Origin of the sequence: Corynebacterium marquesiae (genome assembly GCF_030229635.1) — a bacterium.
Taxonomy (GTDB): domain Bacteria; phylum Actinomycetota; class Actinomycetes; order Mycobacteriales; family Mycobacteriaceae; genus Corynebacterium; species Corynebacterium marquesiae.
Window position 1 is genome coordinate 1 of sequence record NZ_JASPII010000005.1, and the last position, 112,326, is coordinate 112,326.

The following is a 112,326-nucleotide window of genomic DNA, read 5'->3' on the forward strand; positions in this document are numbered from 1 at the left end:
TCAAACACCAGCCGAGAAAATGGCCGCACTGATAAACTCAACCGAAACATAAGAAGTGTTTCCACGACCACTAGAATCCGCCAGAAATTAGGGCATGAAGAAACCCCGCCACCTGATGCCAGATGACGGGGGTTTACTGTGCAGGGGCGACAGGACTCGAACCTGCAACCTACGGTTTTGGAGACCGTTGCGCTACCAATTGCGCCACGCCCCTATTCTTTTATTCCTCAATGCCTAAGCATCAAGCGTTGAAGACCTTACCAGAACCATAGTTCCAATCCGAAACTAGGCAACTAGGCACAGCCTGGATTGTCTTCAGCGCGGTAATAAAAAAGCGCCCTGCGGGCGCCTTTCTTTCCCGGTAGCGATGGCGAGAATTGAACTCGCGACACAGCGATTATGAGTCGCTTGCTCTACCACTGAGCTACACCGCCATATTCACCTCGGAGGAGTTCCTTCCTCCAAACATGAATGGAGCCCCCTGACAGAATCGAACTGTCGACCTTTTCCTTACCATGGAAACGCTCTGCCGACTGAGCTAAGGGGGCACATCCTAGCGTTGAACACATCGCTATTTCGTTGTGCTCTCCGTTGCGGACTCCAATAATCTAACCTGCTTTCAACGTTTTACACAAATCGCCACGTCAGAGCCCATAAATATACAGTTCAAGTGGCTTCTTTTTACGCGATGTAAACGTGCTTGAATGAAGGGCGTGTTGGATGACGAGGATCGCCAATCCAGCGATGCTACAAAGCTGTATTACAACTCCGGCTTCGCCAGCATCAGCATTACTGATCCGCGTAAGCAGTCCGATAAAGGGATAAGTCAGCTGTCTAAGCGCTTTGCGCTTGCCGACGCTCGCGAGACCGCCACCCCGCCTCTAGGTTCCACCCTGGCGGATCTTGGCAGCGCCGGCTCCTCCCACCTGCGGCGGCGGCCCCCAAAGGCGCAGAGATCGTGCAGGACAAAGGGCGGCCACTCGCATACAGAGCGTTCCACCAAAGACCTCTACTCCGCGTCCATTTCCCAGCCCACGCGATGCTACCCCCGGTAAGGTGTCAAGATCATCATCGAGCCCGCCGCTCTTTCCGTCGCCCCATTGTCCTCGCCTGGCAAGCCGCCGCAGCCGCCCAGGCGGACTTTGTGAAGACCTCTGATGGCAGCCCGTGAGGGATGATAAGACAGGAGAGCAAACCTGTTAGTACCAAGCGTCTTAGAAAGGTGTACTTTGCTGGTCCTTTAGGCCGCGATGAGAGGAGTTAGATGAGAACAATGTCCCGCCATTCATCCTTAGCAGTTTTGGCAATGATTACGGCCGTTATTTCATCATTGCTCTGCCTCGGCTATTTCATTGGCGGTTTGAATGCGGTATACGTTGCCAAGGCCCTAGCTGAATCGGATTCCACCTCATTGCCAGATATTTCTCGCAGGCTAGGAAATGGCTTTTTCTACTTCAAGATCGCTGGGGTTTTCTTAGTTGTTTTCCTCGCCAGTGCTTATGCGGTGTGTCACAGGGCTAAAAGCTCCCGCACCCAGGAGCCCAGCCAGTAGATCCCGCCTCACAGCTGCAGGTACGCTTGAACCCCCGCAAGCTTTTGCTTGCGGGGTTCATTCTGTGCCAGGTAGAAGATTCGAACTTCTGAAGGCAATGCCGGCGGATTTACAGTCCGCTCCCTTTGGCCGCTCGGGCAACCTGGCATGCACTGTGTGGTGCGAGTAAGTACTTTACTACGAACCACCCTCCCACCTACAAATCGCCAGCGTAGTAGGGGCGAATGGGGCGGGAATAAGGGGGCATCGCCAAGCAGCTAGCCCACGCGGCGCACGGTGTAATCCGCCAGTTGGCGCAGGGCCTGGCTCGCGGAGTTCTCCGGTAGCACGGCAAGCTGCTCCTCCACCGTGCGCAGGTAGGCATTGATGTCCTCCAGCGCCTTCTGACGGCCACCAGACTGGTGCAGGAGCTCGATGGCGCGCTCCACCTCGGCGTCGGAATGCAGCGGGCCAGTAAGCAGCTCACGCAGTTTGTCGCCCACTTCGCCCTCTTCTTCCAAGGCGTAGAGAACCGGCAGGGTAAATACGCCCTCGCGCAGGTCCGTGCCCGGGGTCTTGCCGGAATCCTTTGGGTCAGAGAAGATGTCGATGACATCGTCCACAATCTGAAAGATCATGCCAATGGCACCACCAATGCGGTGCAGGGCTGCGGCATGCTCGGCCGAGGCGCCGGAGTGGTAGGCACCCAGGTAGCCAGCAGAGGCGATGAGCACCGCGGTCTTTTCACGGATAACGGCCGTGTAGTGCTCCACGGCATTGGCCTCACCTGCGCCGATGGTTTCGCGCATCTGGCCGGTCACCAGCTCCTCAAAGGTATCGGCAAAGTGGGCCACGGTGTGGGTATCCAGCTCACTCATCAGGCGGGAGGCATGCGCCAGGAGCGCATCGCCGGCGAGGATGGCCACAGAGTTATTCCACCGCGAATTGGCAGATTCCACGCCGCGGCGGCGGTCCGCCTCATCCATGACATCGTCATGATAAAGGGTGGCTACGTGCACCATCTCCACGACGGTGGCGGCCTTAACAACCTCTTCGCAGCCCGGACGCGGACCATACTCGGAGGCCAGCAGCGCCATCATGGGGCGAAAGCGCTTGCCACCGGCCTTAGACAGGTGGCTGACCTTGTCCTTTAAGAAGTCCTGGCCGCGGTCGATTTCACTGCGCAGCTTGTCTTCTACTGCTTCCATGCCCGCACCAATGCGCTCGTTGAGCTGCGGATCACCAAGATCCACGTGCGTGGCATGCGATTGACCGTGAGTCATTAAATAGTGTTCCTTGCAACTAAAAGCCAGAGATAATCGATTACCTACCGTAGTCCAAACTGCGCCCCTAAACACACTCGAGGGGTCGAACTCATGCAATGATAGTCCTCATGTCGGAGCAGATCGATTCCCAAACCTATGTCGAGGTCGCCATCATTGGCGCTGGGCCTGCCGGAGCCGCCGCCGCGATTCATGCCGCACGCGCCGGTTATGACACCCTCCTTATTGATTCCGCGACGTTTCCCCGCGATAAAACCTGCGGCGACGGGCTCACCCCGCGCGCGATGCACCAGCTTGCGGAGCTCGGCATTGTGGTCAACGCCTCCTACCGCAATCGCGGCCTGAAACTGCACGGCTACGGCGGCGATATTACCGCGCCTTGGCCGGAGACCTACCCCTCCCAGGTGGGCACGGCCCTGCCGCGCTACCGCTTTGATGCCCTGCTTGCCGACGCCGCCCGGAAAGCCGGCGCCACCCTCCTCACCGGCACCCCCGCCACCGATCCGGTGCTCGAGGGCAACCGCGTGACCTCCTTCCGCGTGGGAGAGGCCACAGTGCATGCCAAGTGGATCATCGTGGCCGATGGCGTGCGCTCTACTTTTGGCAAGAAGCTCGGCCGCACCTGGCACCGCGAGGAGGTCTATGGCATTGCCGCGCGTTCCTATGCTTCCTCTACGCATGCCACTGAGCCCTGGATGCACTCCCACGTTGAGCTCAAGGACGAAGAAGGCGAGGTGCAGCCCGGCTACGGTTGGATCTTCCCGCTCGGCCCCGAGCTAGGCCAGGTCAATATCGGCCTCGGCGCGCTGTCGACCGCGCAGCGCCCCGCCAAGATCAACACCAAGAAGCTGCTCGAGTTCTACGCCACCCAACAGCGCACCGAGTGGGGACTCGGGGAAATTGAGCACGTTACCTCTGCCTTACTGCCCATGGGCGGCGCGGCATCTAACGTGGCCGGCGCCAATTGGATGCTCATTGGTGATGCCGCGGCCTGCATCAACCCCCTCAACGGCGAGGGCATCGATTATGGCTTGGAGACCGCCGCGCTGGCCGTAGCCCTGCTCGGCCCGAAGGATTTCACCCTGGCCTGGCCGGCCGTCTTGCGCGAGCACTACGGCGAGTCCTTCCTCTTGGCCCGCACGGCCGCGCGCTTGCTTACTTATCCGCAGTTCCTACCGCTGGCCGGTCCACTGGCCCTGCGCGGGCCCATCGGCCGCATACTCATGCCGGCCGCCGCGCGCCTGATGGGCAACCTCATTACTGACGATGACCGCGACCTCATCGCACGCACCTGGCGCGCCGCCGGCCGTACGGTCTCGTCCCTTCGCCGCGATACGCCCCTCTGGGATTCGACCGCGGCATAGTCCCCCGCCGCAGTCCTCTAGGCGCGGGCTCCGGCCCGCGCCTAGGCTGGCTTTACCGCCGAGTGCAGCGCCACGATGCCGAAGGTAAGGTTCTGCCAGCCGGCCTCGGCCCAGCCATTGCGATTGATAACCGCGGCAAGCTCCTCCTGCCTGGGCCACGCGCGAATGGATTCCGCGAGGTAGATATATGCCTCCGGGTTAGAAGAGACCAGGCGCGCTACCGGCGGGAGCAGACGCATCAAGTATTCCTTGTACACGGTGCCAAAAATCGGTACCACCGGGGTGGAAAACTCCGCCACCGCAAGGCGCCCGCCCGGCTTGGTCACGCGCGCCATCTCGCGCAGGCCGAGCTCAAAGTCGTGGATATTACGCAGGCCATAAGAGATGGTCACGGCGTCAAAGGTGTTATCCGCAAACGGCAGCTTCATGCCATCGCCAGCCACCTTGGGCACGTCGCGCTCGCGGCCGGCGGCCAGCATGCCACGAGAGAAATCACACGCCACGCACCACGCACCGGACTTGGAAAGTTCCACGGTGGACACGGCGGTACCCGCTGCAAGGTCGAGAACCTTCTCGCCCGGCTTAAGGTTCAAACGCTCCCGGGTGCGCTTGCGCCAGTGCGCGTCCTGCCCAAAGGACAGCACGGTATTGGTGAGGTCGTATTTCTCGCCCACGGCGTCAAACATGCGCGCCACATCGAAGGGCTTTTTATCCAGATCTGCCTTAGACACAAATGATCAGTCTAGGCTACGCGGGCGCCAAGGGCACGAGCCGCCCACCGCGGCAGCTCGGGACGCTGGCCCAGAATGGTCAGCGGCACCCGGCGAGTATCCTCCAGTACCTCTTCGTAATAGCCCACGAGCTGCTCGCACAGTGCTTTCCACGTCTTGGAGGAAATGGACTCGCGGGCATTGTCCCGCATTTCCTGGTGGATCTCCGGATTGAGCAGCGCGTCCACCGCGTTGGGGAGGTCTTCCACAAAGGTCTGTACATCCAGCAGAAGGCCGTTATAGCCCTCGTCGATGAGGTCTACCGGGCCACCAGCCCGCGGCCCGATGGTCGGCACGCCGGAGGCCTGCGCCTCCTGGATGGACTGACAGAAGGTCTCGAACTCGCCGGCGTGGACAAAGACGTCCAAGGAAGCATAGGCGGCGGCGAGGTCTTCGCCGGACAGCGCACCGGTAAAGACAGCACCGGGCAGCTGGGCTTCCAACAGCGGACGCTCCGGCCCATCGCCCACGATGACCAGCTGGATATCCTCGCGCCCGTTGAGCGCCGAGAGGCGGTGCACGCCCTTTTCTGCGGCGAGGCGACCAACGAATCCCACCACATTCTTGGTGCCGCTCGGATCCCAGCTGCGGCGCAGCTCGTCAGAGCGCTTGGACGGGTGGAAAAGTTCCGCGTTCACGCCACGACCCCAGTGGCGCACGTTCTTAATGTGGTGCTTTTCCAAGTCCCGGATGGTCAGCGAGGACGGTGCCAGCGTCATCTGGCAAGAGTTATGAATCGTGCGCAGCCACTCCCACACGCCATAGGCCAGCGCGGAGGCATGGTACTTGGTGGCAAAACCGGCAACATCGGTCTGGTACAACGCCACGGCGGGCACGCGCTGCTGGCGGGCGGAGAAAGCGCCAGCCGCGCCGAGTACGAAGGGGCTGGCTAGGTGAATGATATCCGGCTTGAAGTCACGCAGCGCCTCATCCACCGCCGTGGTGGGAACGCCCACCGGCAGCGAATCCACCAGCGGCACGCGCACGGTGGGCACGCGGTAGATGGGGAACCCGAGGTAGTCCGGGATTTCCTCCTGCCCCTCACGGGCGCCCGGCGCAATGACGATGGCCTCTTGGCCGGTCTCGTGCAGGTGCTCCAAAACGCGCAGCACGGAGTTGGTCACACCATTGACATTGGGGAGGAAGGATTCAGCCACGATCGCAACACGCATGCCACCATCATGGCCCATCTTCTTAAGTTTATGGTGAAGCCAGCGGAAAATCTTGGTTAATTATTTCTCCGCGCGACGGGTAAAGAAGCTAATCAGCTTCCACAGCACGGCCGCGATGAGCGTGGCAACCACACCTACCGAGAGCGCCGGGATAATGGCCAGCGTCCATTCGCGGCCTTCGACCTTGACCAGGTCTGGGTCGTCTTGAGCGTATTGCACCCACACCTGCTGGCCCTCGCCCAGCCCACTGGGATAGAGCAGCCCGTGCTGTGGGGTGTGGTAAATCCCTTCACTGTCTTGGAAATCCACCGTGGTGCGCAGCATGCCCACATCCTTGACCGTGGCCAAAGCGCGCGCGGGGTGGCTGGCGATGGCGTGGTCATTCAGCGCCGGCCCGATGACCATGCCCACCACACCCACCAGCGCGGCCAGATACAGCGCCAGCGTCAGCTGGTGTAGGCGGCGGCGATAGACCGCGGGCGTATAGCGCGGCACCACGGCCGCGTGCGGCTTATGCTGCGGCGGGGCCACTTACTGGCCTACCTTTGCGGTGAGCTTCTCATTGAGCGCCCGGCGCGTGGCACGGGTGGTCTTGGCCTCCACGACGGTAATTCCGGTGGAGTATTCCTTCAGCTCCGCCAGCGTATCCAATAGCTCCTGCGGGGTAGTTACCTCGCGGTAGTCTGCTTCATAGGCTTCTGCCAGCTTGCCGACGTCCACCCCATGCGGCGTTCCAAACGCCGGCTCGAAGGACTCGCGCAGCGCATCGGCACCTTGTTCCAGGGTCTCGAAGATGCCGCCACCATTGTCATTGGCCACCACGATGGTGAGGTTTTCCGGTCGCGCCTGATCTTCCGGGATGAGCAGGCTATTCGCGTCATGTAAGAAGGTGACATCCCCCATGAGCGCCACAACGCGTGGGGCACGCCAATTTGTGGGATCCAGCGATTGCGTGGCCAAGGAAATGCCGATGGCCTGGGCGATGGTTCCGTCAATACCGGCCGCCCCGCGCGGCGAGTACGTATCCACGCCGTCGAAAGGCAGGCCTACCAAGGCTGCATCGCGCACCGGGTTCGAGGCTCCCAACACCAGAGTGTCATTGACGGAGAGCGTATCGCCCACCGCGGCTGCGACGTGCAGACCGGTAAATCCCAGTTCCTCATCCTCGAGGGTCTCACGCACCGCTTGCCCCGCCATATCGGTTGCGCCTTCGCAGATCTTCATCCACTCGCGGCTCGGCTCACCGGTGACCTTGACGGTGGTGCCAAGCCGGGCCTCTTCGCCGCGCTGGTTGGTGAAGTCCTTGGTGCGCGAGAGCACCACCAGCTCGATATCCGGGTCATTCATCAGCGCTAGCACGCTGCGGTGCAGCGTCGGATGCCCCACGACGATGACCTGTTCAACCTTGGTGTTGACCACATAATCATTCGCGGAGACCTGCGCCTTGCGGAAGATGTGCGCCGCCGCCGGATGCACCGGATGGTACGGGCCCGGCGCGCTCGGCTCTGCGATGGTTGGCACGTCTTGGAGGCCTTCTACCTCCCAGGCCTCATCGCCCGCAATGACCAGTGTGTTCTTGCTCAAATCCACGGCCACTTCCCCGTGGTCCACAAAGGCCGGTGCTGGCTCGCGCACGCCATCGCCGGAGGTGTGGTCCGGCAGGGTGGCGTCGACAAGCGGGGCATCAAAGGCCACATTGATGTGTACCTGTAGGTCTTCGCGGAAACGCTGGGCCATCGCCGCGATATCGTCCGCGTCGGTGACCTGGGTGGTGTCCGCATAGACGCCGAAGATGCCCTGCTGCTCGATGGTCTGCGACGCCCCCGTGCCCACCAGGCGCTCCGGCCGATCCGCGCTAATGATGGCCAGCGGCGTATGGGAATAGTGTGCCTCCACCACGGCTGGCAGAGTATTGGCCACCGCAGTTCCCGAGGTCATCACCACGCCCACGTGGCGGCGCTGCACCCGCGCCATGCCCAGGGCGGTAAACGCTCCCCCGCGCTCGTCGAGGCGGGTGTGGACGCGGATATCATCACGCGCCAACAGCGCCAGCGACAGCGGCGCGTTGCGCGAACCAGGGCACAAGACGACATCCGTGAGGTGGCGCGCCAGTTGGGCGGCTACCTTCTCAGCCAACTGCATCGATTCATTCATGCCGCCCGATTTTACCTGCCCGCGCGCCATTTCCCTTACCGGGCAGGTGCTGGGCGCTTAGTTCTGAGCGCCCTACTGGTTGGCCGGCTGCTCGCCGCCGCCCAGCAGATCGTTAAGGAGGCCCTCAATGTCCACGTCGCTGCCCTTATCCAGCTGGTCTTGTACCTCCGGTGGCAACTCGGTCGGGATATCGGACGGCAGGTCATTTTGGAAGTCCGGCAGCTTCGGCAGCCTATTGGAGTCCTCATCCTGCGTATCCGGCTCTTCGGTCTGGGTCACGGTGGTGGGAACCTCCGTGGTCAGCGTTTCCGTCACCGGCTGTGGGTCCGGCTTATCCGCCTCGTCCGCAGCATTGCGCCACAGGAAAAACAACACAGCCGCAGCCAGTACTGCAAGTACCGCGATGGCTGCGAAGACGCCGGCCATAGCCCCGCCACCGCTGCCTTTCTTCTTGCGCTTTTCCGGCTGGTCTGGATCATAGTCCGACGGAACCGGCTCGTACTCGGGCTGCTGCGCGTATTGCTGGCCATATGCCTGCCCGGCCGGCTGCTGATAGTTCTGGCCGTAGCTTTGCTGCTGACCGTAGCCCTGCTGATAGCCAGCGGCCGCATCGAATTGACGAGTCTCATTCTGCGGCTGCTGGTCGCCCGGGAAGTACTGCTTGGGGTGCTCGCGGCGCGCTTGGTCGCGGCTGGGGCCGGCGGCATTATCGGGCACGCGGCCAATCTGGCGCGTGGCATCATCCGCCGGGCTGGACCAGCTGCGGGTTTCATTATTATCGCCATGAGGGCCTTTAGAAGTCATACCCTCTACCTCTACCCCATTTTGCTGTGAGATCCCAGAGAGGTCTCCCACAGCTAACGGGTAGCTAAGGCTCGCTGCTTAATGCGCTCGGCGTGCACTCAAGGCGCGGCCCGTGGCGGTATCCACTGCGGCAACCTGCGCCGGGGTGGCATCCGCGATAATGCGGCCGCCATCTTCGCCAGCGCCCGGGCCCATCTCAATGATGCGGTCCGCATTCGCCATGACCGAAAGATCATGCTCGACGACGATTACCGTATGGCCCGCATCCGCCAGCTTGTGCAGCTCGGTATTGAGCAGGTCGATATCGGCTGGGTGCAGGCCCGTGGTGGGCTCGTCCAGCAGATAGACCGTGTGGCCGCGACGCGAGTTGCGGGAACGCTGCAGCTCCGTGGCCAGCTTGATGCGCTGAGCCTCGCCGCCGGACAGCTCCGGCGCGCCCTGGCCCAAGCGGAGGTAGCCCAGGCCGACGGCCTGCAACGTGGCGATGGCGCGGTAAATCTTTTCTTCCTCGGCAAAGACCCCTGCGGCCTCGTCCACGGTCAGCTCCAAAATGTCCGCGATGGTGCGGCCCTGCCAGGTCACCTCCAAGGTCTCGTCATTGAAGCGGGCACCGCCGCATTCTGGACATGTGGTGTACGAGCCCGGCAAGAAGACCAGCTCCACCTCGATTTTGCCCGCGCCGCCGCAGGTGGGGCACTGGCCTTGCTTTACGTTGTAGGAAAAGCGCGAGACCGTCCATTTGCGCTGCTTGGCCTCATCGCTGGCGGCGAAGAGCTTGCGAACGTTATCGAAAAGCCCGGTATAGGTTGCCAGCGTGGAACGCGGGGTGCGGCCAATGGGCTTCTGGGTAATCTGCACGACGCGCTTGACTCGGTCAAAGCCCTCCGTGCTCTCCACGGACCAGCCCTTATCCTCGGTGTCTTCCTCGTCAGAAACGGCCGTAGCGGACTGTCGCAACAGGCCAGCCAGCACCGTGCTGACCAGGGTGGATTTGCCCGAGCCGGAGACACCGGCGACCGCCGTGAATTGGCCCAAGCCAAAGTCCACATCCACGTTGTCGATGCTGCGTGCGTTGATGCCGCGGAGGGCGAGGTGGGAGGAGGGGGTGCGGGGGTCGTCGGCAAGCGTGAGCGTGCGGTGAGCCAGCGCATTGGCGGTAGGGGTGTCCGCGTCATAGTCTTCGACCGGGCCCGAATAGACCACGTTGCCGCCGCGCTCGCCGGCCAGCGGGCCGACGTCAACGAGCCAGTCCGCTTGCGCGACCAAATCCATGTCATGCTCCACCAAGAGCACGGAGTTGCCGGCCGCGATGAAACGGCGGCACATATCCATGACCGCATCGCGCTCATCGGGGTGCAGGCCGGCCGAGGGCTCGTCGAGCACATACGCCACGCCAAAGAGACCGGAGCGCAGCTGCGCCGCCAGACGGATGCGCTGCATCTCGCCGCCGGATAGGCTTTGCGTCGGCCGATCCAGGCTGAGGTGCGCCAAGCCGAGCTCCAGCGCCGAGGTCAAGGCGGGAAGAATCTGTTTGAGCAGCAAATCCTCGGCCGAGTTCTCCTCCGGGTTCTGCTTGCTGAGCACCTCATGCACCCTATCCAACGGCAGCGCGCCCAGCTCATCAATCGGCATGCCCGCATAGGTGACCTTCAGCGCGGCCGGGTTGAGGCGGCGGCCGCCACAGGTCTCGCACCCGCGGGATTCCATATAGGACAGGGTGCGCTTGCGCAGCGTATCCGATTGGGTCTCCGCCAGCGTCTTATTGAGGTAGCTGGCCACCGAGCGCCACGTGCCTTCATAATTGCGCTGAATCTGGTCCTTGCCGCGCAAAGGTTTGACCGTGACTACGGGGCGCTCTTCCGTGAAGAGGATCCAGTCGCGGTCCTCTTGCGGCAGGTCCTGCCACGGCGAATCCAGGTCATACCCCAAGTTCATCAAGATGTCGTGGAAGTTCTTGCCGGCCCAGGCACCGGGCCATGCTTGGATGGCGCCTTCTTCGATGGAGAGAGTGGGATCCGGGACCATGGACTCCTCGGTGGGCTCATGCACCACGCCCGTGCCGTGGCACTGCGGGCACATGCCCTCCGGGGTGTTCGGAGAGAAAGAATCCGAGTACAGGCCCTCCGGGTTATCCCCGGCGCGCGAATAGAGCAGGCGCACGCTATTGGAGAGCGCGGACACCGTGCCCACCGTGGAGCGCGCACCGCCGCCGGAGGTGGATTGTTGCAGCGCGACCGTCGGCGGTAGGCCCTCTACCTGGCTGACCTGCGGGTCGACGGCCGAACTAATGAGGCGGCGGGCGAAGGGCGCCACCGATTCGAGATAGCGGCGCTGGCCTTCGCCGTGGATCGTGCCGAATGCCAGCGAAGACTTGCCCGAACCAGACACACCTGTGACCGCAACGAGCTTGCCGCGGGGCATATCGACGTCGACGTTGCGCAGATTGTGCAGGTGGGCATCGCGGACCTTGATAGTAGACATGTCCTCTAGCGTACGCACAGGTGACGGGCTGGGCAGTTTGAAGTTTGACAGCAGTCTCCTTAAGCGGTTCGCCGGTTCTCTTTTCCCGGTTCACCGGTTTCAACGATTTCGTCCATACATATCGCGAAAATCGTCGACGATTTAGGTGTTTTAGATGGACGAAATCGTTGAAACGAGGAAATCGGAACCTTCCTGGAAGATTTCCAGTCCAATGAGTCATGTGGACGAGAAATGAATTACTAGTTTTAGGCCTTACTGACTATCAAATCCGCAGCAGGGTTAGTGAGGGAACGCTGTTACGCTTGCGGCGCAATTGTTACGTCGCGGCGGAGGCGAGTACGAAGGATAAGCTCGCCGCGGTGGCGCAGCTTTATCCGGATGCGGTATTTACAGGGACGGCGGCGCTCGCGGCGTACGGCTTTTGTGAGGTGCAGCTGCCGGCAACGATTCGGGTGGATAACAATTGCCGGACACATGCGAATGAGCTGGTGCGTACTGTGAGGTCGCGGCCAGTGCCAGCAAATCGGGTGAAAGGTGTGCGGATGGCGTTGCCCGCGCAGGCGGTAGCAGATGCGCTGAGCTTCGAGCGCTGCGGCGAGTGGCTGCTGAAGGAAACACTGGCGCAGGCGTATCGCGGGCTCAACGGGAGGGGAAGGTTTGCGGCCGATTTAGAGATGGTAACCAGCAAGGAAAAGGACGCGGTACGCGAGCTGGCGGAGGAGGCGCCGGTCGGGACGGCGTCGAAGTGGGAGCAGCGGATGTACCACGAGATGCGGCGGGTGGGTCTCAAGCCTGTACCAAATTTCCGGTTAGGACCGTATACCTGGGATTTAGGCTTCAAAGCGGGAACGACCGTGGTGGACTTGGACTCGCTTTACTATCACACGCCGGAGAATAATCACCGGGAATTCCTCATCGGAACATGGAAGACCAATCATGCGGTGCAACACGGGTGGGCGCCACTGAAATTCACAGATGAATGCACCGACTACCACCTCAAGCTGGTGGTGGAGACGGTGCAAGAAACGGTGGCGCATCGGCGCAGTGTGCGCGGGTTAAAGAGCAGGCCACAGAAGGTGCGCCGGGCGATGGCAACTCCGGCGTGGAGGTTTCATCAGAGCTTGCTCTAGGCCCTAGCCAGCAAGATGCGGCCAGCAAGCACGAACGCGGTCGAACCACCAATCGCGGCGGTCGGCGGGGGCGGCGAGTGCAGCGAGGCGGTCTGGGTCGGGGGCGAGGATATCGGCGGGAAGGTGGCCATCGACAAGCGGGCGCGGGGCGGTGACATCCTCTTCGAAAAGGGAGCCGGTGGCAAGACCGGCGGCGGCCGGGGTGACGTCGATGTCCTCGTCGTCGTAGATGCGCGGAAGCGCGGCGACGGCTGCAAGGCCCATATTGATGCCAATGGAGGTATCGAGCGCGGAGGCCACCGTGATATCCATATGGCGCTGGCGCAGGTGTTGGGCCACCTCGAGGACGCGGCGCACGCCGCCGAGCGGGGCGGGCTTGACCACGGCAACATCTGCGGCCTGCAGCTCGGCGACGCGGTACGGGTCGGCGACCTTGCGAATGGATTCATCGGCGGCGACGCGCACAAAGAGACCCGCGCGCATAAGGCGGCCGCGGACCTGGGCGAGTTCCTCGGTGGTGGCGCAGGGCTGTTCCATATAATCCAGCGGCATCATCATCTGCGCGGCCTCGACCGCCTCATCGACGGTCCAGCCGCCGTTGGCGTCCACGCGCAGGATAGGGATATCGCCGCGTTGGGTGACGGCGTCGCGGACGGCGCGGACGCGAGCGGCGTCGTCGGCAAGCGTGTGCCCCTTCTCCGCTACCTTGATTTTGAAGGTGCGGCAGCCGGGGTAGCGCTCCACCACGGCCGGAACCTCGCTGGCGGGTACGGCTGGGATGGTGGCGTTGACCTCGATGGAATCGCGCACCGGCTCCGGGAAGCCCTCGTAGGCGGCCTCGAGCCCGGCGCGCAGCCAAGCGGCGGACTCGGCCGGGCCGTATTCCAGGAAGGGCGCGAACTCGCCCCAGCCGGCCGGGCCATCGATGAGCAAGGCTTCCCTGGTGGTAATGCCGCGGAAACGCACGGCGAGCGGGAGGGAGACTACGTGGGCGCGGTCGAGGACGTCATCGATATGCATGGCCTTCATGGTAGCGCCCGCTAGCCGTTGACCCCTCCCCCGCTCTGCGCTATTTTGGGAACCCATACCAATAGAGGAGGAATTATGCTGCTAGCTGAGGCATTGGCGGAGCGCGCCCAGGCACAGGAGCGCCTCAATAGCCTGCACGAGCGGCTGCTCACCGTAGCCCGCGTGCAGGAGGGCGATACCCCGGATGAGGATCCGCAGAAGCTGCTGCGCGAGCTCGACGGCGTGGCCGGGCGCATCGATGAGCTGGTGCAGGCCATCAATGCGACGAATATCGCCACCGCCTTTGATGAGAAGAGGAACTTGATGGAAGCCCTCGCGCTTCGCGACGGCCTCTTGCGCAAGCGCCGCATCTACCACGACCTAGCGCAGCGCGCGGGCACGCGCTCGGATCGTTATTCCCGCACCGAGATCAAGTTTGTCTCCACCATCCCGGTGGCGGAGCTGCGCAAGCGCGTCGATGATTTGTCTAAGCAGTACCGCGAGCTGGATACCCGCATCCAGCAGCTGAACTGGAATACCGAACTGAAAAACGGATAGTCATATCGCGCGCTACGTAAAGCGCGCGATGGTAGCCCACACGCCTGCAGCGAGCAGGCCCCCACCCTGGAGGGGAAAATCCTGGGACACAGGCCCCCTTTAGCGCTTTAAGGGGCGGGGAGTTCGAGTCTCCCCATAGCATGGAGTACCGCGCTGGTATGGCGTACACGGGTATTATGCGGGGCAACAACCTCGCAGTATCGCGTATTGATTATTACCGGCCTGCTGGGCAGCGTGTGTGGGTGAGGGTTGGGAATGGGGACTATTCTTCTTTTGCCACTAAGCTGGCCTTTATGAGCGAGCAGAGAAAGTACAGCACCGATAATCCGTTCCGGCCGGAATTGTGGCATACCGTAGAAGGTTTTGAGGACCTGACGGATATCACCTATCACCGGCTCAACGGCGAGGGCCGCAAGAACGGCATCGTGCGCATTGCCTTTGACCGCCCGGAGGTGCGCAATGCGTTTCGCCCGCATACCGTAGACGAGCTCTACCGCGCCTTGGATCACGCACGCCGCACGCCGGATGTGGGCACGATCTTGCTCACCGGCAATGGGCCGTCCGAAAAGGATGGCGGCTGGGCGTTTTGTTCCGGCGGCGACCAGCGCATTCGCGGCCGCTCCGGATACCGCTACGCCACCGAGCACGCCCACGATGACGCCACCGCGGATGAATCCACCGTGGACACTGCCCGCGAGAAGGTGGAGGGCGGCCGCCTACACATCCTCGAGGTCCAACGCCTTATCCGCACCATGCCCAAGGTGGTTATCGCCGTGGTCAATGGTTGGGCGGCCGGCGGCGGACACTCGCTGCACGTGGTCTGCGATATGACGGTCGCTTCCCGCCAAGAGGCGCGCTTCAAGCAGACGGATGCGGACGTGGGGTCCTTCGACGCCGGCTATGGCTCGGCGTACCTGGCCAAGATGGTGGGCCAGAAATTCGCCCGCGAGATTTTCTTCTTGGGCCGCACCTACGATGCCCAGCGCATGTACGAAATGGGCGCGGTCAACGAGGTCGCGGACCACGGCGAGCTCGAGGACGCCGCCATCCGCATGGGCCAGGAGATCAACATGAAGTCCCCCACCGCCCAGCGCATGCTGAAGTTTGCCTTCAACCTCACCGATGATGGCCTGATGGGCCAGCAGGTCTTCGCCGGCGAGGCCACCCGCCTGGCGTATATGACCGACGAAGCCGTCGAGGGCAAGGAGTCCTTCCTGGAAAAGCGCGAGCCTAATTGGGATAGCTTCCCGTACTACTACTAATGCTTATCGCTTTTTGTATCGGCATTGCCGTCGTTGCCACAGGTGCGCTCGTGGCCGGGCGCATTGTGTTGCTGCGCGGCATACGCAAGGCGGAAAAAGACGAATCCCGCCCCTTCGACGGTTAAAATCGCCTCCGTGACTATCCTCTCCCCGCTTCCGGTTGATCCGCATAACCCGGCCAGCATCCTCCCCGATTTGGAGGCCGCCATTGCTGGCCAAGGGTGCTTTTTGCCGCTCCCGCTTGCCGACGCCACCCGCGCCACCCTCCTGCGCAATACTCAACGCGCCGGCGAGCCCATCGACCCCAGCATCGCGCTGGTGATGTCCACCTCTGGTTCCACCGGCACGCCGAAAGGCGCGCAGCTTACCCCGGCAAACCTCGTAGCTAGTGCGGATGCCACCCACCAGGTGCTCGGCGGCACCGGCCAGTGGTTGCTCGCTATGCCGGCCCACCACATCGCCGGCATCCAGGTACTAGTGCGCTCGCTGGTGGCGGGCGTGGATCCGCTGTGCATGGATCTCAGCGAGGGCTTCGATATCCCTACCTTCGCCCGCGCAGCTGCAGAGCTCGACCGCACTGGCGACCGCACCTATACCGCGCTGACCCCGCTGCAACTGGCCAAGGCCATGGATTCGGTCGCAGGCATCGACGCGCTACGCACTTTCGATGCCATCCTGGTCGGCGGCGCGGCCATCAACCCGCGCCTGCGCGCAGCGGCCGAGGAGCTGGGCATTGCAGTAGTGGCGACGTATGGATCCTCCGAAACCGCCGGTGGCTGCGTCTACGACGGCCGCCCGATCCCCGGCGCGCAGGTCCGCGTCCAGGACGGCCGCATCCTCTTGGGCGGGCCCACCATCGCCCACGGCTACCGCAACGCGCCCGAGCACCAGGCCTTCCGCGAGCCAGGCTGGTTCGCCACTTCCGACGGCGGCTTTATCGACGCCGGCACCCTCACCGTCACCGGCCGGCTGGATAACGTCATCGATTCCGGCGGCCTCAAGCTGCACCCAGAGGCGCTAGAAACCGAAATCCTCAAGGTTAAGGGCGTGGACCATGCCTGCGTCGTCGGCGTGCCACACCCACGGCTCGGCCAGGCAATCATGGCGGCGTACACCGGCTGGGCCGATATCGGCGATATCCTCGAAGCCCTCGAGGACGCCGAGCTTCCCCGCTGGCAGATACCGAAAGACATCAAGCGCCTCGCGGAATTTCCCACGGCCGGGCCAGGCAAAATAGACCGCCGCGCGGTGGCGCGCATCTTCGGCGCTTAGCTACCTTCCGCGTCGCGCACCGCAATCTCGCGCGCCGCGGATTCCCCGAGCGAAAAGCTGGCTTCATTATCCACGCTGACCTCTAGGAGGCCGGCTACCGGCGGGGCAACGACGGTCAGCCGCACGCCCGGCCGAACCCCGTGTTTGTCCAAGTAGCGCAGGAATTCGCCATCGGCGTCATTGACCTGTTCCATGGTGACGGGAGAGTTGGGTGGGACGTCGGCAAGCGTAATGCGCGAGAGCGGCTCAGCCGTGCCATCGGCTGCCGGAATGGGATCGCCGTGGGGATCGCGCGCAGGGGCGCCGAGGAAAGCATCGATGCGCTCGACAAACCTATCGGAGGTCGCATGCTCTAGCATTTCGGCTTCCTCGTGCACCTCGTCCCAGGTATAGCCCAAGGTGCGTACCAAAAAGGTCTCGAGCAGGCGGTGGCGGCGCACCATGGCCACGGCCAATTCGCGACCTTCCCGGACCAGCCGGACGCCAAAGTAACGCTCGTGTTCCACGAGTCCCTTGGCCGCGAGGCGCTTAACGGCCTCGGAAGTGGTGGGCAGCTTTTGGCCGGCAGCCTTGGCCAGATCACCGAGCGGCATGGCGGTATCGCGTCCCGCCTTTTCCTCGTGGTTCCACAAAATCTTGAGGTAATCCTGGGTGCGTTCGGGCAGCTCGCTTACGTGCATTCACCCCATCGTAGTTCATCCTATTGCTTCCATCAGTTTCAATATGTATGTTTTTAGAAGTTCACTACATTGAACTTCGGTATTCATTTCTAATTTAAGGACTTTTCGTTGCAGAAAACCACCGCACTTCCCCTCGCCGTACTGCTCGCCGCTACTACGCTAACGGCCTGCTCAAGCGGCGATGACAACCACGGAGATAGCCTAAAAATCTTCGCCACCACCGGCTACTTGGCCGATGCTGCAGCCAACCTCGCCCCCGAAGCCGATATCACCACCATGGTCGGCCCCGGCGGTGATCCGCACACCTACCAGCCCACCACGCACGATATTGAGGCTATGAAGGACGCCGACCTCGTGCTCTGGAATGGCCTCCACCTCGAGGCCCAGATGGTGGACCAGCTCAAGTCCCTGGGAGACAAGCAGCTCGCGGTGGGCGATCAGCTCGATGAACAAGATCTCCTGCCCTGGCCGGAACAAGGAAAGGGCGGCGAGCAACTCTATGATCCGCATATCTGGAATAGCCCCAAGCTGTGGAGCCAGGCCGTTGAGAGCATCGGCGACAAACTTGGCGATATCGATTCCGAGCACGCCGCGGACTACTCCACTGCCGCCGATAACTATGAAAGCCAGATCGCCGCTGCACAGGACAAGGCTAAGAAGGAACTCGCTGCTGCGAAGCCCCGGGTGCTCATCACCGGCCATGATGCTTTCAACTACTTTGGCAAGACCTTCGACTTTGACATCCACGCCACTGATTTCGTGACCACCGAGGCCACAAAATCCGCCACCGAGATCTCCGAGCTGGCCGATACCATCGCCGATAAAAAGGTCCCCGTCATCTTCAAGGACAATCAAGCCAACCCACAGGCCATCACCTCGCTGCAGCAGGCCGTGGAGTCCCGCGGCTGGAAGGTTACCGTCTCGGACGAGGAGCTCTTCGCCGATACCCTCGGACCCGACGCGCCCACCGATACCTACCTCGGGGCTTTCGAGCACAACGCACACACCGTGGCAAAGGCCTTAAGCTAATGCTGCGCGCTACCCACCTCACCGCGGGCTATCCGCGCACGCCCCTGCTTGCCGACGCCACCTTTGCCCTCACTCCCGCCACCATCACCGGCCTCGTGGGCGCCAACGGCTCCGGCAAGTCCACCCTTGTGCGCACCTTGGTGGGCTTGCTTCCACCGCTTAACTGCGAATCGCTCACCTTTGATGGCACCAACCTTGCCCATTTCCGCCACCGGCTCGGTTACATGCCGCAGCACGCGGATATCGATTGGGATTTTCCGGCCACGGCCTTCGACGTCGCGCTTATGGGCCGCACCGCCGGCCTGCGCTGGTGGCAGTGGCCGAGCCGCGCCGATAAGCGCGCCGCTCACGACGCGCTCGCCCGCACCGGAATGCAAGAGCACTCGCACTTGCCCATTTCGGCCTTATCCGGCGGCCAGCGCCAGCGCGTCTTACTCGCTCGCACGCTCGTGAGCGATCCTGAGCTCATTATCTTGGATGAGCCCTTTGCTGGGGTCGACGCCGCAAGCCAGCGCGCCATCATGGAGGTACTGCAGAATCTGCGCGCCGATGGCGCCACCATCCTGCTGGTCCACCACAACCTGGCAGAAGTCGCCGATTTCTGCGATGAGGTCCTCATGGTGGGCCAAGGCCGCCTCATCGCGGCCGGGCCTACTAAGCAGGTGCTCACCGAATCCGCCATCGCCGACATGTTTTGCCTGCCCTCATGAACCCACTAGAACTCTTTCAGGATTTCACCTATACGCAGGCGCTTTTGGGGACGGTACTCATCGGAGCCTGCGCCGGCGCGCTCGGACCGCTGGTCTATGTGCGCCGCACCAGCCTGCTCGCTGATGCCATCTCGCATTCCTCCCTGCCTGGCCTGCTGGTCGCCTTCGTCGTGGCTACGGCCTTAGGGTGGGACGGCCGCAATATCTGGCTGCTTTCTGCCGGCGCCATCCTCACCGGCACACTGGCCGTCGGCTGTATTCACCTGATTCCACGGCTGGCCCCGCTCGGCCCGACCACCGCGATGGCCGCTACGCTTACCACATTCTTCTCCATCGGCATGCTGCTCATGCAGTATATTTCCCGCCAGCCCTTGCCCGGCAAGGCCGGCATCCAGGACTACCTGCTGGGAAACGCGTCCACGCTCACGCGCGCCGATGTGAGTTCTGCGCTCGTCATTGGCGGCGGCGTCTTGCTAATTCTTTCTTCGGTACACACTCGGCAAGCCACCGTCGCCTTTGACGCCCCCTTTGCCCGCGTAGCCGGCATTCGCACCACGGCCTTAAATGCCCTCAGCTTCCTCTCCTTAACCGCCGTCACGGTTATAGGCGTCAAGGTGGTCGGCGTGGTCCTCATGGTGGCCGTAGTCATCAGCCCGGCCGCGGCCGCCCGCCCCTGGGTTCACCGCCTGCTTCCCTTCATTGCACTAGCCGGCTTCCTAGGCGCGCTTACTGCCGCCGTGGGTTGCTACCTTTCCATCGCCTTTGGCCCGCTGCCTACCGGCCCCATCATCGTGCTGGTGCAAGCCGCCACCGTAGCGTTCAGCCTCGTCACCAGAAAGCTTCGACCATGACCCTTGCCGCTACCGCTTGCCTGCTCGCCGTCCTTACCGCCGTAGCATGCGCGCTGCCCGGCACTTTTGTAGTTCTACAGGGACAGGCCATGCTTATCGACGGCATCGGTCACGCCGTCCTCCCCGGCATCGCCGTGGGCTACCTTTTAACCTCCGATATCGACTCCCCGCTGCTGCTTATTACCGCCGCGGCCGGTGCCCTGGCCGTCGCCCTCGGCACGCGGTGGCTGCAGCGCAGCGCGCTGGTTACTGCCGACGCCGCCCTAGGCCTCATCTTCCCCGCCCTCTTTGCCGCCGGCGTCATCCTCATCTCTACCCGAATGAGCCACGTACATATCGATGTCCACGCCGTCTTGGTTGGCGATGTTAACCTCGCCGCCTTTTCCAATCCCCACTACTGCTATGTCATGGCCGCCGTGCTCGCCGCGAATGCGATCTTTTTTGCCCTTTCCCTGCCGCGTCTTGCTGCTATATCTTTTGACGCCGCGTTCTGCACCGTGCGCGGGGTCCGCTCCCGTGCTGTACAGACAACGTTTATGGCGGTCGTTGCCTGCACCGCTACTGCCGCTTTCCACGCCGCCGGCGCCATGCTGGTAATCGCCTTGATGGTCTTTCCCACCATGACCGCGCGGCTTTTCACCCGCCGCGTGCCTACCCTAATGCTCGCCGCTTGCGGCATCGCGGCACTCAGCGCAGTCGCAGGATTCTGGCTGGCCTATTGGCTTGATGCGGCCACCTCCGCCGCGATGACGGTCACCAATGCCACTCTTTTCTTCGCGGCACTAGCCGCCTATCGGCTGCGTCGTCGCGCCTACCTTGGCTAATTGCCGCCCGCGCGCGCCGCAGTGGCACAATAGTGCCTATGTCTGCCTCCAAGTCTGCCCCGCATTCCAAGGACCATTCCGCCGGCCGTTTCTCCGCCACTGCCCAGGATTGGCTCGAGGGCGCACGCCCACATACCTGGGCTAATGCGTTCGCGCCCGTCGTTGCGGGCACCGGCGCGGCATTCGGCATCGACGGCGGCCACGTGGGCCGCGCGCTCCTCGCACTCATCGTGGCATGGGCGCTTATCATCGGCGTGAACTACGCCAATGACTATTCCGATGGCATCCGCGGCACTGACGATGACCGCACCGGTCCCCAGCGCCTCACCGGCGGCGGCCTGGCCCGCCCGCAGCAGGTGAAACTCGCCGCCTTCGCCGCGTTCGCTGTGGCCGGGATCGCCGGCATCGCGCTGTCTTTTGCAGCGCACGCCTGGTGGCTCATCCTCGTCGGCGCGCTGTGCATCGCCGGCGCCTGGTTTTATACCGGCGGCAAGAACCCGTATGGCTATCGCGGGCTCGGCGAGGTCGCCGTCTTTATCTTCTTCGGGCTCGTCGCCGTGCTCGGCACCGAATTTACCCAGGCCGGCCGCCTGTCATGGTCGGGCCTCGCGCTGGCCGTGGGCATCGGCGCGATGAGCTCCGGGGTTAACCTAGTCAATAATATCCGCGATATTCCCTCCGACGCCGAAACCGGCAAGATTACGCTCGCCGTGCGCCTCGGCAACGAGAAGGCGCGCCTGCTCTTTACGGTGCTGCTCCTGCTGCCTTTCTTGCTGACTATCGGCATTGCCTTTGGCAGTTGGCTCGCACTCGCCGGCCTAGTCTATTTCCCCTTCGCGCTACGCGCTATCCGCACCGTCAACCGCGGCGCCCAAGGCCCAGAGCTTATCCCCGTGCTCGGCCTGACCGGCCGCGCGATGCTGCTGTGGGCAATTATCGAGGCCGCCGCGCTCATCCTCGTCTAGTCCTGCGCGGCGCGGCCTTCCAGCTCCGCTTGGACCCAGCGCTTGTGGGCCTTGCGCTGGGCGGAGTACTCGGCCAGCGTTTGGGTGGCCTCGATGCGCCACTTTTTAAAGATGAGCATCGATAGCGGCAGCGCCACAAAGAGCGCCAGCAGCGCTGCGATAAGCACCGGGATGGGAAAACCGATGGCGATGGCCAAAAGCTCAATCACCACGGTCAGTGCGATAAATAGCACTACACGGGCGAGCCCGTACTTCCACAGCGCCGCGCGCGAACGGCGGCGCAGTTCTGGGTCCGGCTTGGGTGGCTCAGAGTTATGCGTCATGGGGGTTGATTGTACGCGGTGCAGGTAGAATCGCACGCATGGGCCGAATCATCCTGCTACTCCTCTTTGTTCTCGCCGCCTACCTCGTCTGGAAGGCCTTCGGGCCCTCGACATGGAAAAAGCACGAGGTGGAACAACCCCGCGCTATCAAAGGCCCCGACGATGACGAGGAATTCCTCTGGAACTTAGAAAAGGAGCGCTTCAAGCAGCGCCGCGCACAAGAGGCAGAAGAAGAAAAACGCCGCCAGCGCCGCAATCGCGGCACCGACGGCGACAAGGACTAGGAATCCTTCGGCACGAAGCGCATCTCCAAGCCGAGGGCCTCGGCCACGGCGGTAATCTTTTCCCACCGCACGCCCGCTCCACCGTGCTCGATGGTGTGGAGGGTGGAGCGGGAGATACCGGCGGCGTCGGCAAGCTGCTGCTGCAAAATGCCCAACTCGCGGCGCCGCTCGGCAAATTGGGCGCCAAGGCCCAAAATCACGGCATTATCGCCGGCCGGCTTGCCCTGCTTATGGCGCGGGCTCGTATGCTCCGCCATCTAGTTCAGCCCTGCATAGGAGTGCAGGCCGGAGACGACCATATTGATAAAGAACAGGTTGAAGACCATCAGCGCCATCGCCATGACGTTGATCCACGGCGCCGCCTTGCGGAAGGCCGGCGTCGCACGCGCATGCAGGTAGGCGGCATACAGGATCCAGGTAGCAAAAGACACAGTCTCCTTCGGGTCCCAGCCCCAGAAGCGACCCCAAGCGGACTCGGCCCAGATGGCACCCAAGATGATGCCCAGACCCAAGGTCGGCAGGGTGATAACTGCCAGGCGGTAGGCCAGCTGGTCAATCTTCGCGGCAGAAGGCAACGGGCGGGCTACAGCACCGAGGAGGCCATGCTCGGCATGCTTTGGCTGTGCCATACGCAAAAGAGTCAGCAGCGAGACAATGCCGGAGATAATACCGATGGACGCGCCCAAAGAAACCACGGTGACGTGGATGGGCAGCCAGTGCGACTGCAGCGCCGGCACCACCGGGGCGGACTCGGCATAAAGCTTGGTAGAACCATAAAACATCAACGCGAGGGTCGGGGTGAGCAGCCACGGCCACACGGTGCGCCATTCCTTGCGCTGCATGGCAATATTGCCCACGAGCAGCACACCGAAGCTCACCATCAGCACGTATTCGTACAGGTTGCCAAACGGGAAGCGGCCGGTGGCCAGGCCGCGCAGCACAATCGCCGCGGCGTGCAGGGCAATGCCCACCCACATCAGCGCGCTGGTCATGCCGCCGAGCTTATCGGCCTTGCGCTCCTTTTCCTGCAGCTCATCGGCCGTGATTCCGGAAGAGGACTGGGCAACCTCGCCGGCATAGCTGTGCTTGTCGACGCCCCCAGCGCCCGCCCCCACCAAGACCTTCGCGGCCTCGGACTTCACGGCGCGGCGGCCCTCGATGATGCCCTGCATACGGCCGTAGTAAAACAGCGACAAAAAGAGCGCGACGCAGTACACCACAAAGGCGGTCTGCACCGCGATATCCGAGAAATTAGACAGATTCTGATCGATCTGCATGAATGCTCCTAGCCTTCACACGTGCGGGGTAAGTGCTGATTACCTTACTCAGCGAAACGACCCAATCCAACTTTTGTTGGATCGGGCCGGGGCGCTAGTCATTGGTATAAAGTTCGTCTTCTTCGACCTCGTCTGGGTCGGGCAGTTCGAGCAGCGCTCGGTGCAGCTCGTGGAACTCCTCGGACCAGCCGGCGCGGTCGGTGCGGGCGAGGCCACCCATCTCCACGTCGGTGCCGCCGGTCGCGTTCGGCCGCAGGCGGATGTAGACGCGGCGGCGCTTAATTATCAGCGATCCCACCAAGGAAATGAGCATCACCAGCGCGGAGGCCAGCACCCACTTCTGGAAAGGATCATAAGAGACCTGGTAGTTGGCGAACTCGCTGGCGCCGTCGAAGGTGATCTTCGTGCCATCGTCCAGGGTGACGTCCTCGCCCTGGTTGAGGTTCACGCGGTCAATCTTTTGTAGCTGGCCGGACTGCACCAGGTTCGGGTCCAGCGAGAAGAAGGACTGCGGGGTGCCGGTGTCCAAGCCGGCATCGCCGCGGTAGATATCGATGGCCATCGCCGGATCCTGCAGCCCGGGATATGCGGACTGCAGCAGCTTGCCGTTCTCGCCGGCCCATTCGGCCGTGGGCGCGAAGAGACCCTGGATGGCGATCTGGTTCTGGCGGCGGTCATAGAGATCTGGATGCATGCCGGCCGGCGGGTCGAAGCGCATTGCGCCGGAGGACAAGAAGAAGGTCGTGTCATTCGGCTGGAACTGAATGGTCTGGGTGCGCTTTTCGCCATTGGGCCATTCCACCGTGACCGTCGGCGCGTAGCCGTGGCCCTGCAAGTAGACGCGGTTGTGCGCCAAGCGCAGTGGGTGGTTGACCTTAAGCTCATAGTCCTTCCACTCGGAGTCATCCTTGTAGATGTCCTCGCCCTCCGCGTAGGAGACGTTGGAAGTAAACATCTCCGCCTGGCCGTTGGGCAGGTATTCCGCCGCGAAGTCATGGGCGACGAAGCAGAAGGGGTGGAGACCGGTGCCGTCGAAAAGCGGACCGGCACGGAAGGAGTCAAAATTGGACGTGGAAGTATTGCAGAACTCCGTGGACTGGTCCAAGGTCTGGCCGCCGCCCTGCGAGCCGGACTCGGTGACCACGATGACCTGGCCCTCGTAGTTGACCAAGCGGCCGGCGGCGACGGTCACCAAGATGGCCACCAGCGCCACGTGGAAGATCAGGTTGGCCAGCTCGCGGCCGTAGCCGCGCTCCGCGGAGAAAGCATGCACACCGGCGCGGTCTTTTTCGGGGGAGTACTCGGCCACGCGCCACTTCTTCAGGCGCTTTTTGATTTCTGCGGATAGCTCGTCCTCGCTCTTATCCGAATGTCCCTCGGCTGCCAGCGGCAGCTTGTGGAGGTACTTCGGCGCGCGCGTTGGCGGGGTCTTCCACGCCTTGTAGTGATCCCAGGAGCGCGGCAGGATGCAGCCCACTAGGGAAATGGCCAAGAGGATGAAGATGGCCTGGAACCAGACGGAAGAAAAGACGTCGAAAAGCTGCAGCTTGTCGTAGATCTTCGCTACGTTGCCGTTGGACTCGATGAAGTCCTGCACGTTCTGCTCGTTGAGGTCGCGCTGCGGCAGCAAGGAACCGGGAATCGCGGCCAGCGCCAGCAAGAAAAGCAGCGCCAGTGCCGTGCGCATGCTGGTCAGCCAATGCCAGGCTTTGCGGAAATATTTCACGTCTCTCCTAAATCAGGGTTGCGCCAAAGTTGCCGGTCCACTGGCGGATGAGGCTAATAAACTCGCCCCACAGACCGGTTACCAGGGCCAGGCCGACGAGTATCATGGCCACGCCGCCGATTATCTGGATGGTATGCGAGTGCTTACGGGCCCACGAAATCGAACGCATCGCCCGCGCGGAGCCCAGCGCCACCAGCAGAAACGGCAGGCCCAAGCCCAGGCAATAAAAGATGATGAGCAACACGCCGCGCGCAGCCGTCATGCCTTCGGTGCCGGCCGATACGGAAATGATGGCGGCCAGCGTTGGGCCCAAACACGGCGTCCAGCCCAGCGCGAATATCCCGCCCAGCAGCGGCGCGCCTAGCCAGGTGGTCCAGCGCTTCGGTGCCATGCGGGTGTCTTTTTGCAGCGCCGGGATCGCGCCGAGGAAAACCACACCCATCAGGATGGTCACGCCGCCGCCTACCCGCATGAGCGTCTCCTCATTGAGCCGGAGCGCGGAAATCGCGCCGAATACGGAGACCGTCGCCAGCAGGAAAACCACGGTAAATCCTAGGATGAACAAGGCGGCGGCCAGTACCACGGCCCATTGCCTGCGCTTGCCGACGCCCACCCCCAACTCACCGTCAAACGTAACCTCGCCGCCCACCACGCCGGCTAGGTAGGAAATATAGCCAGGCACCAGTGGGATCACGCACGGGCTGGCGAAGCTCACCAGCCCCGCCACGGCGGCCGCGAACAGGCCCAGAATGAGTGGGCCGGAGGTCGCGGCCTCGGCAAAGGAGTTGCCGATGCTCGCTGCGTTGTCCATTTATTCCTTTTCTAGTTTGTCCACTACGTCCATCACATCTTGGGCGGTGATGGACCGCAAAAAGACCGTAGCCGGGCGGTGCTGTTTGTCCAAGACGATGGTGGTCGGGACCACGGAGGTGGGCACGCCGCCCAGGGCCGCCGCGGTCTTAAATGGTGGATCGTAGATGGAGGGATACTTCAGCCCGTTATCTTCGAGGAAGTCATTGGACACCTGCGGGTTATAGTCGCGCACATTGATGCCCAGGACCGTACCGATCTGGCGTTTTTGCAGCTCGGAGTGGACCTCTTGGAGGTCATCGGCCTCGGCGCGGCACGGAGCGCACCACTGGCCCCAGGAGTTGAGCACGACGATTTCGCCCTCAAAATCCTCCAGGGAAATGGTCTTATCCGTATCGCGCACATCCTCGCCGGAGAAGGTGCGCAGCGGCTTGCGCTCGGATTCCTCGTAATTGATGACCTTTTCGCCGCCGGGCGTGATGAACTCGAAATTGCCGCCGGTAGCCACCGCGTTTTGCGCGTTATCGGCATCCTGCGAGCAACCAGCAAGCGGCAGCGCGATGGCTGCCGCCGTCAGCACCGCGCCGACTGCGCGTCTGCGTTGCGCTGCCATTAAATCTCCTGGGCCGGCGAGGAGTAGAAGATATCGGTGACCTGGTTATCCTCAAAAAGCAGGGAGGTTACCGAGGCCAAGTCGCATTCGCGGTTCCACGGCGCGTGCGGCAGGCGCTGGCCCAGCACGGTGCGCTGCACCATCACGATGGGCAGCTGGTGGCTGACCAAGATCGCCTCGTGGCCGGCCGCGGCGGTGCGGGCGCGTTCGATGGAGCCCAGCATTCGCTCGGCAATCTGCTCATAGGGCTCGCCCCACGAGGGCTCCAGCGGGTTGACCAGCAGCGGCCAGCGGCGCGGGTTCCACAACGCGGAGCGCAGGCCCTTGGTGCGCAGGCCCTCGAAGCGGTTGCCGGATTCAATGAGCGTCTTATCGACGTCCACGTCTAGCCCCGTTACCTGCGCAATCGGCCGCGCGGTTTCCTGGGCGCGCTGCAGCGGCGAGGCCGCCAGGTAGGTCACATCGTGGTCGCGGAAGGACTCCGCGGTGCGCGCCGCCATGGAATGCCCGCGCGAGGACAGGTGATAGCCCGGGATGCGCCCGTAGAGGATCTTCTCCGGGTTGTGGACCTCGCCGTGGCGCACGAGGTGAACGATGGTGCGTGTCATGTCTCTCCTTGGTGTGCGGGACTTAATGTGCGGGACGCGCGGCGGCCGCAGCTTGGGCAGCGGGCTTGAGGGCGGCTTCGATGAGTTCGAAGTCGGCGTCGGTAAGTGCATCCGAGACAAACCAGGTCTCGAATGGGCTCGGCGCGACGTAGATGCCGTTATCCAGCAGGGCGTGGAAGAACGGGGTGAAGCGGAAGGTCTCGGCCGCCTGCATATCGGCAAAGTTGCGGCCCTCGCCCTCGGCAAAGCGGATGGAGAACATCGAGGATGCGCGCTGAATGTGGTGCGCTACGCCCTCGGCCGATAGCGCGGAGGAAATCATGCCGGTCAGGCGGTCCGCGTTGGCCTGCAGGCGCTCGTAGAGCGATTCATCGGCCAGCTCCAAAGACTTCAGGCCGGAGGCCATGGCCACCGGATTACCGGACAGGGTGCCAGCCTGGTAGACCGGCCCTTCCGGCGCAAGGTAGTCCATAACTTCGGCGCGGCCGCCGAAAGCAGCAGCCGGCAGGCCGCCGGAGACGACCTTGCCGAAGGTCACCAAGTCCGCCGCCACGCCGTCGACGCCGTACCAACCCTTATAGGAAGTGCGGAAGCCGGTCATGACCTCGTCGAGGATGAGGAGGGCGCCGTCTTCATGGGCGACGTCGGCAAGCGCGGCATTGAAGCCCTCCTCCGGTGCCACGGTTCCCATGTTGCCGGCCGAGGCCTCCGCAATAATGCAAGCAATCTCGCCTGGGTGCTGCGCAAATGCCTCGCGCACGGCCTCGATATCGTTATAGGGAACGACGATGGTATCGGCCGCCGTCGCACCCGTCACGCCCGGGGAATCCGGCAGCGCAAAAGTCGCCACGCCGGAGCCGGCCGAGGCCAACAGCGCGTCCACATGGCCGTGGTAGCAACCCTCGAACTTCAAAACCTTGGCACGACCAGTGTAGCCGCGGGCCAGGCGCACCGCAGACATGGTGGCCTCGGTGCCGGAGTTAACCATGCGCACCTTATCGGCCGCGGTGCGCGACACAATGGCCTCCGCCAGCAAAGCCTCACCCTCGGTGGGCGAGCCAAAGCTCAAGCCACCCGCTGCGGCCTGCTGCACGGCCTCCACAATCTCTGGGTGCGCATTGCCGTGAATCATCGGGCCATAGGAGCTGACCAGGTCAACGTACTCGTTGCCGTCGGCATCCCACAGGCGCGAGCCCGCACCGCGCTCAATCACGCGAGCCTGGCCACCCACGGAGCCAAATGCGCGCACCGGCGAGTTCACCCCGCCCGGAATCACCTTGGAAGAACGCTCAAACCACTGTTGCGACTGGGAAGTATTAGGCATGTCTGACATTCTAGCGATTCGCGCGCTATACAAAAGTTGGAGTGCGCGATTCACAGTCAGCCGCTAAACTTCGGGGCGTTGCACGTTTCAATTCGGGGGGATTTTCAATGCAGCGCACTCTCATTTTTGCTATTCTGGCCGCTTTCTGCCTCGCCGGCTGCGCCCATCCCGAGCCCGAGCGGCCGCTGCCCACCTCGGTGGGTGCCACCCCGCTTGCCGACGCCCCCTCCTGGCAGCCCCCTCCCCGCCCGCTCGCCCCGCGCGACCTTCCTCGGGAGGACAAGCCGGCCGCTCCTTCGCCGCCGGCCGCAGAGCCTGCGTCGTTGGACAAGGCACCTGCTCCTGCGCCTAAACCTGATGCGCATCCTAGCCCGGTTCCTGCTCCCCAGCAGCGTCCCGCACCCGCACCTGCACCGGCACCCCGCCCGCAACCTGCAGCGCCGGCCCCACGCCCACCTGCGCGGGATAAAAGCGGCCTGCCGAACCTGAATATCCCGCCGCACGAGGTCCGTGGGCGCATCGACGACGCGGTGCCTGATGTGCCGGCCGTGCCCGCCGTGCCTGCGCCCGCCCCGCCGGAGTTGCCGCTGCCGCCCGCGCCACGCATTCCGGGCCTCTAGCTCACCGCTTTCAGCCCCACGATGCCGCCGATGATCATGGCGAGGAATAACACCTTCCACACCGTGGCGGCCTCGTGTCCAGCGGCGAAAGAATAAATAACCGCCACCGACGCGCCAACGCCCGCCCACACCGCATAGGCCGTGCCCACCGGGATGCTGCGCATCGCCCAGGCCAGCCCGCCCATGGAAATCGCGCAAGCCACGAGGAAAATGAGCGAGGGCCACAGGCGAGTAAAACCTGCGGACTTATCCAGCGCCGCCGCCCACACGGCCTCGAATGCGCCGGAGAAAATCAAGATGAACCACGCCATAGCTGCTTCCTGGCCGTCTTTTCGCGTCGCCGGGTACGGCTCCCTCGTCCGGGCCCGCACGAAAGGCGGCGAGCCTGCACCCAATGATGGCACACTGGGAAACCATGAGGATTGCATTTCTTGGAACTGGCCGCATGGGAACCGAACTAGCCCGCCGCCTGCTCAATGAGCAAGGCGGCATCGAATTGACCGTCTGGAACCGCACCGCCGAGCGCGCCCAGCCGCTGGTGGAGGAAGGCGCCGAGCTTGCTGCCTCGCCCACCGAGGCCGTAGCGAACGCCGAGGTCATTATTACCTCTCTCTTCGGGCCTGACGATGTCCGCGAGGTCGTCATCGAGCCGCAGCTCATCCCCGCGGGCGTGACGTGGGTCGATACCACCACCGTCTCGCCCAACGATGCCCGCGAGTTCGCCGCCGCCGTGGAAACCTACGTCCACGCCCCGGTCGTCGGCACGCTCGGCCCGGCCCGCGAGGGCAAGCTCGGCGTCTATGTGGGCACGCCTGACGACGCCCGCCGCGAGCAAGCCATGTCCCTCGCCGAGTCCTGGGCGGGCGAAGACAAGCTCATCGGAGTGGAGGCGGCGGCCACGGCGGCCATCGGAAAGCTGCTGGCGAACCTCGCGCTCGCCGTCACCGCCGAGGGCCTGCTCGAAGCCCTGCAACTCGGCGAGTCCGAGGGCCTGGACTCCGAGGTGGTGCTGCAGATGCTCGATATCACCGGCCTGTCATTCATCGCCAATATGAAGGCGCCGTTTATCACCGGCGAGCGCAATACCGACCCGGGCGATTTCACCGTCGACGCCCTGGCCAAGGACGCCAAGCTCATGGAGATGACCTCCACCAAGCCGCTGCCCGCCCTGACCGCCGCCATCGGCCGCTTCGAGGAAATGCAGGCCATGGGCCACGGCAATCAGGACTTCTCCTCCATCTTCGTCTTCCGCAATAAGGGCTAGTTATCCACAGGCCCTCCGGGCGTGCGGGCCGAAATTCGCCCTTTGGGCCCTAGTTATCCACAGGTTCGCGCGCTCGCCCTCGCGCGGGTTGCGCGCCGTGGCTTAAGCTGCGGGGCATGACAGCTCTTCAGACTTATCTTGCGGCCCTGGCGCCTGGCATCGACATCGTTGCCGGGTGCGCCGGCATGTCTGAAGACCAGCTGCGCGCCGCAGGGGCGCCCAATAAGACGGCCCGCACTTTGCTCACGCTTGCCGACGCCCTCTTTGCCCCCACCTCCTTCACCCGCCAGCAACGCCAGGCGGTTACCGCCGCGCGCGACCGCGCCCACCCGCTACCCACGCTGGAGGTTATCGAGCGCTACGCATCCCGCGCTAAGACCAAACGCGATGCCTGGCGCCTGCGCGTGGAGCTGTGCCGCACTGCCGCCGATACCGATGAGATGGAAAAGCTGGCGCGCAAGAAGCTGCGCGAGCTCAATCCCCCAGCCCCTCCGCGCCCCGGTGTGCGCATCCGCCGCCGCAAGGACGCGCCGTGGACCCTCGCGATTACCGGGCCCTCTTCGCTCATCGCGGACTTGGAATCCAGCCTGGACGAGGACGCGCCTCTCGCTTCCGTTGCGGAGCTCTTCTCCCCTTCCGGCGCCGCCCCAGCCACCCGTCCAACTATTACGACGAATGCAATTATCACGCTCGACGAACTCGACCGCATCATCGATGGCGACGGCGAGGAAATCACCATCCAGCTCACCAACGGTGCCCGCCTCACCGGCGCGGAACTCGTTTCGCGCACGCTGGCAGAGCGCGGGCTTATCACCCTCGTTCACCCCTTCGAGGGCGCGGTCAATCTCTACCGCACGGAACGCATGGCCAGCGAAAAGCAGCGGCTCATGGCCGCCGCGGAAAATCCGGTATGCCCGTGGTCCGAATGCAACTATCCGGCGGATAAATGCCAGGTACACCACTTGCAGGCGTGGCGACACGGCGGCGATACCAATATGGCAAACCTCGCGACCTGTTGCCCGTACCACAACGGCGTCAACGACGATGACCCGAATGCCCCACCGTTGCGCGGGCGCCTCGTTCGGCGCCGAGGCCGCGTGGTCTGGCAGCCGCCCTGGGCTCACACCGCGACATCATCGCCCCAGTAGCCCCGCAACCACCAGGCAGCAGGATGCCCTGCTGCCGCATTGGCATGCCCGCAGCTAGCGAGCCCCGCCGCTAGCGAGCGATGCGGGCCGCAGCAGCGCGGGCGTCCGCGATAACGTTGGGTACACCGACCCCGCCGGCCCAAGCTCCGGTGGCATCGATGCCCGGCGTCGCCGCGAGGGCACCGCGCGCACCAGCCACGGTTTCCAGGTGGCCGGCATCAAAGCGCGGCAGGCCGCCGAACCAGCGCTGGGTGAAAATCTCGGCAACGCCCGCGGCGCGGCCGTCGAAGCCGGTGAGCCGCTGGAGGTCGTCGAGAGCGTAGTCGACGAGGTCATCTTCCTCGGCGCGGACGATGGCGTCGTCGCCAAAGCGGCCAAAGGAGGCGCGCACGAGAGCCCCGCCGCGCTCTGCCAAGTGCGGCCACTTGCGCGAGGACAGCGTGAATGCCTTGGCGTGAACGTCGTCTTGGTCAGTGGCCACGAGGATGCCAGAATTCTGCGGCAATGCGTTGCCGGCCGGGTCCGTGTCAGACTCGAACTTCAGGCCCACGACTGCCGACGCCGCTAGCTTCACGCTCTTCAACCGCTCCGCCGCCCGCGGGGACACCTTGGGCAGCAGGCGCGCTGCGGTCGGGGCCGGGGTGGCCACCAGCACGCGGTCAAAGGGGGCGGTATCGCCGGGTGCGCCGGCCAAGCGGAATTTCTCGCCCTCGCGAGTGATGCCCGAGATGAAGGTATCGAGGTAGATCTTGGCACGGGATTTATCGGCCAGCGCCTCGTAGAGTTCTGCGTAGCCGCCGCGGAAGGTCTGAAAGACGGGTCCGCCGCTGCTCGGCTTGGCCGCGCGGGCCTCTTCCAGCGAGCGGACCGCGGCCGAGAGTGTGACTGGGCCGCGCTCGGAGAGCGCGTCGAGCGTCTCGGCCAGCGCTGGGATGGTCGCGCGCACACCCAGGTCATCGGCCGAGCAGGAGTACACGCCACCGAGGAGGGCGGAGATGACGTGGTCAACGAGGTCGTCGCCAAACTGCTGGCGCACCAGGCGGCCCACGGAGACGTCGCTCCCAGCCGTCCACTCGAAAGGCTCCTCGTTATCGATGCGACGCGCAGTCTCGGCCGAGACCAAGTGTGCGACCGGCTCCGAGTGCGAAGGAATGCCCATCATCCCGCCGCGCGGCAGCGGCTTAAGCTCGCCGGAGTACACCAGCGAGTGCAGACCGGAGGGCTCAACCAGGCTGTCGCCCAGGCCGAGGGATTCAATGAACTCCACGGCGTCGCGGCGGCGGGCGAGGAAGGCCTCGGCGCCCATGTCGGTGGGGCCGTCATTAAACGGCACGGAGTACAGCTTGCCGCCGATACGGCCGGCGGCCTCGAAAACCTCAACGTCGTGGTCGCGCAGCTCGTAAGCGGCCGTCAAGCCCGCCAGGCCGGCGCCAATAATCGCAATACGCATTTAGCCCTCCTCGTGGATGATGGATACGGCGCGGGTGATGGCCTCCGCGTCGGTAGTTGGCAAGACCCCGTGGCCGAGGTTCCAGATATGGCCGTCAATATCGCCGCGCTCGCGGGCCCGGTCGACCTCGCCGCGGATGGTGCGCACGGCCTGGCGCACGGCGGCATCGCCGGCAAAAAGCATGGCCGGGTCGAGGTTGCCCTGCAGCACGCGGGCGCCGACGCGCTCGGCCGCGGCGTCCATGGGCACGCGATAATCGACGCCCATAACTTCCGACCCCGCCTCCGACATGGCCGGCAGCAGCTCGCCGGTGCCGACGCCGAAGTGAATGCGTGGAATCTCCACTCCGGCCAGAATTTCCCGGGAGTACGGAAGCACGAACTCGCGGTAGTCGCGCTCATTGAGGTAGCCGGCCCAGGAATCGAAAAGCTGCATGGCATCAATGCCGGCATCGACCTGCACCTGCAGGAAACGGGTGATGGTCGGCACCAGGCGGCGCATGAGCATGTGCCAGGTCTCCGGCTCGGCGTGCATGAGGGCCTTGGTGCGCTCGTGGTTCTTGGATGGCCCGCCCTCAATGAGGTAGCTGGCCAGCGTGAACGGCGCGCCAACAAAACCAATGAGCGCTTGGGTTTCGCTAAGCTCGGCCAGGATACGGGCGATACCTTCGGTAACTTCGGGGACGTCGGTCTCTAGCAATGGCAGCTTGCCGACGTCCTCCCTACTCCTCACCGCCTGCTCCATCACCGGCCCACGACCGGGCACGATATCGACCTTGACGCCCGCCGCCTTGAGCGGGACGACGATATCGGAGAATAAAATGGCGGCGTCGACGTCGTGGCGGCGCACCGGCTGGAGGGTGATTTCTGCCAGCAGTTCCGGCATGAAGCAGGAATCGAGCATGCTAATCCCCTCGCGGGCGGCGCGGTACTCCGGCAACGAGCGGCCGGCCTGGCGCATGAACCAGACTGGGGGTCGGGAGGGGGTGCGGCCGAGGGCGGCGTCGATAAGCGGGGCACGATTGAGTCGAGACATGCCCCAATTATGAATCAAAAGTTGGAGTGAGGGCTAATTAGCCACGCAAGCTGCGGTCCTTGATGAAGCGGTTGGACTGCGGCTGGAAAAGCATCGCGAGGGCGACGATCAAGGTGATGGGGATAATCAGCAGCCCGAGCCCGCCGATGCCGAGTGCGAGGGCGGCGATATTGGTAAAAAGCGTGAACGCGATGACCACGGTAATGATGCGGCGCGCCCACTTGGACCCGCCGGCCAGCTGCGCCGCGAAGAGCGCAAGCAGGATGGCGCCGACGGCATTGGTCACCGCGACAAAAAGGCGATTGGAATGGAGGTACTCCGCGACCTGCGCATTCTGCGGCTCTACCTGTGGCCCACCCGAGCCGAAGATGCCCACCATGCCGCTCACCAGCATGAGCACGGCACCGACGACGAGTACCCAATATGCCCAACGCAGGGGCCGCGGCCACACGTCGAGGTTCTGGTTGGCGGAGGAGTTTCGGGCCGCCCGGTTATAGTCCCGGGGCCCGGGCCGATCGGTATTGCTCATCGCTCATCCTCCCGGTCGGTCCGGTCAGCACGGTCGGTGCGGTTGGTGCGGTCGGGGCGTTCGCGCTTGCTGCGCTGGTCGCCCTTGGAACGCTTGCGCTCCTCCTCGGCGCGTTTCTTCTCGCGCTGCGCTTGCTCGAGTTCCTTTTCCAGCTCGCGCATCTGCTCGAGCTCGCCGGTGTAATCCAAGGTATCGGCCCGCACGGAGAAAATCAGGCCGAGCACCGCCGCGACGCCGACGAGAATTTGCACCATGCCATCGGCGGCAAAGAGCCAATCGGGCACGTCCGCGCCGGCTGGGGTGACCATGAAGGTCAGCAGAATGCGGAATCCAAAGTAGATCGAAAAAGCGAACCACACGCGGCGCGAGGTGCCGGCCCGCTTGCTGCGGTTAGCAAGGGACCGCAACAGGAAGGCCAACAGCACGATAATCGCCAAGGAAATGGCAGCCGAAAGAGCGACGGAGCCGTAGGCGGCGGTGCGGAGGAAGGCGTCGGAAAGCTGGGCTTCATCCACGCCGCCCGGTGCGGACTTGGCCATCTCCTTGGCCTGCGACATGAGTACGTCGTGGTTGAGCAGCGTGAGCACCACGTTGAGCACCTGGTGCACGGCCTCGCCGCATAGCGCGCCCAGCCACAGCCACAGCATGTACGTCACGGACTCCGGCCGCTGCTGCTGCCGCGGCGGGCGTTGCGTGCGAGGGGCAGGGGCGGGCGACGGGGGCGTAGCAGTCACAGGGGTCCTTTACTTGAGAAGGCGGGCGGCTTCGGTAGCGAAGTAGGTCAGAATCTGGCCGGCGCCGGCGCGCTTGAATGCGGTCAGCGACTCGAGCATGATGGCCTCGCCATCGATCCACCCGTTGGCGGCCGCGGCCTTGACCATCGCGTACTCACCGGAGACCTGGTAGACCGCGACCGGCACGGGAGAAGTCTCCGCCACGGCCGAAAGCACATCCAAGTAGGGCAGACCGGGCTTGACCATGACGAAGTCCGCACCCTCTTCGATGTCGAGCTCGGCTTCGAGCAGGGATTCGCGGAAGTTGCGCGGGTCCTGCTGATAGGTGCGGCGGTCGCCCTCGAGGGAGGAACCGACGGCATCGCGGAACGGGCCGAAGAAGACGGAGGCGTACTTGGCGGAATAAGCCATGATGGCCACGTCCTCGTGGCCGGCCTCGTCGAGGTCGGCGCGGATGGCGGCAACCTGGCCGTCCATCATGCCGGACGGGGAGACGATCTGGGCGCCGGCGCGGGCTTGGGAGCGGGCCATGTCTTGGTAGAGCTTGACGGATTCGTCGTTAAGCACACGGCCCTTGTCATCCAGCACGCCGCAGTGGCCGTGGGAGGTGAATTCGTCCAGGCAGGTATCGGCCATAACGATGAGGTCATCGCCGAATTCCTCGTGCAGGCAGGAAATACCGCGGTTCAAAATGCCCTGGGGGTCCCAGGCGACGGAGCCGGTCTCATCCTTGTCCTCATCGAGCGGCACGCCGAAAAGGTCGATGCACGGCACGCCGGCCTCCAGCGCTTCCTCGGCCGCGCGGCGCAGGGAATCGAAAGTGTGCTGGTAGACGCCCGGCATGGAGGGAATCTCGCGCGGGGCGTCGAGACCGTCCACGATGAACATGGGCAAAATCAGGTCCGAGGGGCGGACCTCGGTTTCGGCCACGAGGTTGCGCATCGCGGGGGTGGTGCGCAGGCGGCGTGGGCGGCGGGCTGGGAAGGTGCTCATTGGGTACTCCTTAGAGCGAGACTAAAACTTATGCCTTGTCGACCTTAGTAGCCTTCTTGCGCGAGCGGCGTTTCTTGCGCGGCGCGGGCAGGTTTCCGGCGGCGCGGAGGGCGGCGACGTGGTCTGCGAGGGCGTCGACAAGCGCGGGCACGTCGGCGACTTCGGGCACCACATCGACGCGCAGGCCCATCTCTTCCGCGGCCGCTCTTGCCGACGGCCCGATACACGCAATGATCGTCCGCTGGTGCGGTTTGCCCGCAATGCCCACCAGATTGCGCACGGTGGATCCGGAGGTGAACGCGACGGCATCGAAGCCGCCGGTCTTGATCATGTCGCGGATTTCGGCCGAGGGTGGGGCGGCGCGGACGGTGCGGTAGGCCACGACGTCGTCGACCTCCCAGTCGAGGGCCTTGAGCCCGTCAACCAGGGTGTCGGCCGCGATATCGGCGCGCGGGAGCAGGACGCGGCCGACGGCGTCGATATCTTCCACAAAGTTGGGGAAGACATCGAGCAGGCCCTCGGCGTTCTGCTTCTTCTTGTGTGGCAAGAGCTCCGGGACCATGCCTTTGGCGCGGATGGCGGCCGCGGTTTTGGTGCCCACGGCCGCAAGGTGGACGCCGGCGAAATCGCGGGCGTCGAGACCGAGTTGGGCGATCTTCTCCCATACCGCGGTCACGGCGTTGACGGAGGTGAAGACGATCCACTTATAGCGGCCCTCGACGATGCCCTTGATGGCGCGGTCCATCTGCGCCGGGTTGCGCGGCGGTTCGATGGAGATGGTGGGCACGTTTTGCGGGATGGCGCCGTAGCCGGCTAGGCGCGCGGACATCGGGCCGGCTTGTTCCTTGGTGCGCGGGACGAGCACGCGCCAACCATAGAGCGGGCGGTTTTCCCACCAGGAGTATTTGGTGCGGTCGTCGATGCTGCGGCCGAGGGTGACCACGAGCGGGCCGGTGAGGTCAGCGTCCAGCTTGCCCATGGTGCCCAGCGTGGTCTCATAGGTGCGCTGCAGGCGGGTGGTGCCGTGGACGGTGACGAATGCTTCGGTCTCGGCCGGCATGCCGCGCTGCTGCAGCTCATCGGAGATCACCGGCAAGTCTTCCTTGGTGGCCTGCAGGACGATGGGCTGGGTGGCATTGGCCAGCGCGTCCCAATCGGCGCCGTCGGTTACGTCGGCCTCGGTATAGGTCGAGCCGAGCGCAATGCCGGCAAAGGACGGCACGGTAGATGGCAGGGACATGCCCGGCACTACCTGGAATTCCAGGCCGGCAGACGCCACGGCGTTGATCTCCGCCTTGATGGACTCGCGGTGCAGTGGGTTGCCGGTGACCAGGCGGATGACGTCCTCGCCATCGGCCTCGACCAAGCACTCGCGCAGCTGGGCGACGATATCTGCGGCCGGCTCGTACAACACCGCGGCCGTTGGCGGCGCGGGGCGCGGCGGTTTGCGGCGCGCGCCCTTGGCCTTGGCATCGGCGCACATTTGGGCGTATTCGGCCTCGGCGGCGTCGAGAAGCTCTTGCGGAACGGGCAGCGCGGCGGCGACGGCATCGCGCACGCCCTGCATGACCTGCGGATCGGTCACGGCGATGGCACTATTTGCCAGAACCTCGCGGGCGCGCACGGTCAGCAGGTCGGGATTACCTGGACCAGCGCCCACAAAGACGATCTTGCCCAATTGGGTGTCTGGCGCGGCATTGCTCATAAAGTTCTTTTCTAAAATCGGGCGCGCGGCACCGCGCACGGACATGATCGCATGCGGTGTGCTTCCCCGCGCCGGCGGTGGGTGACACGGTCTTAACGGCCAAAATCCCAGGCCTTGCGTCCTGGGATGCCCTTAAAGGGGGCCGGATCATTGCGGAACAATGATCTGTGGTATCTACACCTTAAATTATTAGCGCCTAAAGGCGAAATTACTTGCCCAGCAGCTCGGCCGCGCCACCGGCGAAAAGCTCGTCCGAGATGCGCGCGCCAAGATCGGCGGCTTCGGCCGCGGAGCCGGAAGCGGTGGCGGTGAGCTGGCGGGATCCGTCGAGCGCGAAGACGCCGCCGCGCACGGTGAGCTCGTCGCCGTCCCAGCGCGAGGTGGCGGCCACCGGCGCGGTGCAGCCGGCCTCGAGGCGGGCCAGCACGGCACGCTCACCAGCAGCGGCGGCCGAGGCGCGGTCATCGACAATGGCGTCTAGGGCCGCAGCAGCCTCGGTGCCGGCCACGGCCTCGATGGCGAGTGCGCCTTGGGCCGGCGCCGGCATGAAGACGGTAGGCTCAAAGATTTCGGTGGCGCGGTCCGCGTAGCCGCCGCGCAGCAGGCCGGCGTAGGCCAGCAGAACGGCGTCGAGCTCGCCGTCGGTAACCTTGGACATGCGGGTATCGATATTGCCGCGCAGCGGGCGAATCTCCAGGTCCGGGCGGAGGGCGGCGAGCTGGGAGATGCGGCGCGGGGCGGAGGTGCCCACGCGCGCGCCCTGCGGCAGCTGCGCCAGGCTCAGGCCATCGCGGGCGACGAGCGCCTCGCGGGAATCCTGACGCTGCGGCACGACGAGGCGGAAGCGATCATCGGGCGCGGTGGGCAGGTCCTTAAACGAGTGCACGGCGATATCGCACTCGCCGGCATAGAGCGCCTCGCGCAGCGCCTGGGTAAATACGCCGACGCCGATGCGCTCGACGGGCGCCATATTGACGTCGCCGGCGGTGGTCACGATGTGGAGCTGGGAGTCAAAGCCGGCGTCGATAAGCCAATCGCGCACATGGCCCGCCTGGGTGGTGGCGAGCTTGGAGCCGCGGGTACCAATCTGAAACATTTAGGCCTCCTTAGTCATGGTGGGCAATTCATTGACGGCCACGGACACACCGGAGCCTTCCAGCTGCAGGCCAAAGAGTTCCTGCAGGGCGTTCTCGCTGCTGACGCTGCTTTCCGACGCCGCCAGCTTCTTCGCCCGCACCGTCGGTTCATGCAGCAGTTTATCGGCCACGCGCTTAAGGGCGCGCTGGACGTCCTCAAGTTGCTTGCCCGCGAGCTCGGGGTGCTTGTGTTGCAGGCGCGCGGCCTCGCACTCGACGAGATCGGCCGCGCGGCGGTGCAGGGCGCTTACGGCCGGGGCGACGTCGCGCACGCGCTGGGCTGAGGTATAGGCCGCGAGTTCTTCGTCGACGATGTGACGGGCCTGCGCGTGCGGGCTGGTACCGGCCGCGAGATCGGTGGAGGCGGCCGAGAGCGACTTACTCAAGCGCTCGATATTGACCAGATCCACGCCCTCGGCCGCGGCGGCGGCATCGTCGATATCGCGCGGCAGGGAAAGATCGATGAGCATGAGATCGCGGCCGGCAGGAATGTCGGTGGCCGCGATGGTGAAGTTATCGGCGCCGGTGGCGGAGATGGCCAGGTCGACGTCGGAAAGCGCGACGGCGCGCTCGGAAAAGTCCACGACGCGGGTGGCAACGCCGGCTTCCTCGGCGTGGCTGGCCAGGCGCTCAGCGCGCTCGCGAGTGCGGTTGGCCAACACCAGCTCCTTGACGCCTAACCGGCCGGCGTGGGTGGCGGCGAGGGATGCCATGGCGCCCGCACCAAGGATCAGCGCGGTCTTGCCAGTCAGGTCTGGGGCGTCGAGGCGCTGCAAGGCCTGGTCGAAGGCGAAGGACACCATGGAGGCGCCGGCCTCGTCGATATCGGTCTCGGAGTGCACGCGCTTGCCCGCCCGCAGCGCGGCCTGCGCCAGCGCGTGGATGCGCGGGCCGACCGTGCCCTGCTCGGAGGCGGACTGGTAGGCGCTGCGCACCTGGCCGATGATCTGCTGCTCGCCCACCACCATCGAATCCAGGCCGGAAGTCACGGACATCAGGTGCTCGGCCGCGGCGTCGGCATAGCGCACGTAGAGGTAGTTGCGCAGCTCCTGCTCGCCCACGCCCGACACCTGGGTGAGCACGCGCACGACTTCCTGCACGCCGGCGTGGAAGGAGTTGGTGACGGTGTAGACCTCCATGCGGTTGCAGGTGGAGATAATCATGGCCTCTGACAGCGGCTCGGCCGCCACGAGTTGCCCGCAGGCGGAATCCTGGACCGCACTATCCATGCTCAGCTTCTCCAGCAGCGCCACCGGCGCCGACTGGTGGGACATGCCCACGACGAGCACGCTCATGCACAACACTCCTCAACCCTTTGATTGATTTTAATCCTCCAAAAGACTACCCGTCGGTGTCGCGGATCCCGAATCAACCGGCCAGCTCGGCCGCTAACTCCTCGTTGTCTACTTCCCAGCAGGCAAACTCTTCGCCGTCGATGACTACAACGGGCACGCGGTCACCGAACTCCATGGCCAGCTCCGCGTCCTCATCCACGTTACGCACAGCAAGCTCCGCGCCTGCCCGCTTGACGACGGGGGTGATTTGCTCCCTCACGCGCGCGCAAGAACCGCAGGTGGTGCGCACCATGAGCTCGACGAGATGCTGAGACATATTCTCCTCACAAGGACGGCAGCGGTCGAAACCATTACTATGGACACGTTAGTCCACCCCGCGTTTGCGAAAGCTGTTTGTCTCACTCGTGTCCGCTACCACTCCCCCAGGGTTCCCCGAATCCCCCCGCGACTTCTTGGCCAATTGGACCGCCTCGCGCGGTAACCTGCGTAATTTCTTGGAGACCCAAGCGCTCGCCCCGCTGGACGAGGAATCACAGCGCACCGCCGGTGAAGCCGCGGCCTCCGCGGCGCTGGAGGAATTCGGACTGGAGTTGGAGGATTTCGCCTCCGGCGTGGACTCGGTCACCGGCTCCTATGACGCGGCCGGTGCACAACGCATCACCGCCCAAGACCCAGACGTACCGGTGGATGTGGGCGCGGCAGCGTTTTTCGACGTTGACAACACCCTCATCCAAGGCTCTTCCCTCGTGGAGTTCGCCTTCGGGTTAGCACGCAAGCGCTACTTCCGTCTTTCCGAAATCCTGCCGATTGCGTGGAAGCAGCTCAAATTCCGTGTCTCTGGCAGCGAGAACGCCAAGGACGTGGCCGCCGGCCGTGCGCAGGCGCTGGAGTTTGTCAAAGGCCGCAGCGTCGACGAACTGGTAGAGCTTTGCGAGGAGATTGTAGACGCCTCGCTGGCCCGCCGCGCCTACCCTGGCACCACGCAGCTGGCGGAGATGCACCTAGCCGCCGGCCAGCAGGTGTGGCTGGTCACCGCCACGCCGGTCCAGCTAGCGCAGGTGCTCGCCCGGCGCTTCGGATTTACCGGCGCGCTCGGCACCGTCGCGGAGGTCAAAGACGGCAAGTTCACCGGCCGGCTGGTCGGCGATATCCTCCACGGGCCCGGCAAGAAGCACGCCGTGGCCGCGCTCGCGACCATCGAAGGCCTCGACCTCTCGCGCTGCACCGCGTATTCGGATTCCGCCAACGACGTGCCCATGCTGTCTATGGTCGGCACCGCCGTGGCCATCAACCCAGACCGCAAACTGCGCGATATCGCCGGCGACCGCGGCTGGCTCGTGCGCGACTATCGCTCCGTGCGCCGCGCCATCCGCACCTATGGTCTGCCGGCGTTGGCCACCGCCGCCTTTTCCTATGGCGGCTGGCGCTACTACCGGCGGTAGCGAGGGCGATAGAGGGCGCTGGGGGACGTCGGCAAGCATGCAAAAACCCTCCGCACAATGGCGGAGGGTAAGAAGCGGGCTGGGGTTTACTTGCCCAGCTTACGGCGCTGCACGCGGGTGCGGCGCAGCATCTTGCGGTGCTTCTTCTTGGACATGCGCTTGCGGCGCTTCTTAATGACGGAACCCATGGAGTCCTCACTTTCGTGTAGTACGTACTGTCAAACTTGTCAGCGCTAAAACGGCGAAGGTGCACTCTTGCCGCCGTGGCCACACGGACCGCGGGCCACATCAGCGAGCCGACACGAATGCACACCATCTTACCCAGCACCCAGCCCGTGACCAAAAAGGGCCTATGCGAAACAACAGCGCCCACCACCGCTGACCTCGAAGGCCAACAGAGGTGGGCGCTGTCTGTGCGGCGCGAGCCTAGGCTCCGTAGACGGAAGCCTCTAGGTACTCGTTGACGGCGGACTCGTGAACGCGGAAGGAGCGTCCGACGCGAACAGCCGGCATTTCGCCTGCGTGAACCAAACGGTAGACGGTCATTTTGGAGACGCGCATAATCTCGGCGACCTCCGCGATCGTCAGAAAGGTTCCCTTTTCTTCATTTGCCATATATATCTAACCCTTCAGCTCGTTACGCGCTGTAGGCTTCCCCTCCCACAGGACTTCACGCACGTGCTTGCCCTAGCCTATCGTGAAACATGTGACTAATGCGACCCAAGTGCCAAATTTTTTCACAGTATTCATTAGGGTTTCCCCTAAAAGCGCTGCTTAACACCTGCCCCAGCACTCCCGGGTGGGTACACCCCCACCACGGGGAGGTCGCACGCGGAGGCGCTAGCCGAGCTCCTTGGCCTTATCAGAGCAAGCCTCTGCCGCGCGGTAGAACGCGCCGCGCAGGCCGGACTCCTCCAGCTCGCGGACGGCGGCCGCAGTGGTGCCGCCCGGCGAGGTTACGCCAGCGCGCAGCTGGGTGGCCGAGCGGCCGGAGCTAGCCAGCATCTCGCCAGAGCCGGCTGCGGCTTGGGCGGCAAGCTTCTCGGCGACATCGCGGGGAAGGCCGAGCTGCACGCCGGCATCGACAAGCGCCTCTGCCGCAAGGAAGAAATAAGCCGGGGAGGAACCCGCCAGCGCGGTGGCGGCATCGATATTCTTCTCCGGAATGACCGCCACCTCGCCCACGGCCTCGAGCAGCTCGCGCACGCCGTCCATCTGGGCGTCGCTCACGTGCTCACCGGCCGCACAGGTGCACATGCCGCGACGCACCAACATGGGGGTATTGGGCATAACGCGCACCACCGGCACGCCTTCGCCCGCCGCACCCTGCAGCTGCTCTAGCGTCAGGCCCGCGGCCATGGACACGACCACGGCATTCTTGGCCGGCTCAAGGCCTTCGAGCAGGTCCAGGATGGCGTAGGGCTTCACACACGCGAAGATATAGTCCGCGCCGTCCACCGCCGCCGCATTATCGCTGGTGACGTTGACGCCATAAGTCTCTTTGAGTTCCTGGCTGCGGGATTCGGTGCGATTGGTGACCGTGATATCCGAGCCCGCAAAACCCGATGCCACGAGTCCCGAGGTCAAAGCCTCACCGATTTGTCCGCCGCCTAAAATTGCAATCTTTGTCATAGTCTCCACCATGCCAAAAATGCGGAACCCCGGCTACCACGTGGGGTAACCGGGGCGTCGACAAGCGGGGGCTTAGAGCATGACCAACAGCAGCGGGCCGAAGGTCAGGATAAGGCCGGTAAAGCCGGCCAGGAACATGGAGAATCCATCGCGCGCGGTGCGCAGGGCGTGCGTCACGCCCACCATAATCGCGGTGACGCACAGCGCGAGGATGGCGACGACCAGGCGCGGGAAGCTATCCCACAGAATCTCAAAGCCCTTGAAGATGACAATCGCCAGCAGGATGCCCGCGACAATCATCAGCAGGATGGAAACTGGGTTGAGCTTCTCGTGCTCTTCCTCGATCCACTCTTCGTCGTCCTCGACCTTGGGCAGGTTGCCGGTTTCTTCGGCATCCTTAGCGACGCCCGCCTTCTTAGACGCCGGCACCGCCGCCGCAGCGGCCGCTCCAGCACCAGCTGTCGCAGCTCCCGCTCCGGCCACCTTCGCGCCCTTGTCGGCCTTCGCTGCGGTGGCCTTGTCCGCGCCGGCCTTGTCTGCGGCCGGCTTCTCCGCTGCGGGCTTGGCCGCAGCTGCCTTCGCCGCGGCAGGCTTGGCGTCGTCCGCCTTCGCCTTACCCACGCGCTGGATTACCGCGGTGTCATCGGCAGAAGGCTGATTCTTCTTCGCCGCCTCCTGTGCCGCGGCGGCAGCAGCCGGCTTTGCGGTCTGCGCTGGCTTGGCGGCAGCCTTGGCTGCGGGCTTGTCCGCGGATTTAGGTGCAGCCTTTGGTTCTGCCTTTGCGGCGGTCTTTGGTGCAGCCTTCGGCGCGGCAGGCTGAGCAGCGGTCGTGGCTGCGGACTGAGAAGCTGGCTTGTCGGTGGACTTCTTTGCGGAGTCGGCATCGGTCGCGTCGGCGGCCTTGGGGGCCCGGATGACGGGAGCGTCCTCGTCGATGGAGACGGAGGTGTGCTTGGCCTCGGCAGGCGAAGCCTCGACCTTCTTGAGGTTGCCGGTTAGCTCGGCAACGGAAATGCCGCCTTCATCGAGGCTGCGGCGGTGGCGGCGCGAACGCTTGTCGTCCTTGCCGCCCTTTTCGCCGCGGGCCTTTTTATCGCGAGCCAGCAGCTCTGCCACGGTCAACTTCTTCTTGTCAGCCATGATCTCTTCCTATTCCAATCCCTTGTCGGTCCGGCGCAAAATGACGCCCTCACGCAGCGCCCACGGGCAGATTTCCAGCTTCTCAATGTCCAAGGCTCGCATGGATGCCTCGGCCACTAGAGCGCCGGCAACGATTTGGTGCGATCGGTTAGAACTTACACCTTCTAGGTCCGCTCTGTCTGCCGCAGTCATGCGAGAGATGAAGGAAATCAACTGGCGCAGACCCGGTGCAGTCAACGTGCGCTTGACGTATGGGCCGGCAGACGACGGGGCGGACCCCGTCAGGCGCGCCAGCGTGCGGAAGGTTTTGGAGGTACCCACGGCGAGGCCAGCGGGGCCCATGGCCTTCATCTGCTGGGCAACGTCTTCGAGCTCCGCATCGATATAATCGCGCAGCGCACTTACCTTCTTTTTCTCCGGTGGGTCGGTGTCGAACCAGTTATGGGTCAACCGGCCAGCGCCCAGGTCGAGGGAGAAGGCGAGGTCGGGGTGCTCGTCGGTACCGGTGGACAGCTCTAGCGAGCCGCCGCCGATGTCCAGGTTGGTAATACGGCCGGCGGACCAGCCGTACCAGCGGCGTGCGGAGAGGAAGGTCAGCTGGGCTTCTTCCACGCCGGAGAGAATCTGCAGGCGTACGCCGGTCTGCTTTTCCACCTCATCGAGCACGGCCTCTGAATTATGCGCGGAGCGCACCGCCGAGGTAGCAAAGGCGATAAATTCAGCGCAGCCCAACTTATCGCCCAGCTCGCTCGCCTCCGCTACGGCGCTGACCAGCTTCTTTACACCCTTTTCATGGATGTTGCCCTTTTTGTCCAGCTGTTCTACCAGCCGGAGCGGGGTCTTCCAATCGCTCATCGGAGTGGGCCGCCCGCCCGTCGCGGCATCGACCGCAACGAGGTGGACGGTATTGCTTCCGACATCTAATACACCTAATCGCACACTAATAGCGTAGTAGGTCTACCGTGGTTAGGTGTGAATCGCCCAAAATCTGACACGGTATACCTAGGTTTTCCCGCGAGCTCGCCCGCGGCGGCGTCGATAAGAGCGGGCCGCGAAGAGGCCCCGGATTTCCCGCGGGAGTGGCTCGAATTTACCAACCCGAACGACCCACACCACGTCTTTTCCATCGACCTAACATGGGTGGAATCGCACTACAGTTGCCAATTTGGGACGTCAGCATGCCGGGGCATCGATAAGAGCCAGCCCGACGTGGGCTGCTGCGTGCATGGCGCCTATATGGCCGATGAGGAAGACCGCGACCAGCTTTACGACGCCGTCTCGCGCATGCCCGCCAAGTATTGGCAGCTGCGCCCAGCGGGGGTAGATGAGTTCCTCGCGCAGGACGCTACGGACGAGTTGGAGCCATGGCTAGAGTGGGACGAGCTCGACGGTGAGGACGGCGAACCGGAACCGGCGCTGAAGACACCCATCGTGGACGGCGCGTGCATTTTTGCCAACCGCGCCGGCTGGGCTACGGGTACGGGCTGCGCGCTGCACCAGTGGGCTGTCGATACCGGCGAGGAGCTCACGGTGGTAAAACCCGAGGTGTGCTGGCAGCTACCGCTGCGCCGATACGAAGACTATGAAGAGCGCCCGGATGGGCAGGAGATTTTGCGCACGCAGATCGGCGAGTATGACCGCCGCGGTTGGGGCAATGGCGGCGAGGACTTTGATTGGTATTGTTCGGCCGATGCCGCCTGCCACGCCAACCCGCTGCCGATGTGGCAATCGCACGAGGACGAGCTGGTAGCGCTCATGGGCCGAGAGTCCTATGAGATTCTGGCCGCGCACTGCAAGGCACGCGCCGCGGCGGCCGAGCACGGCGTCCAGCTCACGCAGCATCCGGCCAGCGTGAAGGCCGGGAGCCTACAGGCAGAAAACCAGCGGGCGGAGAGCTAGAGCTCGAATTTATAGCCCAGGCCGCGCACCGTAACCAGGTGCTTCGGACGGGAGGGCTGCTCCTCGATCTTGGAGCGCAGGCGCTTGACGTGGACATCGAGCGTCTTGGTGTCGCCAACATAATCGGCGCCCCAGATGCGATCAATGAGCTGGCCGCGGGTTAGTACGCGGCCGGCGTTGCGCAGCAGGTACTCCAGGAGGTCGAATTCCTTGAGCGGCATGGAAACCGGCTCGCCCGCGACGGTAACGGTGTGGCGTTCCACGTCCATCTTGACGCGGCCGCCCTCGAGGATCTGCTCGGCTACTTCTTCCTCCGCCTCGGTATCGGCGCCCGAGCCGGAATCGTGACCGCGGCGCAGGACCGCGCGGATGCGGGCGATGAGCTCGCGGGAGGAATAAGGCTTGGTCACGTAATCATCAGCGCCGAGCTCAAGGCCGACGACCTTGTCGATCTCGGAATCGCGCGCGGTCACCATGATGACCGGCACGGACGAGGTGGTGCGCAGCTGCTTGCATACCTCGGTGCCGGACATGCCGGGCAGCATGAGGTCTAGAAGGACGATATCGATGTCGTTAGCGGCAAACTTTTCCAGCGCGGTGGGGCCATCGTGCGCGATGATCGGCTCGAAGCCCTCCTTGCGGAGGAGGAATGCCAGCGGATCTGCCAGCGACTCTTCATCTTCAACGATGAGGATGGTGGTCATTGTGCTTTATCCTTTCGACGTGCTGCAACGCGTGCTACTGCACGCGGGAGCCCAGGCGCCGCCGCGTCGACGGCATCCCTTTTCTCATTATCCTTCATGCCAGCATCCTGCGCTGGCTTTTCTTCCCTGTAGATGGGCAATTCGATGGTGAATGTAGAACCCGTACCGGGCCGGGACCACAGTTTGATGTTGCCGCCATGGTTGGCCACCACGTGTTTAACAATTGCTAATCCTAGGCCAGTGCCTCCGGTCTGCCGCGACCGGGCTTGGTCTACGCGGAAGAAGCGCTCGAAGACGCGCTTTTGATCATCCGGTGCGATACCGATTCCGCGGTCCGTAACACGGATGAGCACGACCCCGCCATCCACCACTTTTTGGGAGACCGATACCGGCATCTTCTCCGGCGAATAGTTAATCGCGTTGGAGACGAGGTTAGACAGTGCGGTAACCAGCAGGGACCTATCTCCTTTGACCTGCACGCCGACGGAGGCGCCCCGGTTGAGCTCGATGGAGCGAGCCTCCGCAGCCAGTTGGTTGCGCGAGAGCGCTTCCTCGATGAGGTCATCGACGGCTAGCGGTTCCATCTCTGGCAGCGCCTCGGCGCCTTGCAGCTTGGACAAGGAAATAAGCTCGCTGACCATATCGGCCATGCGGTTGGCTTCCTTGTAGACCTTGTTGCCAAAGTACTCCACGGTCTCTTGGTCGCCGGGGTCTTGGAGCAGGGCCTCGGCCAGCAAGGCAATGCCGCCGACGGGGGTCTTGAGCTCGTGGGAGACGTTTGCCACAAAGTCGCGGCGGGCGGATTCCATGCGGACGTTTTCGCTCTCATCGGTGCCGTAGATGATGACAAAGCGGCCGTCGTTAAGCGTGAGCGGCTTAATGACCGCCTTGAACTGGGTGACGCGGTGGCCTGTGCGGCGCTTGGGAATGGCCAGGTCGACGGTGCGGGTCTCCTTGTCCTCGAAGACCTCCTGCGCGGTCTGCCACACGTCCGGGTTCACGGCGCGATCATGCACCAGGGACATCTCATGGGCGGCGGGATTGGACATGACGATTTCTTGGTTGCGGTCCAGCACCGCCAGGGCCGTCGGCGAGCCTTGCACGGCCAAGTGCAGCACCTGGCTGACCGTCGTGACTTGGTTGGCCTCGGCATCGGTGGCTTGGCGGTAGCGCGCAATGCGCCCGCGCAGCCAAGAAATCGCTGGCAGCGCCAGCCCGCAGGCCACCACGCCGGCGGCAAAGGAAAGAATCAATTCCACGTGTCTAGCCTATCCATCACAAAGTCCCCAGGGAATACTCCCCGGGGACTGTGGCGCAGTTTCTTACTTACCGCCCTGTGCAGCAACGGCGGCGGCACCAGCAGCGGCGGCTTCCGGATCCAGGTAAGTGCCACCTGGGTTTACTACGGAGCCGTCCTCGGTGATCTCATAGACCAGCGGGATGCCGGTTGGAATGTTCAGGCCGGCAATATCATCATCAGAGATATTGTCCAGGTGCTTAACCAGTGCGCGCAGGGAGTTGCCGTGAGCGGCGATGAGCACAGTCTCGCCCTTCTTGGCGCGCGGAAGGATTTCTTCTTCAAAGTACGGCACAAAGCGGGCGACAACATCCTTGAGGCACTCGGTCTGCGGAACCTTGTCTAGTTCTGCGTAGCGCGGGTCATTGGTCTGGGAATACTCGGAGTCATCGGCCAGCTCCGGCGGGCGCGTGTCATAGGAGCGACGCCATGCCATGAACTTTTCCTCGCCGTACTCTTCCTTGGTCTCGGCCTTGTTCAGGCCCTGCAGGGCGCCGTAGTGGCGCTCGTTGAGGCGCCAATCGCGCACCACTGGGATCCAGTGGCGGTCGGCGGCGTTGAGAGCGATATTTGCGGTGCGGATAGCGCGACGCAAAAGAGAGGTATACAGGACATCGGGCAGAACGCCTTCCTGCGCGAGCAGCTCGCCGCCGCGCTTGGCTTCTGCCTCACCCTTTTCGGTCAGATCTACATCGACCCAGCCAGTGAACTGGTTGGACTCGTTCCACTTGGATTGGCCATGGCGAAGAAGAATCAGTTTTCCGTTAGTCATGCCTCCAGCATGCCATGAAATGGCTTCCGGCGTAGGACGTTTAATCACCACTTGCCCGCCGTTGATGGCAGTCTGGAACCTCGATGCGGCTGGCCTCGTCATAGATTTCTGCGAGCGCAGCAGCGGAGCTGGCCCAGCTAAAGCGCGCAGCGTGGGCGACGGCGGCTTCGCCCATGGCGATGCGCATGGGGTCGTCGTCAAGCAGGCGGGCTAGAGCATCGGCCCAGTCGGACGGGTCATGCGAGTGCACCAGCAAGCCGGTCTCCTCGTCGGTCACAGCGATGGGCAGCCCGCCGACGGCCGCGGCTACCACCGGCGTGCCAGAAGCCTGGGCCTCCAGCGACACCAGACCGAAGGACTCGTTATAGCTGGGCACCGCTACGATATCGGCCGCGCGGTAGACCCCCACCAGCTCCTCTGGCGGGCGGGCGCCTAAAAAGCGCACGCGCTTATCGACGCCCAACTCGCGCGCCAACTCCCTATAGGCCTCCGGCGCCGTATTGGCCCCCGACGGGCCACCACAGATGACCACCCGCAGGTTGCGAGCCGGCTCGCGGCGGAAGAGTTCGGCCGTGGCGCGAATGAGGACCTCTGGGCCCTTGAATTTTTGTAAGCGCCCCACAAAGGCCACCACCTTGGTGTGCAGTGGAATGCCCAACTCGCGGCGGGAGCGCTCGGTATTGCGGTCCGTGCCAGGGGTAAAAAGCTCTACGTCGGCGCCGGGCGAGACTACGCGAATGATGTCGCACTCGGCATCATAGTGTTCGGCCAGGTCGCGGGCCTCCTGCTCGGTATTGACCACGAGCAGGTCCGCGTTATCCACCAGTTGCTGCTCGCAGATGCGGCGGGCCTCGGACTCCAAGGTGTCATCCGCGGTCCGGGAGGCGTTCTTCACCGCGGCGAGGGTATGGGCCGTGTGGATGAGCGGGATGCCCCAGAGATCCCGTAGCAGCCAGCCCACCTGGCCGGAGAGCCAGTAGTGGGAGTGAATAAGGTCATATTTCTTGCCCTGCCACTTGGCAAATTGCACCATGCCGCCCGCGAAAGCGGCCAGCTGGGTGGGCAGATCCTCTTTATCCAGGCCCTCGTACGGCCCGGCGACGATATTAATGACGCGCAGATGGGGTTCAACCTCAATGATTTCGCCCTGGCTAGGCCGAGTGGCGCGGGTATAGACGTCCACCTCTATTCCCCGGCGAGCCAGTTGGCGCGCACTATTGAGGACGTAGACGTTCATGCCGCCGGCGTCCCCCGAGCCGGGCTGTTCAATCGGCGAGGTATGCATAGAGATCATGGCGATGCGCATGGCGCTCAATTCTACCGGCGCTATACTGGCCCCTGCCAGAAACCTACGCCACCGAAAGGTAAAGTTTTGTCCGCATACGAATCACAGGCTTGGCTCCAGTATTACCCGGAATGGACACCGCACCACCTCGAGTACGGCGACACCACGTTGCTGGATATCTACGACAACAACCTTGAGGTCAACGCCGATAAACCGGCCACCTACTTCTTCGGACGCACCCAAACGTATGCGGAGTTGGACCGTCAGGTTCGCGCAGCGGCCGCGGGCCTGAAGGCCTTCGGTGTGCGCCCCGGTGACCGAGTCGCCATCGTGGCACCGAACTCGCCGCAGTACATCGCGGCGTTCTACGCCATCTTGAAGCTGGGCGCCCAGGTGGTACTGCACAACCCGCTCTACACCGCCCACGAGCTTGAAGGGCTCTTCCAGGATCACGGTGCGCGCATCGCCATCGCCTGGGATAAGGCAGCGCCGACCTTGGAGAAGCTGCGCGCGACCACCAACCTGGAAACGGTCGTGTCCATCAACATGATCAACGCCATGCCCACCCTGCAGCGCGCCGCTTTGCGCTTGCCTATCCCGCCGCTTAAGTCCAAGCGGGAGCAGCTCTCTTCCCCGGCGCCCAATACCGTGCCGTGGGAAACCTTGGTAGGCAACGCCATCGGCGGCGACGGCAGCGATATCACCACGCCGGAAGACGTGGACAAGGACACCATCGCGCTCATCATGTACACCTCTGGCACCACCGGCGCCCCGAAGGGGGCCATGCTCTCGCACGGCAACCTCTTTTCCAACCTGATGCAGGGCAAGGCGTGGGTTCCTGGCCTGGGCGATAAGCCGGAGCGTATGCTAGCCGCCCTCCCCTTCTTCCATGCTTATGGCCTGACCATGAATGTGACCTTGGCACAGTTCATCGGCGGCGAGCTGGTCATTCTGCCGAAGCCCGATATGTCGCTCATTATGCAGTTGATGAAGAAGCACACCCCGACCTGGGTTCCGGGCGTACCGACGCTCTACGAGCGCATCGTGAAGGCCGCCGAGGATCAGGAAATCCCCCTCAAAGGTGTGCGCGCGGCCTTCTCCGGTGCGTCTACCCTGCCTTCGGACACGGTCAACAAGTGGGAGAACTACACCGGCGGCCTCTTAGTGGAGGGCTATGGCCTCACTGAGTGCTCGCCGATTATCGTGGGCAACCCCATGAGCACCGACCGCCGCCCAGGTTACGTGGGCATCCCGTTCCCGGATACCCAGGTGCGCATTGCCAACCCGGATAACCTGGATGAGACACAACCGGACGGCGTTGAGGGCGAGGTGCTGGCCCGCGGCCCGCAGATCTTCAAGGGCTACCTCAACAATGACGAGGCCACCGAGGCCGCCTTCCACGGTGAGTGGTTCCGTACCGGTGACATGGGCGTCATGGAAGAGGATGGTTTCATCCGCCTGGTCAGTCGCATCAAGGAAATCATCATCACCGGCGGCTTCAACGTGTATCCGGGCGAGGTGGAAGAAATCCTGCGCGAGCACCCAAGCATTGATGACGTCGCCGTGGTCGGCCGCCCGCGCGAGGACGGCTCCGAGGATGTCGTGGCCTGCCTCGACCTCGCCGATGGCGCAGCCCTCGACCCGGAGGGCCTCAAGGCCTACTGTCGCGAGCGCCTGACCCGCTACAAGGTCCCCCGCACCTTCTACCACTTTGAGGAGCTGGCGAAGGACCAGATGGGCAAGATCCGCCGCCGCGAGGTCCAGGCAGACCTCATCCGCCGCCTCGAGGCCGAACAGAACTGAGATGTTCCGCCTTATCGATAGCCCCCTCGGACCCCTGCGCTTGCAGGCGAGCCCGCGGGGGCTTTCCCGTGTCGAATTCACCGCAGCCAGCATCCTGCAGAAAGAGATGGGCGGTGTGGAAGAAGGGGGCATCGGAAAGCGCAGTGCAGACGTGCTCGATGCCGCCCAGGCGCAGCTCGCGGAGTATTTCGCCGGCCAGCGCCGCGCCTTCGAGCTTCCCCTCGACCCGCCTGCGACGACCGACTTCCGCGCCGCGGTGCATGCGCAGTTGGCGGAAATTGGCTACGGGGAGACGGTCACCTACCGCGACGTCGCTAAGTTACTCGGCCGCCCCGGCGCGACGCGGGCCGTGGGCAGTGCGTGCGGCGCCAATCCCCTGCTCATCGTGCGGCCGTGCCACCGTGTACTGCGCAGCGATGGCGGGCTCGGCGGCTACGCGGGTGGTCTGGAAGCCAAACGTTTTTTGCTGACATTAGAAGAAAACTAGAGGGCTTCTTCGCGTTTGGGATATGCTATCCCTTCAGAAATAGTTTTTGTAGCCAAACGAAAGGTTTTTCGCGTGTCCGCTTCCACCTCCCGAGCCTGGCTCGAGCACTACAGCGATTGGACCCCACACACGCTGGACTACGGCGATAAGACCATCGTCGACTACTACCGCGATAACCTGCGGGCCAACGCCAATAAATCCGCCACCTACTTCTTCGGCCGCACGCAAACCTACGCGGAGCTTGATGCCCAGGTGCGCGCCGCCGCGGCCGGGCTCAAGGCCTTTGGCATTCGCCCGGGTGACAAGGTGGCCATCGTCCTGCCCAACTGTCCCCAGCACGTCGCAGCCTTCTATGCGGTGCAGCTACTTGGTGCCACCGTGGTCGAGCACAACCCGCTCTACACCGCCCCGGAGTTGGAAGGGCTGCTCAATGACCATGGCGCGCGTGTGGCTATCTCCTGGGATAAAACCGCCTCCACGCTGGAAAAGCTGCGCTCGACCACCCCGCTAGAAACCATCGTCTCCGTCAACATGGTCGAGGCCATGCCCCCGCTCAAGCGCCTCGCGCTGCGCCTGCCCATCCCGCCGCTGGCCGCCAAGCGCGAGCAGCTCACCAGCCCCGCGCCCAATACCGTGGAGTGGTCCACCCTCATCGGCTCGGCCATCGGCGGCGATGGCTCGAATCTCGATGTCCCTGAGATCTCCCAAGACGATATTGCGCTCATCCTCTACACCTCCGGCACCACCGGAAAACCTAAAGGCGCGCTCCTCTCACACGGCAACCTCATTGCCAACGCCATCCAGGGCAAGGCCTGGGTGCCGCAGATGGGTAAACAACAGGAGCGCTTCCTCGCGGCGCTGCCCATCTTCCATGCCTATGGCATGACCACGCTGTGCGTCTTCAGCATCTACTTGGGCGCCGAGCTCATCCTTGTCCCTTCCCCACAAATGCCGCTCATTCTGGACATCGTGAAAAAGCGCACGCCTACCTGGCTTCCGGGCGTGCCCACGCTGTATCAAAAAATCATGGACGCAGCGGAAGAAAAGGACGTGGACCTAAGCGGCATCCGCAATGCCTTCTCCGGCGCCGCCACGCTGCCCGTAGAGATTGTGGAGCGCTGGGAAAACTTAACCGGTGGCCGGCTCGTGGAGGGTTTTGGCATGACAGAAACCTCCCCGGTCCTCACCGCCAACCCCATGAATGGCAAGCACCGCCCCGGCTATGTGGGCGTGCCCTTCCCGGATACGGAAGTGCGCATTGCCAACCCCGAAAACCTGGATGAAACCCAGCCCGACGGCCAACCGGGTGAGATGCTCGCGCGCGGCCCGCAGATTTTCCAGGGTTATTTTGGCAATGCCGCGGCCACTGAAAAGACCTTTCACAATGGCTGGTTCCGCACCGGCGATATGGCGCTCATGGAGCCGGATGGCTATATCAAGCTGGTCAGCCGCATCAAGGAAATCATCATCACCGGCGGCTTCAACGTCTACCCCGCAGAGGTAGAAGAGGCGATTGCCCAGCATCCCGACGTCGTAGATGTCGCCGCCGTGGGCCGCCCGCGCCAGGATGGCTCGGAGGACGTTGTCGGCTGCGTTACCCTGCGCGATGGCGCCGTGCTCGATCCAGAAGGCCTGAAGGAATTCTGCCGCGAGCGCCTCACCCGCTATAAGGTGCCGCGCACCTTCTATCACTTCGAAGATCTGGCGCGCGACCACCTGGGCAAAATCCGCCGCCACCAGGTGCGCAAGGACCTACTCGAGCTGCTGGAGGCAAAGGCCTAAACTTAGCGGCTATGGCAGAAATTCACTATGGCGCTACCTTGACGGATTTCCTCGCGGCAGCCGTCGCGAGGTTTCCCCAGCGCCCCGCCACCTACTTCGCTGGCCAGACGCTGACCTATGGCGAGCTCGATGCCCAGGTGGCGGCCGCGGCCGGTGCCCTGCGCGAGATGGGCGTGCGCCCCGGCGACCGTGTGGCGCTTTTGCTGCCTAATTGCCCGCAGCACGTGGTGGCATTCTTCGCCATTCTGCGCTTGGGCGCGGTGGTGGTGGAGCATAACCCGCGCTATACCGCGCACGAGCTCACCCCGCTGCTCGCCCACCATGGCGCCCGCGTGGCGATTGCCTGGGAGGACATCGCCCCCACCGTCTCCACGCAGGTTGAGACCACCATCTCCGTCTCCATTAGCGCACCGCTTCCGCTAAACGGCACCCCAGTGGAGGCGCACCCAGCCACGCTTGCCGACGCCGCCCTTATCCTCTACACCTCCGGCACCACCGCCCGCCCCAAGGGCGTGGTCTTAACCCACGGCAACCTCGCGGCGAACTGCCTGCAGCTAGAAACCCAGGCCCCGCTGCGCGCTGGCCACGAGCGCTTTCTAGCCGCGCTGCCCATGTTCCATTCCTATGGCCTGACGATGAGCGTGCTCCTCGCGGTGCGCTGCGCGGCCGAGATCATCCTGCTGCCTGCCCCGCACACCGACGCGGTGACCAAGGCGCTTGCCGCCCGCCGCCCCACCTGGATGCCGGGCGTGCCCACCATCTACGAGCGCGCCATGAACTACGCGGCCACGGCCGCAAACTCCGAGTCTCCCTCGGATCTTGGCGGGGTGCATTATTCCATTTCGGGCGCGGCCTCGCTCCCCTCGCGCATCATCGAGCCATGGGAGGCACGCACCGGCGGCCTGCTGGTGGAAGGCTATGGGCTCACGGAGACCTCTCCCGTACTGACTATCAATCCCCTCGATGGCACCCGGCGCGCCGGCACCATCGGTCTGCCGCTGCCGGATACGCAGCTGCACATCGGCGATCCCCACAACCTCAGCCGCACCCAGCCGGATGGCGAGGCCGGCGAAATCCTCGCCCGCGGCCCGCAAGTCTTTAGCGGCTACCTTGCCGACGCCCCCGCCACCGCCGCCGCCTTCCATGAAGGCTGGTTCCGCACCGGAGACATGGGCGTTCGCGAGCCCGATGGCCATATCAGGTTGGTGGGCCGCATCAAGGAAATCATCATCACCGGCGGCTTCAATGTCTATCCCGGCGAGGTGGAGGAGGCCTTAACCTCCCATCCTGATATTGCCCAAGCCGCGGTCGTGGGCGTTCCTCGCTCCGATGGTTCCGAGGATGTCGCCGCTTGCGTGGTGCTTGCGCCCGGCGCGCAGCTCCACGAGCCCGCCTTGCGCGACCATTGCCGCGGGTTGTTGGCGCGCTATAAGGTCCCGCAGCGCTTCTTTGCCATGGAGACGCTCGCCGCCGACCAGCTGGGCAAGCTGCGCCGCCGCGATGTCCAGCGCGATCTCCTCGCCCTGCTCAACCAGGGCTAGCCTTCTTCACGCGCTTCCCGGCGCACCGCCTGTTTGTAGATGCGCTCAGATCGTTCCTCAAGGTCGTGCTGGGCGCGGGCTTGGGATTTAGCGGCGGCATCAGAACGCGGCGGGGCCTGAATATGCCGCGCGGCGTGCAGGCCCAATTGCAGTTCTTTGGCGCGCAGAACCTCCGCATCGATTTTGATGCCCAAAATGAGCATCGTATTAGATAGCCACACGGCCATGAATACGGCCATGATGAGGCTGAAGGCGCCGTAGACGCTGGCTCCGGCAAAGCGCTGGGTATACAGCGCAAATGCTCCCCACACCACCACATTGGTGCTAAGCGCCACTACGGAGCCGAGGGTTATCCAGCGAAAGCGCGCCGGTCGCACATTCGGGGAAAAGTGATACAAGATAGCGATCAAGCTCAGCACGATCACCACGGTGAGCGGGAAGCGCAGCCAATTCCACACTGGCATAAAGATGCCGCCCAAAAAATCCGCGGTGCCTTGCATGTCCAGCTTGCCAGCCAGCGGTTCGACCACACCGCTCACAATCGTATCGCGCAGCAGGTTGGCAAAAAGCACGATGACCGCGCCGATGACCAAGATGATGGTAAGCCCCCACATGAGCGCCCAAGTGCGGATAATCCCGCGGCCTTCTACCCGCCCGTAAACGGTATTGGCGGTGCGGGAGAAGGCACGCACGTAGGCCGAGGCGGCAAAAAGAGAAACCAGCACGGATACCACCAGCGCGAAGGTGCCTTGTGCCGTGGAACCAATGATGGAGCCAACCAGTTTTTCGGCCTGCTCCGTCATCGAACTGGGCACGTAGTCTGCAATGAACTGCGAAGTTAATTCGTGTACCTCGGCACGCCGGGAGGAAAAGATGAGCGTGGCTATCGAATAGGCCGCGAGCACCGTGGGGGCAAAGGCCATGAGCGTGAAGTACGTCATCGTGGCGGCGCGATCCATCAAGGCATCGTGGAAGAAGTCCGCCCACACGCGGCGGAGCACCAGCCCCCAGCTTTCCTTGCGCAGGCGGTTGCCGCGGGCCAACGGATCTACATTTTCGGTGTGGCCTTCAATCTTGACCACGGTGGGCGCAGTGCTCGGCACGATTTTATCCGCGCCCTCATAGACGGATTTGCCCACCGGAGTAGCCGCAGCGCTCGGCGGTTCGCCGGAAGACGAATTGCCAGGGGTGCGTGCGGCGCCAGGAACCTCGGCGGAATCGTCCAGTGTGCTCATATTATCCCAGCGTATGCGGTAAAGAATCTATTTCAGGAAGTGACACTCAGCTGTGATTACACTGGAGAAGCATGACTGAACAGAATGATAAGAAGCTCAACGTTAAGTCCTTCGAACTCGATCACCGCCTAGTCAGCGCGCCATATATCCGCGTGGCCGACCGCACGGATTTGGGCGGCGGCGTCGAAATCATCAAGTATGACCTGCGCTTCTGCCAGCCGAACCAGGACCACCTGGATACCAAGGCGCTGCATTCGGTGGAGCACATGATGGCCAACTTCATGCGCAATTACACCGATAAGCTCATCGGTTTTGCCCCGATGGGCTGCCGCACTGGCTTCTACGCCATCACCAACGGCATGGAGCAAGATGAGCTGCTGCGCGCGGTGGAAGGCGCGCTTAACGATATTCTTAACGCTACCGAGGTACCGGCCGCCAACGAAGAGCAGTGCGGCTGGGGTGCGCACCACAGCTTGGAGGGCGCGCAGGAGGCGGCCCGCGCATTCTTGGGTGCTAAGGATGAGTGGCTCCAGGTCATGGCCGCCTAAGCTAGGCGGATGCGCCGGCACGCTAGTTGCCGAACTGAAAAAGCGGCCACGATAGTCCCGAAAACCGTGTGGTTAAGGGCGCTATCGTGGCTGCTTTGGAGGTTTTAGGCCCTAGAGCCCGGAGCGAAAAGCAGTCGCGTGCTACTCGTCGAGGGCGAGGCCAATCCAGACGGGTTCGGGCACGAGTTCCACACCGAAGGTCTCATGGACGCCGTCGCGGATGGTGCGGGCGAGGTCCACGATATCGGCGGCCGTGGCCTCGCCGCGGTTGGTCAGCGCCAGCGTGTGCTTCGTCGAGAGCGTGGCCTGGCCGGAGCCCGGGTAGCCCTTGGCAAACCCGGCGCGGTCAATGAGCCAGGCGGCGGAGAGCTTTTCCCGGCCGGTCTCTGCAGAGGGGTGGCGGGGCATGGAGTCTGCGGTGGCGTCGCCAAGCGAGACACGGACCTTGGCCTGGACGGCGTCGGCAAGAGCGGAGTCCACCACCGGGTTGGTAAAGAAAGAGCCGGCGGACCAGGTGTCATGGTCGGTGGGGTCGAGCACCATGCCCTTGCCGCGGCGCAGCTTGAGGACCTGCTCGCGGACCTCGGCCACGGGGCGGCGCTCGCCCGGATTCTGGGTGAGCTGGCCAAAGCGCAGCGGGCGGGAAAGGCCCTCGGTATCGAGCTGCAGCTCCACCTCAAGGACCACGGCGCGGCCGGTGAATTTCAGGTTGGAATAGCGATACGCTAGCTCCAGATCGGAGGCGGGGACCCACTCATCGCTATCGGTGCGGCGGTTATAAAGGCGCACGCGGGTAAGGACCTCAGAGATCTCCGCGCCATAGGCACCCACATTCTGCACGGGGACCGCGCCCACGGTGCCGGGGATGCCGGAGAGGCACTCGATGCCACCCAGGCCGAGCTGCACGGAGCGAGCCACCACGTCATCCCAGACGGCGCCCGCCTGTGCGCGCACCATTCCGGTCTCGGTGTCCATAGAGACCTCGTCGAAGTCGAGGATGACCGCGACGAGATCCACTGCACCATCGGCCACCAAGAGGTTGGAGCCGCCGCCAACGACGATGAATTTCACTTCGGCGTGATCAAGGGCACGCACCACGGCGACGGCAGCGTCTGGCTGCGAACAGCGCAGTGCGGCCTGCGGTTTTCCGCCCACACGCAGCGTAGTCAGGTCCGCGAAGGTGGCGGCGGGGTCCAGTTCTACCCCGTCGATCTCTGTGAGCTGTTGCGTCAAAGATTTATCAAGCACGCCTACCAAGGTAGTCTGTTAGGCATGTCAACCCGTAGTGAAAACACCGTAACCATCAATCAGCCCATCGAAAAGGTTCACAAGGCGCTGCTCACCAAGGAATACTGGGAGTACATCGTGGCCAACCTCTCCCCTGAGGCAGGCCAGGTGCACGACTTCAGCGATAACGTAGCCACCCTCTTCGAGGTTCTGCCGACCACCCTGCTGCCAGAGGCAGTGCGCGCCATGGTCTCCCAGGACCTGAAGGTCAAGCGCGTGGTTACCGTGGGCGAGCTCAGCGGCGAGGCTGCTGACGTTAACTACACCGCGGATGTCAAGGGCACCCCGGTTGATTTCAAGGGTGATATCTCCCTGGCTGGCGAGGGCGAGATGACCAAGCTGTCCTACGTCAACGAGATTTCCGTCAATATCCCGATGATGGGCGCCGCCATCGAGCCGAAGGTGGGCGAGTCCCTGGGCGAGCTCTTCGATAACGAGGGCAAGCTGACCGAACAGTGGATCTCTGAGAACGCCTAAGTTCTACAGAACCGAAATTTATGGCCGACCACGCACATAATCTGCGCGCTAGCGCAGCTGCGGGTCGGCCTTTTGGCGTTATCACCCGCGGCACCACCAACCACAACCGGCTGCGGCGCTGCGATAGGTGGATGCTCGCGCACCCGGAGATTTCCGCGCTGCTGCGGCATGTAGATACCCCGCTGGCGCTCGACGTGGGCTACGGGGCCTCGCACGCCACCACCGTGGAGTGGGCAGGGTGGCTGCGCCGGGCAAATCCGCAGGTAGACGTGCGCGGGTTGGAAATCCACCCGGACCGGGTGCTGCCGCCGCGCGATGGCGTGCGCTTCGAGCTGGGCGGTTTTGAGCTGGCCGGCTACCGGCCGCAGCTGGTGCGCGCGTTTAATGTGCTGCGCCAGTATGACGTGGACCAGGTGGAGGAGGCCTGGCAGACGGTGTGTTCCCGCCTTGCCCCGGGCGGCTTCTTTGTGGAGGGCACCTGCGATGAGCTCGGCCGGCGCGCGGCCTGGTTGCTGCTCGATGCCCATGGTCCGCGGACCCTCACCCTGGCGTGGGACCCGTTTGATGTGGCGCGCCCTTCCGATATTGCCGAGCGCCTGCCCAAAATCCTCATCCACCGCAACGTGCCCGGCGAGCCCATCCACGAACTGCTTCAGGCCACCGACGAGGCTTGGGATCGGGCTGCCGGCTGGGCGCCCTACGGTCCGCGCGTGCGCTGGCGTAGGGCACGCGCCATGCTTGCCGACGCCCCCTTTAACATCCACCCCGTCCGCCGGCGCCTGCGCGATAATGTGCTCACCGTGGACTGGGAGTCTGTCGCGCCACGGGACTAAACGCGCCGCGCGCTGATGGCAGCTGGGGAGCTGTGAAGTGCCTAGCAATGTGCCCGAAGGCTCCCGCAGACTTTGCCCCGCGCCGTCTCATGCGCCACACTGGTACGCATGGCTTCGAAGAGATCGGCGGGTTCACTCGCCTGGAAAATCATCATTGGCATCCTTGTAGCACTGCTCGTGCTCATCCTCTTGGCCGAGTTCGGCCTGCGCTGGTTCATCGGTCACCAGATGACCTCGCAATTCAACGAGGCCGCGGAGCAAGAGGGAATCCAGGTCAAAGAAGATCCCTCCGTCAGCTTTGGCGGCAGCCCACTGCTCGTAGGGCTGTTCAAGGGCTCCATTTCCCAAATGGATATGACCACGCCGTCCACCCTGCAAATCGACGGCACCGAGATCAAGGGCCAACCTGCCTCCGAGATCCACGTGGAAGATATGAGCACCGACCAGGAGAATCCGGTAGCCGGCAAGCTACGCGCTTCTACCACCGTGCCGGATGACTACCTGCTGGCATCCTTCCAGAAGGGCATTTCCGAGCAGGCAGGCAGCGAGAAGATAGGCAATATGGTGGTCACGGAGATCACCGCCAATGAGCAAGACCACGTGCTGGACGTGAAGTTTGCCGGCGGCCTAGCCAACCTTTCGCTAGAGCCCACCGCCCACGATGGAAAGCTGGATATCCGCGCTACCGAGGCCTCCATCTTTGGCCTTGAGCTGCCGGACCAGGCCACCGAAGCCATCTCCTCCGCACTGCAAAACGGCATGTCGGATCAATTCGTGGGCTCGGACATGAACGTCGATTCCGTAGAGGTGCTCGATGGCGAGCTCAAGCTCACCATCACCGGCACCGATGTTCCGATGAATGACATGGATAAGCTGGCCGGCGGCGGTGACTCCGCGGGCCAGGGCGGGGCCACTGGCAATGGCACGCCGCAGCAGGACGCGCAGGAGAAAGCCGCCTAAACCGCAGCGGCGGGAAATTCGAGGACCGGAAGCTTGGCAGCGGCCAACGCCGGTCCTTTTTTCATCTCCTCTTCCCCGGCACCGGATTCCTCGTTGTCCACGGCGGCAGAACTGCGCACAATGAGACGCTGATAACCGGCCTGCTGTGCAGCCGTAACCGCGGCAGCTGCGGCATCGGCCGCATCTGCGCCCACAGCCCCCGGCACGATGAGGCCCAAGCGGGCCGGATCCGGGCAGGCCTCGCGGATGGCAATGAGCTCGGAGAGCACGGCATTGGCATCCGTTAAGGTCTCATCGAGGCTGACCCATACCTCGCTGGCGCCCGATTGGATGGCCAGGCGCGCCTCGGAGGCCTTGATGAGAGTATGGTGGCGGCCGGTAGGATACCCCGCGACAGAAATAATATCGGCCGCGCCCGCGCCTGCGGCAAGGGAAACATGGTGCGGGGAGACAAGGACGGTGTTATCGGCGGCGCGCTCCTTGACCGTCGCGGCCGGGGCGTCAAGCAAATTAAGCATTAGTAGCTGTAGTCGCCGTTGATAATGGCCTTGAGCTGCGGGCGCACATCAAACCAGTACACGCCGGTAATGACCGCGCCGATCCAAGACAGAAAAGCCAAGCCGGTGGTCATCGCTACTGCGGAGCCGGCCAGCAGGCCTACCCATACCCACTTACCTTGACGGTCGCCGGCTCGGAAGGCATCCTCGCGCGTGGTGGCGGCGAGGATCGCGCCGATGATGGCGGTCAGGGCGAGGATGCGCAAAATATAGGCATCCAAGGAGTACGCAATTTCCAAAAGTAAATACATGCAGGTTAATTCTGTGGGTCGTCGGTGTCGATTACTTCGCCATCGATAATATTATCGCCCTGCGAAGGAGCCGAATCCTGGCCAGGGCGCGCCGCATTCTTCTTTTCCGCGCGGCGGGCCTGAGCGGAATTATAGGCATCCATGACACCCTCGCGGGTCTCGTTATAGGCGGTGGAGAACTTGCCCTTAGCGACGTCGAAAGCAGCGGACTCACGGGTGCCATCGGCGGCCTTCTTCACAGTGGCACCGAACTCCTTCGCGGTGGCAGTGGCCTTATCCACCAGGCCCTCCTTGCCGGAGGCGCCATAGGGGCTTTTGGCCGCAGCGCCTTGAGCGTGCTGGGCGCGCTCCTCCTGCAGGCGGCCGCCGAAGTCCTTGGCTACGTCAAAGGCAGCGCTGCCAGCATCCTTCAGGGAATCAAAAATCTTCTTATTATCGCGCATTGTTCATTACTCCTTTTGTCTAAGCGCCAAAGATAAGGTGATTGACTGCGAATATCACCAATCCTGCCAGGGAACCGACGACGGTGCCGTTCAAACGAATAAATTGCAGGTCCTTGCCTACCATGAGCTCGATATTTTGGGAGGCTTCCTCCGCATCCCAGCGCTTGATGGTCTCAGGGATAATCGCAATGATTTCCGGGGCGAATTTCTCCACCGCGTAGCGTGCGGCTTTGTCCACGAGCGCATTGGCCTGGGCTAAAAATTCGGAGTCTTCGAGCAGGCGGTGCGCCAGCTCCTTGACCTTGGCCGTAATCTTTTGGCGCAGGAAGGACTCCGAGTCATTGAGCTGGTCAATGAGCGTGGTGGAGACCGTGCGCCACATGGCCGCGGGTGCCTGCTGTGCTTGGTCAGAGGCGAGCATCTCTTGCTTGATGCCCTCGATGCGCCCGCGCATGTCCTCATCCCATTGCAGATCGGAGGCCAGCTTGGACAGGTTGCGGCGAATGGCTAGGCGGGCCTCGTGGTTGCCGTTGCGGCGGACCTCATCGGCGAATTCTACGAGCTCGGTATAGACCTTCTCCCCCACCATCTCGCGGGCAAAGCGCGGCGCCCAGCCGGGCATGCGCTCATCGATGGCGGTGACCACGGTGGACTCCATGCTGAGAATCTTGCCGTGTGCCCAGTCGATGAGGTCATCCTCTAGGGGGCGTGCCTTGCCATCTGCAATATAGCCCTCCAGCAACCTGCCCAACGGCGGGCCCCACTCCGGCTCGGCTAGGCGGTCCATTACCTGGGTGCGGATGAAGTGCTCTGCCTCCGCAGGATCCAAATCCGACACCACGCTGGCCGCACGCTCACCAATCCACGCGGAGACCTCCTCCGCCTTGCCTGGCTCTACCCCCTGGCGCGCCAGCCACAATGGCAGCTCCGCCTCGCGAACCTTGGCGCTCAGCGCATCCGCGGTGAGGAAGTTTTCCTCCACGAAGTCACTCAGGGCATCGCCCACGCGGTCCTTATTATTCGGGATCAGTGCCGTATGCGGAATGGGCAGTCCCATCGGCCGGCGAAATAGCGCGGTCACCGCAAACCAGTCTGCCAAGCCACCCACCATGCCGGCCTCCGCCGCTGCACGCACGTAGCCCACCCACACTGGAGCCCCGCTTTCCGACGCCTGCCACCACGAACATCCCAAAAAGATCACCGCCGCACCAATCAGGAACGACAGCGCAATCGCCTTCCATCGGCGCAGGTCCGCACGCCGAGCCTCCTGATTGCCAGCCTGCGGCACGGGAGCAGCACCCGACGATGCCGTTACCGTAGCCGTTTCGAGGCCTTCCTCCGCGCGGTGCGTCATGAGTTCTCCTTGAGATTGTGAAGGTGTATTTCAGCTTCGTTCTATAACACTAGTGCCCACCACGGACATGCAGGGTTGTTGCCGTCATTCCAGCGACTTGTTGAATCGTTACCACGTGCTAGCGTCAGCGTCGTTTAGATGGTGAGAGATCACGCAACCCCCGTCTCCTGCACGGTGAACATGCTAATGGAGGCGGGGGTGACGTCGAGTCAGTACAGAAACTTAGGCAATGCCTGGATTAGGCAAGCACCTTAGTTAACTCGGCCGGTTTCCTTGCGGTACTTGCGGTAGTAGCGGCGGCCGTAGTGGACGGTGCCTACTGCGGCGATGGCCACAATGACTAGGGCGATGATGCCGATGATCATGGTCAGGGTGTAGTCACCCTCGCCTGCGGTGCCCAGCGGGGTATCCCACACGCCAAGGCCCCAAATGATGATGCCGGCAGCCGGGAGACAAGACAGGATCAGACCCATGCCCACCCAGGTGGAGGTGCGCAGGAGGGAAGAGTGAGGAGCACCGAAGGATACTGGATCGTAGCCTTCAATGTAGGTGTCCTGAATCTTGCCGGAGAACTCCGGGTAGGTCTCGCTGGCGTAGTCAGCGACTGCGTGGGTGTTATCGCTCATGGCGGAGTCTTTCTGTCTTTCTCTCGTTCCTAGTATTCCTACGGAATAACCTTAGCTTAGTCGTCCTTGCCACGGAAAGCAGCACGTGCACGTTCGCGGGTAACCGCGGAAACCGCGGTCAGCGGAACGCCGGCCGGGCAGACATCGGCGCACTCACCGTAGAGGGAGCAGTGGCCGAAGTTGGCTTCCAGGTCATCAACCATGTTGCGGGCACGGCGGCCACGCTCTTCCTTGCCCAACGGCATGAGGGAGAGGTGCACCAGCTTTGCGCCGGTAAACAGGTGAGCCGCACCGTTCGGGCAGGCAGCAACGCAGGCACCGCAGCCAATGCAGGCAGCGTGGTCCAGCGAGTACTCGGAGGTCTCGTGGTTGATGTGCATGGTATCCGCATCCGGAGCGGTACCAGCATCCATGGAGACGTAGCCGCCCTGTTCCATCACGTGATCCAGAGCCGCGCGGTCCACGATCATGTCCTTAATGACCGGGTAGGCAGCGGAACGGAACGGCTCCAACTTGATCGTGTCACCATCGGTGAAATTGAACAGGCGCTGCTGGCAGGCCGGGGTGTTCTGGCCAGGGCCGTGCGGGCGGCCATTGACGGTCAGGCCGCAGGTACCACAGATGCCCTCACGGCAGTCGGAAGCGAAGGCGAAAGGCTCTTCGCCGCGCTCAATGTAGCCCTCGTTGACGTGGTCCAACAGCTCCAGGATGGACATCTGCTCAGAAGCGTCATCCACCTGGACGGTCTCGAAGTGGCCTTCTTGGGTCGGTCCGGCTTGACGCCAGATCTCAAGTGTCAGTTTCATTACTTGTAGTTCCTTGTCATCAGCGGGATCGAATCAAAGTACAGCGGCTCGGCGTGGCGGATGAACTCGTTCTTATTAGCGCCCGGCTCCCATGCGGAAACAAAGCACCAGTTCTCATCGTCGCGTTCTGCCTCGCCGTCTTCGGTCAGGTGGTCCTCACGGAAGTGGGCGCCACAGGACTCATCGCGGTCCAAAGCGTCGACACACATGAGCTCGCCCAAGTCCAGGTAGTCGGCAACGCGCAGGCCGTACTCCAGCACCTGGTTCATGTCGTTAGCCTCACCCGGAATGCGGACATTAGCCCAGAAGTCCTCGCGCAATGCGCGAACCTTGTCGATGGCGACCTTGAGATCCTCGACATTACGGGACACACCGCAACCCCAGTAGAGGATATCGCCCAGCTTGCGGTGGTAGTAGGCCGGACCGTGCGGGTCCTCGCCACGCACGCCCATCAGGCGGTCAATACGCTCCTGTGCCTGTGCCACTGCAGCCTGTGCTTCCTGGGAGTCCTCAGCAAGCTTCTCCTCACCAAGGTGATCAGCCAAGTAGTTCGGGATGGTAAACGGCAGGGTGAACCAGCCATCCACAGAAGCCGACAGCAGGGAGTTAGCACCCAGACGGTTTGCACCGTGATAGGTCCAGGAGCACTCGCCGGCGGCAAAGAGGCCGTCGATAGCGGTCATCTCGTTGAAATCGGTCCACAGGCCGCCCATGGTGAAGTGACAAGTCGGAGCGATGCGCATCGGGGTCTCATAAGCGGATTCGCCAATGGCCTCTTCGTACATCTCAATGAGGTTGGAGTAACGCTCGCGGATCTTATCCTTGCCCAGACGCTCAATGGCGTCACGGAAGTCTAGGTACACCGAGTTGTGCAGCGGTCCAACGCCCAGGCCCTTGTTGATCTGCTGGGAGATGGCGCGGGAAGCAACGTCACGCGGGACCAAGTTGCCGAAGGCCGGGTAGCGGCGCTCCAAGAAGTAGTCGCGCTCGTCTTCCGGAATCTCATTAGCCGGGCGGTCATCTTCCGGCTTAATCGGAGACCAGATACGGCCATCGTTACGCAGGGACTCCGACATCAGGATGGTCTTGGACTGCCAATCGGAGTTGACCGGAAGACCCGTTGGGTGGAACTGGATGAATGCCGGGGAAGCCAGGTACGCGCCGTTTTCATACGCACGCATCATGCCGCCAGCATTGGAGTTCTTAGCCAACGTGGACATGTGGAACACGTTGCCGTAGCCGCCGGTACCCAGGATGACGGCGTGACCGGTGAAGGCGGTGAGCTCACCGTTAATCAGGTTGCGGGTGACAATGCCGCCCGCCCGCTTCTTACCGCCATCGTTATAGGTGATGATTTCCTGCAGGTCGTGGTGAGCGAAAAGCTCCACATTGCCCAAGCCGATCTGGCGGTAAAGCGCAGAAGTGGTGGACAGCTGCAGCTGCTGGCCTGTTTGGCCACGCGTGTAGTAGGTACGGGAGACCTGCACACCACCGAAGGAACGGGTAGCCAAGGTGCCGCCGTACTCGCGGGCGAATGGGGCACCAATGGCGTTCATGTGGTCAATCACGCGCACGGACTCGTTAGCCAAGCGCCAGCAATCGGACTCGCGGCAGCGGTAGTCGCCGCCCTTCACGGTGTCCTTGGTGTGGCGGTAGGTGGAGTCATTGTCCACCTTCTTGGCACGGGAGGAGTTAACACCACCCTGTGCGGCGACGGAGTGCGCACGACGCGGGGAGTCATGGAAGGTGAAGACCTTCACCTTGTAGCCCAGCTCGCCCAATGCGGCCGCGGCGGAACCGGCGGACAGGCCGGTACCAACCACGAGAACCTCAAACTTGCGGCGGTTCAGCGGGGATACCAGCTGCATGTGGTCCTTTTGGTGGGACCACATATCCTTCATCGGCACGCCGTGCGGCTCTTTAGATTCGAGGATCTTGCCGGCGGTGACGCCCGGAACAATGGACTGTGGGTGCGAGAAATTTGGGTGCTCGCGCTTGAGTTCAGTATTAGTCATGGGTTTCTAACTCCTTTAGCTGACCAAGCCCAGGGCAACGGACAAAGGCATAACGATGTTGCCGATGCAGACAACGGCCGGGATGACGTACGCCAGGATCAGGAAGGTCTGACGCCACTTCGCACCGGTGATACCCAGGTCAGAGGCGGCAAGGCGAATGCCGTGGGTGAGGTGCAGAAACAGGAAGCACATGGCAATCACGTACACGATGGTGACCGGCCAGCGGCTGAAGGTAGCAATCATGTTGGCCTTCACCGCACCCTCTGCGAAGTCACCTGGGGCGATGGGCTGTACGCCCATGGTCAGGTCCAGCAGGTGGAAGATGATGAACAGCAACAAGACGATGCCGGAGACCAGCATGGTCTTGGTGGCGAAGGAATCTAGGCCACCCATGAGGTTGCTGCGGCGGAACTTGCCGCGGGATGCCTTGGAGCGGGCAGTCAGAGCGATCGCGCCGTAGATATGGGCGATGATGGCAACCAGCAGGACGGCGCGGATGATCCACAGTGCGCCCTCATGCGGGAACAACGGCTCGCCCATGGAGCGCAGGAATGCACCGTATTCATCCAGCGCCTCTTCGCCGCCGTGCGCCGGCAAGTACAACTTCAGGTTGCCGGCCATGTGGCCAACAACGAAGAGGGCGAAAAGCAGGCCTGTGACGGCCATGATGAGCTTCAGAACCCAGGAGGGCACTCCCGGCTTCTGACGGATTGGTTCGTTAGTAATGTGGCCGTGAGCTACTGCCTCACGGTCGGGATTTCTTAAAGTCATGACACCTCCATTGTCGTCCTCACCTTAACCGGGCTTAACCGCTGGTTACCAGTCAATTCCGGCGGTGTTTCACCTAACGGTACGGCGGTACGGTTAAAGTCAGAATTCTTTTAGGTAAGGGTTGCCTTAAAAGCCTCGGGGCAAAACGTCACTACCTTGGCTGCTCGGAATTCCGCAATATTGACGTTGCGTAATTTCCTCCGCAATTGTGAACTTGGTCACTCGGTGTTACTAGAGTGACTGCCTTACCCCTTTATGCGTCAAACTTTCGCATGAAACCCACATGCAGCCCACAGGGAGGTGAACATTCTTTGCAAGATCTTTGCGATTAGGGTGCACACCCGCAGGCCAGCCAGTAACCTTGCCGGCATGAGTAAGACGTATGTGGGATCCCGCCTTCGCCAACTTCGCCGTGAGCGCGATCTCAGTCAGGCTTCCCTTGCTGCGACGCTGGGGCTCTCCGCCAGCTACGTCAATCAGATCGAGCACGACGTCCGGCCGCTCACCGTCCCGGTGCTCCTGCGCATCACGGAGGTCTTCGGCGTCGATGCCACCTTCTTCTCCCGTGATGACGACTCCCGCCTTCTTGCCGAGATCCAGGACGTCATCCAGGACAAGGAGCTCTGCCCCTCCCCTGTCGAGCTGCAGGAGCTCTCCGAGCTGGTCTATAACCACCCCACCGTGGCTCGCACGCTGGTAGACGTCCACCGTCGCTACCGCAATGTGCGCGATAAGCTCTCACTGGCCACCGATGCCCGCCGCACCACCGAGGCCACCCAGGCCCTATCCATGCCGCACGACGAGGTGCGCGATTTCTTCTACGCTCGCCAAAACTACTTGGACAACCTGGACCACCATGCAGAGCAGCTTGCCGACGCCCTCTCGGTCACCCACTTCGGCATTCGCGACACCGAACACGCCCTGGCCCAGCGCCTGCGCGATCGCCACAACGTAGATATCCACATCACTTCCCAGATGGATGGCACGCTACACAGCTTTAACCGCGAGACCGGCGAGTTCCGGCTCGCGTCGCGCCTGAGCGAAGGCCAGCGCGCCTTCCGCATGGCCGCGGAGCTGAGCTTCCTCGAGGCCGGGGAGGACATCGCCGCCCTAGTGGGGGAAGAGCCGTTTACCTCGGATGCTTCGCGCAACCTCGCACAGCGCGGCTTGGCCAGCTACTTCGCCGCCGCCACCGTGATGCCCTATGCACTGATGCATTCCGAAGCCGAGCGCTCCGGCTACGACGTAGAATACCTCTGCCAGGTCTTCGGCGTGGGCTATGAATCCGTGGCCTCCCGCCTGTCCACCCTGCAGCGCGATAACCTGCGCGGCATTCCTTTTACTTTTGTCCGCGTCGACCGCGCAGGCAATATGTCCAAGCGCCAATCCGCCACCGGCGTGCACTTTTCCAATAACGGCGGCACCTGTCCGCTGTGGAATGTCTACGAGACCTTCACCCAGCCCGGCATTATCTCCCGCCAGCTGGCGCAGATGCCCGATGGCCGCAATTACCTGTGGATCTCCCGCGCCGTCCAGCACCACCAGGGTCGCTTTGGCGATACCAATAAGCTCTTCGCCATTGGCCTAGGCTGCGAGGCTCGCCACGCTGACCGCACCGTCTACGCAGAGGGTCTCGACCTCAAAGATCTCTCTTCTGCTACCCCTATCGGCTCCGGTTGCCGCACTTGCCCGCGCGAAAATTGCGCGCAACGCGCCTTCCCGCCCATTAATGAAGTCATCAACGTCGACGCCCACCGATCCGCCGTGGCACCGTACTAACGCTTCCACCCCGGTAGAATGCACATAAAAGAGCGGCACCGCGGCCCGCCCCCCTCCAACGAGGGGCGAACGCTGCGGTGCCGCTGGCGTCGCACTCAAAGGCGACGTCGGCAAGCAGCCCTGCTTAGAGGTTAATCATGTGGCCGCCAATACCCTCGGCAGCTTCCTTCATGGCCTCAGAGAGGGTCGGGTGGGTGTGAACGTTGCGGCCGATTTCCTCAGCGGTGAGGTCGAAGCGCTGCGCCAGGGTCAGCTCCGGCAGCAGCTCGGAAACGTTGGAGCCCACCATGTGGCCGCCGATGAGCTCGCCGTACTCGCCGTCCGCGATGAGCTTGACAAAGCCCGCGGTCTCATTGAGGCCAGCAGCCTTGCCGTTAGCGGAGAACGGGAAGGTAGCGACCTTAATGTCGCGGTCCGCGAACTTCTCCTTGGCAGCCTCTTCGGTGTAGCCGAAGGAAGCGACCTGCGGGTTGCAGAAGGTAGCGCGCGGCATATTCATGTAGTCGCCCAAAAGCTGGGTCTCCACGCCGGCGATGGTCTCTGCAGCCACAACGCCCTGGGCCTCAGCAACGTGGGCGAGCTGCAGCTTCGCGGTGACGTCACCGATGGCGTAGATATGGTCGACGTTGGTACGCATGGTGTCATCGATGGCAATAGCGCCGCGCTCGGTGAGCTCAACGCCGGTGTTCTCCAGGCCGAAGCCCTCGGTGCGCGGGGCGAAGCCGATGGAGATCATGGCACGGTCCACGGTGAGAGTGTCCTGCTTGGAGCCGTCCTTGGACTCCACCTCAACGGTGACATTATCGCCGTTGTCCTTCACGGAGGTGGTCTTGTAGCCGGTCAGCAGCTTGACGCCGAGCTTCTTGTACTCCTTGGCAATGGCCTTGGAGACGTCCTTGTCCTCGTTCGGCAGGACGCGGTCCATGAACTCCACGATGGTAACGTCCACGCCGTAGTTGGCCAGAACATAAGCAAATTCCATGCCGATGGCGCCGGCGCCTACGATGACCATGGACTTCGGGGCCTCATCGTTGAGGATCTGCTCCTCGTAGGACACGATATTGCCGCCGAGCTCTACGCCCGGCAGGGACTTGACCACGGAGCCGGTAGCGATGATGCAGTCATCGAAGGTGACGGTCTTACCCTTGTCATCACCATCGGTGATTTCGATGGTCTTATCGTCCTTGAAGGAGCCAAGGCCGTTGATCTCGGTGATCTTGTTCTTCTTCATCAGGTAATGGACACCCTTGACGATGCCCGCGGAAACCTTGCGGGAACGCTTGTGGGCAACACCGAAGTCGAAGGAGACATCGCCGGAAATGCCGAAGTCCTTAGCCTCGTGGTTGAAGGTGTGGGCAACCTCAGCGTTCTTCAGCAGCGCCTTGGAAGGGATGCAGCCTACGTTGAGGCAGACACCGCCCCAGTACTGCTTCTCGATTACGGCAACTTTCTTACCAAGCTGAGCTGCACGGATGGCGGCCACGTAGCCGCCAGGGCCCGCGCCGAGTACTACTACGTCATAATGTTCATTAGTCACGCCCTTTAGGATACGTAACTTTGCCCTCCATGTCGCGCATTGGGTCACACTCTTGTGCCCGAGTCCCCCACGCTTCGGGGGTAAAACGTACAAAGGCCCTGCACGGTGGCGTCGGCAAGCGCGCGACGCCCCCACGCAGGGCTATGGGCTCGGTGTTTTAGAACAGGCCGAGAGCCAATGCGGCGGCGGAGGACATGGAGGAACCCATGTGCAGGAACTGGCCCAGAACTTCATTGATGGATACGAGGATGGAATCGAAAACGTTCATTATGCTTCTTTCTGTGTTTTTACTTGCCTAGAGCGAGGGATGGGCCCGCAGTTGGGACCGCATTATTCACACGTTTAGAACTAACGGGAATTATAGCGCTGCCGTTACATGAGCGCTGCGTTCGAAATTATGACACACAAACCACATGCGCCACAGGTTTTGCTACATTAAAAGGGCTATTAAGGCATAGAGTCTTGCTAACACTCCCGCTGTGCGCCCTATCTTCGCCAAGGTAAAACGCCTTCGCGGAGCCGAATCATCGTACTGGTGCTACTATACGCATTGACCCGAAAGCCGCTGGTCCGCCCCAGGTAAGGACTTCGCCAAAAGCAGGGGGCCGAAGCTGGACGACATGCAGCGACGAGGTATAACCAATAAGTTAATTTCTACAGGAAAGAAGCACTATGAAGCGTCTTAGCTCCACCCTTGCCGCCACCGCCGTGTGTGCAGGCTTGGCCTGCGCCCCGATGGCGGGGGCCGCACAGCTCACCCCGCAGCAGGTAGCAGGCAACGCCGCCCAGTCCACCTTGGCCCCGTTGGAGGTCACCCCGGAGCTGGAGCAGCAGACTTGGTACCAGAAGTACAAGGACGATCCGCGCGTCGAAAAGCTGCAGGCCACCTCCCCTGCCATGAACGGCCGCAAGATTCCGCTGGCCGTCATTCGCGCGAAGGATGAGAACCGCCCGACCATCTACCTGCTCAATGGCGCAGGCGGCGCGGAGCAGGACATGGACTGGCTGAAGCTTTCTGACGCCGTCGATTTCTACCACTCCAAGAACGTCAATGTGGTCATCCCGCAGGCCGGTGCTTTCTCCTACTACACCGACTGGGTATCCGAGCCGAACTCCAAGTACCTCAAGGGCCCGCAGAAGTGGGAAACCTTCCTTACCAAGGAACTGCCGGGCGCCATCGAGGGCCACATCAAGGCCGATAACCACCGCGCTATTGCGGGCATGTCCATGTCCGCAACCTCCTCCCTGCTGCTGGCGGAGCACAACCAGGGCTTCTACGACGCCGTTGGTTCCTACGCCGGCTGCGCGGCCACCGCTTACCCGGTAGAGCACAAGGCCGTTGAGCTCACCGTTAACCGCGGTGGTGCGACCACGGAGCAGATGTGGGGCCCATTCGGCTCCCCCACGAACCGCTATAACGACGCGATGATGAACCACGAGAAGCTGCGCGGCACGGAGCTGTACATCTCTTCCGGTTCTGGGTTGGCAGGCAAGGAGGATACCTTCTCCTACCACGTGGCTAAGGGTACGAACCCTATGGCAGCCGCTGCAGGCTCCGCTATTCTGCAGGGTGAAGGCGGCGCCATCGAGGCTGGCGTGAACTACTGCACCCACAACTTCAAAGCCAAGCTGGACCAGGCTGGCATCCCGGCAACCTATAACTTCCGCAATACCGGCACCCACTCCTGGCCGCACTGGATTGCGGACCTTAAGGACTCCTGGCCGGTCTTCGAGCGCGCTTTCAATAAATAAGCTCGTTTCTTTCCGCGGCTAAAAGGGCGGTAGGCTTGCAGCATTATGAAGTTGCTTCCTACCGCCCTTTCGCGTGCCCACACTGATCCTTATACCGGCGTGGATTTTAATCTCGGTTTCGAGGTTTCCCACTACACGCTGGATCTGACCTACCGCGTGGAGCCCAACCTCCTCCACGGCGAGGCTACTTTGGCCATCCGGGCCGATGAAGATTTGGCGTCCCTGACCCTGGATCTAGGCGGGGCGATGGTGGCCCGGCGCGTGACCGCACAGGGCGCGCCGCGGGTAGCTAAATTCCGCCAGTCCTCCGGCAAACTGCGCCTGCGTTTCGCAGAAGAGATTGCGGCAGGCACGGAGTTTGAGCTGGTGATTCGCTACGGCGGCAGCCCGCGGCCGATCCGCACCACCTGGGGCGAGATTGGCTGGGAAGAAACCGAGTCCGGTTCGCTGGTGGCCAGCCAGCCTAATGGCGCGCCGAGCTGGTTCCCCTGCGACGATACGCCTTCTGCCAAGGCACTCTATGACATCATCATTACGGCCGATGATCCATTCATCGTGGTATCTAATGGTGACCTTGTCTCCCGCCGAGCAGGCGGTTCCACCACGCGCTGGCACTACCGCACCCGCCAGCCCATGGCCACCTATCTGGCGACGGTGCAGGTAGGAGAGTTCTCTAATTTTGATTTGGGACCTTCCACGCGCGCTTGGGCGCCGGCCGCACTGCGCGATCGCGTGCTGAATGAGTTTGCCCAGCAGCAGGAAATGGTGGACTTCTTCTCCTCCCTCTATGGCCCCTACCCATTTGCGGATTATCAGGTGGTCATCACGGAAGATGAGCTGGAAATCCCGCTGGAGGCGCAGGGCCTGTCCATCTTTGGCTCCAACCATATTAAGGGTGACCACGCCTTCGAGCGCCTTATTGCGCACGAGCTCTCGCACCAGTGGTTCGGCAATTCCGTGGGCCTGAGCGAGTGGAAGGATATCTGGCTCAACGAGGGCTTTGCCTGCTACAGCGAGTGGCTATGGGCCGAGCATAAGGGCGAGACCACCGCGCACGAGGCGGCGCGTTCCCATTACCACGTCTTGGGACGCAAGGCACAAGACCTCACCGTTTCTGATCCGGGTGCGCGCGATATGTTCGATGACCGCGTGTATAAGCGCGGCGCCTTGGCTGTGCATGCCATTCACCGCCTGCTTGGCGACGCCTTCTTTGGCACCCTCCGCAGCTACCTCACCGAGCACCAACATTCGGTGGTGGAGCCTTCCATGTTGTTGGATACCTTCCGCGCCGCCGCTCCTGATGCCGCGCTTTTCGACGCCACCGTAGACGCCTGGCTCAACCAGAAAGCCCTTCCCCCCTTCCCGAATTAGTGGTTTTGGCCCCACCTTACGGGGTTTTGGCTGCGTTTCCTTGGGGAATGTCTAATCTATTGACCAATTCCTTCTTTCCTGTTGACGGGGTGTTTTATTTGGGTAAAATAGAACATGTAAACGAACAGGAAGGGAGGAATCATGCAAACCACCAAGCACGCGGAGATAGACTCCGCCATCGCGCAGGTTGCCACTGGGCTCACCCAGCTGCGCAGCCTCATGCAAGATCCCTCCGATCTGTCTTTCGAGCTTCTTCATCCACATTTCGAACACTTGGAGCGGGCGCTAGGAAATAAGTCCGCCATCGACGCCGCCTTCGCTTTCATCGCGGAGCGGGATGACGCCGGCCGCCGCGTTGGTTCTTCCAAGGCCAAGGACTACCTGACCACGCGCCTAGGTCTTACCGATGCCGAAGCCGCTGCCCGCCTCCGCAATGGACGCAACCTCTTCGCACCCATCCCCGATCCGGAGCCGGCTCCCCCTGCGGACCCCGATGCCAACGAAGCCGCACGCGCCCAAGCCGAAGAGGAAGCTCGCCGCCGCGCCGACCGCGAGCGCCGCGAGGAAGAGAAGCGCCGCAAGAAGCTCTTTGAGGAAGAGCCTATCCCCGAGCGCATCCTCAACCTCATCGAGAACGAACTGCGTAGCCTCAGCAAATACGCCATCCCCGGACCGAGCGAGCTGCGCAACCAAGCCCTCGAACAGGCCAAGCGCCGCTCCTTCGATTCCCTGCGCGAGTGGCTACGCAAGGCCATCCGCAAAGCGAATAAGCACGCTCTCAACCCAGCAGGCGAGCCCGACCCGCACGCCGCTACCCGCAAGCGCCGCTTTAGCATCTCCCGCCAAGACGCTGACGGCGGCGTGCACATCTCCGGCTACCTAGACGCCTCCGCAGCTGCCATCCTCGCCAGCACCTTTGCTCCCGCGAAGAATAAGGGCAGCGCGGACCTCAGCGCCGAGGATGATACCCGCACCTATGCCCAGCGCATGGCGGACCAACTAACCGCTGCCCTGTCGAGCTACCTTTCCGCCACCCAAAAGAACTCCGACGGACTCGGTTCCTTCTTCGTCGCCACCACCTTGGAGGAACTGGAGGCAATGGGCGGTGATACCCGCTTCGCCACCAGCACCGGCATCGAGCTCACCCCGCTCGACCTTCTCCGCCTCGGCGGCGCGCGGCACGATTTCTTCTGTGCCGTGGACGACAAGGGCTTCCCCCTCGAGCTTGGCCGCACCAAGCGCACCGCTTCCCTTTGGCAGAAGCTCGCCCTAGCTGCCTCCGAACTCGTCTGCACGCACCCAGAGTGTCACCGTCCGTGGCAGGACTGCGATGTCCACCATCTCCAAGCCTGGTCACACGGTGGTACCACTGACCTAAAGAATCTCACGCTGCTGTGCCGCCGGCACCACGTGGACAATAACGACTACCGCGATGGCCGCAACGGAATGGGTCACGCCGAGCGGGACCCCGCCACCGGCCGGGTGGGCTCCCGAGCTGCTCACACCAGCGGCTTATCGCCCACCGTAGAAGTCAACGACCACCCGGCAGCGGAACAAGCCCCGGCCCGCAGGCTCACCGATCCGCCTTCGCCACCGCCGTCACCCCCGGGCGCGGCCTGACCGGGGCCCGCGGCCTGCCACAGCCGCGTGCCCGACTGCCCTACACTGGATAACCATGCAAACGATGCTCGTCACTGGCGGCGCCGGTTTTATCGGCGCCAATTTCGTGCGCCTAATATGCCAGGCGCGCCCCGATACCCGCGTTACGGTGCTCGATAAGCTCACCTACGCCGGAAACCGCGCCAACCTCGCCGGCCTCGATATCGACCTCGTGGAGGGGGATATCGCCGATCCCGCCACCGTAGAACCGCTCGTTGCCGCTGCGGATGTAGTGGTTCATTTTGCCGCCGAGTCCCATAACGACAATTCTTTGCGCGACCCCTCGCCCTTCATCCACACGAACCTCGTAGGCACATTCACCCTTCTGGAAGCCTGCCGCAAGCACGATACCCGCCTCCACCATGTCTCCACTGACGAGGTTTTCGGCGATCTGGAAATCGGGGCAGCGACCAAATTTAGCGAGCACACCGCCTACGCTCCCTCCAGCCCATACTCAGCCACCAAGGCGGGGTCTGACCACCTCGTGCGAGCATGGGTGCGTTCCTTCGGGCTGCGCGCGACCATCTCAAACTGCTCCAATAATTACGGGCCGTACCAGCACATCGAGAAGTTCATCCCCCGCCAAATCACCAATATCCTCTCCGGACACACGCCCAAGCTCTACGGCACGGGCGAGCAGGTGCGCGATTGGATCCACGTCGATGACCACAACAAAGCGGTGCTCGCCATCCTCGAGCGGGGCCGCATCGGCGAGACCTACAATATCGGCGCGGACCAAGAAGATATTAATAATAAGCAGGTCATTGAGCTGATCTGCGAAATCATGGGCCACACCCGCAATAGGCGCGCACTCTATGAGCACGTAGCGGACCGCCCCGGCCACGATCAGCGCTATGCCATGGACGCCACCAAGCTGCGCCGCGAGCTGGGATGGGCCCCGCGGTTCACGGATATCCGCGCCGGTCTCGAAGCCACCATCGCGTGGTATCGCGATAACGAAGGCTGGTGGAAGCCCGAGAAAGAAAACGTGGAAGCCCGCTACAAGCAGCAAGGACAGTAGATATGCGTATTACCGAAACCACCATCCCGGGGCTGCTCATCATCGACCTCGACGTGCACAGCGATAACCGCGGCTGGTTCAAGGAGAATTGGCAACGCGAAAAACTCACCGAGCTCGCGCCCGAGCTCGCGAGCTTCCAGCCAGTGCAGAACAATATTTCTTATAACCACGCCGGAGCCACCCGCGGCCTGCACGCCGAGCCGTGGGACAAACTCGTCTCGGTGGCGCACGGCAAGATCTTCGGCGCATGGTGCGACTTGCGCGAGGGGTCGGAAAGCTTTGGCGAGGTCGTCACCCACGAGGTAGGGCCGGAGACTGCGGTGTTTGTCCCGCGGGGCGTCGCCAATGGCTTTCAGGCGCTGGAGGAAACCTCCTACTGCTACCTGGTGAATGAACATTGGTCGGCCGAGGCTCGTTACGCCGCGGTGAACCTCAACATCGTGGACTGGCCGCTGGAGCCCACCGAGATTTCGGAGAAGGACAAGCAGCACCCCGCTCTTAAAGACGTGAGCCCGATGCCCGCCCGGCGCATCCTCGTCACCGGCGCGAACGGGCAGCTGGGGCGGGCGTTGAAGCGCCTGCTTGCCGACGCCGAATTCTGCACCCACGCCGACTTCGACATCACCAATCCGCCGGAACGGAATTGGAAGCAGTACTCGGCCATCATTAATTGCGCGGCGTATAACGACGTCAACGGCGCCGAAAACGACCGCGCCGCCGCTTGGGCCGTCAACGCGGAAGCGCCCGCACGGCTGGCGCGCATCGCCGCAGAAAACCAACTCACGCTGGTGCATGTCTCGAGCGACTATATCTTCGATGGGGCGAACGAGGTCCACTCCGAGGAGGAGCTACCGTCGCCGCTCAGTGTATACGGGGCGTCGAAAGCCGCGGGCGATACCGCCGCGCAAACCGCGCCGCAGCACTACGTCATCCGTACTTCCTGGGTCTTTGGTGATGGTGAGAATTTCATGTCCACAATGCGCCGGCTCGCCAATAAGGGCGTGGAGCCGAAGGTCATCCACGACCAGCGCGGGCGGCCCACGTTTGCCGAGGACCTTGCCAAGGGCATCGTCCACCTGCTCAACTCCGACGCGGACTACGGCGTGTATAACCTCTCCAACTCGGGCGATACCGTGGGCCGCGATGAGATTGCCATGGCCGTGTTCATCGGTCTCGGCCACGACCCGGCCGAGGTCACTCCGGTAAGCACCGAGCAGTACCGCGAGATCGCGGGCCCCGAGGCGCCGCGCCCCAAGGAGTCGACGCTCGCGCTAGATAAAATCGAGGCTACCGGCTTCAAGCCGCAGAATTGGCGTGCGGCCCTTGCCCTGTATTTGGCGCTGTACCCGGAGGATTAAATGAAAGGCATCATCCTGGCCGGCGGTTCCGGCACGCGGCTCTATCCGATTACCAAGGGCATCTCGAAGCAGCTCATGCCCATTTATGACAAGCCGATGATTTATTATCCGCTAACCACGCTCATTCAGGCGGGTATTCGGGAGATCCTCATCATTACCACCCCGGAGGATGCGGAGGCCTTCCAGCGGCTCTTTGGCGATGGATCGCAGCTTGGGCTGATGATCGATTACGCGGTCCAGCCGCGGCCGGAGGGACTCGCACAGGCCTTCTTGATTGGCGAGGATTTCATTGGCGATGACAGCGTCGCACTCGTGCTCGGCGATAATATCTTCCACGGCTTCGGCGGCGAGCTCGCCCACTGCCAAGATCCGGAAGGCGGCATCATCTTCGCCTACGAGGTCTCGGATCCGCAACGCTATGGTGTCGTGGAATTCGACGCCGCGGGCCATGCGCTGAGCATCGAGGAAAAGCCGGAGGTACCGCGGTCAAACCACGCGGTGGTGGGCTTGTACTTCTACGACAACTCGGTGGTGGAGATAGCCAGGGGCATCAAGCCCAGCGGCCGCGGCGAACTGGAAATCACAGCCGTGAACGAAGAGTACCTGCGCCGCGGCGAGCTCAATGTCCAGCGCCTGCACCGCGGGAGCGTGTGGCTCGATACGGGAACGGTGGACTCGATGAGCGAGGCCTCCGCCTACGTCGAGGTGATGCAAAAACGCACCGGGATCGTTATCGGATCGCCCGAGGTCGCCGCATATGAGGCGGGCTTTATCGACCGCGCCCAGCTAGAAAAACTCGCCGAGCCGTTACTCAAGTCCGGCTACGGCGAGTACCTGCGGGCGTTTTAGAGGCTAGTAGCCGCGCTCGATGTATTCGTCGATGCGCGCGGCCTCCGCGCCCACCGTGGTGGCGTCGCCATGCCCTGGCAGGACCTTAGTGTCCTCCGGCAGAGTGAAGACGACGTTCTTCAGCGACTCGATGATCACATCGAAGTCGGAGTACTTGCGGCCAGTGGCACCAGGGCCGCCGTTGAAGAGCGTATCGCCCGACAGCAGCGTCTCGCCCACGTGCAGCACCACGCAGCCCGGCGAGTGACCCGGGGTGTGGTAGACCGTAATCTTCTCGCCGCCAATATCGAACTGACCGCGGTCCGCCAATGGCGTGTACGGAGCATCGCCATTGGACTCCTGCCACAGCATGTCATCGTCCGGGTGCAGGTAGACCTCGGTATCGAAGCGCTTTGCGGCCTCGGGGGCGAGCTCGCAGTGGTCATTGTGCGCGTGGGTGAGCAAGATGCCTTCTACGCGACGGTCGCCCACGAGCTCTGCTACCGCATCGAGGTCGTGGGAGGGGTCCACCACGTAGACGCTGGAGTCATCGCCCACGACGAAGACATTATTGTCTACATCCCATTCGCCGCCATCGAGGCGGAACTTGCCAGAAGTAACCGTGCTATCGATACGCATTAGAACTCCACCACCGAACGCAGAACCTTGCCGGACTTCATGGTGGCGAAGGCCTGCTCGACGTCGTCAAGCGCAATGCGCTCGGTGACGAACTTGTCCAGCGGGAAGTTGCCGGCCTTGGACAGCGCTACGTAAGCGGGGAAATCGCGCTCTGGGAGGCAATCACCGTACCACGCAGGCTTGATGGAACCGCCGCGGCCGTAGAGGTCGATGGCCGGAATGTCCACGTGGTCGGTGAGGTTCGGCACGCCCACCATGACCATGCGGCCGGCGTGGTCGCGAGAGTAGAAGGCCTGCCGCCAGGTGGGCTGGATGCCCACGGCGTCGATGGAGACATCGGTGCCGAAGCCGCCGGTGAGCTCGCGGACGGCGTCAATAACCTCCTGCTCCGAAAGGTCCTTGGAGCAGATGGTATCGGTCGCGCCGAATTCGCGGGCGGTCTCCAGCTTGGACTCATCGATATCCACGGCGATGATTTTCGCCGCGCTCGCCAGCTTGGCGCCCGCAATGGCCGCCATGCCAACGCCGCCGCAGCCAAAGACGGCAACGGACTCGCCGAGCTGGATATCGCCGGTATTCACGGCAGCGCCGAGGCCCGCCATGATGCCGCAACCCAGCAGGCCAGCGGCAGCCGGGTCGGTGTCTTCCACCTTGGTGCACTGGCCCTCGTGGACCAGGGTCTTCTCCGCGAAGGAACCGATGCCCAGCGCAGGGGTAAGTTCGGTGCCATCCTCGAGGGTCATCTTCTTGGAGGCGTTGTGGGTATTGAAGCAGTACTTTGGCTCGCCCTTCTTGCAGGCGCGGCACTCGCCGCACACGGCGCGCCAGTTCAAAATGACGAAGTCGCCTTCCTCCACGTGGGTGACCGCAGAACCTACGGTCTCTACTACGCCTGCGGCCTCGTGGCCGAGCAGGAAGGGGAAGGCGTCTTCAATATCGCCATCGCGGTAGGCAAGATCGGTGTGGCACACACCGCAGGCCTGGACACGCACGATGACGTCGTTAGGGCCGGGATCAGGAACAACAATGTTGACGGTTTCGACTTCCGCACCCTTGGAACGGGCAATAACAGCTTTTACAGTCATGCGCCCGAGCGTACCGATATTTTCAAAACCGGCGCATTATTGAAAACCTTTTTAGGAGCGGGCGATGACGTTGGCCGCATGCTCATGGCCACGCTGGTTCATGTGGATGGGCAGGTTGCCGTCACCACCAGTAAAGTCCACCAGACCAGCCCACATGCGTTGGTTTGCATCGGCACACATGCCGTTATTGCGGGTGGAAGGCTTCATATCCAGGAACTGCACGCCGGTGCGTGCCGCCAAGTCCACCTGCATCCACTGCGCCTTATTCTCAAAGTCCTGGATTGGCGGCAGGAAGGTGGAATCGGCCGGGCGCGGACCGAAGTGGAAGAGGCAGTAGTACGGGCCAGAACCGATGGTGGGGTAGCCAACGATCTGGACGCGGGCGTTCGGGGCCGCGCGCTTGATGCGCTCAATCTGAGGCGCGGTGCGGTCCGCAAACTGCTTGCGAATCTGCGGCAGGTTGAGCTCGCGGTGGTTATAGGTGTCATTGAAACCGGTAGTAATAACCACGCGGTTGGTAGCCGGAGTCAGCGCACCGCTGCGGATGGCCGCATCCACCTGCTGGGAAACCTGCGGACCGCGAGACATGGACACGGCACCGGAGCAAGAGAAATCCCGCACCGGAAGGCGCAGCTTGGCACCGGCACGCTTGGCGTAGTTATTGGAGGTCGGGCAATCTACGCCCACACCTTTAGAGGGATCGTAGCGGTGGGCGAAGTAGGAGCCGGCATCTGGATCCGCCAAGACGGAATCGCCGAAGGCGACCAGGTTGCGCTCCACGGCGGTGGTCTGCGGCGCGACAGCCACGCCTACGACGGCCAGCGCGGACGCCACCACGGAGAGGACTTTGAGCTGCAGAGATTTAATGAAATCCTTTTCTAAAAACACCAGTAACTTCAGGTAACTGAAGTCACTTCTGTAACATATTTCGAGTTGGCGGCAACACCGCCCGCCCCTCTCACGATATCGTCCATGGTTATCTTTTCGTTATCTTCGCCTATTTGGAGCTACCCCAACCGTGAATTTTTCTGATTTCAAATTCCACGCAGCAGCCCTCGGCCGCTTCGTGCCGGCGCTGCTCAACTCCGGTCTTATCAGCAGCCAAGGTGGCGCGAAGGCCCAGCTCAGTTTGCTGCCTAACCTGGCCCGCTACCGCTTCACCACCGCGCGTGAAATTGAGCAGGGCTACCTCACCTGCCCGGAGCGCCTAGCGCTTATCGACGACGACGGCACCCTCACCTACCGCCAGCTGCGCACCCATACCCAGGGTTTCGCCCGCTACCTCCGTTCGCTGAACCTGCCCGAAATCCGCCTTGGAGTGATGGCGCGCAACGGCCGCGGCATCGTCATCCCGCTCGGTGCCAAGGGCTATGCGGGCGCTTCCATTTACCTGCTCAACGTGGGCTCTTCGCCGGAGCAGTTGGCCGGCTGCATTGAGGAAAACGGTATCAACGTCCTCGTGGTAGATGATGAGTTCGTAGACCGCGTGGACACCGATATCCCGGTCATCATCGCGCACGATACCGGGGCAAGCGAGCTGCCGAAGTTAGACAAGATTGTGAAGAATCCACCGGCCGTGGAGCTGCCGCGCTTCCCCAAGCACGGCCCGATTGTGCTCATGTCTTCCGGCACCACCGGCATCCCGAAGGGCATTATGCGGCCGGAGCCAACCCTGCCGGTGGTGCTGGCCTCCATCGTGGATACGATTCCGTGGCGCGCCGACCAGCGCCTGCAGCTCACCGCCTCCATTTTTCACACCTGGGGCTGGGCCTGCATCAACATCGCGCTCGGCCTGCGCAATACCATCGTCACCCGCCGCGTATTCGACGCGGAGCAAGTGCTTGACGATGTCCAGCGCTACCGCCTCGATGGCATGATCTCCTCCCCCATCTTCTTTAAGCGCTTGGTGGAGCGGGACCCGGCCGGCGAGTTCGATACCTCGAGCCTGAAATTCATCGCCTCGGCCGGCAATGCGCTGACCCCGGAGGTGGTCAAGGAAACCAATGAGCGCTTCGGCGCCATCCTGTGCAACGTGTACGGATCCACCGAGCTCGCCCTCGCGACGACCGCCACCATGGATCAGGTGGCCGCCAACCCCACCAACGCCGGGCGCGTGGCCTCGGGCACGAAGCTGCGCATCCTCGATAAGGAGGGCCACCCGGTTCCGCGCGGCGAGGTGGGAGAGATCTACCTGACCAACTCCACCGCGATGACCGGCTATACCAACCCGAACCTGCGGCTCAATAAGGTGGACGGACTCATTTCCATCGGCGATTTGGGCTACATCGACGAGCACGACTTCCTACACGTGGTCGGCCGCGCCGATGACATGATCATCGTCGGCGGCGAAAACGTCCACCCGCAGTCCGTCACCGAGGTCCTCGAGGCCATGCCCGGCATCCACGAGGTCCATGCTGGCGGCGTAAAGGATAGCGAGACCTTCCAACGCATCGCCGTGTGGGCGGTGCCTACTGCCGACGCCGCCGGAAAGGCCCTCACCGCCGACGCCATCCGCGACTGGGTCCGCACCAAGCTCGCCGATCACTCCGTGCCGCGCGACGTACACTTCCTAGCCAAGCTCCCGCGCAACGCCACCGGCAAGGTGGTCCCGCGCCTGCTCAATAACCACGGCGAGGCTTAGCGCGCACCTCCCCCGAATACGCGAAAGGCCGCAGGCTATACACCTGCGGCCACTGTGGAGCCGCCTGCGAGAATCGAACTCGCGACCTTTTCATTACGAGAAAGATTAAAGGGAACTGCGAGTGTCAGAAACCCCGCTTTTCTAGGCATTTTAATTTCTCCGCATACCCCTAAATCACCCTCAATTTCTAGCGAGTGTAGCCATTTTGTAGCCACCAAACACCACACTATCCGTAGCTCCTAACGCAGGCCGCTAAGGGTTCGACCCCTGCAGGTAAAGGCTTAAGTTTCTTCCATTTTTGGAATAAAGTCCTGACCTAGTTCGACCCGTACAGCCCACGGGCGGGAGGGCAGTAAACATTTACCACCCTGAACAGCTCACGTGAGGGTAATGGTTGGTTACCTACCTTTTAATCGTTTATGGCGGCTCGGCGGGGCCACCGGGGGATGGCCACACAACACCGAACCTAACCGTCCACTCGGGGGTGGTGAACGGCTAAAGGAAGTCTCGCACACACCCCACAAACACGCCACCGGAACATAACAACGAGCCCTAAAGCAGCTTCAAGAAGCGCTCCTGGCGCGCCGCATCCAAACGACGAACCCCACCATTAACCTCCACAGCAATATCCCACCCCAACCGCTTCATGCTCATAGGCGTCAACCCCAAACGATCCGCACACTGGCGAACCTCACCAAACAACGCCGCGTTAGGCTCCCCACGCTCTAACGCTTCACGCGCCGCCGTGCGAACGAGAAGATAATTAGCAACCTCCTCAACGCACCTCAAACGCTCCCATTCGACCGCTTGGGGCATCTTCCATAGTGCAGCCCACCCGGCCGGCGCTCGGCCCTCTAACGGCCATGCAGGGGCCTTCCCGGGCCTGCCTTCATAAGGCAGCACCACGCCCCCAAGATTCTTACCCTGATTCCTCCGACTATTCGGACTCGCAACCGGGCCTGGCATACTCCATCACTCCAATCATTTCACCAAGAAAACTACCCCAAAGGTAACCCACAAAACACACCACCAACAGCACCAAGCCACCCCACAACCCCAAACCCACAAACTTGCAAACAGCGGGAGACCTATTGCCTTCCGGGGTCGCTTTAGGGAGCGGGGACAGGTAGCCCCCAGGGTGCCGTTTCCCGTAATTTCCCAGACCTGTGCACGAGGGGAGCAGCAAGGACTTCCGGCGGTTGTGGCGACCATGGGGCGGGTTATCTCCCCTGCCGTTCTAAGCAAGCGTGGATCTCCACGGTCAGGCACAGCCCTAGCGCCAATGCCTTCCGGCTCGATTTCGGGTTGGGGGGAGGGGTTGCCCGCACCCCTTGACCTCGGTTTTAGTTTGCGAGTAGGCCGGGGTGGGGTTGGGGTGTGTGGTGTTTATTTCACCCAGCCTTCTTCCCATGTGTTGGGATTGTGGGGTTTGGGTGAGTTGTTCGGGTTGGTGCGGCCTTGTCCGCTTCGTTCGGATTCTTTGGTTAGGGCGTGTGTTTGGCCTGCAGTGTTGAAGGCTTTGGCGCGTCGGCGGATTTCGGCGACGGTGCGTGGGAAGGAGAAGGTGATTCCTTCCCATTCGCCTGTAATGATTCGGTGAACCTCGTTGGCTTCTTGGATGCTCTTGGCGCTGGAGACTCGTTGGTGAAGGTGGACGTCTTCGTCTTGGTAGTTGATGCGTGAGTCGGTGCCACCTACTCCGCGTTTGTATTCGAGGACGAAGAGGTCTGGGATGTCAGCAACTGCGGCGGCGCGTGGTGCGCGGGCTACTTCGGCAACGTAGGCCATAAGGGCATCGATTTTAGGGTTAGTCTTGGCGACGGTGGAGAGCGCGGTGGCGTGCTCTGCGATGCCGCTCATGGGGTCGTCGAGGTACGGTGCGACTTCTTCAACCGCCTTGGCGAACTCCTTCTCAACCTTGTCGAGTGGAAGTGTCTTGAGGACGTAGTTGATTTGCTCGTCGCTGGTGAGTGCGCGGTGCGCCTGCGAGTTGAGTACGTTAGTGACGGACTCGTTGTCGTTGGCAATCATTGTGGCGCGGGTTGCCGCAGCTGCGTACTTGTCATAGATGCCTTCCCATTCATCGGGGTTAGCGTTCGTGATGCTGGCGCTGGTGTTTGGTGTGCCGTTCATGGCTGCGAAGGTTGACCATTCGTTGAGCTTGACGATGGCTTCGCGGGCGGCGGGGCACTCGGGGTCTTTCTTGATTCCCCACATGAGGAAGAGGTTGTCGAGTGCTTGGCGGCTCCACGTGTAGAGCGTGTCGGTAGCGATGAATGAGCTAGGGACTCCGGCTGGCATTGTTGTTTCTCCTTATCGATAGAGTGCTTCTTGCATTGCGAGGGCGAAGAGTTCGCCCGTGCCCTTGGGTCGGAATGGTGTTGGTGTTCCGGCTTCGGGAACTGGTAGCGGGCGGCGGGGCCCTGGCTTGGGTTCCTGGTGGTCTTCTTCCTTGTCGGGTTGTGGTGGGCCGTTTAGTGCTTCGGCGGCTGCTGCTGCGAAGAGTTGGCCCGTTGACACGCGGTAGCCGTTCTCGTCGAAGTAGGTCATGGTTATTCTCCTTGTGCTTGGTTGAATGCGGCTGCGAACTTGTCGGCCGTGGTTTCCTTGTCGGAGGTGACAGCACCCTGGATTTCTTTGAGGACGTTGAGAATCTCGTTGAGGATTTCGTTGGTGTTGTCTTGCATTGTGTTTCTCCTTCTGTGTGTTGCTGTTTGTGTCTTCGGGGGGCTGGGGTGCGGTTGGTGGTGGTCGTGCGGGGTGTGGCGTACTCATGCGGCTTCTCCTTGGTGTTGCTTCTGATTGAGGAAGTACTCGTCGGCGTGGTCAACGATGCTGTCTGCGAGTCGGTAGATGTCTTTGCCTTGGACTTCGAAGCTGACTTCTTGGCCCTTGCTGGTCATAAGAGAGACCGACAAGCGGTCGTGGCCTCCTACGTAGTCGACCCATTTGATGCGGAGGCGTCCATCACGCCACGGGTTATGAGGAAGTCGGATACGGATTCTCATGCTGACTCCTTGACGGCTAGGAGGTATCCGCCTTTGACGTTGCGGATGATTACGCCCTGCTTCTCCATTTGGTCTAGTTCCTCTCCTGCGGTGGCTCCTGAGCCGGTGACTTCCTTGACTTGGCGCATAATGGCTCCGAGCTTCATGGGGTGGGTGGTGCTGAGGGTGTTGATGATGGCGGCTTGGGTGTCGTTGGACGCTGTTGGCCCCTTAGTCGCGTGGGATGTTGGGATGTTGGGATGTTCACTGGTTGTGGGTGGTTTTTCAAGGTCCCGGCCGGGATGTTGATTGTTGTCCGGGATGTTGGTTGTAAGGTCCCGAGTGTTAGGGGAAGGTCCCGGTCGGGATGTTGATTTATGCCCCTTGACCTGTGAAGGTCCCAAGGTCCCAAGGTCCCGTGTGTATTGAGGGGGCTGGATTTCTCCTGGCTTATGCCCTTTGAGATACCAGTGCCACTTCTTATCAATCTTGGTTGTCTGAACTCCCCAACTACCGCGCTTATTCTGGGCGGTCTTCCAGGCCATGCCAGCAGCCTTAACTTCGGCTTGCACCTCGGTGGCTGCGGCACTTCCCCCGCATTGGTCTAGGAAGTCTAGGACTATCGTCTTAAGCTCTGCGGTGCTGTTTCCTTCGCCTTGGTCACGGAGGATTTCACCCACTGTTTGCTCTGATTCTCCAAGGAGTTCGAAGACTCCGAAGTCGTGGGATACACCATCTTCTCGGGTGAGTGTGCGGGATGCGATGCGATACTTCCATGCCGCGCCTTCTAGCCCGATAGAGTTCTTCTCAACACTCATGACGCGCTCGTCACTGTCGGGAAGTTTGGTGAAGCCTAGTGCGCAGCGAGTGACTTCTCCGAAGGCTGACGAGCCGGTGATACCAGCTACTACGTCTCCGTTGCCCGATTTGTTGAGGTGTGTGATGGCAAGGACAACGCCGTCAATCTCTTCGGCTAGTCGAGTCCAGGGCTTGAGTTTGTCTCTGACTTCGTTGTTTCGGTTGGCGTCGATGCCGTTCATGAAGTTCATGATGGGGTCGACGATGACGAGCTTCACTCCGTGCTCAATGCAGAGGTTGATGATGGTGCGCATGTCATGCTCGGGAAGGATGGCGACTTCTTCCGTGGTGCCGTCTGGGGCGTGGAAGTCGACGCGGGGGCGGATGATGCGGTTCATATCCGCTCCGGATGCGATAAGGCCTGGGATGACGTTGTACTTAATGTTCTCTTCGGCGGCGATATAGAGAACGTTGGCGGGCGTTCCGTAGAGTGCGCCGGGGAGAGTGCCGCGACTGACTCGGGCGGCTGTATCGCGTCCCCAGGATGACTTTCCTGCTGCGGGGCGGCCTGCAGCCATTGACATGGCTCCCATGGGCAAGATTCCGGTGGTTTGGCCTTCGTGTTCGAGTTCCCACATGAATACCGGGATGTCCCATTCTTGGCCGGCCAGTGTTCGGAAGGATACTCGTCGACCGAAGGGCGCTTGGGCGCTGTTAGTGGTGTAGTCGCTCATTTATGCAGCACCACCCTTCACGATGTGCATCGTCTTCGAGCTGAGCTTGGTCATGCGACCGTAGATTTCGAGAAGGTCTTGGCGGTCACGATCCATTTGCGCGCATAGGTCTACAAGTGGGGCGGTCATGCTGTTGGCCCCGGCGTAGATTTCGGAGTGGCGAAGCCTAAAGAAGTCTTCGGTGATGCGGCGCGCTAGTTGTGGGAGCCGAGCTTTGTTTAGCTCTGGTGGGGTGTCTTGGGGGCTGATGAACTGCAGCCACGTGTGACCCATACCGTCGTTGTCGAGGTCTCCGTTGTTGACGAGGACTTCGTTGACGTCGGTGGCGACAAGTGGGTCCAGGCCGTGGCCGTCGCGGGTTGCTATATCAGCGGCGGCGCGGATGGCGTGGTGAATGGTGCGTGCTTGCCAGTTGGCCCCATAATCGTCTTCGTCGACGAGGTTTAGGGCTTCGATGGCTTCGTGTGCGGATAGCTTTCCGCTGATGAGGATTCGCAGATATTCATGGGCGTGTTGCTCATGCATCTGGGACGAGTGGGTCGTCAACTTGAGTACTCCTAAACAGGTCTGGATTGTTTTGGTTATTCAGTTGTTTTTCTCGGGTCGCCCGCGCTGTTTGCCACCACTGTTTGCTTGGGCCTGGTGCCCTCCAGCGGCTCGAACGCTGGTGCCTGCCAGTAGGGCTGCGCAGCAACTAAGCTGCGAGGGTGTTGGGGAGGTCGAGGTGTTGGAGTAGGTCTTCGGCGTCAGCAACGAGAAGAAGATCCGCTACTGAAAGAAGAGCGTCTGCATTAACTGGCATTACTCGTCACCTTCTCCCCAAGAACTAAGACCGGCGCGCTGTAGGTCGAGGTCGTCAATGGCTTTCATGGCGTCGAGGACGGTCATGTAGTCGCCGCCTTCGCGGTAGCGCTCAACGAGCATGTACTGCAGGTCCATAGGTGCCCAATCAGAATGGCCCGTGATGCGAGTGATTTCTTCGCGCCTGCGGGCATCATGCCGGGCTTTATCTTCTTGGTGCTCCTTGGCGGCGTCACGCTCCTGTTGCACCAATTGGTGGCACTCCTCGACAAGGGAGCGAAGCTGCTTAGTCAGAACAGTGTTAGCCTTCTGAACTTCCCCGAATTTCGCGTCGAGGTCCCGGAACTCGGCCGGGCTGGCAATGATGGCCTTCTCGTTTATTTTCCGAAGGATGCGATTGTTGTCGGAGATAGCGGCCTGAACCTTGGCAATGGTTCGGCGAAGCTCGCGGCTGCTATGATTACGGGTGTACGAGCCTTTACCAGTCTCGCCTGCTCCCTCGTTGGTGTTCCCAGCACCTGCGAGGGTTTTCTTATTAGGGGTGGTCAATTTCTTCTCCTTATGCGGCGTTGTCTTGGGGTGGGATTACAGCGTCCGGCGTGCCACTGGGGTGCATCGTGGTGATGTTGTCCGGCCGGTAACTCACGCCTTCGGGGTCCGTAACGACTTCGCCCTTGTAATGCAGGCGAACCGGAAGGCCGTTGCTGTAGTGAGTAGCGCGGTGCACGTTATGGTGCATGGCTTCTTTGCGGACTGCTTCGCGGATGCCGTCGAGGATGTAGATAGCGTTCTGCAGGTTTTCGGGCAGCTCGTCGAACTCTGGGCAGTCGCCGTCGATGTCCTGGATTTCCTCGTTAGCGGCGTCGAGAGAAAAGAGCACGCTATCAGCGAGATACGCCAGCGAGTCCTGGGGAAGATACTGTTTCCGCACTTACGCCACCTTCTTCGGCAACTCGTCGGTGCGAGTTCGCAGCTGGGACTGTTCCCAGTCGAGGATGTCGGCTACGCGGTAGAAGACGCCCTTCCCTACCTTGAAGAACTTCGGGCCGTTACCTTTGTAGCGTTGTTGAGCAAGCGCTCCCTTAGTCATGTGCCAGCGCTCCCCTAGCTGTCCTGGCGTCAAAATGTCATCCATTGATGAGCCTTTCTCTAATTCACGTTACACAGTCACGCGTTCTTGTAGACTGTGTTAAATACAGATAAGCACACCTTTAGGTCACTGTCAATCACCAGATTTTGTAGACTGTAGGCATGCAGCAAGAAGTTAAGTCATTAGCCGAGGTAGTTGGCGAAAACGTAAAACGCCTTCGCGGCGAAAAAAGTATGGAAACCGTAGCTTCTGCAGCTCGGGCCTTCGGTCTAAATTGGTCTGCAGGCAGTGTCAGTGCGATTGAAAGCGGAAACTTTAAAGTCACGGTCGAAACCCTGATGGCGCTAACCAGCATTCTCAACAACGAGGAGAATTGGATTCGCGGTGAAGACGATGTTGAGGCCTATGCATTAGGACCAAAAATCGACGAGCTGTTTAAGTCTGACTCCCCCATTGCTGTCGGAAAAGGCTCCGTCACTACTCATTCAGCAATTTTGAAGTGGCTTCACGGCTCCCAATTGGAAACCAAACTAGCCCCAGAAATGGTTTCCGAAGTCCAGAAAATAGTCTCGGACTATACCTCTCGTCTAAAATCACTGAACCTGCCTGAAGGGACAACTTACGGCGATTTACGCACTAAATACCGCAACCCCACAGCGGGCGAAGAACGAGCTGCAAAAAGAGCTGGCGTTGACGTAATTGAATTGTTGGCATGGTCGGATTCTTTATGGGCAATGCGGTTCGAAGAGCGCCGCGACAAGTTGGCGGGAGAAGGTTCCACGCCACAAAAGAAGGGGCGCGTAACGCGCAACCTCATCTCTGATATTCAGGCAGCGATGGATTCCGATGGCAAGCATTGAGCCTTATTACCTCAAGTACAAAGAGGGGGACGAGAAAGCCAAGAAGCGCGCTCTGCGATACATGGTGCAATACCGCACCCCAGACCGAAAGCTCACCAAAAAGCGCGGATTTAAGCGTAAAGGTGATGCACAAGATTTTGCACAGGAGGTCGAACGTACCAAGAAAACCGGTACTTTCATCCATCCCCAAGCCGGCAAGGCCGAAGTTTCGAAGGTCTACGAGCTATGGCTCCCCTCCCAAGAGTCCCTCGCACCTCGCACCAAGAGGACCAACCTAAGCGCCTATAACGTCCACGTGAAGCCACGGTGGGGTTCTTGGCCCGTTGATTCCATTACGGCGCCGCATGTACGTAAATGGGTGGCTGACATGCAGTCGGAAGGCAAGAAACGCGACACCATACTCCGCGCCGTCTATGTCCTCCGCGCACTGTGCGAAACAGCGGTCGAGTCCCGCATGATTGCCGCTAACCCAGTACAAAAGATCACCGTTAAACGAGAATCAACAGCGCGTCGCGGATACCTCACACCAAAACAAGTTGAAGTCTTAGCGGCAGTCCAGGGCACTGACAACGAGCGGGCGATAATTTACACGATGGCCTATTGCGGTCCACGAATTAGCGAAATTGCCGCGCTCAATGTCGAAGACCTAGACGAAAGTACCCACCGACTTCATATCGACAAGGCCGTGAAAGATTATGGGGTCATTGGCCCCACAAAAACCTATGAGAATCGCCGTGTACCTGTCCCCCGCTTTTTGCTTGAACAGCTAACTGAACTTACTGATGGCCGCGAGCAAAACGCCCCACTTTTCCTGTCTAAGGACGGCCAACGGCTTGATGTTGGAAATTATCGAGCTCGAATTTTTAAGCCAAGCGTCGATAAAGCCAAAAAGAAGTGGAAAGAGGACGGACACACAGGGGAATTCCCTACCGTCCTGCCACACGGGCTACGCCATACCTGCGCCAGCTTGGCTATTAGCGTTGGCGCGAACGTCAAAGCGGTTCAGGCGCTTCTAGGCCACGAATCGGCGGCAGTCACCCTAAACATCTATGCGGATTTGTTCCCAGACGATTTGAACCAAGTTGGAGACGCCTTAAATGCGCTGCATGATGACGTTGAATAACGTCGAGGTGTAGCCATTTTGTAGCCATTTAGGCTATACCCTCAACGAAAAAGAAAGCACCCTAAACCGTTATCGCTGGTAAAGGGTGCTTTTTCTTTGAGCCGCCTGCGAGAATCGAACTCGCGACCTTTTCATTACGAGTGAAATGCTCTACCGACTGAGCTAAGGCGGCACGCTGCTTGGCATACGCCAGTGCAGCAAGAGAAAGTCTAACCTAGGGGTGCCACGGAATAGAAATCGGACCCCACCTACAGGCACGCGCGGCGCAAGCGACCCACCAACCCGTCGAAGGCAATCTGCGTGCCGACATTTTGGGTCAGCTGCTCGCGGCACAACGTGATGGCCGCCTGGCAGTCCAGCAAGCCTTCCTCGCTCACGCGCTGCGCGAGCTCACCAGAAAGACCGGCGAAGTCCGGGTGGGTGAGATCCACCTGCGCGCCCACCTTCTGCATGAGCGCATCGCGGTAGACGCCGGAGAGATCAACAAGCACGAGGTCCAGGTTGTCGATAACCCGGCGCTTGGCTCTCTTCTTGTGCTGGTCCTGCAGTTCCTTGATGGCGGAGCGGGCGTCGCGCTGCGCCTTAGCCGCACCTTTGCCCTTCGCGCCTACGCCAAGGGTCTGCTCCAGCTTCGCCAGCTCGGCCTCTTCCTGGTCTTTATGCGACTCCTTCGCCTCCGAGTCCACCAGTTTCAATAGCGAGGTCACCGCCTGGAAGCCTTGGGAGCCGTGGAAAACTTCCTCTGCCAAGTTGATGGCCACCGCGCGGCGTTTTTGCACCGCCGGATCGTTGACCAGGCGCCGCGCTCTGCCGACGTGGCGGAGGGAGGTGAGGGCGGCCAAGTGGGCGTCGTGATCCGAGGCGCCCTCGCTGACCAGCTGGGCGGTAATGCTCTCCACCGACGGGGAGGGAATGTAGAGGTGGCGGCAACGCGAGCGAAGGGTCTGGGAGAAGTCCTCGGGGGCGTCGGAAGGCGCGCACATGATGATCACGGTGCGCGCCGGCGGCTCCTCTACCGTCTTGAGCAGGGCATTCGCGCCGTTATTGTTGAGGCGGTCGGCGTTGTTGAAGATCACCACGCGCCAAGGGGCCACCGTGGGCAGGCTCGCAGCACGGCCGATGACCTCGCGCACCGTATCCACGGGGATGATGACCTCCTGCGGATCCACGAGGACCAGATCGGTGTGTTGTTTGGTCTCCAGCACCGCGCGGCAAGCCTCGCAGCGGCCGCAGCCTGGTTCCTCCGGATCCGTGCACATGAGCGCGGCCGCAAAATCGATCGCGGCCAGGGAACGGCCGGAGCCCGGCGGGCCAGTAAATAGCCAGGAATGGCTCATCGCCCGTGGGTCTGCCCCCGGCATCCCCCGAGCTGCCCGGGCGGCACCCAAGATAGTGCGGGCTACACCTGGGGTATCTGCCAATCTTTGCGCAACGCTTCCGGTATTCACTCGCCCTAGCCTACTGGTCTTACTAAAGTATGAAGGCATGAACAGACTACTGCGCGGCGCACGATGGCTCATGGGTACCCAATGGCCGGTCTACGCCGCCTTAGTCCTTGGCGCGAACCTCATCGGCGCCATCGCGATCATGACCTTTGTTCTTTATTTCCTGCCGATGCCGGAGATTAAGGACTTTGCCGCCGAGCTGCCCAGCCTGATGGGCGTCGCCGCGGTGTACCTCATCTTTGCCGTGGTCATCGGCATCGCCGTCACCCTGCTGCTTTTCCGCCCGGTGCTGGACTGGCAGCGCAATCCGGACGAGCACGATCCGAATATGGTGCGCAACTTAGTGCTGCGCATCCCCGTCTACCAATCCGTGGTGGCGGCCGCAGTGTGGCTCATCGGCATCATCCTGGCCGTGGTGATTTCCGGGCAGGAATCCGGCCGCCTGGGGCTGGTCGTTGGCGTATCTGCCACCTTGGCCGGCCTCGTGGTGATCATCTTGACCTACCTGCAGGCAGAGCGCCTCGTACGCCCGGTGGCCGCCCAGGCGGTGGCACGGCGCTTTGAGGATTCCACCCTAGAGCCACCCATCAAGTACCGCCTCATTTCAACCTGGCTGATGACCTCCGGCGTGCCGCTGCTGGGCATCTTGCTCATGCTCATCGCCCAGCGCACCGGGCTCTTCTCCGGCACCGCAGGAGACCTGGTTCCCGCCATCACGGCCCTGGCCCTTACCGCTCTGGCCACCGGGTTTATCGGTACTAGCTTCGCGGTGATGAGCGTAGTGGACCCGATCGTGGAGCTGCAGGACGCCATTAACCGGGTGCGCCGCGGCGAGAACAATGCCGAGGTCGATATCTATGACGGGTCCGAGCTGGGCGTACTGCAGGCCGGTTTCAACGAGATGATGCGCGGCCTGCGCGAGCGCAATCGCGTGCGCGATATCTTCGGCCGCTACGTCGGCGCCGAGGTGGCGCAGCGCGCCCTAGAGGAGCGCCCCGAGTTGGGAGGCGAGGACCGCAAGGTCGCTGTGCTCTTCATTGACGTCATTGGTTCTACTACCTTCGCCGTCAACCACTCCCCCGAGGAGGTAGTAGAGGAGCTCAATAAGTTCTTCGAGCACGTTGTCGAGGTAGTGCACCGCAATAAAGGCATCATTAACAAGTTCCAGGGCGATGCCGCGCTGGCTGTCTTTGGCGCGCCGCTCAATGTTTATGATTCCGCCTCCGTGGCGCTGCAGGCCGCCCGCGAGCTGCGCGGCGAGTTGCGCGGGCTGGAGCTGCAAGCGGGCATCGGCGTGGCGGCGGGGCACGTCGTCGCCGGGCACATCGGCGGCGCGGATCGCTTCGAATACACCGTCATTGGTGACGCCGTGAACGAGGCTGCGCGCCTGACCGAGCTGGCCAAGGACACCCCGGGCCAGGTGCTCACCAATGCCGCCACGCTCAAGACCGCCAATGAGGCCGAGCAGGCCCGCTGGACTATGATGAAATCCATTGAGCTGCGTGGGCGTCACCGCATGACCCAGCTGGCTCGCCCTATCCGCGCTACCCTGGCAGAACGTTCCGAGGTATAACGAGGTTTTAAGTGAGCTCAGCTTCCCGGCCCCGCATGATCGTGCCCGATGTGGCGCGCGGCATGGCCCTCCTAGGCATCGCCATGGCCAATATGACCACGGCGTGGATCATCACCACCGACCGGCCGGGCAGCTATTTCGGCGGCATCATTGATGGCAGCGCGTGGGATAAGGCCGCCGTCGTCTTCAGCGCCTTCTTTGTCCACAACCGCGGCCTTCCCATGTTTTCTACCCTGCTCGGCTTTGGCGTGGGGCTCATTGCCCTGAGCCTGTGGCGGCGCGGGTTTCCGGTGCGGGCGGCACGCAAGGTCATCGCCAAGCGCTATACCTTCTTGGCGCTCATGGGCGCAGTTCACATGGTGCTGCTGTTTTGGGGCGATATTATGTTTTTCTACGGCGTGGCCGGGATCGTCATTGCATTCCTGCTGCGCAAGCGGGATTCTACCCTGATGCGCATTGCCTATATTCTTTTTGCGCTGTGCGCACTTGGCGGGGTTGTGGCCTTTATTTCCGGTGCTATGGATCCCCTCGGCGTGGTAGCCACGGAGGCCATTGGCACCATCGAGTCCTACCCCGATCTGCTGCTCAGCCAGCTTATTACTTTAGGCAGCCAGGCCTTGGCCACGCCGATCATTTTGCTGATGTACCTGCCCGTGATGCTGGTGGGCTTTGTGTGGGCGCGCCAGGGCGTGCTTGCCGACGTCCCCTCTCACCGCCCCACCCTCCTGCGCTGGGTCGCCATTGCAGCGGCCATCACCGTGGTTATCGGCACCTTGTGGTCTTTGAGCACGCTCGGGGTCATCGAGCAGCGCTGGGCCAATGCCGCCAATAATGCCAACGCTTTCATCGGCGTCTTTACCGGCCCTGGCATCCTGGCCGGGCTCGCGCTGCTGCTACAGCCGGTGCAGGAGCGGCTTTCGGCCGGCGCGCCACTGCCCGCAGTGCTGTGGCCCTTTGCGGCGCTGGGCAAGCGCTCCATGAGCGGCTACGTAGGGCAGTCCATTCTCTTTTTCTTCCTCGTGCACCCATTCACGCTGAACTTCGGCCACGAGCTGGGCGCCTTCGGCCAGGCCACGCTGGCCTTCGCGGTGTGGTTGGTCACGCTTATCGGAGCCTGCGTGCTGGAAGTCTTCGACCGCCGCGGACCTTTTGAGGCCGTGCACCGCCGCCTGTCCTACGGCCCGACGATGCAGCCGCAGTTACCGGGTGCGGCGCAGGCCATCGAGAAGCAGCAGATGGCCGACCGCTAGGGCGCCCGCCTCGGCCGCGCCCACTAGGCGCGCCCCCTGCTTCCGCTTACCGCGATAGTGCTGCGCGAGCGCCGCGCGCAGGGCCGTCAGCCCCTCGGCCACAACGAGCAGGTTGGCGCCGTGGCTCATGCCCTTGCCGGCATCGGTGCGCAGCGCTGGGTCTCCCGCCAATGCCGAGGTCGTGAGCACGGCCGCGCCGCCCACCGCGACCGCTGCGGCCGTCGGCTGTGTGCGAGTGGCGGCAACGCCCGCGCCCCATACGGCCGCGCGCAAACCCCAGCCCAAGGCGTCGTTGCGCGCGCCGCGGCGATATAGGCTCCACGCATAGGCGGCATGGCTCGCCGTTACGGCCGCCACGCCGAGCGCCGAAGGACGGGTCAGGGTGCGGGCCTTTTCCACCTGGCCAATAGCTGCGGCTAGGACTCCGGCGCCAACGGCGGGCTCTTCACGAACCGAGGCCAAAAGCTGCGGCCGCGTTTTGATGGTGACGGCGCGCCGCAGGGCCGCGGCGCCTTCTTGGGTGCGGGCAAGAAAATCGTTCATGCCCGCCACCTTACGCGGTTACTTCTTGCGCGAGCCGGCCTTTACCACGTTCTTCGTGCCGGGCGAAGGCTTCTTAGTTACCTTCTTGCCAGCCTTCTTCGTGGACTTTTTGGTGGCCTTCTTGGTTGCCTTCTTCTTCGTCGTCTTCTTAGAGGACTTCTTGGTGGACTTCTTCTTGGTCTCGCCGGAAGCTTCCTTGGCGCGGCGCTCGGAAAGGAGCTCGTTCGCGCGGGCGTCGGTAAGCTGCTCCGGGTCATCGCCGCGGCGCAGGGAGGCATTGGTGGTGCCGTCGGTGACGTACGGACCGAAGCGACCGTCCTTCACGGTCATCGGCTTGCCGGAGACGTCATTATCGCCCAGCTGCTTGATCGGCGGCTGAGCGGCGGCGCGGCCGCGACGCTTCGGCTCAGCATAGATGCGGCGGGCCTCATCCAAGGTGATGGTGAAAATCTGCTCTTCCTTGGCCAAGGAGCGCGAATCCGTACCCTTCTTCAGGTACGGGCCGTAGCGGCCATTTTGCGCAGTGATCATCACGCCGTCGTCCTCGCCCACCTCGCGCGGCAGGGAAAGCAGCTTGAGGGCCTCCTCCAAGGTCACGGTGGAGGGTTCCATGGAGCTAAACAGCGAAGCCGTACCCGGCTTGAGCTTGTTCTCGATGTACTCCTTGACGCGCTTTTCCTTCTGTTTTGCGGCCGTCTTGGTTTCCCAATTCTTAGCGCGCTTGCCTTCTTCGGCGCGTTGCTTGTCTTCCTCGGCGCGCTCCTTGGCGACGATCTCCTCGGCCTCACCCTCGGCCTTCTCCCGCTCATCTTCGCGGACGACTTCGGTGACATACGGGCCGAAGCGACCCTCCTTGGCCACGATCATGCGGCCGTTTTCCGGGTTCTCGCCCAGCTCGCGGCCGCCCTGCGGGGTGGCGAAAAGCTTTTCCGCCAGCTCCTCGTTGAGGCCATCCGGGGTGACGGTTTCAGACAGGTTAGCGCGCTGATACTCGATGCTGCCGTCGTCGTTAGTGTCAACGGCGCGCTCGATGTACGGGCCGTAGCGGCCTACACGCACGAAGACGTCGCGGCCCTCGGTGTCAGTGTAGAGGCGCAGGGAGTTGACCTTGCGGGCGTCGATGGCTTCCAGGTTGACGTCGATAAGCGACTTCAAGCCGCCGTGACGGGCAATGGAGGCCGCCTTCTGCTCGTTGGCCTCGGCGTTGCCGAAGTAAAAGCCGTTTAGCCAGGCGGTGCCATCCTCGATACCGGTGGCAATCTGGTCTAGCTCGTCTTCCATGGAAGAGGTGAAATCGTAGTCCACCAACTCGGTGAAGTTCTCCTCCAACAGGCCCACGACGGCGAAGGCAACCCAGGAGGGCACCAGCGCATTGCCGCGCGAGACCACATAACCGCGGTCCTGGATGGTCTTGATGATGGACGCGTAGGTAGACGGGCGGCCGATGCCCAAGTCCTCCATCTTCTTGACCAGGCTGGCTTCGGTATAGCGCGCCGGCGGGTTGGTGGAGTGGCCCTCGGCGGTAACCTCCTTGGCGGTCAGGGCGCGGCCCTCCTCCAAGTGCGGCAAGCGGGTCTCGCCCTTCTTATCACCCTTGGCGTCGTCAGCGCCGTAGGCCTTCAAGAAGCCGGGGAAGGTAATGGTGCGACCGGTGGCGGAAAATTCCACGTCGTAGCTGCCCTTATCGGTGGCGGCGGTGCCGGCTACGGTGACCTTCATGGAGGTTCCCTTGGCATCGGCCATCTGGGAGGCGACGGTGCGCTTCCAAATCAGGTCATAGAGCTTAAACTCCTCCGCATCCAACTGGCCAGAGAGCTGGCCCGGGGTGGCGAAGGACTCGCCGGCCGGGCGGATGGCCTCGTGGGCCTCCTGGGAATTTTTCACCTTGCGGTCATATACGCGCGGGGAATCAGAGACGTATTCCGCGCCATAGATGCTGGTAGCGGAATTGCGCGCAGCCGACAGGCCCTGCTTAGAGAGCGAGGTGGAGTCCGTACGCATATAAGTAATGTGACCGTTTTCGTACAGGCGCTGCGCAATGCGCATGGTGCGCTCAGAAGTAAAGTGCAGGCGGCGACCGGCCTCCTGCTGCAGCGTCGACGTCATAAACGGCGCATAGGGCTTGCGCGTATAGGGCTTGTGTTCGACCCCAGCGACTTCCATGCCCGCGCCTTGGAGCGCAGACTCCAAGGCCTTGGCCTGTGGCTCGGTGATGACGATGACGTCTTTGCTCTTGACGTTTCCGCGATCATCAAAGTCGCGGCCCAAGGCCACGCGTTTGCTATCGACGGTGGTAAGGCGGGCGTCGAAAGTGGCTGGGTTGTCCCCGTCCGCAGCGCCGGTATCTAGCGTGGCGGCTAGATCCCAGTAGTCCGCGGGGATGAACGCCATGCGCTCGCGCTCACGCTCGACGATGACGCGGGTGGCCACCGACTGCACGCGGCCGGCAGAAAGTCGCGGCATAACCTTCTTCCACAGCACCGGGGAGACCTCATAGCCGTAGAGGCGGTCGAGGATGCGGCGGGTTTCCTGGGCGTCGATAAGGTTGTAATCCAGATCGCGGGTATTGTCCGCGGCCTCCAGGATCGCGGACTTGGTGATCTCGTTAAAGACCATGCGGCGCACCGGAACCTTGGGCTTGAGGACTTCAAGCAGGTGCCAGGCGATGGCCTCGCCCTCACGGTCGGGGTCTGTTGCGAGGTAGAGCTGATCGCACTGCTTCAGCTTGGACTTGAGGTCCGCGACCTTCTTCTTTTTATCGGGGCTCACCACATACAGCGGTGCGAAGTCATCTTCCGGGTTCACGCCGAGGCGCGCCCAGGATTCCTTCTTATATTTAGCCGGCACGTCCGCAGCGCCGCGGGGAAGATCGCGGATATGGCCCACAGAGGCCTCCACGATGTAGTTATCTCCGAGGTAAGGCTGAATCTTCTTCGCCTTCGTCGCCGACTCGACGATCACCAAGGTCTTTCCCGGCCCGGCTGCTTCTGCCACTTCGACTTCATCCCTTTCGATGATGCGAACAATAAGGTATGCACGCTTTCAGCAATCGCCCCTAGCGTACACAGTTGATCTGCATTTCCTGTCTCGCACCATATACGCGGTACTGCCAAAAGGCCGTTTTCAGGGGCACTATGTACCCCCACAGAACGGGTCTATACTGGCCTACTTAGAACGCCCCGTAGCTGCGAAAGCATTGTGGGGCACAATAGCACACCCAAGACGACGCCCGCGGAGGATTCATGGTTGACACCATCACTATGTGGATCGAAACCGTCATGTCCACAGAGTGGATCTACCCGCTGGTCGGCGTGCTGATCTTTGGTGACTGCTTCTTCCCCGTCCTGCCTTCTGAAATCCCGCTCAATATGGCCGGCGCCTGGTCCGGCTCCCAAGGCTTTCCGCACCTGCCCACCATGTTTTTCGTGGCGCTGATTGCCGCCATGATGGGCGATAATCTCTGCTTCCTACTAGGCACACGGTTTATGCCCCTACTCCAGCGCGTGCCTAAAGGTTCAAAGGCCTACGAGGGGCTCAACTGGGTCAAGCGCAATATGCGTCGCGGCGGCGGTGCGGCCATTATTATTGCCCGCTTCATTCCTTCAGCGCGCCTGTTTATGACCATCCTGCTGGGATCGATGCGCTTCCCGTGGATCGTCTTTGTCTTCTTCGACACCATCGGCGTCGCGCTCTGGGCCAGCGAGGCGTTGGCCATTGGCTACCTCGGCGGCATGGCCTTTTCCAATTCGCCCGTGCTGGCTGTGGTGGTCAGCATCATCGCCGCGGTCATCATCGGCGTGGGCCTGCAGAAACTGCAGAATAAGTTGACCGAGTGGTGGGATACCCGCCGCGGCTACGCAGAAACGCCGTAGCGAGGGAACGGGCCGCCTAGATGACGGACACGGACTGGGCCTGCTCGCCTTTCGGTCCGGAGCCTACCTCGAAGGTGACCTGCTGGTTTTCTTCCAGAGTACGGAAGCCACTGCCCTGAATCTCGGAGTAGTGGACGAAGATATCGCCTTCGCCGTCCGCGCGCTCGATGAAGCCGTAGCCCTTTTCAGAGTTAAACCACTTAACGGTTCCTTGTGCCATGGTGTGCAGTCCTTTTCTTGATTAGCGGTGCGGCGATTCCGCACCAAGGGGGTTTCGGTAAATGCGTCCTTTAGCAGTACCTTAAAGTGTAAACACCGCACCAAGACATCATTGGCCTCATATCAGTGTGACACGTTCCACGCCAAAGCGATAGGCCTAACCCACGAGGGGGTAGAAATTGGCTCACCCGGAAACGGATAATCCCCTGGGAGAAGAGCTGCTCGAGTTCATCCAGCGCCGCCTCGATGAGTCCACTCTCACATTTCACACCACCCTGCCGCCGCAGCGTGCGCAGTATGCCGAGTGGCCCGAATGGGTGCTGCCGGAGTTGAAGGAGAAGCTGGTCGAAGGGGGCGTCGGCAAGCTGTATAGCCACCAAGCGGAGCTGGCGCAGGCGGCCTGGGCCGGCGAGGATGCGGTGATTTCTACCGGTACGTCCTCGGGAAAGTCCCTGGGCTACCAGCTGCCCATTTTGAGCCGACTGGCGCAGGAGCCGACCGCCTGCGCGCTGTATCTCACCCCCACCAAGGCGCTGGGATCGGACCAGCTGCAGGCGGTGCTCGAGCTGTGCCGGGGCATTCCGGCGCTCAAGGGCGTGGTGCCCTCGCCCTATGACGGCGATACGCCGCAAGAATCCCGCGCGGGCGTGCGCGATCATTCGCGGTTCATTTTCTCCAACCCGGATATGGTGCATATGTCGCTGCTGGCGGCGCATGCCCGGTGGGCGCGGCTACTGCGGCACCTAGAGTTCATCGTTATCGATGAATGCCATTCCTACCGGGGCGTATTCGGCGCGAACGTGGCGCTCGTGTTGCGCCGGCTGTTGCGCTTGTGCGCGCACTATGGCTCGCGGCCGACGGTAATTTATGCCTCGGCCACTATGAAGGACCCGGGCCGGCATGCGCAGCGCCTTACCGGCCGGCCCGCCCGCGCGATTACGGAGGACACCGCTCCCACCGGCGCGCGCACCGTGGCGCTGTGGGAACCAGGCTTTATCGAGGGGGCCGAGGGCGAGCATGGGGCGCCGGTGCGTCGCGCCGCCACCACCGAGGCGGCCGAGATGATGGCCTCCTTCATCGCCGAGGGCGCGCGCACCATGACCTTTGTGCGGTCGCGCCGCTCGGCCGAGGTGGTGGCCATGCGCGCGGCCGAGGTGCTCTCCGGTAGCCTCGGCCGGCCCGATTTTGCCCAGCGCATCGCCGCCTACCGCGCCGGTTACTTGGCCGAGGACCGCCGCACGTTGGAGCGCGCGCTTGACGATGCCTCCTTGCTCGGCGTCGCCACCACCTCCGCCCTCGAGCTGGGTATCGATGTCGGTGGGCTCGATGCCGTGGTCACGGCAGGTTTCCCGGGGACCGTCGCGAGCTTTTGGCAGCAGGCCGGGCGCGCCGGCCGCCGCGGGCAAGGCTCGCTCGTAGTACTCATTGCCCGCGATGAGCCGATGGATACCTACCTGGTCCACCACCCTGAGGCCCTGCTGGGCCGGCCGGTGGAGGCCAGCGTTTTCAACCCGGCCAATCCGTATATCCTCTTCGGCCACGTCTATTGCGCTGCGGTGGAAAAGCCGCTGAATGATGCCACGATTGCCGCTTGGGGCGCGCAGGACGTGGTTCACCAGCTGGCCGAATCTGGCCTGCTGCGCCGCCGCGAGCGCGGCTGGTTCGCCGTGCCCATCCCTGCCCATTCACCGGAGGAACTCTCGCCCGAAACGGCCCATACCGCGGTTTCGCTGCGCGGCGGGGCCGGCGAGGAAGTCATGATCGTAGATTCCTCCGACGGCCGCCTGCTCGGCACCATCGATGCCGCCCACGCTACCAGCCAGGTCCACCCCGGCGCGGTATACCTGCACCAGGGCGAAAGTTTTGTCATCGAGGAGCTCATCCTCAGCGATTACCTGGCGCTGGCCCGGCCCGAGGCACCGGATTATTCCACGACTCCGCGCTCCACCACGGATATCCGCATCCTGCGCGAGGCCGATAACCTGGTCAATTACTCCCCAGGACTGTGGGTGGCGGACGTGGAGGTGGAGGTCACCGACCGCGTCACCGGCTATCAGGTGCGGCTTGCCGACGGCACCATTGGCGACGACATCCCCCTCGCTCTCCCCGAACAGCGCCTGGTCACCCGGGCGGTGGCCTATACCATCGATCCAATGGCGCTTTCCGCCATGGGTGTGACGGCCTCCGATACTCCCGGCACCTTGCACGCGACTGAGCACGCCGCGATCGGCCTGCTACCGCTAATCGCCACCTGCGACCGCTGGGACATTGGAGGCGTTTCCACCGCATTGCACCCCGATACGCAGCTGCCCACCGTCTTTGTCTACGACGGCCACCCCGGCGGCGCCGGTTTTGCCGAGGAGGGCTTTCGCCGCTTCCCCGAATGGATCGCGGCCACCTTCGAGGCGGTGCGCTCCTGCCCTTGTGAATCCGGGTGCCCGTCGTGCGTGCAATCGCCCAAGTGCGGTAACGGAAATAACCCGCTGAGCAAAGATGGTGCCATCAAACTACTGGGTGCGCTAGTCACCATGACGCAGGGCTAGGCGCACTACTGCTTCCTGCCAGCTCATACCGGCCCGGCCTTCGCTTGAGTGGAGCGGCCACGGACCGTGGCGGTGACGATGACGTCGCGGCCGGACTCGGTGCAGGTTTCTAAGGTGGCGTCGTTGAGCGCGGCGGTATCGCGCGCGGCGGCACAAGCATCTTCACCCGTAGCGAGGGCCCAGGCACCGGCAACCGCCGCGAGGTCGGCCGCCACCTGGGCCTCGTGTCGCGCGGCCACGCGCGAGCCCACTGCCGCCACGATAAGCAGCAGGCTCACGATGGCGACGATGATGCCGGCCGCGGCAATGGTGGCATAGCCTTCCTCGCCGCAGCGCTTCGGCTTACTCATTTCCGCCCACCTCAGCTGGAAATACCGCCTCGGAGCGCATGGTGCCGATGGGGGCATCAACGCTTACCGACGCCCTCACCAACCCACCGCTTTCTTCCACGCTGACCTGGGCATCCTCGCGCGGGGGATGGTATTCGACGCCGATGGCGTGCGAACGCGCGGCCGCGCCCGCCATGTCCACCGCGGCGATATAGGATGCCAGCGTGGCAATGGCACCCACGATTCCCGCCGCGACCAAGACCAGGGAGCTTAAAGCCAAGGCGGCCTCGATGGTCACGGAGCCATCGTCATCAAATACCCTGTGCATCATTCCTCCTTTCTGCCGGCGGGTTGGGCCCGCCGGCCGTGGTTAGAGAGCGGCGCTAGCTCGGGGTATTCGAGAGGGCGTCGGTAATGATGCCCTCGATGGCATCGACCACCCCGCCGCCGTTGATGACCATGTAGAGCACCCCGGCAAGCGCGGCGGCCGCCAGAGAACCCATGGCATATTCAATGGTGCTCATTCCCTCGTCATTGCGGATGAGCTGGGAATACTTCTGAAGTGCGTGCATGTTACTTGTCCTTTCTGATGATGTTTAGAGAAGTTGCGCGCCCAGGCTGATTACTACGGGCGCAAGGCCTAGAACGATGAATGCTGGCAGGAAGCACACCGCCAGCGGGAGGGCGATAAATACTCCTGCGCGCTCCGCCTGTGCTGTGGCGTGGGCGGATGCTTCCGCGCGCAAAGAAGTACAGATTCGGTGGCATCCGGCCGCGATTGTGGCGCCGGATTGGCCCGACATGATGACAAGCTGCGCTAAGTCCTCCAGCCCCGCATGGCCCTTCATGTGGCCCCACGCGGACTGCGCGGGAACACCCACCCCGAGTAGCGCGGCGACGGTCCCCCACAGCTCCTTAGTGTGGGCATCCGCGGTGCGGGCCACCGCGGTGGTGGCGCCGTGCACGGAGATCCCTGCGGCCAGGCACGCTGCGAAAAGTTCGACGTCGCCAGCTACTGCCAGTGGATCCAGCGGTGCGGCGGGCTTGAGCTTGCTTATCAGTCCCCCGCGCGCGGTCGGGCCATCGCGCGGGGTCTTGGCGGTGGTCTTGGTTGCGCTGGCAGGTACCAAGCGAGCGGAGTGCGGCGGCAGGCCAATAAGGGCGGCGAGGGCGATAAAGATGAGCGGGGTCATGCGGCCGCCTTTCGGATAATGACGCGCGACCAGGCGAACCCGCCGCAGGCCAGCCCCACGCCCACCACGAGGAGAATGCCGCCTAATCCGCCGCCTAAAAGGAAGCCGAGCGAGTTAGCGCCCATGGCCCCTCCCATGGCGATGCCGGCTATGGGCAGGCACGCGAGCACCGTGGCGGTTGCTTGGGGGCCTTGGAGGCTAGCGGAGGTGGATTGCTGGTGGCGTCGGGAAGCGTCGAGGCGGCTTTGCGCTTGGTCGAGCAAGCTGGCCACCGCAATGCCGTGGTAGGTGGAAAGCTCTAATAGGTGGCCTAAGCGGTGAAGTTCTGGCAGGGCCTTGCCGCCTTGCGCATCTATCAGCGCCATGTGCGGCGGCGCACCGCGCGCGGCGAGGATGGCCGTGGATTCTAGTGCTGCGGATACCTCGCGCGGGGTGGTGGCTGGAAGGGACTCGACGCCGCGGGCGAGCGCGCCAGCCAGGGTCGCCCCCGCACGCAGGTCCGCGGTGACCACGCCCAGGTAAGCGGCCAGCCCCTCGCGGCCGCGCCGCTCTGCCCGCGCAGCCACTAAGTCTTTGACGTACCAGGACACGCACCACGCGATAATGGCGGCAGCGATGGCGATGCTAATGCGTCCCACCGAGTAGAAGACCAGGCTGCCGCAAAAGACTGCGCCTAGGATCACCACGGAGCTGGTCTGTGCCCGGCGCGGGGCGGAGGCCAAGCGACCGACACTCGAGGGCGCGGGTATTAGCAGCGCAGCAGCAAGGATGAGGTAGCTAAGCATGGCTGACCTCCCCAGCATGCTCTCCCAGCAGCTGCGCGGAGAATTCCGCGAAGCCTTCTGCCGGCCCATCTTCGGCGCTCCAGATGATGCGCGGAGTCACTGGGTTTCCCTCGAGCAGGCCGATATGGGCGAGGCAGCGGCCCTGTGGGGTGCGCTCCATGGTCAGCACCATGTGCACAGCCGCCGCCAGTTGCGAGTGCAGCGCCGCGCGGTCCAAGCCGCCGAGAGCGGCGAGAGCCTCCATGCGGGCTGGTACTTCAAAGAGAGAATTGGCGTGCAGCGTGCCGGCGCCGCCGTCGTGGCCGGTGTTGAGCGCGGCGAGGAGATCCACCACCTCGCGGCCGCGGATTTCGCCCACCACGATGCGGTCCGGCCGCATGCGCAGCGCTTGGCGCAGCAGTTGTGACATCGTGACCTCGCCGCTTCCCTCCGCGTTGGCCCGGCGCGAGACCACACTGACGCAGTGCGGGTGGTGTGGGGAGAGCTCGGCGGTGTCCTCGATAACGAGGATGCGTTCACGCTCGGAGACGGTTCCCAAAAGCGCAGAGAGCAGGGTGGTTTTGCCGGAACCAGTGCCGCCGATAACCAGGAAGGAAATCCGCTTGTCTACCACGGCGCGCAGCAGTGCCGCGATGTCTTCTGGCAGCGTGCCATTGTCTACAAGCTGGGGCAGGGTTGTCTGCGCTTGGCGCAATACGCGCAGGCTCAGGCAAGTCCCGGCCACTGCGGGTGGGCTCAGCAGTGCGTGGACGCGCAACACGACACCATCGGGGCGAGTGACGCGGCCATCGGCAAAGGGCTGCGCATCATCGAGGCGCGTGCCTGAAGCTGCTGCAAGCCTGCTGGCCAGCTGGCGGACCTCGGCATCATCGCGGAAGGTGATATCGGTGCGCTCGAGGCCTTCGCCGCGGTCCATAAATACCGCGTCTGGCCCGTTGACTACGACGTCTGTGACGCCCTCGCGCCCCAGCACCGCATCGAGAGGCCCCATCCCGGTGGCGTCTTGGCGCAGGCGACGCAGCAAGTCAAGCACTGCAACGTCACTAATCACGCCGGCTTCTGCGCGAATGCGCCGGGCCAGGGCTGCAGCATCCTGGACCAAGTTAGGCTCAGCGGCAATGATGCGCTGCATCTTTTCCAGCGTTTCTTGTGCTGCTTTATGCTCGCTCATGCGCCGACCTCCTCGAGGACCGCGCGGGCGGCCTTACGCAAGGGTGCGGGGAGGCGCTGCGGTAAGCCGCCGATTTCTACCGTGCGGGTGAGGCCCCGGAGCGTTGGCAATTCTGCCAGCACCGTGCTGTGGACGATGCGTTCTACTTCCGACGCGCTTAACGACGCCCACTGGCGTTGCCGCAGCACCACCACGCACCTGCGCCGCGCGGCATCGAGACGCACCAGAAGCTGCGCGGCCGACGCGGCCGAGCGCACCTCCGCGGCCACCACGATAACCACGTGGGTACAGGCATCTGGGATGGTCTCCGGGGTGCAATCCACCACGCATACTCCCTCGCCCGCATGGGCCGCACCTACCACCCGCGCGAGCAGATCCTTTTCTAGGCGGAAGGGATCCGCGACGGTGCTGCGCGCGGCGGAGAGCACCGCTACCCCATCAGGCGTGGATGGCAGCGCGCGGTAGAGATCAGCGGCATCGATGCTGCCATCGCCCACGGTAAGCTCCGGCCAGCGCGCCCCCGGTTCTGCTTCTACGCCGAGCAGGAGGTCGAGGCCGCCGGAGCATGGGTGCGCGTCAACAAGCAGGGCGCGACCGTCGACTGCGCTCTGGGTGCGGGCCAACGCGGCCGCAAAGGTAGAAGCGCCCACCCCACCGCTCGCGCCAACCACAGCGATGGTCGCACTGCCCGGCCGCGCTTCCTGCGGCGCGCCCGCCGCGGCAATGCTCGCCAGCAGCTCCTTAACCTGGGCGGGGATAATAAAGGCGCTCTCCGCGTGACAGGCGAGCGCCGCCTCATAATCAATCGGTCCGGGGTCCGCGGCTAGGAAAAGCACCGGCGCAGGCGCGGTGTGGGTGCGCTGCGCTGCTGCCACCACGCGGGCCATCAAGGAATCAACCAGCACCGCATAGGCGCCGGGCAGGCTGCGTGGGATATCGCGGGGATCGGTGACGGTCAGCACATCGTGGCTGGTCGCAGCCGCGGCGTGAACGGCCTCGGCACGCAGCGCTTCGTCACCAATGGCGACGACGATGACGGCGGAATCAGGGTGTAGTGCGTTCATGCCTCATAGCCTGAAGCATTCGCGCCACCGCAGCGAGGCTCCGGCGGCAGTGCTGTGGATAACCCGCCAGAAGTCACCATGTGGACCTAGTTTGGTTGTCGTTTCAACCAAAAATCTGTGGATAACCCGCTCCGCACGGCGGTAGATATAGGTGACGGCCCGCGCATCGGGGGGGTGTGCGCGCGGGCCGTCAGTAACCCGGCCTCGGGGGGTGAGCCGGGGCAGGCCGCACGGTATATCGGGGCCTTGCACGGATTATTATGACATGTTCGCCACCCAATCACAACAGCTAACAGCAGATTTCCACGGTCACGGCGCTGACCTGCACCGAATGCATGTTCACTCAGTACCACCCTCACGCGGGTTCCTAATCCCACATTAGTGGCATATAAATCGCCGTTAACATCAATCACTTCTACACCATCATGCGCTTAGGGCAGCTACACTCGGCAGCACATCATGACTACTTCCCGCGAGCCCCGTCATCCCCGCCGCACCGCCACCACCCGCGCTGGCGGCGACCCCGCACGCACCGCGGCGTTTTTCGATCTCGATAAGACCATCATCGCCACCTCCTCGGCCTATGCGTTTGGCCGCGAATTCCTCCACAACGGGCTCATCTCGCCGGCCGAAGCACTGCAGCTATCACTTGCTAAGGCCAGCTATATGTTCTCCGGCCTGACCAGCGAAGGCATGGATTCCACCCGCGACCAGCTCACCGCAATGGTTACGGGCTGGTCCGTGGACGAGGTGCGCGCCATCGCCCGCGAGACCATGCACCACGTGGTCACGCCTTCCATTTATGCCGAGGCCCGCGAACTCATCCGCGCCCACCGCGCCGCTGGCCACCACGTGGTCATCGTCTCTGCCTCCGCGGCCGTGCTGGTGGACATCATCGCAGAGGAACTCGGCGTCGAGCACGTCATCGCCACCGAATTGGCAGAGGAAAACGGCCGTTTTACCGGGGAGGTGCTCTTCTATTGCAAGGGCCCCAATAAAGCGGCGGCCCTAGAGCAGACCGCAGCGGCAGAAAACCTCGACCTTAATGCCAGCTACGCCTACTCGGATTCCGCTACGGATATCCCGATGCTGGAAAAGGTAGGCCACCCCGTCGCCGTCAACCCAGACAAGCAACTAAAGCGCCATGCCCTCGCCCACGAGTGGGATATCCGCTCCTTTAAGGACCCGGTGCCGCTCCTTCCTGCTCCGACTGCCAAGGAAATTGGAATCGGCGCCTCCGTTCTAGCAGGTACAGCAGCAGTTATTGGCGCCGGACTATGGCTAACGCAGCATCCGGGCCGCCCTGGCCCGCCCAAGCGGGGCCCTCGGCGTGCTTCCTAGGCCGCGCGGGCAATCGCGTCGGCTTCTTTGCCACCGGCGGTCCAGGCGGCGAGGTGGGTTAAGAGGGCGTCGACAAGCGCGGTGCGATAATTGCCCACCGCGGCGGCATAGTCGGCGCGGTGGCGGGTGTAGTAGACCTCGGGCACGGCGAAACCGCGCGGGTCAAAGCCCGTATGCACCGCGGCGAGGCGGGAGGCAACGCGGGCGACGAGGCCACTGCGCGGGCCAAAGAACTCGCCGGCGGCAATCTCGGCATGGACCACACTCGGCAGCAAGAGATCGAAGGCGGGACCGCCACCCTGCGCGATGAGCCGGCCCAGCCTTTGCAAGCGCGCACTCTCGCCGGCCGGAATGCCGGTACCGCCGGCCGCGACGTCGATGCGCGCCAGTACCTGCAGCGGTGCCCGGGCAAAGGAGCGCACCGTGGCATCTAAGAGTTCCGGGGCGGCCACGGAATAGGCGCTGACAGCGCTGGCCAGCGGCCCTTCTTCCATATCTTCCGGTCCCGGATGTGGGGGGATGGCGTGGCCGTCCAGCGCCACGCTGGCTCGGGCGCCGCGCATGAGGGACTCCGCAGAGATAACCTCAAACTTGCGCAATCCTGCAGGTCGGCGGTGTGCGCGGGCGATGGCAGCGGCGGCCTTTTCTGCACTTTCTTTCACCCCCGGCAGGCGAAATAGCGGGGATAACGCGTCATTTTCTGACATATCCATTAGGATAGCCGTGGAAGTCCCTAAGTATGCGTGGCACCATGGGATAATAGTGATTCCATTATTATTGGGGACATTACAAGGTTTAGATAAACGCGAGGAGAATTAATCGTGAGCAACGACGGACTTTTTACCGACGGTACTGATCAATTTGCACCGAAGGTGAACTCGATCCCTTTGAGTGACGTGGATACGTCTTCGTCCGAGACCTCGGTAGGCCAGCTGGTCTCCAACGCTACCGAGCAGATGTCCCAGCTCGTGCGCTCCGAGGTGGAGCTAGCCAAAACCGAGCTGGCTGAGTCCGCTAAGAAGGGCGGCATCGGTGCAGGCCTCTTCGGCGGCGCAGGCACCATCGCACTGTATAGTTCCTTCTTCTTTTTCTTCTTCCTGGCCGAGCTTCTCGCCGTCTGGCTGGACCGCTGGGCAGCGTTCCTGATCGTCTTCCTGATCATGATCGTCCTCGCTGGCATCCTGGCCTTCGTTGGCCTGAAGAATGTCAAGCAGGTCAAGGCCCCGCAGAAGACCATTGACTCCACCAAGGAGCTCAAGAACCTGGTTCCGGGCAAGGCGCAGAAGTCCCTGGACCGTAAGAACACCCACGGCCTCTACACCTAAACCGGCAGGCGCCACGCGTACGTGCACCCCTCTATCCGCCCTAGCTAGCCTGGGGCGGATTTTGTGTACTTCCTCCCCTTTTCTCTACCGTTTCTGCCCTAACTATAGAAAGGCGGCACCATGGCCTTCGCACCCCTGCCTCCCTCAACGGTGGAGCTGGATGGACCTTATGCGCATGAGTTCGTCCATACCCGCGGCATCCGCTTGCACGTCGCCACGGCGGGCGATAGCACGCAGCCACTCGTGGTGCTTATCCACGGCGCTTTTGGCGGGTGGTTCGACTATCAAGAAGTCATTGCGCCGCTTGCGCAGCGCGGATTCCATGTCGCGGCCGTGGATATGCGGGGGTTTGGCATGTCCGATAAGCCACCCATTGATCCGGGACAGGATATCCGTACCTTGGTGGGCGATATCAGCGGTCTTATCCAAGCCTTGGGCCACGACGACGCCTTTGTAGTAGGCGCCGATACCGGCGGCGCGGTGGCTTGGTGCCTAGCTGCTGAGCGCCCCGAGCGGGTGCGCGGCTTGGTTTCCATCTCCGCCGCGCACCCGGTGGATCTGCGCCGTGCGATTGCCGCCCGGCCGTGGGATTTTGGGTGGATTAACCTGCGCTCACTGCTGTGCCGCCTGCCGCGCGTTACCCGCGCCCACAACCTACTGCTTAGCCCGCGCGCCTACCGCAAGGAGCTGGAGCTGGATACGGGGCCTTCGCTTGCCGACGCCACCCTAGACCGCATCCTCGATCTCCGCCTGCGCGCCTCCCGCATCGGCAGCGTCCGCCGTGGAATCTTGTGGAACCACCGCATGCGCACCGCCGTGGTCCCCTTGAACTGGGTGGAACTGGCAGTAGAGCGACCCGTACTCTTCATCCACGCCCAGCAGCGGCTGTGGAACCCCGTGGTCCGCCGCGCCGCCGTGCGCGCCCGTCGCGGATTTACCGC

General features: G+C 62.7%; 115 protein-coding genes, 5 tRNA genes and 1 riboswitch (1 of these 121 only partly in view). Of the genes, 44 read left to right on the plus strand and 76 right to left on the minus strand.

Translation table 11 applies throughout. From position 1 onward, the window contains the following. Window positions 1–141: 141 nt before the first annotated feature. The 3 genes from QP971_RS04375 to QP971_RS04385 all read right to left on the minus strand — a co-directional run bounded on the left by QP971_RS04375 (window position 142) and on the right by QP971_RS04385 (window position 548). A tRNA-Trp gene (locus QP971_RS04375) sits at window positions 142–214 on the minus strand. A gap of 148 nt (window positions 215–362) precedes the next feature. After that, window positions 363–434, minus strand: a tRNA-Met gene (locus QP971_RS04380). Between the two features lie 38 nt (window positions 435–472). Then, window positions 473–548 (minus strand) — tRNA-Thr (locus tag QP971_RS04385). Between the two features lie 156 nt (window positions 549–704). On the opposite strand from QP971_RS04385, the gene QP971_RS04390 reads away from it, so the two are divergent. Next, window positions 705–1,055, plus strand: coding sequence for a hypothetical protein (locus QP971_RS04390; protein WP_239278149.1), 351 nt, complete (start codon window positions 705–707; stop codon window positions 1,053–1,055). Window positions 1,056–1,273: 218 nt separating this feature from the next. Further along, a complete protein-coding gene (locus QP971_RS04395) occupies window positions 1,274–1,552 on the plus strand; it encodes a hypothetical protein (RefSeq protein ID WP_284810957.1) in 279 nt (92 codons plus the stop codon). A gap of 65 nt (window positions 1,553–1,617) precedes the next feature. Here the strand turns inward: QP971_RS04395 and QP971_RS04400 are convergent. Both QP971_RS04400 and QP971_RS04405 read right to left on the minus strand, forming a co-directional pair. Next, window positions 1,618–1,699 (minus strand) — tRNA-Tyr (locus QP971_RS04400). Between the two features lie 110 nt (window positions 1,700–1,809). Beyond that, on the minus strand, window positions 1,810–2,814 hold the full coding sequence (locus QP971_RS04405; protein ID WP_269953678.1) for a polyprenyl synthetase family protein: 1,005 nt from the start codon (window positions 2,812–2,814) through the stop codon (window positions 1,810–1,812). Window positions 2,815–2,912: 98 nt separating this feature from the next. Here QP971_RS04405 and QP971_RS04410 point away from each other — a divergent pair, with 98 nt between their 5' ends. After that, complete coding sequence (locus QP971_RS04410; RefSeq protein WP_284810958.1) at window positions 2,913–4,178, plus strand: geranylgeranyl reductase family protein; 1,266 nt, start codon at window positions 2,913–2,915, stop codon at window positions 4,176–4,178. Window positions 4,179–4,219: 41 nt separating this feature from the next. On the opposite strand, the gene QP971_RS04415 is transcribed toward QP971_RS04410, so the two are convergent. From QP971_RS04415 to QP971_RS04440, 6 genes are all read right to left on the minus strand, one after another. Then, entirely contained in the window at window positions 4,220–4,909 is a 690-nt protein-coding gene (locus tag QP971_RS04415) for a demethylmenaquinone methyltransferase (protein ID WP_284810959.1), read from the minus strand. An 11-nt stretch (window positions 4,910–4,920) separates the two neighbouring features. After that, window positions 4,921–6,120 carry a glycosyltransferase family 4 protein gene (locus tag QP971_RS04420; protein ID WP_049377884.1) on the minus strand — a complete coding sequence of 400 codons (1,200 nt, stop codon included), beginning with the start codon at window positions 6,118–6,120 and terminating at the stop codon, window positions 4,921–4,923. A 60-nt stretch (window positions 6,121–6,180) separates the two neighbouring features. Continuing rightward, on the minus strand, window positions 6,181–6,651 hold the full coding sequence (locus tag QP971_RS04425; RefSeq protein WP_005322928.1) for a DUF3592 domain-containing protein: 471 nt from the start codon (window positions 6,649–6,651) through the stop codon (window positions 6,181–6,183). Continuing rightward, the gene (gene menD, locus QP971_RS04430; RefSeq protein ID WP_284810960.1) at window positions 6,652–8,274 is read right to left on the minus strand and encodes a 2-succinyl-5-enolpyruvyl-6-hydroxy-3-cyclohexene-1-carboxylic-acid synthase; all 1,623 of its coding nucleotides are present in this window, start codon (window positions 8,272–8,274) and stop codon (window positions 6,652–6,654) included. 72 nt (window positions 8,275–8,346) lie between these two features. Then, complete coding sequence (locus QP971_RS04435; protein ID WP_284787758.1) at window positions 8,347–9,078, minus strand: hypothetical protein; 732 nt, start codon at window positions 9,076–9,078, stop codon at window positions 8,347–8,349. A gap of 78 nt (window positions 9,079–9,156) precedes the next feature. After that, on the minus strand, window positions 9,157–11,559 hold the full coding sequence (locus QP971_RS04440) for an ATP-binding cassette domain-containing protein (RefSeq protein WP_284810961.1): 2,403 nt from the start codon (window positions 11,557–11,559) through the stop codon (window positions 9,157–9,159). Window positions 11,560–11,918: 359 nt separating this feature from the next. On the opposite strand from QP971_RS04440, the gene QP971_RS04445 reads away from it, so the two are divergent. Further along, window positions 11,919–12,689, plus strand: a complete 771-nt coding sequence (locus QP971_RS04445) for a hypothetical protein (protein WP_284791585.1) — start codon at window positions 11,919–11,921, stop codon at window positions 12,687–12,689. A gap of 3 nt (window positions 12,690–12,692) precedes the next feature. Here QP971_RS04445 and QP971_RS04450 read toward each other — a convergent pair whose 3' ends face one another. Further along, entirely contained in the window at window positions 12,693–13,709 is a 1,017-nt protein-coding gene (locus QP971_RS04450) for an o-succinylbenzoate synthase (RefSeq protein WP_284810962.1), read from the minus strand. Between the two features lie 84 nt (window positions 13,710–13,793). Here QP971_RS04450 and QP971_RS04455 point away from each other — a divergent pair, with 84 nt between their 5' ends. The 4 genes from QP971_RS04455 to menE all read left to right on the plus strand — a co-directional run bounded on the left by QP971_RS04455 (window position 13,794) and on the right by menE (window position 16,789). Continuing rightward, window positions 13,794–14,255, plus strand: coding sequence for a DIP1984 family protein (locus tag QP971_RS04455; protein WP_284810963.1), 462 nt, complete (start codon window positions 13,794–13,796; stop codon window positions 14,253–14,255). A gap of 293 nt (window positions 14,256–14,548) precedes the next feature. Beyond that, on the plus strand, window positions 14,549–15,517 hold the full coding sequence (locus QP971_RS04460; RefSeq protein WP_284810964.1) for a 1,4-dihydroxy-2-naphthoyl-CoA synthase: 969 nt from the start codon (window positions 14,549–14,551) through the stop codon (window positions 15,515–15,517). Further along, window positions 15,517–15,642, plus strand: coding sequence for a hypothetical protein (locus tag QP971_RS04465; RefSeq protein ID WP_284791587.1), 126 nt, complete (start codon window positions 15,517–15,519; stop codon window positions 15,640–15,642). Before QP971_RS04460 ends, QP971_RS04465 begins: the two co-directional genes overlap by 1 nt. Before the next feature lie 10 nt (window positions 15,643–15,652). Then, window positions 15,653–16,789 carry an o-succinylbenzoate--CoA ligase gene (gene menE, locus QP971_RS04470; RefSeq protein WP_284810965.1) on the plus strand — a complete coding sequence of 379 codons (1,137 nt, stop codon included), beginning with the start codon at window positions 15,653–15,655 and terminating at the stop codon, window positions 16,787–16,789. On the opposite strand, the gene QP971_RS04475 is transcribed toward menE, so the two are convergent. Beyond that, entirely contained in the window at window positions 16,786–17,469 is a 684-nt protein-coding gene (locus QP971_RS04475) for a metal-dependent transcriptional regulator (protein WP_284810966.1), read from the minus strand. The genes menE and QP971_RS04475 overlap by 4 nt on opposite strands. A 108-nt stretch (window positions 17,470–17,577) precedes the next feature. On the opposite strand from QP971_RS04475, the gene QP971_RS04480 reads away from it, so the two are divergent. The 5 genes from QP971_RS04480 to QP971_RS04500 are packed head-to-tail and all read left to right on the plus strand — an operon-like array spanning window position 17,578 to window position 21,848. Next, window positions 17,578–18,498 carry a metal ABC transporter substrate-binding protein gene (locus tag QP971_RS04480; RefSeq protein ID WP_284597796.1) on the plus strand — a complete coding sequence of 307 codons (921 nt, stop codon included), beginning with the start codon at window positions 17,578–17,580 and terminating at the stop codon, window positions 18,496–18,498. Then, window positions 18,498–19,208, plus strand: a complete 711-nt coding sequence (locus QP971_RS04485; protein ID WP_239274486.1) for a metal ABC transporter ATP-binding protein — start codon at window positions 18,498–18,500, stop codon at window positions 19,206–19,208. Before QP971_RS04480 ends, QP971_RS04485 begins: the two co-directional genes overlap by 1 nt. Beyond that, window positions 19,205–20,059: a metal ABC transporter permease gene (locus QP971_RS04490; protein WP_284810967.1), complete on the plus strand. Its 855-nt coding sequence runs from the start codon at window positions 19,205–19,207 to the stop codon at window positions 20,057–20,059. The genes QP971_RS04485 and QP971_RS04490 overlap by 4 nt, the downstream gene beginning before the upstream one ends. Continuing rightward, complete coding sequence (locus tag QP971_RS04495; RefSeq protein ID WP_284791590.1) at window positions 20,056–20,883, plus strand: metal ABC transporter permease; 828 nt, start codon at window positions 20,056–20,058, stop codon at window positions 20,881–20,883. The genes QP971_RS04490 and QP971_RS04495 overlap by 4 nt, the downstream gene beginning before the upstream one ends. A 38-nt stretch (window positions 20,884–20,921) precedes the next feature. Beyond that, window positions 20,922–21,848 carry a 1,4-dihydroxy-2-naphthoate polyprenyltransferase gene (locus QP971_RS04500; protein WP_284810968.1) on the plus strand — a complete coding sequence of 309 codons (927 nt, stop codon included), beginning with the start codon at window positions 20,922–20,924 and terminating at the stop codon, window positions 21,846–21,848. Here QP971_RS04500 and QP971_RS04505 read toward each other — a convergent pair. Then, window positions 21,845–22,171: a DUF4229 domain-containing protein gene (locus QP971_RS04505; RefSeq protein WP_065422238.1), complete on the minus strand. Its 327-nt coding sequence runs from the start codon at window positions 22,169–22,171 to the stop codon at window positions 21,845–21,847. The two genes, QP971_RS04500 and QP971_RS04505, sit on opposite strands and share 4 nt — an antisense overlap. 38 nt (window positions 22,172–22,209) lie before the next feature. On the opposite strand from QP971_RS04505, the gene QP971_RS04510 reads away from it, so the two are divergent. Continuing rightward, window positions 22,210–22,455, plus strand: a complete 246-nt coding sequence (locus QP971_RS04510) for a hypothetical protein (protein WP_049377864.1) — start codon at window positions 22,210–22,212, stop codon at window positions 22,453–22,455. On the opposite strand, the gene QP971_RS04515 is transcribed toward QP971_RS04510, so the two are convergent. The 7 genes from QP971_RS04515 to hemL form a co-directional block, all read right to left on the minus strand. Next, a complete protein-coding gene (locus QP971_RS04515; protein WP_239274492.1) occupies window positions 22,452–22,712 on the minus strand; it encodes a helix-turn-helix domain-containing protein in 261 nt (86 codons plus the stop codon). The two genes, QP971_RS04510 and QP971_RS04515, sit on opposite strands and share 4 nt — an antisense overlap. After that, complete coding sequence (gene ccsB / locus QP971_RS04520; protein WP_284810969.1) at window positions 22,713–23,732, minus strand: c-type cytochrome biogenesis protein CcsB; 1,020 nt, start codon at window positions 23,730–23,732, stop codon at window positions 22,713–22,715. Window positions 23,733–23,826: 94 nt separating this feature from the next. After that, a complete protein-coding gene (locus QP971_RS04525; protein ID WP_239274494.1) occupies window positions 23,827–25,458 on the minus strand; it encodes a cytochrome c biogenesis protein ResB in 1,632 nt (543 codons plus the stop codon). Between the two features lie 7 nt (window positions 25,459–25,465). Further along, window positions 25,466–26,269 (minus strand): cytochrome c biogenesis CcdA family protein, encoded by an 804-nt coding sequence (locus tag QP971_RS04530; protein WP_284810970.1) that lies wholly within the window; start codon window positions 26,267–26,269, stop codon window positions 25,466–25,468. Next, on the minus strand, window positions 26,270–26,881 hold the full coding sequence (locus QP971_RS04535) for a TlpA disulfide reductase family protein (protein ID WP_284810971.1): 612 nt from the start codon (window positions 26,879–26,881) through the stop codon (window positions 26,270–26,272). It lies immediately after the preceding gene. Further along, entirely contained in the window at window positions 26,881–27,489 is a 609-nt protein-coding gene (locus tag QP971_RS04540) for a histidine phosphatase family protein (RefSeq protein WP_005327918.1), read from the minus strand. Before QP971_RS04540 ends, QP971_RS04535 begins: the two co-directional genes overlap by 1 nt. A 22-nt stretch (window positions 27,490–27,511) precedes the next feature. Beyond that, a complete protein-coding gene (gene hemL, locus QP971_RS04545; protein WP_284810972.1) occupies window positions 27,512–28,813 on the minus strand; it encodes a glutamate-1-semialdehyde 2,1-aminomutase in 1,302 nt (433 codons plus the stop codon). A gap of 107 nt (window positions 28,814–28,920) precedes the next feature. Here hemL and QP971_RS04550 point away from each other — a divergent pair, with 107 nt between their 5' ends. Continuing rightward, a complete protein-coding gene (locus tag QP971_RS04550) occupies window positions 28,921–29,433 on the plus strand; it encodes a hypothetical protein (RefSeq protein WP_284810973.1) in 513 nt (170 codons plus the stop codon). Here the strand turns inward: QP971_RS04550 and QP971_RS04555 are convergent. Next, a complete protein-coding gene (locus QP971_RS04555) occupies window positions 29,430–29,744 on the minus strand; it encodes a DMT family transporter (RefSeq protein ID WP_005327239.1) in 315 nt (104 codons plus the stop codon). The genes QP971_RS04550 and QP971_RS04555 overlap by 4 nt on opposite strands. Before the next feature lie 8 nt (window positions 29,745–29,752). Next, window positions 29,753–29,818: riboswitch (guanidine-III (ykkC-III) riboswitch) on the minus strand. Between the two features lie 30 nt (window positions 29,819–29,848). On the opposite strand from QP971_RS04555, the gene QP971_RS04560 reads away from it, so the two are divergent. Continuing rightward, a complete protein-coding gene (locus QP971_RS04560; RefSeq protein ID WP_284787727.1) occupies window positions 29,849–30,697 on the plus strand; it encodes an NAD(P)-dependent oxidoreductase in 849 nt (282 codons plus the stop codon). A 116-nt stretch (window positions 30,698–30,813) separates the two neighbouring features. After that, complete coding sequence (locus QP971_RS04565; RefSeq protein ID WP_284787725.1) at window positions 30,814–31,845, plus strand: HNH endonuclease signature motif containing protein; 1,032 nt, start codon at window positions 30,814–30,816, stop codon at window positions 31,843–31,845. 70 nt (window positions 31,846–31,915) lie between these two features. On the opposite strand, the gene QP971_RS04570 is transcribed toward QP971_RS04565, so the two are convergent. The 9 genes from QP971_RS04570 to QP971_RS04610 form a co-directional block, all read right to left on the minus strand. Further along, on the minus strand, window positions 31,916–33,295 hold the full coding sequence (locus tag QP971_RS04570) for a protoporphyrinogen oxidase (RefSeq protein WP_198492460.1): 1,380 nt from the start codon (window positions 33,293–33,295) through the stop codon (window positions 31,916–31,918). Next, window positions 33,296–34,330, minus strand: coding sequence for a uroporphyrinogen decarboxylase (gene hemE / locus QP971_RS04575; protein WP_284810974.1), 1,035 nt, complete (start codon window positions 34,328–34,330; stop codon window positions 33,296–33,298). 37 nt (window positions 34,331–34,367) lie between these two features. Then, window positions 34,368–34,859, minus strand: a complete 492-nt coding sequence (locus tag QP971_RS04580; protein ID WP_284791600.1) for a tellurium resistance protein TerC — start codon at window positions 34,857–34,859, stop codon at window positions 34,368–34,370. Then, entirely contained in the window at window positions 34,856–35,593 is a 738-nt protein-coding gene (locus tag QP971_RS04585) for an EMC3/TMCO1 family protein (RefSeq protein ID WP_239274425.1), read from the minus strand. Before QP971_RS04585 ends, QP971_RS04580 begins: the two co-directional genes overlap by 4 nt. A gap of 9 nt (window positions 35,594–35,602) precedes the next feature. Then, a complete protein-coding gene (gene hemB, locus QP971_RS04590; RefSeq protein ID WP_269953710.1) occupies window positions 35,603–36,586 on the minus strand; it encodes a porphobilinogen synthase in 984 nt (327 codons plus the stop codon). Between the two features lie 28 nt (window positions 36,587–36,614). After that, the gene (locus tag QP971_RS04595) at window positions 36,615–38,291 is read right to left on the minus strand and encodes a bifunctional uroporphyrinogen-III C-methyltransferase/uroporphyrinogen-III synthase (protein ID WP_225746033.1); all 1,677 of its coding nucleotides are present in this window, start codon (window positions 38,289–38,291) and stop codon (window positions 36,615–36,617) included. A gap of 208 nt (window positions 38,292–38,499) precedes the next feature. Next, window positions 38,500–39,387: a hydroxymethylbilane synthase gene (gene hemC, locus QP971_RS04600; protein WP_284810975.1), complete on the minus strand. Its 888-nt coding sequence runs from the start codon at window positions 39,385–39,387 to the stop codon at window positions 38,500–38,502. Beyond that, a complete protein-coding gene (locus QP971_RS04605) occupies window positions 39,388–40,722 on the minus strand; it encodes a glutamyl-tRNA reductase (RefSeq protein ID WP_284810976.1) in 1,335 nt (444 codons plus the stop codon). It abuts the gene before it with no gap. 73 nt (window positions 40,723–40,795) lie between these two features. Continuing rightward, on the minus strand, window positions 40,796–41,038 hold the full coding sequence (locus QP971_RS04610) for a glutaredoxin family protein (RefSeq protein ID WP_198492452.1): 243 nt from the start codon (window positions 41,036–41,038) through the stop codon (window positions 40,796–40,798). Between the two features lie 88 nt (window positions 41,039–41,126). Between QP971_RS04610 and QP971_RS04615 the strand changes: the two genes are divergently transcribed. After that, entirely contained in the window at window positions 41,127–42,164 is a 1,038-nt protein-coding gene (locus tag QP971_RS04615; RefSeq protein ID WP_284787701.1) for an HAD family hydrolase, read from the plus strand. A gap of 86 nt (window positions 42,165–42,250) precedes the next feature. On the opposite strand, the gene QP971_RS04620 is transcribed toward QP971_RS04615, so the two are convergent. From QP971_RS04620 to QP971_RS04640, 5 genes are all read right to left on the minus strand, one after another. Beyond that, window positions 42,251–42,352, minus strand: a complete 102-nt coding sequence (locus QP971_RS04620) for a 30S ribosomal protein bS22 (RefSeq protein WP_003855542.1) — start codon at window positions 42,350–42,352, stop codon at window positions 42,251–42,253. A gap of 238 nt (window positions 42,353–42,590) precedes the next feature. Further along, window positions 42,591–42,779 (minus strand): helix-turn-helix domain-containing protein, encoded by a 189-nt coding sequence (locus tag QP971_RS04625; protein WP_005276651.1) that lies wholly within the window; start codon window positions 42,777–42,779, stop codon window positions 42,591–42,593. Window positions 42,780–43,004: 225 nt separating this feature from the next. Continuing rightward, on the minus strand, window positions 43,005–43,796 hold the full coding sequence (gene proC / locus QP971_RS04630) for a pyrroline-5-carboxylate reductase (protein ID WP_284787698.1): 792 nt from the start codon (window positions 43,794–43,796) through the stop codon (window positions 43,005–43,007). A 72-nt stretch (window positions 43,797–43,868) separates the two neighbouring features. After that, window positions 43,869–44,936 (minus strand): Rv0497 family membrane protein, encoded by a 1,068-nt coding sequence (locus tag QP971_RS04635; RefSeq protein WP_284810977.1) that lies wholly within the window; start codon window positions 44,934–44,936, stop codon window positions 43,869–43,871. A gap of 9 nt (window positions 44,937–44,945) precedes the next feature. Continuing rightward, window positions 44,946–45,875 carry a Ppx/GppA family phosphatase gene (locus QP971_RS04640; protein ID WP_198492448.1) on the minus strand — a complete coding sequence of 310 codons (930 nt, stop codon included), beginning with the start codon at window positions 45,873–45,875 and terminating at the stop codon, window positions 44,946–44,948. Between the two features lie 33 nt (window positions 45,876–45,908). Between QP971_RS04640 and QP971_RS04645 the strand changes: the two genes are divergently transcribed. After that, window positions 45,909–46,835, plus strand: a complete 927-nt coding sequence (locus QP971_RS04645) for a DUF3109 family protein (RefSeq protein ID WP_049377841.1) — start codon at window positions 45,909–45,911, stop codon at window positions 46,833–46,835. Here the strand turns inward: QP971_RS04645 and QP971_RS04650 are convergent. From QP971_RS04650 to mshA, 4 genes are all read right to left on the minus strand, one after another. Further along, window positions 46,832–47,539, minus strand: coding sequence for a response regulator transcription factor (locus tag QP971_RS04650; protein WP_198492446.1), 708 nt, complete (start codon window positions 47,537–47,539; stop codon window positions 46,832–46,834). The two genes, QP971_RS04645 and QP971_RS04650, sit on opposite strands and share 4 nt — an antisense overlap. Then, the gene (locus tag QP971_RS04655; RefSeq protein WP_225746039.1) at window positions 47,536–48,798 is read right to left on the minus strand and encodes a sensor histidine kinase; all 1,263 of its coding nucleotides are present in this window, start codon (window positions 48,796–48,798) and stop codon (window positions 47,536–47,538) included. The genes QP971_RS04650 and QP971_RS04655 overlap by 4 nt, the downstream gene beginning before the upstream one ends. Before the next feature lie 63 nt (window positions 48,799–48,861). Beyond that, window positions 48,862–49,608, minus strand: coding sequence for a phosphoglyceromutase (locus tag QP971_RS04660; RefSeq protein ID WP_049377838.1), 747 nt, complete (start codon window positions 49,606–49,608; stop codon window positions 48,862–48,864). A gap of 40 nt (window positions 49,609–49,648) precedes the next feature. Then, entirely contained in the window at window positions 49,649–50,914 is a 1,266-nt protein-coding gene (gene mshA / locus QP971_RS04665) for a D-inositol-3-phosphate glycosyltransferase (protein ID WP_284787687.1), read from the minus strand. Window positions 50,915–50,980: 66 nt separating this feature from the next. Here mshA and QP971_RS04670 point away from each other — a divergent pair, with 66 nt between their 5' ends. The 4 genes from QP971_RS04670 (at window position 50,981) to QP971_RS04685 (ending at window position 56,506) form a co-directional block, all read left to right on the plus strand. Next, complete coding sequence (locus tag QP971_RS04670) at window positions 50,981–52,696, plus strand: long-chain-fatty-acid--CoA ligase (RefSeq protein WP_284810978.1); 1,716 nt, start codon at window positions 50,981–50,983, stop codon at window positions 52,694–52,696. A gap of 1 nt (window position 52,697) precedes the next feature. Continuing rightward, window positions 52,698–53,183, plus strand: coding sequence for a methylated-DNA--[protein]-cysteine S-methyltransferase (locus tag QP971_RS04675; RefSeq protein ID WP_284810979.1), 486 nt, complete (start codon window positions 52,698–52,700; stop codon window positions 53,181–53,183). Between the two features lie 72 nt (window positions 53,184–53,255). After that, complete coding sequence (locus tag QP971_RS04680) at window positions 53,256–54,965, plus strand: long-chain-fatty-acid--CoA ligase (protein WP_284810980.1); 1,710 nt, start codon at window positions 53,256–53,258, stop codon at window positions 54,963–54,965. An 11-nt stretch (window positions 54,966–54,976) separates the two neighbouring features. Then, the gene (locus QP971_RS04685; RefSeq protein WP_284791607.1) at window positions 54,977–56,506 is read left to right on the plus strand and encodes an AMP-binding protein; all 1,530 of its coding nucleotides are present in this window, start codon (window positions 54,977–54,979) and stop codon (window positions 56,504–56,506) included. Here the strand turns inward: QP971_RS04685 and QP971_RS04690 are convergent. Beyond that, complete coding sequence (locus tag QP971_RS04690) at window positions 56,503–57,741, minus strand: YihY/virulence factor BrkB family protein (protein WP_053087545.1); 1,239 nt, start codon at window positions 57,739–57,741, stop codon at window positions 56,503–56,505. The two genes, QP971_RS04685 and QP971_RS04690, sit on opposite strands and share 4 nt — an antisense overlap. Window positions 57,742–57,812: 71 nt before the next feature. Here QP971_RS04690 and QP971_RS04695 point away from each other — a divergent pair, with 71 nt between their 5' ends. After that, window positions 57,813–58,289: an S-ribosylhomocysteine lyase gene (locus QP971_RS04695; protein WP_023020462.1), complete on the plus strand. Its 477-nt coding sequence runs from the start codon at window positions 57,813–57,815 to the stop codon at window positions 58,287–58,289. Window positions 58,290–58,430: 141 nt separating this feature from the next. On the opposite strand, the gene QP971_RS04700 is transcribed toward QP971_RS04695, so the two are convergent. Beyond that, entirely contained in the window at window positions 58,431–59,537 is a 1,107-nt protein-coding gene (locus QP971_RS04700) for a UDP-N-acetylmuramate dehydrogenase (protein WP_284810981.1), read from the minus strand. 24 nt (window positions 59,538–59,561) lie between these two features. On the opposite strand from QP971_RS04700, the gene QP971_RS04705 reads away from it, so the two are divergent. The 3 genes from QP971_RS04705 to QP971_RS04715 all read left to right on the plus strand — a co-directional run bounded on the left by QP971_RS04705 (window position 59,562) and on the right by QP971_RS04715 (window position 61,846). Further along, the gene (locus QP971_RS04705; RefSeq protein WP_049377830.1) at window positions 59,562–60,053 is read left to right on the plus strand and encodes a DUF2505 domain-containing protein; all 492 of its coding nucleotides are present in this window, start codon (window positions 59,562–59,564) and stop codon (window positions 60,051–60,053) included. Between the two features lie 20 nt (window positions 60,054–60,073). Then, complete coding sequence (locus QP971_RS04710) at window positions 60,074–60,886, plus strand: class I SAM-dependent methyltransferase (protein WP_284810982.1); 813 nt, start codon at window positions 60,074–60,076, stop codon at window positions 60,884–60,886. 108 nt (window positions 60,887–60,994) lie between these two features. Beyond that, window positions 60,995–61,846 (plus strand): LmeA family phospholipid-binding protein, encoded by an 852-nt coding sequence (locus QP971_RS04715; protein ID WP_198492433.1) that lies wholly within the window; start codon window positions 60,995–60,997, stop codon window positions 61,844–61,846. Here the strand turns inward: QP971_RS04715 and QP971_RS04720 are convergent. The 8 genes from QP971_RS04720 to QP971_RS04755 form a co-directional block, all read right to left on the minus strand. Further along, the gene (locus tag QP971_RS04720) at window positions 61,843–62,364 is read right to left on the minus strand and encodes a beta/alpha barrel domain-containing protein (protein WP_284810983.1); all 522 of its coding nucleotides are present in this window, start codon (window positions 62,362–62,364) and stop codon (window positions 61,843–61,845) included. The genes QP971_RS04715 and QP971_RS04720 overlap by 4 nt on opposite strands. Further along, a complete protein-coding gene (locus QP971_RS04725; protein WP_284810984.1) occupies window positions 62,364–62,654 on the minus strand; it encodes a DUF2516 family protein in 291 nt (96 codons plus the stop codon). Before QP971_RS04725 ends, QP971_RS04720 begins: the two co-directional genes overlap by 1 nt. A gap of 5 nt (window positions 62,655–62,659) precedes the next feature. Then, window positions 62,660–63,097, minus strand: a complete 438-nt coding sequence (locus QP971_RS04730; RefSeq protein ID WP_284810985.1) for a CGLAU_01105 family protein — start codon at window positions 63,095–63,097, stop codon at window positions 62,660–62,662. A gap of 19 nt (window positions 63,098–63,116) precedes the next feature. Continuing rightward, window positions 63,117–64,451 (minus strand): DUF445 domain-containing protein, encoded by a 1,335-nt coding sequence (locus QP971_RS04735; protein ID WP_284810986.1) that lies wholly within the window; start codon window positions 64,449–64,451, stop codon window positions 63,117–63,119. A gap of 251 nt (window positions 64,452–64,702) precedes the next feature. Then, entirely contained in the window at window positions 64,703–65,077 is a 375-nt protein-coding gene (locus QP971_RS04740) for a hypothetical protein (protein WP_049377823.1), read from the minus strand. Between the two features lie 56 nt (window positions 65,078–65,133). Continuing rightward, complete coding sequence (locus QP971_RS04745; protein ID WP_198492427.1) at window positions 65,134–65,883, minus strand: succinate dehydrogenase/fumarate reductase iron-sulfur subunit; 750 nt, start codon at window positions 65,881–65,883, stop codon at window positions 65,134–65,136. Continuing rightward, window positions 65,883–67,898, minus strand: a complete 2,016-nt coding sequence (locus tag QP971_RS04750; RefSeq protein ID WP_049377821.1) for a fumarate reductase/succinate dehydrogenase flavoprotein subunit — start codon at window positions 67,896–67,898, stop codon at window positions 65,883–65,885. Before QP971_RS04750 ends, QP971_RS04745 begins: the two co-directional genes overlap by 1 nt. A 15-nt stretch (window positions 67,899–67,913) precedes the next feature. Beyond that, entirely contained in the window at window positions 67,914–68,669 is a 756-nt protein-coding gene (locus QP971_RS04755) for a succinate dehydrogenase cytochrome b subunit (protein WP_225746055.1), read from the minus strand. A 369-nt stretch (window positions 68,670–69,038) separates the two neighbouring features. On the opposite strand from QP971_RS04755, the gene ramB reads away from it, so the two are divergent. After that, window positions 69,039–70,448, plus strand: a complete 1,410-nt coding sequence (ramB, locus tag QP971_RS04760) for an acetate metabolism transcriptional regulator RamB (protein ID WP_284787664.1) — start codon at window positions 69,039–69,041, stop codon at window positions 70,446–70,448. Between the two features lie 124 nt (window positions 70,449–70,572). Here ramB and lpdA read toward each other — a convergent pair whose 3' ends face one another. After that, window positions 70,573–71,985: a dihydrolipoyl dehydrogenase gene (lpdA, locus tag QP971_RS04765; protein ID WP_049377818.1), complete on the minus strand. Its 1,413-nt coding sequence runs from the start codon at window positions 71,983–71,985 to the stop codon at window positions 70,573–70,575. A gap of 672 nt (window positions 71,986–72,657) precedes the next feature. Here lpdA and QP971_RS04770 point away from each other — a divergent pair. The 6 genes from QP971_RS04770 to rfbA all read left to right on the plus strand — a co-directional run bounded on the left by QP971_RS04770 (window position 72,658) and on the right by rfbA (window position 79,995). Then, window positions 72,658–73,737 carry an alpha/beta hydrolase gene (locus QP971_RS04770; protein WP_284791621.1) on the plus strand — a complete coding sequence of 360 codons (1,080 nt, stop codon included), beginning with the start codon at window positions 72,658–72,660 and terminating at the stop codon, window positions 73,735–73,737. Window positions 73,738–73,782: 45 nt separating this feature from the next. Next, complete coding sequence (locus QP971_RS04775; protein WP_284787660.1) at window positions 73,783–75,108, plus strand: M1 family metallopeptidase; 1,326 nt, start codon at window positions 73,783–73,785, stop codon at window positions 75,106–75,108. Between the two features lie 141 nt (window positions 75,109–75,249). Continuing rightward, on the plus strand, window positions 75,250–76,728 hold the full coding sequence (locus QP971_RS04780; protein ID WP_284810987.1) for an HNH endonuclease signature motif containing protein: 1,479 nt from the start codon (window positions 75,250–75,252) through the stop codon (window positions 76,726–76,728). A gap of 55 nt (window positions 76,729–76,783) precedes the next feature. Further along, window positions 76,784–77,788, plus strand: a complete 1,005-nt coding sequence (rfbB, locus tag QP971_RS04785) for a dTDP-glucose 4,6-dehydratase (RefSeq protein WP_239274082.1) — start codon at window positions 76,784–76,786, stop codon at window positions 77,786–77,788. Between the two features lie 2 nt (window positions 77,789–77,790). Next, window positions 77,791–79,146: a dTDP-4-dehydrorhamnose reductase gene (gene rfbD, locus QP971_RS04790; protein WP_284810988.1), complete on the plus strand. Its 1,356-nt coding sequence runs from the start codon at window positions 77,791–77,793 to the stop codon at window positions 79,144–79,146. Further along, window positions 79,147–79,995, plus strand: coding sequence for a glucose-1-phosphate thymidylyltransferase RfbA (gene rfbA, locus QP971_RS04795; RefSeq protein WP_049377811.1), 849 nt, complete (start codon window positions 79,147–79,149; stop codon window positions 79,993–79,995). It abuts the gene before it with no gap. Between the two features lie 3 nt (window positions 79,996–79,998). Here the strand turns inward: rfbA and QP971_RS04800 are convergent, their stop codons facing one another. Genes QP971_RS04800 through QP971_RS04810 form a run of 3 tightly spaced genes read right to left on the minus strand, consistent with a single transcriptional unit; the run spans window position 79,999 to window position 82,586 of the window. Beyond that, window positions 79,999–80,613, minus strand: a complete 615-nt coding sequence (locus QP971_RS04800) for an MBL fold metallo-hydrolase (protein WP_269953735.1) — start codon at window positions 80,611–80,613, stop codon at window positions 79,999–80,001. After that, window positions 80,613–81,698, minus strand: coding sequence for an S-(hydroxymethyl)mycothiol dehydrogenase (locus QP971_RS04805; RefSeq protein WP_049377810.1), 1,086 nt, complete (start codon window positions 81,696–81,698; stop codon window positions 80,613–80,615). The genes QP971_RS04800 and QP971_RS04805 overlap by 1 nt, the downstream gene beginning before the upstream one ends. A gap of 51 nt (window positions 81,699–81,749) precedes the next feature. Continuing rightward, window positions 81,750–82,586, minus strand: a complete 837-nt coding sequence (locus QP971_RS04810) for a GDSL-type esterase/lipase family protein (RefSeq protein WP_284810989.1) — start codon at window positions 82,584–82,586, stop codon at window positions 81,750–81,752. 130 nt (window positions 82,587–82,716) lie between these two features. On the opposite strand from QP971_RS04810, the gene QP971_RS04815 reads away from it, so the two are divergent. Continuing rightward, entirely contained in the window at window positions 82,717–84,339 is a 1,623-nt protein-coding gene (locus tag QP971_RS04815; protein WP_284810990.1) for an AMP-binding protein, read from the plus strand. A gap of 1,386 nt (window positions 84,340–85,725) precedes the next feature. Here QP971_RS04815 and QP971_RS04820 read toward each other — a convergent pair. The 9 genes from QP971_RS04820 to QP971_RS04860 form a co-directional block, all read right to left on the minus strand. Further along, window positions 85,726–86,640: a hypothetical protein gene (locus QP971_RS04820; RefSeq protein ID WP_284810991.1), complete on the minus strand. Its 915-nt coding sequence runs from the start codon at window positions 86,638–86,640 to the stop codon at window positions 85,726–85,728. A gap of 12 nt (window positions 86,641–86,652) precedes the next feature. Next, window positions 86,653–86,889 (minus strand): hypothetical protein, encoded by a 237-nt coding sequence (locus QP971_RS04825; RefSeq protein WP_284810992.1) that lies wholly within the window; start codon window positions 86,887–86,889, stop codon window positions 86,653–86,655. Window positions 86,890–86,891: 2 nt separating this feature from the next. Further along, window positions 86,892–87,026 carry a hypothetical protein gene (locus tag QP971_RS04830; protein WP_284810993.1) on the minus strand — a complete coding sequence of 45 codons (135 nt, stop codon included), beginning with the start codon at window positions 87,024–87,026 and terminating at the stop codon, window positions 86,892–86,894. Between the two features lie 84 nt (window positions 87,027–87,110). Continuing rightward, window positions 87,111–87,347 carry a hypothetical protein gene (locus QP971_RS04835; protein WP_284810994.1) on the minus strand — a complete coding sequence of 79 codons (237 nt, stop codon included), beginning with the start codon at window positions 87,345–87,347 and terminating at the stop codon, window positions 87,111–87,113. Continuing rightward, complete coding sequence (locus QP971_RS04840; protein ID WP_284810995.1) at window positions 87,344–88,858, minus strand: AAA family ATPase; 1,515 nt, start codon at window positions 88,856–88,858, stop codon at window positions 87,344–87,346. The genes QP971_RS04835 and QP971_RS04840 overlap by 4 nt, the downstream gene beginning before the upstream one ends. Continuing rightward, window positions 88,859–89,404, minus strand: coding sequence for a hypothetical protein (locus tag QP971_RS04845; RefSeq protein ID WP_284810996.1), 546 nt, complete (start codon window positions 89,402–89,404; stop codon window positions 88,859–88,861). A 255-nt stretch (window positions 89,405–89,659) separates the two neighbouring features. Next, the gene (locus tag QP971_RS04850; protein WP_284810997.1) at window positions 89,660–90,208 is read right to left on the minus strand and encodes a hypothetical protein; all 549 of its coding nucleotides are present in this window, start codon (window positions 90,206–90,208) and stop codon (window positions 89,660–89,662) included. Window positions 90,209–90,218: 10 nt separating this feature from the next. Then, window positions 90,219–90,590 (minus strand): hypothetical protein, encoded by a 372-nt coding sequence (locus tag QP971_RS04855; RefSeq protein WP_284810998.1) that lies wholly within the window; start codon window positions 90,588–90,590, stop codon window positions 90,219–90,221. Then, window positions 90,591–90,794, minus strand: coding sequence for a DNA-binding protein (locus QP971_RS04860; protein WP_284810999.1), 204 nt, complete (start codon window positions 90,792–90,794; stop codon window positions 90,591–90,593). A 116-nt stretch (window positions 90,795–90,910) separates the two neighbouring features. Here QP971_RS04860 and QP971_RS04865 point away from each other — a divergent pair, with 116 nt between their 5' ends. Together QP971_RS04865 and QP971_RS04870 are read left to right on the plus strand one after the other, a co-directional pair. Then, window positions 90,911–91,609: a helix-turn-helix domain-containing protein gene (locus QP971_RS04865; protein ID WP_284811000.1), complete on the plus strand. Its 699-nt coding sequence runs from the start codon at window positions 90,911–90,913 to the stop codon at window positions 91,607–91,609. Continuing rightward, on the plus strand, window positions 91,596–92,732 hold the full coding sequence (locus QP971_RS04870) for a tyrosine-type recombinase/integrase (RefSeq protein WP_284811001.1): 1,137 nt from the start codon (window positions 91,596–91,598) through the stop codon (window positions 92,730–92,732). The genes QP971_RS04865 and QP971_RS04870 overlap by 14 nt, the downstream gene beginning before the upstream one ends. 99 nt (window positions 92,733–92,831) lie before the next feature. Here the strand turns inward: QP971_RS04870 and QP971_RS04875 are convergent. Both QP971_RS04875 and QP971_RS04880 read right to left on the minus strand, forming a co-directional pair. Continuing rightward, a tRNA-Thr gene (locus QP971_RS04875) sits at window positions 92,832–92,904 on the minus strand. 76 nt (window positions 92,905–92,980) lie between these two features. Further along, a complete protein-coding gene (locus tag QP971_RS04880) occupies window positions 92,981–94,180 on the minus strand; it encodes a DNA polymerase III subunit delta' (protein WP_420361582.1) in 1,200 nt (399 codons plus the stop codon). Between the two features lie 37 nt (window positions 94,181–94,217). On the opposite strand from QP971_RS04880, the gene QP971_RS04885 reads away from it, so the two are divergent. Both QP971_RS04885 and QP971_RS04890 read left to right on the plus strand, forming a co-directional pair. After that, on the plus strand, window positions 94,218–95,750 hold the full coding sequence (locus QP971_RS04885) for an adenylate/guanylate cyclase domain-containing protein (protein ID WP_269953738.1): 1,533 nt from the start codon (window positions 94,218–94,220) through the stop codon (window positions 95,748–95,750). 11 nt (window positions 95,751–95,761) lie between these two features. After that, entirely contained in the window at window positions 95,762–97,000 is a 1,239-nt protein-coding gene (locus QP971_RS04890; RefSeq protein WP_269953739.1) for a DUF418 domain-containing protein, read from the plus strand. On the opposite strand, the gene QP971_RS04895 is transcribed toward QP971_RS04890, so the two are convergent. Continuing rightward, a complete protein-coding gene (locus QP971_RS04895) occupies window positions 96,950–97,543 on the minus strand; it encodes a hypothetical protein (RefSeq protein WP_284811002.1) in 594 nt (197 codons plus the stop codon). The genes QP971_RS04890 and QP971_RS04895 overlap by 51 nt on opposite strands. Before the next feature lie 18 nt (window positions 97,544–97,561). Then, window positions 97,562–100,537, minus strand: a complete 2,976-nt coding sequence (gene topA, locus QP971_RS04900) for a type I DNA topoisomerase (protein ID WP_284811003.1) — start codon at window positions 100,535–100,537, stop codon at window positions 97,562–97,564. Window positions 100,538–100,785: 248 nt separating this feature from the next. Here topA and QP971_RS04905 point away from each other — a divergent pair, with 248 nt between their 5' ends. After that, entirely contained in the window at window positions 100,786–101,415 is a 630-nt protein-coding gene (locus QP971_RS04905; protein WP_239274090.1) for a DedA family protein, read from the plus strand. Between the two features lie 16 nt (window positions 101,416–101,431). Here the strand turns inward: QP971_RS04905 and QP971_RS04910 are convergent, their stop codons facing one another. Further along, complete coding sequence (locus QP971_RS04910; RefSeq protein ID WP_005323097.1) at window positions 101,432–101,635, minus strand: cold-shock protein; 204 nt, start codon at window positions 101,633–101,635, stop codon at window positions 101,432–101,434. A gap of 178 nt (window positions 101,636–101,813) precedes the next feature. On the opposite strand from QP971_RS04910, the gene QP971_RS04915 reads away from it, so the two are divergent. Further along, complete coding sequence (locus tag QP971_RS04915) at window positions 101,814–104,177, plus strand: Zn-binding domain-containing protein (RefSeq protein WP_284811004.1); 2,364 nt, start codon at window positions 101,814–101,816, stop codon at window positions 104,175–104,177. Between the two features lie 23 nt (window positions 104,178–104,200). Here the strand turns inward: QP971_RS04915 and QP971_RS04920 are convergent, their stop codons facing one another. The 7 genes from QP971_RS04920 to ssd are packed head-to-tail and all read right to left on the minus strand — an operon-like array spanning window position 104,201 to window position 108,719. Then, entirely contained in the window at window positions 104,201–104,527 is a 327-nt protein-coding gene (locus tag QP971_RS04920; RefSeq protein ID WP_269953743.1) for an Rv3654c family TadE-like protein, read from the minus strand. Further along, window positions 104,520–104,834: a hypothetical protein gene (locus tag QP971_RS04925; RefSeq protein ID WP_080970367.1), complete on the minus strand. Its 315-nt coding sequence runs from the start codon at window positions 104,832–104,834 to the stop codon at window positions 104,520–104,522. Before QP971_RS04925 ends, QP971_RS04920 begins: the two co-directional genes overlap by 8 nt. Window positions 104,835–104,889: 55 nt before the next feature. Then, entirely contained in the window at window positions 104,890–105,078 is a 189-nt protein-coding gene (locus QP971_RS04930) for a DUF4244 domain-containing protein (protein ID WP_198492408.1), read from the minus strand. Between the two features lie 24 nt (window positions 105,079–105,102). After that, window positions 105,103–105,699, minus strand: coding sequence for a type II secretion system F family protein (locus QP971_RS04935; protein WP_269953752.1), 597 nt, complete (start codon window positions 105,697–105,699; stop codon window positions 105,103–105,105). Further along, a complete protein-coding gene (locus tag QP971_RS04940; RefSeq protein ID WP_284787623.1) occupies window positions 105,696–106,484 on the minus strand; it encodes a type II secretion protein F in 789 nt (262 codons plus the stop codon). Before QP971_RS04940 ends, QP971_RS04935 begins: the two co-directional genes overlap by 4 nt. After that, window positions 106,477–107,655, minus strand: a complete 1,179-nt coding sequence (locus QP971_RS04945) for a TadA family conjugal transfer-associated ATPase (protein WP_284811005.1) — start codon at window positions 107,653–107,655, stop codon at window positions 106,477–106,479. Before QP971_RS04945 ends, QP971_RS04940 begins: the two co-directional genes overlap by 8 nt. After that, window positions 107,652–108,719 carry a septum site-determining protein Ssd gene (ssd, locus tag QP971_RS04950; RefSeq protein ID WP_284811006.1) on the minus strand — a complete coding sequence of 356 codons (1,068 nt, stop codon included), beginning with the start codon at window positions 108,717–108,719 and terminating at the stop codon, window positions 107,652–107,654. The genes QP971_RS04945 and ssd overlap by 4 nt, the downstream gene beginning before the upstream one ends. A 459-nt stretch (window positions 108,720–109,178) precedes the next feature. On the opposite strand from ssd, the gene QP971_RS04955 reads away from it, so the two are divergent. Beyond that, window positions 109,179–110,060: an HAD family hydrolase gene (locus QP971_RS04955; protein ID WP_284811007.1), complete on the plus strand. Its 882-nt coding sequence runs from the start codon at window positions 109,179–109,181 to the stop codon at window positions 110,058–110,060. Here QP971_RS04955 and QP971_RS04960 read toward each other — a convergent pair. Next, window positions 110,057–110,773 (minus strand): oxidoreductase, encoded by a 717-nt coding sequence (locus QP971_RS04960; RefSeq protein ID WP_284811008.1) that lies wholly within the window; start codon window positions 110,771–110,773, stop codon window positions 110,057–110,059. The genes QP971_RS04955 and QP971_RS04960 overlap by 4 nt on opposite strands. 108 nt (window positions 110,774–110,881) lie before the next feature. On the opposite strand from QP971_RS04960, the gene QP971_RS04965 reads away from it, so the two are divergent. After that, entirely contained in the window at window positions 110,882–111,385 is a 504-nt protein-coding gene (locus QP971_RS04965) for a phage holin family protein (RefSeq protein WP_005323120.1), read from the plus strand. Window positions 111,386–111,505: 120 nt separating this feature from the next. Further along, on the plus strand, window positions 111,506–112,326 hold the 5' portion of the coding sequence (locus QP971_RS04970) for an alpha/beta fold hydrolase (RefSeq protein ID WP_284787615.1). It continues 94 nt past the right edge of the window; only the first 821 of its 915 coding nucleotides appear in the window; its start codon is at window positions 111,506–111,508; its stop codon lies beyond the right edge, outside the window.

Bases quoted from the DNA above. Each gene is read 5' to 3' on its own strand.
- QP971_RS04390 (WP_239278149.1), top strand. From the start codon at position 705: ATGAAGGGCGTGTTGGATGACGAGGATCGCCAATCCAGCGATGCTACA.
- QP971_RS04395 (WP_284810957.1), top strand. From the start codon at position 1,274: ATGTCCCGCCATTCATCCTTAGCAGTTTTGGCAATGATTACGGCCGTT.
- QP971_RS04405 (WP_269953678.1), bottom strand. From the start codon at position 2,814: ATGACTCACGGTCAATCGCATGCCACGCACGTGGATCTTGGTGATCCG.
- QP971_RS04410 (WP_284810958.1), top strand. From the start codon at position 2,913: ATGATAGTCCTCATGTCGGAGCAGATCGATTCCCAAACCTATGTCGAG.
- QP971_RS04420 (WP_049377884.1), bottom strand. From the start codon at position 6,120: ATGCGTGTTGCGATCGTGGCTGAATCCTTCCTCCCCAATGTCAATGGT.
- menD (WP_284810960.1), bottom strand. From the start codon at position 8,274: ATGAATGAATCGATGCAGTTGGCTGAGAAGGTAGCCGCCCAACTGGCG.
- QP971_RS04435 (WP_284787758.1), bottom strand. From the start codon at position 9,078: ATGACTTCTAAAGGCCCTCATGGCGATAATAATGAAACCCGCAGCTGG.
- QP971_RS04440 (WP_284810961.1), bottom strand. From the start codon at position 11,559: ATGTCTACTATCAAGGTCCGCGATGCCCACCTGCACAATCTGCGCAAC.
- QP971_RS04450 (WP_284810962.1), bottom strand. From the start codon at position 13,709: ATGCATATCGATGACGTCCTCGACCGCGCCCACGTAGTCTCCCTCCCG.
- QP971_RS04455 (WP_284810963.1), top strand. From the start codon at position 13,794: ATGCTGCTAGCTGAGGCATTGGCGGAGCGCGCCCAGGCACAGGAGCGC.
- QP971_RS04460 (WP_284810964.1), top strand. From the start codon at position 14,549: ATGAGCGAGCAGAGAAAGTACAGCACCGATAATCCGTTCCGGCCGGAA.
- QP971_RS04465 (WP_284791587.1), top strand. From the start codon at position 15,517: ATGCTTATCGCTTTTTGTATCGGCATTGCCGTCGTTGCCACAGGTGCG.
- QP971_RS04475 (WP_284810966.1), bottom strand. From the start codon at position 17,469: ATGCACGTAAGCGAGCTGCCCGAACGCACCCAGGATTACCTCAAGATT.
- QP971_RS04485 (WP_239274486.1), top strand. From the start codon at position 18,498: ATGCTGCGCGCTACCCACCTCACCGCGGGCTATCCGCGCACGCCCCTG.
- QP971_RS04490 (WP_284810967.1), top strand. From the start codon at position 19,205: ATGAACCCACTAGAACTCTTTCAGGATTTCACCTATACGCAGGCGCTT.
- QP971_RS04495 (WP_284791590.1), top strand. From the start codon at position 20,056: ATGACCCTTGCCGCTACCGCTTGCCTGCTCGCCGTCCTTACCGCCGTA.
- QP971_RS04500 (WP_284810968.1), top strand. From the start codon at position 20,922: ATGTCTGCCTCCAAGTCTGCCCCGCATTCCAAGGACCATTCCGCCGGC.
- QP971_RS04505 (WP_065422238.1), bottom strand. From the start codon at position 22,171: ATGACGCATAACTCTGAGCCACCCAAGCCGGACCCAGAACTGCGCCGC.
- QP971_RS04510 (WP_049377864.1), top strand. From the start codon at position 22,210: ATGGGCCGAATCATCCTGCTACTCCTCTTTGTTCTCGCCGCCTACCTC.
- QP971_RS04515 (WP_239274492.1), bottom strand. From the start codon at position 22,712: ATGGCGGAGCATACGAGCCCGCGCCATAAGCAGGGCAAGCCGGCCGGC.
- ccsB (WP_284810969.1), bottom strand. From the start codon at position 23,732: ATGCAGATCGATCAGAATCTGTCTAATTTCTCGGATATCGCGGTGCAG.
- QP971_RS04530 (WP_284810970.1), bottom strand. From the start codon at position 26,269: ATGGACAACGCAGCGAGCATCGGCAACTCCTTTGCCGAGGCCGCGACC.
- QP971_RS04535 (WP_284810971.1), bottom strand. From the start codon at position 26,881: ATGGCAGCGCAACGCAGACGCGCAGTCGGCGCGGTGCTGACGGCGGCA.
- QP971_RS04540 (WP_005327918.1), bottom strand. From the start codon at position 27,489: ATGACACGCACCATCGTTCACCTCGTGCGCCACGGCGAGGTCCACAAC.
- hemL (WP_284810972.1), bottom strand. From the start codon at position 28,813: ATGCCTAATACTTCCCAGTCGCAACAGTGGTTTGAGCGTTCTTCCAAG.
- QP971_RS04550 (WP_284810973.1), top strand. From the start codon at position 28,921: ATGCAGCGCACTCTCATTTTTGCTATTCTGGCCGCTTTCTGCCTCGCC.
- QP971_RS04555 (WP_005327239.1), bottom strand. From the start codon at position 29,744: ATGGCGTGGTTCATCTTGATTTTCTCCGGCGCATTCGAGGCCGTGTGG.
- QP971_RS04560 (WP_284787727.1), top strand. From the start codon at position 29,849: ATGAGGATTGCATTTCTTGGAACTGGCCGCATGGGAACCGAACTAGCC.
- QP971_RS04565 (WP_284787725.1), top strand. From the start codon at position 30,814: ATGACAGCTCTTCAGACTTATCTTGCGGCCCTGGCGCCTGGCATCGAC.
- QP971_RS04570 (WP_198492460.1), bottom strand. From the start codon at position 33,295: ATGCGTATTGCGATTATTGGCGCCGGCCTGGCGGGCTTGACGGCCGCT.
- hemE (WP_284810974.1), bottom strand. From the start codon at position 34,330: ATGTCTCGACTCAATCGTGCCCCGCTTATCGACGCCGCCCTCGGCCGC.
- QP971_RS04580 (WP_284791600.1), bottom strand. From the start codon at position 34,859: ATGAGCAATACCGATCGGCCCGGGCCCCGGGACTATAACCGGGCGGCC.
- hemB (WP_269953710.1), bottom strand. From the start codon at position 36,586: ATGAGCACCTTCCCAGCCCGCCGCCCACGCCGCCTGCGCACCACCCCC.
- QP971_RS04595 (WP_225746033.1), bottom strand. From the start codon at position 38,291: ATGAGCAATGCCGCGCCAGACACCCAATTGGGCAAGATCGTCTTTGTG.
- hemC (WP_284810975.1), bottom strand. From the start codon at position 39,387: ATGTTTCAGATTGGTACCCGCGGCTCCAAGCTCGCCACCACCCAGGCG.
- QP971_RS04605 (WP_284810976.1), bottom strand. From the start codon at position 40,722: ATGAGCGTGCTCGTCGTGGGCATGTCCCACCAGTCGGCGCCGGTGGCG.
- QP971_RS04610 (WP_198492452.1), bottom strand. From the start codon at position 41,038: ATGTCTCAGCATCTCGTCGAGCTCATGGTGCGCACCACCTGCGGTTCT.
- QP971_RS04620 (WP_003855542.1), bottom strand. From the start codon at position 42,352: ATGGGTTCCGTCATTAAGAAGCGCCGCAAGCGCATGTCCAAGAAGAAG.
- QP971_RS04625 (WP_005276651.1), bottom strand. From the start codon at position 42,779: ATGGCAAATGAAGAAAAGGGAACCTTTCTGACGATCGCGGAGGTCGCC.
- proC (WP_284787698.1), bottom strand. From the start codon at position 43,796: ATGACAAAGATTGCAATTTTAGGCGGCGGACAAATCGGTGAGGCTTTG.
- QP971_RS04635 (WP_284810977.1), bottom strand. From the start codon at position 44,936: ATGGCTGACAAGAAGAAGTTGACCGTGGCAGAGCTGCTGGCTCGCGAT.
- QP971_RS04650 (WP_198492446.1), bottom strand. From the start codon at position 47,539: ATGACCACCATCCTCATCGTTGAAGATGAAGAGTCGCTGGCAGATCCG.
- QP971_RS04660 (WP_049377838.1), bottom strand. From the start codon at position 49,608: ATGACTAACGGAAAACTGATTCTTCTTCGCCATGGCCAATCCAAGTGG.
- mshA (WP_284787687.1), bottom strand. From the start codon at position 50,914: ATGCGCATCGCCATGATCTCTATGCATACCTCGCCGATTGAACAGCCC.
- QP971_RS04675 (WP_284810979.1), top strand. From the start codon at position 52,698: ATGTTCCGCCTTATCGATAGCCCCCTCGGACCCCTGCGCTTGCAGGCG.
- QP971_RS04685 (WP_284791607.1), top strand. From the start codon at position 54,977: ATGGCAGAAATTCACTATGGCGCTACCTTGACGGATTTCCTCGCGGCA.
- QP971_RS04690 (WP_053087545.1), bottom strand. From the start codon at position 57,741: ATGAGCACACTGGACGATTCCGCCGAGGTTCCTGGCGCCGCACGCACC.
- QP971_RS04695 (WP_023020462.1), top strand. From the start codon at position 57,813: ATGACTGAACAGAATGATAAGAAGCTCAACGTTAAGTCCTTCGAACTC.
- QP971_RS04705 (WP_049377830.1), top strand. From the start codon at position 59,562: ATGTCAACCCGTAGTGAAAACACCGTAACCATCAATCAGCCCATCGAA.
- QP971_RS04710 (WP_284810982.1), top strand. From the start codon at position 60,074: ATGGCCGACCACGCACATAATCTGCGCGCTAGCGCAGCTGCGGGTCGG.
- QP971_RS04715 (WP_198492433.1), top strand. From the start codon at position 60,995: ATGGCTTCGAAGAGATCGGCGGGTTCACTCGCCTGGAAAATCATCATT.
- QP971_RS04720 (WP_284810983.1), bottom strand. From the start codon at position 62,364: ATGCTTAATTTGCTTGACGCCCCGGCCGCGACGGTCAAGGAGCGCGCC.
- QP971_RS04725 (WP_284810984.1), bottom strand. From the start codon at position 62,654: ATGTATTTACTTTTGGAAATTGCGTACTCCTTGGATGCCTATATTTTG.
- QP971_RS04730 (WP_284810985.1), bottom strand. From the start codon at position 63,097: ATGCGCGATAATAAGAAGATTTTTGATTCCCTGAAGGATGCTGGCAGC.
- QP971_RS04735 (WP_284810986.1), bottom strand. From the start codon at position 64,451: ATGACGCACCGCGCGGAGGAAGGCCTCGAAACGGCTACGGTAACGGCA.
- QP971_RS04740 (WP_049377823.1), bottom strand. From the start codon at position 65,077: ATGAGCGATAACACCCACGCAGTCGCTGACTACGCCAGCGAGACCTAC.
- QP971_RS04745 (WP_198492427.1), bottom strand. From the start codon at position 65,883: ATGAAACTGACACTTGAGATCTGGCGTCAAGCCGGACCGACCCAAGAA.
- QP971_RS04750 (WP_049377821.1), bottom strand. From the start codon at position 67,898: ATGACTAATACTGAACTCAAGCGCGAGCACCCAAATTTCTCGCACCCA.
- QP971_RS04755 (WP_225746055.1), bottom strand. From the start codon at position 68,669: ATGACTTTAAGAAATCCCGACCGTGAGGCAGTAGCTCACGGCCACATT.
- ramB (WP_284787664.1), top strand. From the start codon at position 69,039: ATGAGTAAGACGTATGTGGGATCCCGCCTTCGCCAACTTCGCCGTGAG.
- QP971_RS04770 (WP_284791621.1), top strand. From the start codon at position 72,658: ATGAAGCGTCTTAGCTCCACCCTTGCCGCCACCGCCGTGTGTGCAGGC.
- QP971_RS04775 (WP_284787660.1), top strand. From the start codon at position 73,783: ATGAAGTTGCTTCCTACCGCCCTTTCGCGTGCCCACACTGATCCTTAT.
- QP971_RS04780 (WP_284810987.1), top strand. From the start codon at position 75,250: ATGCAAACCACCAAGCACGCGGAGATAGACTCCGCCATCGCGCAGGTT.
- rfbB (WP_239274082.1), top strand. From the start codon at position 76,784: ATGCAAACGATGCTCGTCACTGGCGGCGCCGGTTTTATCGGCGCCAAT.
- rfbD (WP_284810988.1), top strand. From the start codon at position 77,791: ATGCGTATTACCGAAACCACCATCCCGGGGCTGCTCATCATCGACCTC.
- rfbA (WP_049377811.1), top strand. From the start codon at position 79,147: ATGAAAGGCATCATCCTGGCCGGCGGTTCCGGCACGCGGCTCTATCCG.
- QP971_RS04800 (WP_269953735.1), bottom strand. From the start codon at position 80,613: ATGCGTATCGATAGCACGGTTACTTCTGGCAAGTTCCGCCTCGATGGC.
- QP971_RS04805 (WP_049377810.1), bottom strand. From the start codon at position 81,698: ATGACTGTAAAAGCTGTTATTGCCCGTTCCAAGGGTGCGGAAGTCGAA.
- QP971_RS04820 (WP_284810991.1), bottom strand. From the start codon at position 86,640: ATGCCAGCCGGAGTCCCTAGCTCATTCATCGCTACCGACACGCTCTAC.
- QP971_RS04825 (WP_284810992.1), bottom strand. From the start codon at position 86,889: ATGACCTACTTCGACGAGAACGGCTACCGCGTGTCAACGGGCCAACTC.
- QP971_RS04830 (WP_284810993.1), bottom strand. From the start codon at position 87,026: ATGCAAGACAACACCAACGAAATCCTCAACGAGATTCTCAACGTCCTC.
- QP971_RS04835 (WP_284810994.1), bottom strand. From the start codon at position 87,347: ATGAGAATCCGTATCCGACTTCCTCATAACCCGTGGCGTGATGGACGC.
- QP971_RS04840 (WP_284810995.1), bottom strand. From the start codon at position 88,858: ATGAGCGACTACACCACTAACAGCGCCCAAGCGCCCTTCGGTCGACGA.
- QP971_RS04860 (WP_284810999.1), bottom strand. From the start codon at position 90,794: ATGGATGACATTTTGACGCCAGGACAGCTAGGGGAGCGCTGGCACATG.
- QP971_RS04865 (WP_284811000.1), top strand. From the start codon at position 90,911: ATGCAGCAAGAAGTTAAGTCATTAGCCGAGGTAGTTGGCGAAAACGTA.
- QP971_RS04870 (WP_284811001.1), top strand. From the start codon at position 91,596: ATGGCAAGCATTGAGCCTTATTACCTCAAGTACAAAGAGGGGGACGAG.
- QP971_RS04885 (WP_269953738.1), top strand. From the start codon at position 94,218: ATGAACAGACTACTGCGCGGCGCACGATGGCTCATGGGTACCCAATGG.
- QP971_RS04895 (WP_284811002.1), bottom strand. From the start codon at position 97,543: ATGAACGATTTTCTTGCCCGCACCCAAGAAGGCGCCGCGGCCCTGCGG.
- QP971_RS04905 (WP_239274090.1), top strand. From the start codon at position 100,786: ATGGTTGACACCATCACTATGTGGATCGAAACCGTCATGTCCACAGAG.
- QP971_RS04910 (WP_005323097.1), bottom strand. From the start codon at position 101,635: ATGGCACAAGGAACCGTTAAGTGGTTTAACTCTGAAAAGGGCTACGGC.
- QP971_RS04920 (WP_269953743.1), bottom strand. From the start codon at position 104,527: ATGAGTAAGCCGAAGCGCTGCGGCGAGGAAGGCTATGCCACCATTGCC.
- QP971_RS04925 (WP_080970367.1), bottom strand. From the start codon at position 104,834: ATGCACAGGGTATTTGATGACGATGGCTCCGTGACCATCGAGGCCGCC.
- QP971_RS04930 (WP_198492408.1), bottom strand. From the start codon at position 105,078: ATGCACGCACTTCAGAAGTATTCCCAGCTCATCCGCAATGACGAGGGA.
- QP971_RS04935 (WP_269953752.1), bottom strand. From the start codon at position 105,699: ATGACCCCGCTCATCTTTATCGCCCTCGCCGCCCTTATTGGCCTGCCG.
- QP971_RS04940 (WP_284787623.1), bottom strand. From the start codon at position 106,484: ATGCTTAGCTACCTCATCCTTGCTGCTGCGCTGCTAATACCCGCGCCC.
- QP971_RS04945 (WP_284811005.1), bottom strand. From the start codon at position 107,655: ATGAGCGAGCATAAAGCAGCACAAGAAACGCTGGAAAAGATGCAGCGC.
- ssd (WP_284811006.1), bottom strand. From the start codon at position 108,719: ATGAACGCACTACACCCTGATTCCGCCGTCATCGTCGTCGCCATTGGT.
- QP971_RS04955 (WP_284811007.1), top strand. From the start codon at position 109,179: ATGACTACTTCCCGCGAGCCCCGTCATCCCCGCCGCACCGCCACCACC.
- QP971_RS04960 (WP_284811008.1), bottom strand. From the start codon at position 110,773: ATGGATATGTCAGAAAATGACGCGTTATCCCCGCTATTTCGCCTGCCG.